The following is a 101948-nucleotide window of genomic DNA, read 5'->3' as shown; positions in this document are numbered from 1 at the left end:
ACACCCGCGTTGAGCGGCACGGCAACCACCGGAATAGGGCGGCCCCGCGCACTGCGTCCTCGCTAGTGTTTGTTTCAAAAGGAATCTCCAACCCCGATCAAACGACCGAGGCCGGGGATGTCAACATATCTGGCGTTGACTTTTGGCACGCTGTTGAGTTCTCAAGGAACGGACGCTTCCTTCGAGCCGCCTTCCAGCAGGCCCTCCGGGCTTCGTTCTTTCGTGTTTCCAGCTTATCAGATGTTTTCCGCTCCGTTTCCAGGGCTTCGTTCATCCAACTCGCCGGTGCCTTCCGGGGTTTGACGCCCCGTCCGACGTTTCAAACTCTAGCCGATCCCCGCTCCGAAAAGCGAATCCGGCCGCAATCCGATAAAATGCGCACGCCAAATACGCACCAGGCCGCGACGTGAATACAACGAAGCGACCCGGCCCGAACCGGGAAGTGGTGTTTCAAGGGATTGGCTGCCCCGGGACCGTCCGCGCTGATGCGTGTCCGGTGCTCCCTGCCAGGCAGCTCGAAGAACATTAGACCTCTGGGGTGTCCGAGTCAAGCGGCGCAAGCGGATTTTCCGCGTCCTCCTCCGCCGGCAGCTGGAAGGCCAGGACGGCGACGTCGTCGTCGTGCTCGGAGGTCACGCCCATCGCCCGCAGCAGCCGGGCGCAGATCACCTCGGGGGCGCCGATCGCACCGGTCAGGGTGCGGGCCAGGAGGTCGAGCCCCTGGTCGATGTCCTCGTCGCGGCGCTCCACCAGTCCGTCGGTATAGAGGACGCCGGTCGTGCCGGGGAGCAGCCGCAGGGTGTGGGAGACGTGCAGGCCGCCGCCGGTGCCGAGCGGCGGGCCGTTCTGTTCCTCGCTGCGCAGGATGGTGCCGTCCGGGCAGCGCAGCAGGACGGGGAGGTGTCCGGCGGAGGCGTAGGAGAGGGTGCGGCGCCGCGGGTCCCAGACGGCGTAGGTGCAGGTGGCGATCTGGTTGGCGTCGATCTCCATGGCGAGTCCGTCGAGCAGGCGCATCACCTCGTGCGGGGGCAGGTCGAGGCGGGCGTAGGCGCGGACGGCGGTGCGCAGCTGGCCCATGACGGCTGCGGCGCGCAGGCCCCGGCCCATGACGTCGCCGATGACGAGGGCCGTGCGCCCGCCGTCGATGGCGATGACGTCGTACCAGTCGCCGCCGACCGCGGCCTCGGCGCCGCCCGGCTGGTAGGTGGCGGCGACCCGCAGGCCGGCCGGCTGGTCGAGCTTCTGCGGGAGCAGGCTGCGCTGGAGGGTGACGGCGGCCTCGCGCTGGCGGCGTTCGGCTTCGCGCAGGCGGGCGGCGGCGAGGACCTGGTCGGTGACCTCGGCGGCGAAGATCAGCACACCGGCGGGCGGCCCCTCGGCGGGGGCGTCGCCGTTCTCCCCGGCGCCGAGCGGGACGCAGGAGACGTTGTAGTAGCGGTTGCCGGTGAGGCCGAGGATGCAGCGGGCCTTGACGCTGCGCGGGCGGCCGCCGCGGATGACCTGGTCCATCAGGGGCAGGACGCCCATGGTGGCGAGCTCGGGGAGCGCTTCCGCCGCCGGCAGGCCGGTGTGGCGTTCGCCGAAGAGCTCGCGGTAGGCGCGGTTGGCGTAGCCGAGCTGGTGGAGCGGCCCGTAGGTGACGGCGACCGGGGCGGGGATGCGGTTGAGGACCTCGCGCAGGTTCTGGGGTTTGTGCGCGTCGGGGAGTTCGGCGGTGGCGGCGGGGCTGGTCGGGTCGCGGGGGCTGGGCACGACGACGCCGTCGGGGCAGGGCGCACCGTCCTCGGTGCCGGTCCCGTCGGGCGGGACGGCACGCCAGGGGACTCCGGTGAGCCGGGCGCTCCAGCGCATGAGGTTCAAACGACGGCCGCTTCCTCGTTTTCCAGGCATATCATCACTTTTTGTGTGCGCAACAGCACACGGGGTAATGACCAGTCGGGCTGATCCTGTCAGGCGGAGGCCCGGTTCCGGAAGTCGCGCGCCCGGCGTGGCCGTCCGATCCGTCGCCCGTTTCGCCCACCGGTCCGTCGTCCGGTCGGCCGTCGGCCCGGGTCGGAGGGTGCGGTCACCGGGGAGCGTCCGGTCCGGCGTCGGACGACCGTCCGGACCTCGGGTCGAACCCCTTCTCGAAGGCCGAACGCGGGTGCTCCATCGCGCCCAGCGAGACCGCTTCGCGGGAGAACACCCCGCCGAGCATCCAGTCCACCAGCACCCGCACCCGGCGCTCGGTGCTCGGCAGCCGCCGCAGGTGCCGCGCCCGGTGCAGCCACCAGGCGCGGCGGCCGGTGAGCCTGCGGCCGCGCCGGGTGTGCGCGACGGCCCGGCGCGGGCCGAGCGAGGTCGAGCAGGCGGCGGGGCCGGGCCGGTAGTCGGCCAGGCCCGGGGCGTGCGGCCCGCCGTCCAGGGCCACCACGACGTTGCGGGCGAGCAGTTCGGCCTGGGCGAAGGCGTGCTGGGCGTTGGGCGCGCAGGGGGCGCCGTCCGCGTTCGGGTCCGGTACGGCGGCGCAGTCGCCGGCCGCCCAGACGCCGGGCAGGGCGCGCCCGTCCGGTCCGACCGCCTGCAGGGTGGCCAGACATCGCACCCGGCCGAGGGTGTCCAGCGGCAGGTCGGTCTCGCGCAGCAGCGGGGAGGGCCGGACACCCGCCGTCCAGACCAGGGTGCGGGCGCCGAAGCGGCTGCCGTCGGAGAGCGCCACGACCCGGTCGACGGCGGACTCCAGGGTGGTGTCCAGCCGGATGTCGACGCCGCGCTCGCGCAGTTCGCCGAGGGTGTGCGCGGCGAGTTCGGGCGACTCCTCGGCGAGGATCCGGCCGGTCGCCTCGACCAGGACCCAGTGCAGGTCCTCGGCGCGGACGTTGTGGTAGCCGCGCACGGCGGTGCGGGCCATGTCCTCCAGTTCGGCGAGCGCGCCGACGCCCGCGTAGCCGGCGCCGACGAAGACGAAGGTGAGCGCGGACTGCCGCAGGGCCGGGTCGCGGGTGGCGGACGCGAGGTCGAGCTGCTCCAGGACGTGGTTGCGCAGGCCCACCGCCTCGCCGACGGTGGAGAAGCCGAGGCCGTGCTCGGCGAGGCCTGGCACGGGCGCCGTGCGGGAGACCGAGCCGGGGGCCACCACGAGGACGTCGTAGGGCAGTTCGACCGGGGCGGGGGGTTCGCCGGGGGCGGCGGCGTCGGCGAGGGCGAGCCGGGCGGCGTGTTCGATCCGGGTGATCCGGGCGGTGAGCACCCGGCAGTCCGGCAGGACCCGGCGCAGCGGGACGACCACGTGTCTCGGGTCGATCGAGCCGGCCGCCACCTCGGCCAGCAGCGGGTGGTGGGTGAAGTAGGCCTGGGGCTCGACGACGGTGATCTCCACCTCGCCGCGCCGCAGCCGGTCCCGCAGGGCGCGCTGGAGGTGGAGTGCGGCGGCCGTTCCGGCGCAGCCGCCGCCGGCGATCAGGATCCTGATGGTGCACCTCCTGCCGAAGCGACGTGTCCTCCCGGCCGCCCCGCGGCCGGGGGTGTGCCCCCGTTCACGCCCCCTATGAAGGACCGGCGGGGGTGGTCTTGTCCACAGTCCGTACGGGGCTGGTTGCGCCTCGGGTGACCCACGGGGCCAGTTGTGCCTACTGGGCGACTTTCTGACGCACTTTCGGCCTCGGAGAGTGGTGAACTATGGTCGGATTGTGTACCGGAGCGGCCGTCGCCATGACAATCGACGACGACGCACCGTGGAGCGGCCACTACGGCCTGTTCCAGCGTTGGCGTGAGAACCCGACTGGGGGACAGTCATCCGGGGAAGGGTAGTTCCCGGACAGGGCCCCGGACGGTGCCGACGCGCCGAGCCGGTCGTGGACCCGGCACGGCGGCACGAACCGTGGTCACCGGAACCGGACGGGCGGCACGAGCAATGGGTCATCGGGTCATTTCTGACGGGCTGAGCTGCACCGGGGGGTGCAGGGGCGGGCGACGACAGGGTCCGGATTCGGACGCCTGCGGGGGAGAGTTGGGATGATGGATCAGGAGCAGGTGTTGGGGCGGGCGGGTGCACCGCAGGCCGGGGCGGGCATGGTCCCCGAGCAGCGCGGCCCGGTGGACCTGCCACCGCAGGGCGGGCTGCCACAGGCCGGAACGGTTCACGCCGCGGTCCCGTACCGGGTCGAGCCCGCACCGGCCGCGCCGGTGCCCGGCGCCCGGCTGCGGGTGGACGCGCGGCGGAACCTGGAGAGCGTGCTGCGGGCGGCCCGCGAGGTGTTCGGCGAGTTCGGCTACGGCGCGCCGATGGAGGAGGTCGCGCGCCGGGCCGGGGTCGGGGTCGGCACCGTCTACCGGCGCTTCCCGAGCAAGGAGGTACTGGTCCAGCGGATCGCCGCCGAGGAGGTGGCGTGGCTGACCGCGCAGGCGCGGGAGTCGCTGTACGGCGGTGACGGCGCCTGGGAGTCGCTGGCCGGCTACCTGGCCCGCGCGGTGAGCAGCGGCGCCGGGCGGCTGCTGCCGCCGGAGGCGTTCCGGTACGCGGAGGAGCTGGGCCGGGTGCCCGAGCAGCGCGCGCCGGAACCGCCCGCGGCGGTCCGCTTCGACCTGCGCGGCGAGGAGGCCCGCTCGGGCGGGGCGGTCGAGCCGTCGGCGGCCGACGCCGATCCGCGGCTGCTGCTGCAGCTGCTGGCCGCGCTGGTGGCGCGGGCCGGTGCGGCGGGCGAGCTGCGTCCCGGCGTCACGGTGTCGGACGTGGTGCTGGTGCTGACCGCCTCGGTGCCGGTGCACGCGGCCCGTCCGTCGGTCTCCGTACCGGCGGCCGGCGGTTTCTCGCCGGTTTCTCCGCAGTCGGACGGCCAGCCGGTCGCCGGGCCCTCGGATCGGCTGCTGCAGATCCTGCTGGACGGCCTGCGGGCGCGCTGACGTCCGTCGGGTGTCCGGTCCGCCACGCCTGGCGGGCACGGGAGTTGGAGGGATGACCGGCGCGCGGCCCGCGTGCGCGCGCCGGGTGCGGGAGTCGCGCACCCCACCGTCGCACGCTGGGCGAACACCGTCGCGACGGCCCCTCGGAGGGGTGGAAGGCGGCCGGTACGGCTACCGCCGTTCCCTGCGCTATGCCATCCTTTGCCCGTGGTTGGAGCCAATGTCCCGATGCGCGCCGTTCGCGCGCCATCGGCGCCGTACGCCGGGGAACCGTGCGCCCACGCACTCCCGCGCGCCCTGCCACACTGCGGGGGCTGTCGTGGAATCTGGGGTCCGTTGTGAGCGCCGAGGAACAGAACGACTACGGGTACGGCCTCGACTTCGGGGGCCTCTCCGGCGATGCCGCCGAGGGGTCCGCCGCGGGCCCCCGCAGTCTCGGCGGCACCGGCGGGACGGCCCAAGTGCCGGGCGCCGCAGCGGGTTCGGCCGCCGGGCAGGTCCCCGACCAGGCCGGCATGCCCGGCCGCGAGACGCTCTCCGCCTCCGCCGCCGCGCTGCCCCCGGGCCGGGTGCCCGGGCAGGCCCCGGCGGGCCGGGGCGGTGTCGCCCCCGAGGCGTTCGTCGGCGACCCGTTCCCCGGTGACGGCCGGACCGCCCGGCCGACCGTGCCCGCCCCCGCCGACCCGGTGGACGGCGAGCGCCCCGCCTCCGACGCCGAGTTGACCGCCCGGGTGCGGGCCGGCGACGACGCCGCCTACGAGGAGATCTACCGCCGGCACGCCGACTCGGTGCGCCGCTACGCGCGCACCTGCTGCCGGGACAGCTTCACCGCCGAGGACCTCGCGGGCGAGGTCTTCGCCCGCACCCTGCAGGCGCTGCGGGCCGGCAAGGGTCCCGAGTTCGCCGTCCGCGCCTACCTGCTGACCGCCGTGCGCAACGTCGCCGCCGCCTGGCACCGCAGCGAGCGGCGCGAGCAACTCGTGGACGACTTCGCCGTGTTCGCGCAGACCTCGGCCGCCGTCGTCGACTTCGACCTCGCCGACCCGGGCGCCGACGCCTGGGCGATGGCGATGGCCGACCAGCGGATGGTCATGCAGGCCTACGCCCAACTCCCCGAGGACGACCGGGTGGTGCTCTGGCACACCGAGGTCGAGCGGGAGTCCCCGAAGACCGTCGCGGTGATGCTCGGCAAGACCGCCAACGCCACCGCCGTCCAGGCCCACCGGGCCCGCGACCGGCTCGCCGCCGGGTTCCTCCAGGCGCACGTCTCGGGCAGCCAGGACAGCTCGTGCGAGGCGTACGCCAACCGGCTCGGGGCGTACGCGCGCGGCTCGCTGCGCAAGCGGGCCTCGGCGGAGGTCGGCCGGCACCTCCAGGAGTGCGACCGCTGCACGGCCGCCTGCCTGGAACTGACCGAGATCAACACCGGGCTGCGCGCCCTGCTGCCCGGCGGGGTGCTGGTCTGGATCGGCGTCGGCGGGTTCGGCGCCGCCGCGGCCGCCGTGGGCGGTGCCGCGGCCGTCGGCGGTGCGGCAGCGGCCGGGACGGCCGCCGCGACCGCCGGGTCCTCGGGAGCCGCGGCCGGTGCGGCCGGTGCCGCAACCGCCGGCTCGACCGGTGCGGGCTCCGGCGGGGCCGCCGCCGCGGCGGCCGGCGAGGGTCTGGGCACCGCCGCCAAGGCCGGGATCGCCGCCGCCATCGCGGTGGCCGCGGCCGCCGTCGCCGCGTACGCGCTCACCGGCTCGCCCGAGCCGAAGCCCCCGGTGGCCGCTCCCCCGGCCACCAGCGCCCCGGCCGCCGCCTCCCCGGCCCGGCCGGTGGCCCCACCCGCCGCGGCACCGGTACCGGCCCCGGCGCCGCCCGGCGCCGCCGCTCCGGCCCCCGAGGCGCCCGCGACGAGCCCCGGGGCCAAGCCGGCCCCCAGGCCCACGCCGACTCCCCCGCCCGCCACCACCCGGGCGCCGGAGCCCGTCGCGCCGGCGCCCAGCAGCCCGAAGGTGCCGAGGCCGACCATCGTTCCCCCGGTCGTGACCGTGCCGACCCTGCCGCCGGTGCCCACGCCCGACGTGCCGGTCGTCCCGACGCCCACCCTGCCGCCGGTGCCGACCCCGACCGTCACCACGCCCGCGCCGCCCGTGCTCAACGACTACTGGGGCAACTCGCTGCCCGTGCTCAAGCCCGGCAACAACCGGGTGCCGCCGTCCGAGCCGAGTATCCGGCAGAAGGGCAGCGACAAGTTCTGGCAGCGCGACGGCGGCTGGATCGGCGGCGGCTACCACCCGCACGCGATCACCGTGCACGCCCCGGCGACCACCGTGATCGACCTCAACCGCGGCTGCACGTCCTTCGACGCGGTGGCCGGGGTGGACGACGCCACGCTCTCGCCGGGCGGGGTCGTCTTCTCCGTCCAGGGCGGCGACGGCACCACCCTGTGGCGCTCCCGCGCGCTGGCCGTCGGAGACGACCCGGTGCCGGTGCACGTGCCGCTGGCCGGGCAGAAGTCGGTCAAGCTGGTGGTCACACCGGTGAACGGGATCTGGTCGGCGATGAACGTGGCGGACTGGGCCCAGGCCCGCTTCCGGTGCTCGTGACCGGGGCGCGCCCCGGGCGGTCGTGACGGAGGCCCGCTCCAGGACTCCTGGAGCGGGCCTCGTCCGCGGGGTGCCGCGGGGCCTGCCGGGGGCGCGGCGGGCCGTCAGATCGCGCAGGAGCCGTCCGCGCAGGCCTCTCCGGCCGGGGCGACCTGCACCGGGGCGGGGCGGCGCTCGCCGATCTCGGCGGCGACCTGCTCCAGCACCTTGCCGAAGGTCGCGGCGTCCTGGCCGCCCTGGACGGCCCACTTGCCCTCGAAGACGAAGGTCGGCACGGCGCTGATGCCCAGCTCCCGGCCCTCGGCCAGCTGGGCGTTGACCTCGGTGGTGCCCTCGTCGCCCGCCAGGTAGGCGGCCACCCGGTCCCGGTCCAGCCCGGCCGACACGGCGACGTCGGTCAGCGCGGCGCGGTCGCCGACGTCGACGCCGTCGGTGAAGTGCGCCTTCAGCAAGGCCTCCTTCAGCCGCCCCTGGACGGCCGCGCCGTACTCGGCCTCGGCGAGGTGCAGCAGGCGGTGGCCCAGGAAGGTGTTGGCGTGCAGCGCGGCGTCGAAGTCGTACGTGATGCCCTCGGCGAGGCCCAGCTCGGCCACCCGCGCGTCCATCGCCACCGACTGCGGGCCGTAGCGCTCGGCCAGCCAGGCGCGGTGCGGGCTCGCGGTCGCGGGGGCGTCCGGGACCAGCTGGTACGGGCGGTAGACGACCTCGACCTGCTCCTTGCCCGGGAAGTCCGCCAGGGCCTCCTCGAAGCGGCGCTTGCCGATGTAGCACCAGGGACAAGCGATGTCGCTCCAGATCTCGACCTTCATGCGGGGGCTCCAGGGGCGTGGGGTTCAGACGGTACGAGAATAGGTGAACGGTGAACCATCTCGGTACATTCCCGGCACTCCGGCCGGCATCCCAGGCCGGTCAGGCCGCGGGCGGCGCCGGGACCACCAGCACCGGGCAGGCCGCGTGGTGCACCACCGCCGAGCTCACCGAACCCATCAGCAACCGGGCGAAGCCGCCGTTGCCCCGGGTGCCGATCACCAGCGTGTGCTGCCGGGTCGCCGCCTCCAGCAGCACCTCGATCACATTGCCCAGCACCACGTGCAGCGACAGCTCCCCCGCGTACGGCGCGGGGCGCTGGCGCTGCACGGCGGCCACCGAGCGGCGCAGCCCGTCCGCCATGCTCTCCACCAGCGTCTCCACGCTCTCCTGCACCAGCTCCGCCATCCCCGGGGGGTAACCGGTCGGCGCCGGGTTGACGACGGCGAGCACGTACAGCGGCAGCCCGAACAGCTCGGCCTCCGTCATCGCCCGGTCCAGCGCCCACAGCGACCCGTCCGACCCGTCGCACGCCGCCAGCACCCCCGGCGTCCGACCCGCCGGCGGGCGCCCGAGCACCGACAGCACGACCCGCACCTCCCGCTCCGCGCTCCCACCGGCCACCGCACACCCTCCTCACCCCGGATCCACACCCCCGCCATCATCACCGCCCCGGCGACCCGCACCCGGCAACCGCGCCGCAGGGCGGAGAGCGGGGCGGGGCGGCGGACGGGCGGGTCGGCGGAGCGGCCCAGGGAGCGCCTGGACCGGCCGGGGACCGGCGCGGCCTGGCGAGGCCAGCGAGGCGGGGCAGCGGTCACAGATGAGGGGCCGCCCGGCGAAGCGGAACGGCGGCGAGCAGGACCGGACGGGCGGGCCCCGGGAGCGGCGCGCGGAGCGCCCGGACCGGGGCTGGCCAGAGGCCCGAAGGCGACCGAGACAACCGGATGGGGACCGGCGCGGCCTGGCGGCCAGGCGCCAGCACGGCGGGACGGGGTGGCCGGCGGGGCGGGGAGCGCCCGGAGGGAGCCGGTACGGCGGCGGGCGGGGGGCGGACGGTGGGAGGCCGCAGGGCGACAGAGTGGCGGTCAGGGGGTGAGGGCGGGCTGGCGGGGCCCGGGCAGGCCGGTCCAGCAGGCGCCGTGGCGGCGGGCGCGGATGCGGCGGAGCCAGAGTTCGGTGGAGACGAGGTCGGCGAGGCCTGCCAGGGCGGCGGCGGAGAGGGGCGTGGCGGGGTCGGCGGCGTGGGCGAGGTCGGCGCGGACGGCGGGCAGGTCGATGAGGCCGGCCTCGGCGAGCAGCGGGGCGTCGAAGAGTTCGGCGAGGCCGTCGGCGGCGAGGCGCAGTCCGGCGCGGGCGGGGGCGGTGCGGTCGGGGCGGGGGCCGCGGCCCCAGTCGGGGGGCAGGTCGGTGCGGCCGGCGCCGGTGAGGACGGCGTGCAGGAGGGCGTGCCGGGCGCCGGGCTGGAGGCGGACGTCGTCGGGCAGCAGCCGGGCGGCGCGCACCACCTGGTTGTCGAGGAAGGGCGCGTGCAGCCGCTGTCCTGGCTGTTCGGCGGCGTGCACGAGCGTGCGGAAGGAGCGCGCCTGCCGGTAGAGGGCGTGCCGGGCCCGGTGCGCGCCTGGGTGTTCCTCGGGCGCCGGTTTGCGCGCCGCCAGGCGGAGCCGCAGCGCGACCGAGGAGAGCGCCTCGTCCGAGAGCCAGCGGGCAGCCGGGCCGGGCACGCACCAGGCGAGGTCGACGGCCGAGCGGGCCCCCGCCGTACCGGCGTCGTCCGGGACGTGGCGGGCGGTCAGCCTGGCGGCCGCCTCGTCCAGCGCCTCGGCGTAGCGGACCCGGGAGAGCCGGTGGGCGGCCCGGACCACGGTGAGCGGGGTGCGCAGCGCGCCGGCGAGGACGCCCGCGGCGGCCCGGTCGGCGCCGGCCAGCGCGGCGACCGGGGACAGGAGTTCGCGCGGCCGGCCGGCCCGGATGAGGTCGGCGAGCCGGGCCGGGTGCCCGTCCAGCACCTGGCGGGCGCCGTAGCCGGTGAGGTGGTCGGTGCCGCCCGCGTCGAAGCGGGCCTCGGCCCGGGCGGCGGCGACGAGTTCGGGTCCGGGCTCGTCGGTGAGCCGGCCGGCCTGCGGGTCGGCGCCCGGCCCGGCGTACGGGAGGGTGTCCGGGGCGGGGTCGAGCACGGTGTGCCGCAGCCGCGGGGTGTCGGGGGCGAGCGCGAGGCCGGCCGGGGGCCCGGTCTCGCCGAGGGTGACGGCGGCCAGCCGCTCGGGGGCGGCGGGTTCCCGGACGGCGGCGGCGCGGGCCCAGGATCCCTTGACCGCGCCGCTCCTGGCCCCGGCTGTGGCCGCCCGGGCCGCCGCGGCGGCCGTGGGCGCCGGCGGCAACGGGACGGCGGCGGCGAGCAGGGCGACGGTCGCGGAGGCCGTCCCGTACGAGAGGTCGACGCCGAGCCGGGCCCGCCCGGCCGGGTCGAGCACCGGGCCGGGCGTGCGGACCCGGGAGCGGACGGCCTCCAGCAGGGCGCGGGTGAGTTCGCGGACGGCGGGCGCCTCGCCCCGCGGCTGCTCGCCGCCCGGGTCGTCGTAGCCGGACAGGTACGGGCGGCCGCCGCGGACGCCGAGCACGTGGCCGGGCGGCACCCGCTGGACGCCCAGGTACGGGGTGCCGGTGCCGAGCGCCTCGGGGGACTCGGGGCAGGCGAGCCGGGCGGCGAGGTGGCCGGTGTCCAGCGGGGCGCCGACCAGGTCGGCGAGCGGCAGGGCGGCGGTGGCGTACGCGGTGCCGCCGGCCCACGGCGTGTGGAAGACGGGCTGGGCGCCGGCGAGGTCGGTGAGCAGCAGGGTGGAGCGGGTGCCGGAGCGCAGCACGACGGTGTAGCTGCCGGGCCAGGCGGTCAGGTGGCGGACGGCGCCGCCGCGGGCGGCGGCGAGGCCGGCGGCGAGTTCGGCGTCGGTGGCGCCGCAGTGGCCGAGGACGGCGAGCCGGGAGGTGGCGGGGGTGTCCTCGACCTGGTCGGGGGCGGTGGGCCCGGTGCTGACCACGGCGGGGGCGCCGGGGCGGAGGGTGACCAGGCGGATCTCGCCGGGGCGCCAGTCGCCCACGGCCCAGAGCGGGTCGGGCCCGGTCCACAGGGGGCGCGCAGCGATCGGCTCGACCCTGCCGAGTGCCTCGTGCGCCGGAGTGCCCGCGCTCGGCACGCCCGTGCACCAGCCCGTCAGCCACCGCATCGCGCCTCCAGCGGACGAGGACCTGCATCCGTGGGCGCGTTCGCCGTCCGCCGGGCGGCCGGGTGGTGTGCCGTGGCGGCCCGTGCGCGTCCCGGCGTGCCCCCGCAGCTCGACGCGCCGTCAGGAGACATCGTGCCACCGCGGGGCGCCGCCGGGGCCGGTGTTCCGGGTTCCGATTCCGTTCGGACCCGCCGTTCGACGGCCGGGTGCGGGCGTCCGGGCCGGTGCGGGCGCGCCCTCGGGCCGGGGGGCGGCCCCGGGACCACCGCGGCACCCGATCGCTGCGGGCGGGCAAGTTCCGCGCACCGGAAGGGAGTTCGATCGTCCCGCCGATCTGGCGGGGCGGGCGGGCCGGGCCTCCCCCTCCCCGGCCCGGACCACCGGCGAACGCCTTGACATGGGCATCGCGAGATGGCCGAAAGGCGTCGCCCAGCCCGGGAGGGCATCCGCATGCCCTCCCGGACTTCACCGCCGCCCGCGGGGATTGAGGCGGCGGCATCCCCCGGCCCGCCGGGTCCTCGACGGCAGGCCGACCCACGACCACCAGCGAATCGCCGACCAGCCGGTCGGGCCAGGGGGCACGGCCGGGCGCACGTGAACACGGGACCGGAGCACGACGCTCCGGCGCGCGGTGCGGTCGGCCGGATCCGAGCGGTCCGGACCAACTCCGGTGCGGCACCGCCGAGTGCGCGATCCCGCCATCCGGAATGCGACCTCTTAACCGTCGGAACGCGTCCGACTACGCTAGGTACAGCAGCTACGGCCCGGTGCCGCCCGGGCCCCGCGCACAAGGCCGCAGGAGGTGCCGCCGCCACCATGACCGTCAGCCCACGTGGACCGAACGAACGGCTCGGCACGCTCCTGACCCTCGCCCAGATCAGCAACGCCGGACTGGCCCGCCGGGTCAACGACCTCGGTGCCCAGCGCGGGCTGACCCTGCGGTACGACAAGACCTCGGTGGCCCGCTGGGTCAGCAAGGGCATGGTGCCGCAGGGGCCCGTCCCGCACCTGATCGCCACCGCGATCGGCGGCAAGCTCGGCCGGCCCGTCCCGCTGGAGGAGATCGGCCTGGGCGACACCGACCCGGCGCCCGAACTCGGCCTGGCCTTCCCGCGCGAGGTCGCCGACGCGGTCCGCTCGGCGACCGACCTGTGGCGGGTCGACCTCGACCTGCGCCGGGGCCCCGGCGGCGGACGCTGGAGCGACAGCCTGGCCGGCACCTTCTCGGTCGCCGCCTACGCGACCCCGGTCTCCCGCTGGCTGATCACCCCCGCGGACGGCTCGGTGGCCCGCGAGGTGCCGCGCTCCCCCACCGACACCTCCTCCTACCGGGTCGGCCACTCGGACGCCGCCAAGCTCCGCGAGGCCGCCCAGGAGGCCCGCCGCTGGGACTCCAAGTACGGCGGCGGGGACTGGCGTTCGTCGATGGTGCCGGAATGCCTGCGGGTGGAGGCGGCGCCGCTGCTGCTCGCCTCGTACAGCGACGCGGTCGGCCGGGCGCTGTTCGGCGCGACCGCCGAACTGACCAGGCTGGCCGGCTGGATGGCCTTCGACACCGGACAGCACGAGGCCGCCCAGCGCTACTACATCCAGGCGCTGCGGCTCGCCCGGGCCGCCGCCGACGTGCCGCTCGGCGGCTACGTGCTGGCCTCGATGAGCCTCCAGGCGGGCTACCGCGGCTTCGCCGAGGAGGCGGTCGACCTCGCCCAGGCCGCGCTGGAGCGCAACCGGGGCCTGGCCACCGCCCGCACCATGAGCTTCTTCCACCTGGTGGAGGCCCGGGCCCAGGCCAAGGCCCGCAACGCCGCGGCGTGTGCGACGGCGCTCGGCGCGGCGGAGAGCGCGCTCGAACGGGCGCGCGCCGGGGATCCCGATCCGGCGTGGATGGACTTCTACGCCTACGACCGGCTGGCCGCCGACGCCGCCGAGTGCTTCCGCGACCTCGGAGTGCCCTCCAAGGTCCGGCAGTTCACCCGTGAGGCGCTGGCCACCCCCACCGAGGGCTTCGTCCGCTCGCACGGCCTGCGGCTGGTGGTCTCGGCGATGGCCGAGGCCGAGGCGGGCAACCTGGACGCCGCGGTCGCCGCCGGCGAGCGCGCCGTCGAGGTGGCCGGCCGGATCTCCTCGCAGCGCAGCCGGGAGTACGTGGTGGAGATGCTGCGGCGGCTGGAGCCCTTCCAGGGTGAACGCCGGGTACGGGAGTTGACCGAGCGGGCCCGGGCGGTGATCGTCGCTCCGGCCTGAGCCGCGGCCCCGCACGAGCCGGCGGTAAATGGGGTGCACGCGCGGGAACGGCCTGGCTAAGGTCTCCCTCGTCCAGGTGCGCAGGCAGAGGTTACTTCCAACTCCTCATTGGGCAGGTCGCGGGTTCGAGTCCCGCCACCGGTACTCGTGCCGGTGTAGCTCAGCGGCAGAGCGGCTTCGTCACCTCAGCCGCCTTCGATCTCTGGACACCCATACCTGAATAGTTCGTTCCGCACCTCCCGGTGCGACGGCAGCGGTTACTTCTGGTAGACGCCGGTTCTCCGGCGTAGCGGTTCGAGCCCGCGAAACACCGCCGCCATCCTGATCTCGGGAGGCAGTGCGCTTCGGAGTGCCCGGTGCGCGGGCGGGGGTTACTTCGGATCTTGCGGTTCCGGGTTCGAATCCCGGGCGGCCGTGCGCGAGCGCGGCCGGTAGCTCAATCCGGTAGAGCACAAGGCATACACCTCCGCCGACGCCGGCCGTCCCACGGCCGGCACGATCTCGGGCACGCCGCACCACAGCACGCCTCCCTCCCACTGACACCAGCAGGCCGAGGGGGGCTTTCGCATGTCCAGGTTCAACTTCCGCGGGGCCAAGGCGGCTCCGACTTCGCCGGTGGCCACCACCGGGCGGCTCACCCGCAACCACAACGGCGGCGTCGGCCACGTCCGGGACGCCAGGTCCGAGCTCTTCCTGCTCGCGATCGCCAACATGGTCGGCCAGGACGCCTTCCACGAGCGCGGCGGCGCGCGCGACGACCGCTACACCGCACTGGTGCGCGAACTCGCCGTCGCCGAGCCTGAGTGGACCCTCGGGCTGCTGCGCTGGCTGCGCCACGGCGCCCAGATGCGCACCGCCGCCCTGGTCGGCGCCGCCGAGTTCACCCGTGCCCGGCTGGACGCCGGCGCCCACGGCCACTCCCGGCAGGCCGTCGCCGCGGTGCTGCGGCGCGCCGACGAGCCCGGCGAGCTGCTCGCCTACTGGACCTCGCGCTACGGCCGGGCGCTGCCCAAGCCGCTCAAGCGCGGCGTCGCGGACGCCGTCCAGCGCCTGTACGACGCCCGCTCGCTGCTCAAGTACGACACCGCGGGCAAGGGCTACCGGTTCGGCGACGTGATCGAGCTGACCCACCCCTCGCCGGCCCCGGACCGGCCCTGGCAGGGTGCGCTGTTCGCGTACGCGCTGGACCGCCGGCACCGGCCGGAGGAGGCCGTCCCGCCGGCCGTCGACCGGATGCTGACCGCCAACCGCGAGCTGCTGGCGCTGCCCGTCGAGGAGCGCCGGGCGGCGGTGACCGCGGAGGGCGGCGCCGAGCGGCTGGCCGCCGCCGGGCTGACCTGGGAGGCGCTGGCGGGCTGGCTGCGGGGACCGCTGGACGCGGCCGTCTGGGAGGCGGTCATCCCGTCGATGGGTCCGATGGCGCTGGTGCGGAACCTGCGCAACTTCGACCGGGCCGGCGTCTCGGACGCCGTCGCGGCCGAGGTCGCCCGGCGGATCTCCGACCGGGGCGAGGTGCGGCGCTCGCGCCAGTTCCCGTTCCGCTACCTGGCCGCGTACCGCAACGCGCCCTCGCTGCGCTGGGGGCACGCGCTGGAGACGGCGCTCGGCCACTCGCTGGCCAACGTGCCGGAGCTGCCCGGCCGGACGCTGGTCCTGGTGGACCGCTCCGGTTCGATGTTCGACCGCTCCGGCGGGCCGACCGAGCTCAACCGGGCGGACTCGGCGGCGATCTTCGGCACCGCGCTGAAGGTCCGGGCCGAGGAGGCGGACCTGGTCGAGTTCGGCACCACCAGCCGGGTGGTCGAGGTCGGCCGGGGCGAGGCGGTGCTGCGGGTACTGGAACGTTTCTCCAGCCTCGGCGGCACCAACACCGCCGACGCCGTCCGCGCCCACTACCGCGGCCACGACCGGGTGGTGATCGTCACCGACGAGCAGACCGGCCCGGGCCACCGGGGCGACCCGCTGGCCGCGGTCCCGGCCCAGGTGCCCGTCTACACCTGGAACCTGGCCGGCTACGCCACGGGCCACGGCCCCGGCGGCGGCGCCCACCGGCACACCTTCGGCGGCCTGAGCGACGCGGCCTTCCGGCTGATCCCCCTCCTGGAGTCCGGGGCGAACGCCCACTGGCCCTGGGAGGGGTAGCGGAGCCCGCGCCGACCGGGCGGGGAACGGGGGGAGGAGCCATCACGGGGGTGTGGCTCCTCCCCCTTCTCCACCGGCGGCCGGGCGGACCGCGCGGCGGGCCGGGCGGGCGGCGATCGGGCGGATGAGCCCGGTCACAGGCCCGGCCGACGACCCCCGACAGCCCCGTAGACTCGGGTGATTGTGACTGCCACCGCCCCGATCCCCCAGCCCTCGCCGTCCGCCCGGCTGTCCGCCGCGCCGGCCGCCTACCCCGCGCCGATGTACCCGCACAAGGCCACCGAGGCCCAGCACCGCGAGCGTCGCATCCGCAGCTTCCAGCCGCGCCGGGGCCGGATGACCAACGCCCAGGCGAGCGCCCTGGACCGGAGCTGGGAGACCTACGGCATCCCCATCGACGGCACCCCGCTGGACCTGCCGGAGCTGTTCGGCGGCCTGCCGGTGACGCTGGAGATCGGCTTCGGCATGGGCGAGACCACCGCCGCGATGGCCGCCGCCGACCCGGCCATGGGCATCCTCGCCGCCGACGTGCACACCCCCGGCCACGGCAACCTGCTCGGCCTGCTGGAGCGCGACGGCTCCCGGAACGTCCGGACGGCCGCCGGCGACGCGGTGATCCTGCTGCGCGACATGCTCCCGGACGCCTCGCTGGCCGGTCTGCGGGTCTACTTCGCCGACCCGTGGCCCAAGCCGAAGCACCACAAGCGCCGGCTGGTCCAGCCCTCCTTCCTCGACTTGGTGCTGCCCCGGCTCGCCCCCGGCGCCCTGGTGCACTGCGCCACCGACTGGGAGCCGTACGCGGAGCAGATGCTGGACGTGCTGTCCGCCTCGCCGGAGCTGGAGAACCTGCACCCCGAGGGTGACGGGACCGGCTGGCTGGAGCCCGCGGACCACCCGGACGGCAGCATCCCCGGCTACGCCCCGCGGCCGGACTGGCGACCGGTCACCAAGTTCGAACGGGCCGGGATCGCCAAGGGCCACGTCGTCCACGACCTGCTGTTCCGCCGCCGCTGACCCACCGGCGCCGTTCGAACCGGCGCCCGCGCGGCGGCCGTTAGGGCGGTCCGGGGACGGGCGGTCCGTCCCGGGTCCTCCCGACGGGCCGCCACCGTGGCCTACCCTGTGCCGCATGGGCAGCCCGTCCGGCGGCGGGTTCCGGACGAACGGTCGGACGACGCTCCGGGCCGCCGCCGACGCACCGGAGACGGTCCCGAGCACCGGCGGCACCCGGACCATCCCGGGCCCGCGGAGGCACCGGGCCCGGCGCCTGCTGCCCCGGCCGGGTACCGCCCCCGCCGGGCCGGCCCGGACCGCGGCCCCCGGCCCCCGCCCCGGCGGCAGCCGCTCGGTGGCGCACCCCACGGTCACCACGACCGCCGTGGTGACCCTGATCGGCTGCGGGGTGCTGATCCTGCACCTGGTCCAGCGGCAGACCGGCACGGTCGGGCTGCTGGTCGGCCTGGGTCTGGCGCTGGTGCCGCTGCCGTTCGTGCTCGGCGGCCTGGCCTGGCTCAACCTCACCGCCCGGGTGCCGCTGCGGCACACCGTGTTCTGCCTCGGCTGGGGCGCCTGCGCGGCCACCACCGTCGCCATCCTGGCCAACAACTGGACGGCGAGCTACCTGACCCGGCACCGGGGCGCGTTCGGGGAACTGCTCGGCGCCGGGATCGCCACCCCGGTGATCGAGGAGACCGCCAAGGCCACCGCCCTGCTGGTGCTGCTGCTCCCGTTCGGCCAGCGGCTGCGCTGCCACGGCCGCCGCACCGGGCGCCCCTGCGCGCCGCTGCTGCGCCGGTCGCCCGCGCCCCGCGGCCTCCGCCCGTACCCGCGCCACCCGGCCGGGCCGCACGCCCGCGGCCGGCTGCGGCTGCGCCCCCGCCTGCGGCCACTGCCCTACCTGCGGCCGGCCCCGCCGCCGCACCAGCGCTCCCGGCCGCGCACCCTGGCCGCCGGGGTGGTGCTCGGCGGGATGGCCGCCTGCGGCTTCGCGTTCACCGAGAACGCCCTCTACCTGGGCCGGGCCTTCACCAGCGACCAGCGGCAGCGGCTGGACAGCATCGGCCTCGGCGACCCGCCCAGCCTGCGCGACTTCGACAGCACCGTGCAGACCTTCGTGCTGCGCGCCCTGCTCTCCCCCTTCGCCCACCCGCTGTTCACCGCGCTCACCGGGATCGGCCTGGCCGTCGCCCTCACCACCGGCCGCCGCTGGCTGGCCCGGCTGGCGCTGCCGGCCGGCCTGCTGCTGGCGATGGCCCTGCACGGCACCTGGAACGCCGCCGCCGACCTCGGCACGGACGGCTTCCTGGTGGTGTACGCGGCGCTGATGGTGCCCTGCTTCGCCGCGCTGGTCTGCTTCGCGGCCTGGGCGAGATGCCGGTCGGCGCGGCACGCGGCGCCCGGTCGGCCGCAGGTCGCCAGGGCGCCCTGAGGAACCGATTTCCCATCCCGGCGACTTCCACGTATTGTTGTGTTCACCGACGCGGGGTGGAGCAGCTCGGTAGCTCGCTGGGCTCATAACCCAGAGGTCGCAGGTTCAAATCCTGTCCCCGCTACTCAGTAGCGGAAAGGCCCGGAGGACATGTCCTCCGGGCCTTTCGCACGTCCGGGTACGGGCAGCACGCGGCCTCGCCGCCCGCGGCGGGGCCGAGGACGGCGACGGCGGGTCCGGCGTCGGCGGGCGGGTCTTGGACCGGCTCAGGATCTACCGGGCGGCGGACGCGGGCGCCGCGAAGTAAATCCGTTGCCTCCGCCCGGTGCGCTGCTTAGGCTGGCAGCACACTGAAGGGAGGTGATCCTGAGTTGAGTTCCATCAGGATGCGTGAGGTGGCTGCTCGCTAGAGCCGCCCCTGCCTGCGCAGGGTGAGGCCCCAGGCCTCCGGCAGGCGAAATCCATAGCAGTCACCCGGCCCGCGGGCTCACCGGTACATCCCCGGTGCCTCGGCGCCTGGCCAGTGCACGGGCCGGCGTCGCAGGAGCAGCCCGCGGGCCGTCTGCGTTCCCGGGAGCTTCCGGCACGGTCCGGAGGCTCCCCGCGGCGCTAGAGTCGGCGCGGGTTCCGGAGCGGAGCGGCGCGGACACAGGGGGCGGGCGATGGCGAAGGCACGACGGCCGGGCGGCGGGGCCGCGCTGCGGACGGCGTGGTGGGGCGCCGCCGGGGTGGCGGCCGGGACGGGGCTGCTCGGGCTGGTGCTGTTCGCACTCGGCCGGGAGCACACCTGGCAGACGCTCGGCGGCGGGCTGGTGGTGGTCGGCGCCTCGGTGGTGCTGGGCGGCGGGCTGGGCTTCCTGTTCGGGGTGCCCCGGGTGCGCGGTGGTGCCGGCGCCGGTGAGCCGCCGGGCTCGTACGCGCCGAACACCAACCTGGAGCAGGTCTCGGACTGGCTGACCAAGGTGCTGCTGGGCGTCGGGCTGACCCAGCTCGGCTCGCTCGGCCGGCGGCTGCACGACCTCGGTGCGGCGCTGGCGCCCGCGCTCGGCGGGGGCGAGGGGGTGGCGCCGTTCGCGGCGGCGCTGGTGCTGTACTTCCTGGTCCTCGGCTTCCTGGCCGGCTGGCTGGTGACCCGGCTGGCGCTGCCGCAGGCGCTGACCGAGACCGACCAGGCGCTGGACCTCTTCCTCGCCGGGCAGGACCACGACCGGCACGGCGACAAGGTGGGCGCCGACGACCTGCGGGTCCGCGCGATGCGGCAGCTCGGGCTGCTGGGCGGCAGCGCGGAGCGCCCGGCCGCCCTGGCCGGGCAGCTGCCGCCCTCCTCCGGATCGCCGACCGGGCCGGCGGGCGTGGTGGCCGAGGTCCGTTCGACCGCGCGGCGTTCGGCGCTGACCGCCGACCAGGTGCGGGACCTCTTCGCGGACGGCTCCGAGGGCCGGCGGATCCAGGCGCTCGCGCTGATGCAGGGCGATCCGGCGCTGGCGGACCTGCCGAGCGTGCTGGACGCGATCGAGCGCCCGCGCTCGGACTTCGAGCAGTACCACGCGCTGCTGGCCGCCCGGGGGCTGCTCTCCCGGCTGCCCGCCGCCGAGGCGCAGCGGGTGCGGGACGCGGTGGCGACCCAGCTGGTCGACCCGCGGGGGATTCCGTACGGGTCGGACCGCAGCTGGCTGGCGGAGAAGATCCTGTCCCGGATCCAGGCGCCGGGCCTCGTGCCGGAGCGGTCGGGGCCGCCCGCCCCGCAGGCCGTACCGCAGGCCGTACCGCAGGTCGTACCGGTGGTGGTGCCGGTCCAGCCGGGCGCACCGGACGCGCCGTCGGCCGGCGGGAGCTCCTAGACGGCGAAGCGCAGTTCGGGCTGTTCCCAGGGCGTCCTGGCCTGCGGGGGCCGGGTGCCGGTGCGTACGGCGCCGACCCGCAGGTAGAAGCGCTCGGCGGGCGGGTGGGACACGACCTTGACCGAGGTGGTGCCCGCCTCCCGCGCACGGTCGAGCATGTCGGCGATCAACTGCCGCCCGACGCCCAGCCCCTGCGCCTCGTCGGCGACGAACATCAGGTCCAGCTCGGCCGGTTCGCGGATCAGGCCGTAGAACCCGAGCAGGCGGTCGTCGGCGGCGTCCACGGCCATCCGCACCAGGTGGCGGGCGATGTAGTCGGGAGTCAGCCGGTAGCCGTCGATCATCGCGTAGTACGCGCCGCGGTAGGCGCCGGAAGCATGGATGAGCGCGGTGAGCCGGTCGGCGTCGGTCGCGTCGGCGGGCCGGATCGTCGTCTCGATCATGCGGACGAGTATAGGGGCAATCCTGCCAAGTGACTATTACAGGCCAGGGAGCCGGTCAGCCGGAAGCGGTCAGCGGGTCGGCGGTCGGCGGTCAGCGGTCAGCCGAAGCGGTCAGCGGCCGAGCAGGCCCAGGGCGGCGGCCCGGTTGACGTTGGTCAGACCGCGGACCAGCTGGGTGGTGAGGAAGACCAGCAGCAGCCCGGCGAGCGAGAGCCCGGCGATCTGCCAGGGCGACTGGATCTCGTACAGGTGCCGGATGCCGTCGCTGTCGCGGAAGTCGAACACCCGGTACCCCTTCCAGGAGGTGTACGTCGGGAAGACCCAGTGGTACAGCGGGTAGAGCGTCAGGGCCCAGCCGAGCACCAGGAACACCAGCGTCATCGTGAAGCTGAACAACGCCCAGGGGAGCATCACCACCTGGTACAGCACGGCCTTCCAGCCGGCTCCGTCCCCCAGCCGCGCGGTGATCGCGCCCCAGCTGCCGGGGCGGACCCGGCGCACCGGCTCCGGGCCCGGGACGTCCAGGGCCAGCATGCCGCGCACCCGGGCCCGCTCCAGCCGGCCGAAACCGCGGGCGAGGCTGGTCAGGGCGCCCAGCACGGGCAGGCCGACGACGGTGACGAAGGTGCCGAGGCCGAGGCAGAACAAGGTGACCGAGACGGCGAACCCGGCGATCGCCACCGGCAGCCCGGTGAGCGCGTAGCCGACCTCGCGGTAGTAGTACGCCGAGAACGGCGCCCGCCACAGGGCCGGCCGCCGCTCGGTCCGGCGGGCCCCGGCGGGGCGCCGGTCGTCCCCGTGGGCACCCAGGACGTCCCACTCCCGGTCCTCCGTGCTGCGGCTGCTGCTCATGATCCCGGCCCCCGGCCCCTCGTGCTGTCGGTCGTTCGTCCCGCTGACGGTGTCCAGTCTGGTGGATGCGGTGGCCGGTCGGGATCCGGGGGCCTGGCGGATCCGGGGTGGGGTTAACCCCCCTGCGTCCGGGCGGCCGGGCCGGGCCACTCGTCGGCGAGCAGCGAGTAGAGGTACGAGTCGGTCCAGACGCCGTCCTTGAACCCGTCGTGCCGCAGCCGCCCCTCGCGCCGGAAGCCCAGCCGGGTGAGCACCCGGACGGAGGCCTCGTTGGCCACGGCGACCCGCGCGGCCACCCGGTGCAGGTCCAGGGCCCCGAAGGCGAGGTCGCAGAGCAGGCCGACGGTCTCGCCCGCGTAGCCGCGCCCCCAGGACCCGCGGGCCAGCACGCACCCGAGCTGGGCCGCGCGGTACCCGTCGAGGGTGAGCGAGGCCTGCCCGACCGGCGTGGCGTCCGCCGGGTCCTCGGCGGAGGCGAGCCTGGTGACGGCGAGCCGGTAGGTGTCCCGCTCCCCGGCCATCGCCTCCTCCAGGTAGAGCTCGACCTGGTCGGCGCACTCCTCCCGGTCACTCGGTCCGAACGGCAGGTGGCGGGTGACCTCCGGGTCGCCGAACAGCGCGTGCAGCGCGTCCACGTCGCGCTCGGTGTGGTGGTACTCGCGGACGGCCAGTCGCGGGCCGGTGAGTCGTACGGGGACCATGGCTGCCGACCCTATCCCCGCCCGGCGGCTACCGTTCGGACTATGAACGACGAAGACCTGCGGCTCGCCCCGCGCACCAAGGCCGCCGACCTGCTCGCCTGGGCGGCCGAGCAGGGCCGCGCGCCGGTGGCCGAGGGGCCGCTGCGCGCGGTGCTGGCGCTGCTGGAGCTGGGCGAGGGCAGGATGCGCGACGGCTGGCCCGAACTGACCTCCGACGCGGTGGAGCACCTGCTGTACGAGCGGCTCCACCTGTACGTCCAACCCGCGCCCGAGGAGGACCCGCTGGCCTACGGCGACGCCGTCCGGCTGCTGATCGACCACCAGCGGGCGGCCCGGCGGCTGAACGCCAAGCGCCAGGAGCGGCTGCACGCGGAGGCCGAGTGGCAGGGCGAGGTCGCGGCCGGGCTGCTGCGCCGCGCCGACCTGGTGACCTGGCCCCGGCTGTACGCGCTGCTGCTGCACGCGCACGGGGTGGACGTCACGGACGCGGCGGCGGTGCGGGACTGGCTGGCCGGCTTCGCGGAGCTGTCGGAGGACGAGCGGCTGGCCGCGTACGGGGCGCTGGTGCCGGCCGGCTGGCTGGACGAGCCGGACGAGCAGGGCTGGGGCCCGGGCCGGGTGCTGGCGGTCGGCATGGCCACGGACGGCGCGCGGCGGCTGCTGGAGCAGGGCCTGATGCGGCGCAGCTACCGCAACCTGGCCGAGCTGACCTCGCTGGGACGGCCGATGCCGGACGAACTGGCCGGGGACTTCGGCCGGTTCGAGGAGGCGGCGGTCGACGCGGCGCTCGACCTGTTCGGCGGGTGGACGGTGCCGGGGCTGCCGCGGCTGCTGGTGACGGAGTTCCCGGAGCTGGCGCCGGAGCCGGGCCACGAGGAGATCGAGGCGTACCTGGCGCAGCTGCCCGTCGAGGAGTGAGCCGGCGCGCGAAGGCCCCCGGCCCGGGAGCTGCGGCTCCGGGCCGGGGGCCTTCGCGGGTGCGTCAGAGGGTGAGGCCGCGCTGCTCGAGCCAGGGCTCGGGGTCGACCGGGGCGCCGCCGCCGGGGCGGACCTCCATGTGCAGGTGCGGGCCGGTGACGTTGCCGGTCGCGCCGACCTTGCCGATCTGCTGGCCGGAGACGACCTTGCCGGAGCCCTTGGTGATCGAGGAGAGGTGGCAGTACCAGATCTCGGTGCCGTCGGGCAGGGTCTCGACGATCCGGTAGCCGTACGAGCCGGCCCAGCCGGCCGAGGTGATGGTGCCCTGGCCGAGCGCGTAGACCGGGGTGCCGGTGTCGGCGGCGAAGTCCAGGCCGGTGTGCAGGTTGGCCCAGTAGCGGGCGCTCTGGCCGTAGTGGGCGGAGAGCCGGTACTCCTTCACCGGGAGGGTGAGGGCGGCGGCCTTGACCCGCTCGGCCTCCTCGGCGGCGCGCTTGGCCTCGGCCTCCTTGGCGGCGGCCTTGGCCTCCGCCTCCTGCGCGGCCTGCAGCCGGGCGGTCTCCTCGGCGGCGGTGCGCTGGCTGTCGGCCTGGTGCTGGATGCGGGCGGCGAGCGCGAGTCCGGGGTCGGCGGAGAGGGCGACCGGGGTCTCGTCCGGGGCCTCGACGGCGGGGGCGACGGCCGGGGTGGCCGAGGCGAAGCCGGTGGCGCCCAGGGTGGCGGCGACGGCGGTGACGCCGAGCAGCGGGGAGGCTCCGCGGGTCTGACGCGGCATCCGGTGGCGGTTGGTCTCGGCCTCCGGACCGAAGACCTCCGGACCGAAGGCCTCGGGGCCGTCCGTGCCGGGGTGGTCGAGAAGCTGGGTGCCGGCTGCGGAGCCGGGGTGTGCCGGGGTGTGCGTCGACGCCACGGGAGGCGCGCTCCTTTCCTTCCTTCGCGCCTACCGGGTTAGCTGACGGGTTCGGAGCAGGAAGGTCTCCTACGGCCGGGCCGGGGCCCCGCCGATTCACCCCAAGGAACGTGGTTCCCCGGCTCCCTGACCTGCCCGGGGGCCGGTCGGCGGGATTAGGCGACGGCGCACGGTGCCGTCTGGGTACGGCGTTGACGACCGCGCTGCGTTATCAAACGTTAATCCTAGGAGGCTCTGATTCCAAGCCATCCGTTCGGAGCAGCTTACGCCCAGGTGATCGAACGTCAACGAACGACCCCTCATGCACGGCCCCATCTGAGTACGCCTACTCATGTGCGCTCCGACCGGGCGGCCGCATCCTGACGCCATGAGCACACCGATGCAGAGCCGCACCACGGCCGCCTACTACATCCAGGCCGTCCTCTCCTTCGCCGTCTCGGGCACCGCCCTCGCGGCCGGGATCGCCTACCTGCCGGTCGGCGGGTGGACCCGGGCCTTCCTGGGGATCGGCCTCCTCTACACCGTCACCTCCGCGTTCACGCTGGCGAAGGTGATCCGGGACCGGCAGGAGTCCAACGAGATGGTGACCCGGGTGGACCAGGCCCGGCTGGAGAAGCTGCTCAGCGAGCACGACCCGTTCAAGGTGGAGGGGGTCTGACCGCCCCCTGCACCGACTCGACCGCCGACCGCTTGACGGCTAAGGCTATTAGCCTTAGCTTTATGGCTATCGGCGGCATCCGCCGATGCCCCGCACCGGCGGCCCGAGGAGGACCACCATGAACGGCACCACCACCCCGAGCACCCAGTACCTGACCGTTCCGGGCGGCCGGATCGCCTTCGACGACACCCGGCAGGGCGACGGCACCCCCGTCGTCCTGCTGCCGGGCATGCTCGACAGCCGGGCCGCCTACCGGCACCTGCGGCCGCTGCTGGTCGCCGCCGGCCACCGGGTCGTCACCATGGACCTGCGGGGCTTCGGCGAGTCCTCCGTCGCCTGGGACGACTACGGCCCGGCCGCCCTCGCCGGCGACGTCCTCGCCCTGCTCGACCACCTCGGCATCGAGCGCGCCGTGCTCGCCGGGAACTCCTACACCGGGGCGACCGTCGTCAGGGCCGCCGGGGACGCGCCCGAGCGGGTCGCCGGGATCGTCCTGCTCGACGCCTTCGTCGAGAACCCGCCGCCGGGCGCCCTGATGCGCGGTGTCATGGGCCTGATGGGCACGGCCCTCGTCCACTGGCCGGCCTCCTGGGGCTTCTACCTGCGCCGGATGGCCTTCCCCGGCGCCAAGCCCGCCGACTTCGACGCGTACGTGGACGGCCTGGTCGCCGCGCTGCGCACCCCGGGCCGCAAGGCCGCCACCCGCGGGTACGTCCGCGGCGACTCGGCGCCGGCCGGCTGGACGGCCGCGGTACGGTGCCCGGCGCTGGTGGTGATGGGCAGCGCGGACCCCGACTTCCCGAAGCCTGAGCTCGTCGCCGACCGGCAGGCCGCCGCCCTGGGCGCGCGGAAGGTGATGATCGAGGGGTCCGGGCACTACCCGATGGCCGACAACCCGGCGGCCACCGCGGACGCCCTGCTGCCGTTCCTCGCCGAACTCGGCTGAGCCCCGTCCCCGCCCGCCGCCACCCGTACGGAGATCCCGAACCCATGCCCCGCGTAGGACTGACCCCCGGCCAGGTCGTCGACCACGCCCTCGCCCTCATCGACGAGCAGGGCGCCGAGGCCCTCACCCTGGCCTCCGTCGCCGCCCGGGCCGGGGTCGCCACCCCCTCGCTGTACAAGCACGTCAGCGGCGGCCTGGCCGAACTGCGGCGGATGATCGCCGTCCGGGTCACCGGAGACCTGGCCGACCGGCTGGCCGAGGCGGCCGTCGGACGCAGCGGGGACGACGCCGTCGCCGCCGTCCTGCGCGCCTACCACGCGTACGCCACCGAGCACCCGCACCGCTACCACGCCCTGCCCCAGGCCCCGCAGCCCGACGACGACCTGACCCGGGCGGCCGCCCGGCTGGTCGGTGTGATCATCGCCGTCCTGCGGGAGTACGGCCTCGACGGCGCCGAGGCGGTCCACGCCGCCCGCACCGTCCGCTCCCTCGCCCACGGCTTCGCGTCCCTCTCCACCGCCGGCGCCTTCCAGCTCGCCGAGGACCTCACCACCACCCACGACCGCCTCATCGCCACCCTCACCGCCGGCCTGCGCGGCTGGCCCGCCTGACCGCCTCGGGCGGCCCGCCCGGACTCGGGGCTCGGGGCCGCCCCTGCACCGGATGGCGCCCCTTCCGCAACACCCTGCACACAGGCCCCACACATCACAGGACGCGATCCGGCCGACCGGCCCGGTCCCGACGCCGGCCACCGGGGCCGGCCAGGCCGGTGGGACGCCTCGTCAGGCGGTGCGATCGGGGTCGAACGAGCGCCGATTGACGCCGAATTGACTCGATATTGACGAGATCCGGTCACTTGGCGGGATCCGTTCACACCTTCGTAGGATCATCACCCTAGAATTCGCCGCGTGACGATGACTCAGTGGTCCGTAACGGCAACCGGCGTGCTCGCCGTCCTCGCCCTCGTGGCCGCCGCGCGGTACCGCGCCGTGTCCGTCACCCAGCGCCGCCGCGCCGACCGGCTGCACGGCGAACTCCTCGCCCTCCAGGACCAGCTGGCCGTCGAACTCTCCCGCCGCGGCGCCGAACTCGCCGCCGTCCAGCAGGAGCAGGAGCACACCGCCTCCACCCAGCGGGCCTTCCTCAGCGTCGCCCGCCGGATCCTGGTGATGGCCCACGACCAGCAGGCGCTGCTGGACGAGATGGAGCGCACCCACGACGACCCCGCGCTGCTGGAGGGCCTGCTCAAGGCCGACCACGCGGCCGCCCAACAGGCCCGGCTGGCCCAGACCCTGGCCGTGCTGTGCGGTGCCCGGGCCGGCCGGCACTGGCCGGAACCCGTCTCCCTGGAGGACGTCGTCCGCGGCGCCCAGTCGCGCATCCTGCCGTTCCAGCGCGTGGTCGTGCGCAGCCGCACCGAGACCGCCGTGGTCGGCGCCGCCGCCGAGGCGCTGATCCACGCGATCGCCGAGCTGCTGGACAACGCCACCCGCTACTCCCCGCCCAGCACCCAGGTGTTCGTCACGCTGATGCCGGTGCACAACGGCGCCGTCATCGAGATCGACGACGGCGGCGTCGGCATGCCGGAACAGGCCGTGGCCAAGGCCGCCGCCGCACTGGCCGGCGGCAGCACCCTGGAGGTCTCCCGGCTGGGCGAGGTGCCGCAGCTGGGCCTGGCCGCGGTCGGCCGGCTCGCCGAGCAGTACGGCTTCCGGGTCACGCTCAGCTCGGCGCCCTCGCCGTACGGCGGCGTGCGCGTCGTCCTGCTGCTGCCGAACGCGCTGCTCACCGAGCCGCTGCCGCCCACCGTCCCCGGCCTCGGCCCGGACGACCGGGCGTTCAGCCCCGGTCCCCGACCGGCCTCTCCCGCCGGTCACCCCATGGTGGAGACCCCGCCCACCGGCCGGCACGCCGCCACCGGTGACGCCCCTCCCCCGCTGCCCCGCCGGAGCCACCGGCGCGACCGCACCGGCCGACCCGCCCAGCACGCCGCTCCCCCACCGCCGCCCGCGCCGCCCCACCGCTCGGCCCGGGACGCGCAGGCGTTCATGGCGATGTTCCAGGCCGGGACCGCCAGCGGCCGTTCCGCCGTCCGGGCCCAGGCCCAGTCCGACCGTTCCCTGCCCGCTTCCCCCCGACTTCCCCAGCGCTCCGGAGAGTTCCATGACCACCACCCCTGATCTCGGCTGGCTGCTCGCCGACATCATCGCCGTCCCGCAGGTCCAGCACGCTGTCGTCGTCTCCAACGACGGCCTGGAGATCGGCCGCAGCGCGGGCATCGCGCGCGACGACGCCGAACGGCTCGCCGCCGCCTGCTCCGGACTGCAGTCACTGGCCCGCGGCGTCGCGACGGGCTTCGGCGGCCCCGGCAGCGCCACCCGCCAGATCGTCATCGAGTACGGCGGCGGCTACCTCTTCGTCGTCGCCGCCGGAGCCGGCGCCCACCTGGCCGTGGTGACCGGCGAGGCCGTCGACGCCGGCCTGGTCGCCTACCAGATGCAGGTCCTGGTCGAACGGATCGGCGCCCACCTCACCAGCCCGCCGCGCGTCGACCACGCGGCGGGGGGCCACCGTTGAGCGGCCCGGTCCGGCCGTACGTCATCACCGGCGGGCGCAGCCGCCCCACCCGGGCCGAGCTCGCCGTGGAGAGCCTGGTCAGCGCGTTACCGGAGGCGCCGGACCTGCCCGAGCACGAGCTGCTGAACCGCGAGCACCGGCGCATCCTCGCCCTCTGTCACAGCCTGCTGTCCATCGCCGAGGTGGCGGCCCACCTGGGGCTGCCGCTCGGCGTCGTCAAGGTGCTGGTCGGGGACCTGTGGGACCTCGGCGCCGTGCAGGTGCTCCCGCCCGTACCGCAGGCCGAACGCCTGCCCGCAACCCTTCTGGAAGAGGTGCTCGTTGGCCTCCGCCAACTCCGCTGAAGCCGCCCCCGGGGCCACCGGGTCCGCCGACGGGCCGCAGTACCTGCCCTCCTCGGTGCAGGGCGCGGTCAAGATCCTGGTCACCGGTCCGTTCGGGGTCGGCAAGACCACCCTGGTCGGATCGTTGAGCGAGATCACCCCGCTGCGCACCGAGGAGACGATGACCGCCGCCAGCGCCGGCGTCGACGACCTCACCGGGCTCGCCGGGAAGAGCACCACCACGGTGGCGCTGGACTTCGGCCGGATCACGCTCAACCCGCGGCTCGCGCTGTACCTGTTCGGCACGCCCGGGCAGCAGCGGTTCTGGCCGCTCTGGGACGACCTGTCGCGCGGTGCGCTCGGCGCCATCGCCATGGTCGACCTGCGCCGGCCGGACGAGAGCTTCGACGTGCTCGGCCGTCTGGAGGAGCAGCGCATCCCCTTCGCGGTCGCCGTCAACACCTTCCCGGACACGCCGAGCTACCCGGAGGAGGAGCTGCGGTCGGCGCTGGACCTGCTGCCGGAGGTGCCGATCCTGTACTGCGACGCGCGCGACCGCCGGCAGGCCTACGACCTGCTGATCGACTTCGTCGACCACCTGCACCGCAGCTCGGTCCTGGAGCTCCAGCGATGACCGCCCCCGAACCGCCCGGGCCTCGCGGGTGCCCCGTCGCCCACGGCGGCGGCCGGCCCGGCGGGCTGCCCGTGGGCGTGCCGCTGACCCCGCTGTACGGCCCGGCCGTCGCCGACGACCCGCACGGCCTGTACGCCCGGCTGCGCGAGCGCTACGGGCCGGTCGCACCGATCGAGCTGGAGCCCGGGGTCGAGGCCTGGCTCGTCCTCGGCTATCCCGAACTGCTCGAACTGACCCGCAACGAGGCGCTGTTCTCCAAGGACTCGCGCCGCTGGCGGGTGCCCGCCGAGGGCCGGCTGGCCGCCGACTCCCGGCTGCTGCCGATGACCTCCTGGCGGCCCACCCTGCTCAACCTGGACGGCGCCGAGCACCAGCGGCTGCGCTCCGCCGTCTCGGACACCCTGGCCCAGATCGACCACCGCCAGCTGCGCGGGACCACCGAGGCCGCCGCCAACGGGCTGATCGACAGCTGGGGCCCGGACGGCACCGCCGACCTGATCGCCCAGTACGCCCGCATCCTGCCGCTGCTGGTCTTCACCCAGCTGGTCGGACTGCCGGTGCGGAGCGGGCCCCGGCTGGTCGAGCTGATCAGCCACTTCGTGGACAGCAGCGCGCAGTCGCAGCGCGCCGGCGTGGAGTTCCAGACGCTGCTGGTCGACCTGGTGCGCAGCCGCCGGGCCGCCCCGGGCGCCGACCTCACCTCCTGGCTGCTCGCCCACCCGGCCGAGCTGACCGACGAGGAGGCGGTGCACCACCTGGTGGTGCTGCTGGTCGCGGGCAACGAGACCTCGATCAACTGGACCGGGAACACCCTGCGGCTGCTGCTCACCGACCGGCGCTTCCGGGCCACCCTCACCGGCGGGCGGCTGACCGTCTCCGACGCGCTGGAGGAGGTGCTCTGGCGCGACCCGCCGACGCAGAACTTCCCCGGCCGCTGGGCCACCGGCGACACCGTGCTCGGCGGCCAGTACATCAGCGCCGGCGACATGCTCGTCCTCGGCCTGGCCGCGGCCAACGCCGACCCGGCCGCGCAGGGCGTCTCGGCCGCCGCCCAGGGCTCGCTCGGCGGCAACCGGGCGCACCTCGCGTGGGGCGCGGGCCGGCACGTCTGCCCGGCCCAGCACCCGGCCCGGATCATCGTCGAGACCGCCGTCGAGACCCTGCTGCACCGCCTTCCCGATCTCCAACTGGCCGTACCACCGGGCGAGCTGACCTGGCGCCCGTCCCCGTGGTCACGGGCCCTGACCGCCCTTCCGGTGCTCTACAGCGCCTTCACCCCGCCCCGCCCGCCAGCCCCCGAGAGGCCCGCATGGACACCGTCGACGCCGGAAACCGCGCCGAGCCCGTCAGACTCGACCCCTTCGGCCGTGACCAGCACGGCGAGAACGCCCGACTCCGCGCGGCCGGCCCCGCGGTCCTGGTGGAGCTCCCTGGCGGGGTGGTGGTCTGGGCGGTGACCCACCACGCCACCCTCCAGTCGCTGCTGGCCGACCCCCGGATCGGCAAGGACGCCCGGCTCTGGACGACCTTCCGGGAGGGACGGCTGCCGGAGGGCTGGCCGCTGCTCAACTTCGTGGTCGTCCCCGGCATGGTCACCGCCGACGGCGACGACCACCGGCGGCTGCGCGGGCTGGTCTCGCAGGCCTTCACCCCGCGCCGGATAGCCGACCTGGCGCCCGCGATCGAGGCCCGGACGATCGCGCTGCTGGACGGCGTCGCGAAGCTGGAGGGCGAGTTCGACCTGCGGCGGCACTTCGCCTACCCGCTGCCGATGCAGGTGATCGGCGAACTGCTCGGCCTGGCGCTGGAGCAGCAGGACGAGCTGCACGAGCTGTCCGACACCATGGTCTCCAGCTCGGCCACCCCGGCCGCGGCCCTGGCCGCGCAGCGGGGCCTGAACGCGCTGCTGGCCTCGGTGGTGGCGGCCAAGCGGGCCGAGCCCGGCGACGACCTGACCAGCGACCTGATCGCCGCCCACGACGCCGGCCACCACCTCGACAAGCAGCGGCTCAGCGAGGCCGAGCTGGTCGGCACCCTGCTGCTGATGCTGGTCGCCGGGCACGAGACCACGCTCAACCTGATCACCAACGCCGTCCGCGCCCTGCTGGCGCACCCGGACCAGCTGCGGCTCGTCCTGGACGGGGAGCAGCCGTGGTCGGCGGTGGTCGAGGAGACGCTGCGCTACGACTCCCCGGTCGGGCAGTTCCCGCTGCGCTACGCGATCGAGGACATCGAGGTCGGCGACGTGGTGATCCGGCGCGGCGAGGCCGTGCTGGCCTCGTACGCGGCGGCCGGGCGGGACTCCGGGCACTTCCCGGACGCGGACCGCTTCGACCTCACCCGGCAGCCCGCCAAGCACCTGTCGCTCGGCCACGGCCCGCACTTCTGCCTCGGCTCCGGGCTCGCCCGGCTGGAGGCCGAGACGGCGCTGCGGCACCTGTTCACCCGGTTCCCCGGGCTGGCCCTGGCGGAGGGCCGGACGGACGAGCCGATCGCCTCGTTCGTCAGCAACAGCGTGCGCACCCTGTGGGTGACGGTCTGAGCGATCCGGTGACCTGAGGGCGGTCCGGGTCGTTCGGCAGGGCATGAAGAAACTCGCCACCCTGGCCGCCCTCACCATGGCGGGCCTCGCCCTCGCCGTCCCGGCGGCCTCCGCCACCACCCAGACCGCCTCCTCGCCGGACGTCTCCGGCGGGCTCACCGACGGGCTGGAAGTCTCCCCCGCCGACCTCGCCCTGCGGACCGTGGGCAAGCTCCCGGTCGTCGGCAAGGCCGCCGACCAGGTCGAGGCGCTCGGGACCAACCAGATGAGCCACCCGGGGCTCAGCGGGCAGGTCCTGAACTGACCCGCCGGTCCGGCGGCCGCCGGGCCCGGTGAACCGGCCGTGGCCGGCCGGCCGACCCCCGTACGGCCGGCCGGCCACGGCGTTCGGCCGGCGGCGTTCGGCCGGCGGCACCCGGGCCCGTGGCACTCAGCCCGCGGCGAGCCGGTTGAGCTCCGGGTAGCTCAGCCCCTCGGCGAGCGCGGTGAACGTGCCGTGCCCGTACACCTCCTCGGCGGCCCGGCGGACCGCCGCGTACGCCACCTCGGCCAGGCCCGGGCCCAGGCTGATCCGGGCCACGCCGAGCGCCGCCAGCTCGGCCACCGCCGGGGAGCCGGGGCCGGCCAGCACGTTCAGCGGCGCAGGGACGGCCGCGACCAGGGCGGCGATGGTCTCCGGGTCGGACACCCCCGGGACGAACACCCCGTCCGCGCCCGCCGCGACGTACGCCCGCAGCCGGCCCACCGCGTCGTCGAACCGGCCCTCGGGGGCGCCGATCCCGCGCAGGAACACGTCGGTGCGGGCGTTGACGAAGAGCGGCACGCCGGCCGCGTCCGCCGCGGCCCGGGCGGCCGCGATCCGCTCGGCGGCCTCCTCCCGGGGCCTGCCCTCGTCCTCCAGGTTCACCCCGACGGCGCCGGTGGCGAGCAGCGCGGCGACCGTCTCGCCGACCCCGGCGGCGGTGTCCGCGTAGCCGGCCTCCAGGTCCGCGGTGACCGGCAGGTCGACCGCGCGGACCACCTGGGCGGTCCGGGCCAGCACCTGCTCGCGGTCGGCGCCGCCGCCGTCCGCGCTGCCGAGCGACCAGGACACGCTCGCGCTGGCCGTCGCCACCGCCCGCGCCCCGGCGGCGGCCACCAGCCGGGCGCTCGGCACGTCCCAGGCGTTCGCCAGCACCAGCGGCCCGCCCGGGCGGTGCAGCTCCCGCAACAGCCGGGCCTTCTCCCGCCGGACGGTGAGGTCGGCGGCGCTCACTTGGCGGCCGGGCTCATGCGGGTGGACACGCCGATCCGGTTCCAGGCGTTGATGGTGGTGATCAGCGCGATCAGCTGGGCCAGCTCGGTCTCGTCGAACTGCGCGGCGGCCTCCGCGTACACGGCGTCCGGCACGTGGCCCTGGGTCAGCAGGGTGACGGACTCGGTCAGGGCCAGGGCGGCGCGCTCGCGGGCGGTGAAGAACGGGGTCTCGCGCCAGGCCGGCAGGGCGAGCAGCCGGTGCTCCCGCTCGCCGTGCTGACGGGCGTCGGTGGCGTGCATGTCGATGCAGAAGGCGCAGCCGTTGATCATCGAGGCGTGCACCTTGACCAGCTCGGCGAGCACCGGGTCGAGGCCCTCCCGGGAGGCCCGGTCCACGGCGATCATCGCCTGGTAGTAGGCGGGGGCGAGCTTGTCCATCCGCAGGCGCTGCTCGGGGGCGGGCACCGGGGCCCCGCCGGTCGCGGTCGTCTCGTTCGTCGTCATGGCCGCCAGCCTAGGGGCGCGGTGGCCTGCCGCCCTGGTGCGTTCGGCCGCCCGTTCCTTGGGCCACTTCCGGCGTACGAACGGCCGTGCGAGGATCGCCGGCAGGAGATCGCCGACAGGACGAGGTCAGGGGGCAGGCCGTGTGCACGGCGTTCGTCAGCATCGAGCCGGGAACGGCCGCCCCGGTGCTGCTGCTGTCCGTCCGGGACGAGTACCTGGGCCGCGCCTGGCTGCCGCCGGACCACCACTGGCCGGACCGGCCCGAACTGCTCGGCGGACTGGACCTCGCGGCGGGCGGCACCTGGCTGGCCGTCGACCCCGACCGGCGCACCGCCGCCTGTCTGCTGAACGGCTTCGGCCCGCCCGCCCCCGCCGGCGCCCGGCTCACCCGCGGCCGACTGCCGCTCACCGCCGTCCGGGAGGGCGGGATCGGCCACCTCGACCTCACGCCGTACGACCCGTTCCACCTCGTCCTGGTCCGGGCCGACGGCGCCCGGGTGTCCAGCTGGGCCGGCGGGCGGCTGGCGGAGCGCGAACTGCCGTCCGGCCTGAGCGTGGTGCTCAACGACGGGCTGGAGGGCGTGGCGGCGGAGCGGACCGCCTCCGAACGGATCCACGCGCTGATGGCCGCGCGGGCCGCCCACTTCCGGGCCCGCCTCGCCGCCGAGCCCCGGCCCGAGCCGACCGCCGCGGGGCCGGCCCCGGCGGCCTGGGGCGGATGGCTGCCGATCGTCGCCGGGGACGGGCTGGCGCCGGACGCAGACGCCGCGCTGATCCAGCGGCGGGACTTCGGCGACGGGCGGATCTGGGGCTCCTCGTCGATCTCGCTGCTCGCGCTGGGGCCTGAGCTGCTGCGCTACGACTTCGCGGCCGCGCCGGTGGCCGCGGACGGGCCGGGGTGGCGGCGGGTGGCCGCGCGCTGAGCGGCGGCGGCCCGGGGTCGGGCCTCGGCGGCCGCGGGTCGGCGGCGGCCAGGGGTCGGGCGGCGGCGGAAAAGGACTTGAACCTGACGCTGCGGGAGGCGGCATCGTGGCGCGGGTCGAGCCCGAAGGAGACCCGCCGTGACCCGCCCGGACGCCCCGCACCGCCCCCGCCGCCTGCTCGCCGTGCTGACCGTCGCCCTGCCGCTGGCGGGCACCCCGGCCGCGGTGACCGCCGTCGTGCTGCTCTGCGACGCGGCGCACCGGGCCGTCCCGTCCGCCACCGTGCTGGCCGCCGTGGCGGCGGCGCTGATCGGGCACCTCGGCCCCGGCGTCCCGCAGCCGTACGGTGGGTGAACCTCCGACGGCGGGCCGCGCCCGCGCCGGTGGTCCGCCCTCCTTCCCGCCAGCCCCGATCCTCCTGGCCGAGGGGCCGCGGCGCGGCCTACCGGTCGCTGCGGGCCGGCCGCGCCGCCCCGGCCAGGACCCGGGCGAGTTCGACCGGCCGGGAGAACATCGGCCAGTGCCCGGTGTCCAGCTCCACCAGCCGCCAGTGGCCGTCCGCGACCAGCCGGGCGACCACCGGCGGCGGCTCCGGCCAGTCCAGCAGGCACTTCACGTACACCGCCGGGAACGCGCTCAACGGGCCTTCCAGGACGGCGGGTTCGGTCAGCGAGCGGCCCGGGTGCGGGGTCGCCCCCGCCGCGATCCGGTTGATCTGCTCGACCGTCAGCCCCTGCTCGGCGAACTCGGCCGGCGGCAGCGGCGGCCACCAGCCGTCGTGCGCGGCGAGGTCCGCCCGCAGCGCGGCCGGCTCCGGCATCTGGTCGGCGAACGACTCCCCCGCGACCGGCACGTTGGCGTCCACCAGGACCAGCCCGGCCAGCCGCCCGCCGATCCGTTCGGCGGCCTGGCCCACCGGGATCCCCGAGTAGCTGTGCCCGACCAGCACCACGTCGTGCAGGTCCAGCCGCTCCACCTCGGCGACGACGTCCGCCACGTGCGTCTGCTGACCGGCGGGCGTACCGCCCCTCTCCGCGAGCCCGGAGAGCGTCACGGGGTACGCTCCGTGCCCGGCCGCGCCCAGCTCCGCCACGACCCCGTCCCACACCCAGGCACCGAGCCAGGCGCCCGCCACCAGTACAAAGTTCGCCATGGGCGGCACGGTAGCGCGTGGCCGTCCGCGCGGCGCGGGAAGCACCGGGAAACACCGCGTGGAGGAAACGTGCTGGACGCACCGAGCGGGCCGGGCCGGCCCACCGGCCAGAGCCTCCGCGCCACGGGCGGCCTGGCCTGAGCGCTCCCGCGGGCCGGCCGGGTGCCGGCCGGCCCGGGGGGCGTCGGGGCGGTCAGGGCGTGAGGCCCAGGGCGGCCAGCCGGGTCGGGTCGGTGAGGATGTCCATCGCGGTGACGCGGCCCGCGTGGATGGTGAACGACATGACCGACAGCGGGCGGCCCCCGGCGAAGGACACCACACCGGGCGAGCCGTTGACCAGGACCAGCCGGCCGTCGGCGGCGAAGCGGGCGAAGGCGATCGCCTGCGCGGCGACGTCCGCGGCGCCGCGGGAGAGCGCGCTCGGCACCAGCGTGCCGCCGTCCGAACGGGCCACCACGTCCGGGTCGAGCACGGTCAGCAGGGCGTCGAAGTCACCGCCCCGGGCGGCGGACAGGAAGGCCTCCACCACCTCGCGCTTGCGGGCGTTGTCGGAGTCCGCGGCCGGGGTGGCGCCCTGCACCCGGCGGCGGGCCCGGCTGGCCAGCTGCCGGGTGGAGGCGGAAGTGCGGCCGAGCACCTCGGCGATCCCGTCGAAGGGCACCTCGAACATGTCGTGCAGCACGAAGGCCACCCGCTCCGCCGGGGAGAGCGTCTCCAGGACCACCATCAGCGCGATCCCGACCGAGTCCGCGACCAGGATCTCGTGCACCGGGTCCAGCGCCGACAGCCCGCTGACCACCGGGTCCGGCAGCCGCACCTGGCCGTCCTGCTCGGGCAGCGGCTCCTCCCGGCGGGAGGCGCGCGAGCGCAGCTGGTCCAGGCAGACCCGTCCGACGACGGTGGTGAGCCAGGCCCCGAGGTTGCGCACCCCGCCCACGTCGCTGCGGCTCAGCTTCAGCCAGGTCTCCTGGACGGCGTCCTCGGCCTCGGCGATCGACCCGAGCATCCGGTAGGCCACCGACCGCAGTTGGGGGCGCTCCGCCTCGAAACGCCGGGCCAGTTCGGCCGGTTGGAGCTCCGCCGAACCGGTCGGAGGGATTTCCTCGCTCACTTTGTCACATCCTCGCGTCGGGATCCGTCGGTCCAGTGACGGACGCTAACCGACGAGGAGGACACCATGGGCACCGCCCACACCGCTCGCATGAGGAACCCCGCCACGGTCCTGCCGGACGCCATGAAGGGCATCCAGACCGTCTACCGGGCCGTGTACCAGGGCGGCGCCGACCCGAAGGTCCTGGAGCTGGTGCACCTGCGGGCCAGCCAGATCAACGGGTGCGGCGCCTGCGTGTTCGCGGGCGTCCAGGGCGCCCGGAAGCACGGCGAGACCGACGAGCGGCTGCACGCGGTGGCCGCCTGGCGCGAGGCGCCGTTCTTCACCGACGAGGAGCGCGCCGCCCTCGCCCTCACCGAGGCCGCCACCCGGATCGCCGACCGCTCGGGCCGGGCCGTGCCGGCCGACGTCTGGGACGCCGCCGCCGACCACTTCACCGAGGAACAGCTCTCCGCGATCATCCTGATGATCGGACTGACCAACCTCTTCAACCGCATCAACACCACCATCGAGGAGCCCGCCGGCGCCGCCTGGTGACCCCGGCCCGCGGGCGAGAATGGGGCCGTGAGCACCTCCTGGACCACCTTCGGCGGCGACCTGCACCTCGACCTCACCGGGCGGCGGGCCGCCGGCGCCGGACTGCGGGCCGCCCTGGAGGACGCGCTGCGCGAGGCCGTCCAGGACGGGCGGCTCGCCCCCGGCACCCGGCTGCCGTCCTCCCGGGCGCTCGGCGAGGACCTCGGCATCGCCCGCAACACCGTGGTCGAGGCGTACGGCCAGCTCACCGCCGAGGGCTGGCTCAGCTCCCGGCAGGGCTCCGGCACCACCGTCGCCCGGCGAGCGGTGCCCGAGCCGGTCCCGGCCCGACGGCCCGCCGCCCGGCCGGAACCGCCGCGCCGGGCCGCCCGCCACGACCTGATGCCCGGCCGGCCCGACCTCTCGCTCTTCCCGCGCACCGCCTGGCTGGCCGCCGCCCGTCGCGCCCTCGCCACCGCGCCGCACGAGGCCCTCGACTACGGCAGCCCGCTCGGCCGGATCGAACTGCGGCAGGCGCTCACCCACTACCTGGCCCGGGTCCGCGGCGTCCGCACCGACCCCGACCACCTGCTCGTCTGCACCGGCGTCACCCAGGGCCTCGGCCTGCTCTGCGCCGCCCTGCGGGAGCGCGGGGCCCGCGCGCTGGCCGTCGAGGAGTACGGGCTGCCGCCGCAGCACGCGGTCGCCCGGGCCGCCGGGCTCACCGTCACCCCGGTGCCGCTGGACGCCGACGGCGCCCTGGTCGACCGGCTCGACCACCGGGCCGGCGCCGTCCTGCTCACCCCGGCCCACCAGTTCCCCACCGGCGCGGCGCTGGCTGCCGACCGGCGGGCGGCGGCGGTGCGGTGGGCGCGGGAGCAGGACCGGTACGTCGTCGAGGACGACTACGACGGCGAGTTCCGCTACGACCGGCAGCCGCTCGGCGCGATGCAGGCCCTCGACCCGGAGCGGGTGGTGTACGCCGGGACGGCCGCCAAGAGCCTGGCGCCGGGCCTGCGGCTGGCCTGGCTGGCCCTGCCGGACGCGCTGGTCGAGCCGGTCGCCCGGCTGAAGGCGCTGGCCGACACGATGTCCCCGGTGCTGGACCAGCTGACCCTGGCGGAGCTGATCACGTCCGGCACGTACGACCGGCACGTCCGGCGCTGCCGGCTGCACTACCGGCGCCGGCGCGACCACCTGGTGGCGGCGCTCGCCGAACACGCCCCGCGGGTCCGGGTCACCGGCATCGCGGCCGGTCTGCACGCCGTCCTCCGGCTGCCGCCCGGCTCCACCCCCGAAGCCGAACTCCTCGCCCGCGCCCGGCGGGCCGGGCTCTCGCTCGGCGGCCTCGCCTGGAACCGCGCCGCCCCGGCCGCCGCCGAAGCCCCGCCCGCCCTGGTCATCGGCTACGGCACCCCGCCGGAGCACGCCTTCCCGGGCGCCGTGCGGGCCCTGTGCGAACTGCTGCGCGGGGCTTAGGAACAGCGGTCCGCCCGCCCCCTCGGGGGTGGGGGCGGGCGGACGGCGGGGGTGCGGACTACTTGTTGCGGCTGCCGAGGGAGAACAGGAGGATGATGAAGCCGGCGAAGGCGTGGCATCCGACGGTGTAGATCAGCAGGCGGAGGTAGATCCGCTTGTTGGCCCACTTGCCGGCGTCCATGGTCTTCGGGCCGGCGGCGGTGTCGGGGGCGACGGTGGTGGTGGGATCGGCCATGGTGATCTCCTCCGGGGTTTTCTGACGGCAGGTCAGTGGACGGCGGCGGGGCCGCCGCCGAGGCAGAGTTCGCCGCCGGGGCTCTGCAGCAGGGTGTGGACGAAGAGCAGTTCGACGCCGCTGTCCGACTCCGCGGCGATGCAGTGCGGGGTCAGCGAGTCGTAGTGGGCGGAGTCGCCCACCCCGAGGTGGTGGACCCGGTCGCCGAGGGTGACCCGCAGGGCGCCCTTCAGCACGTACAGCCACTCCTCGCCCGGGTGCACCCGGACCACCGCGTCCTGCACGCCCGGCGGGACGTGCACCCGCAGCGCCTGCATGGCGCGGCCGGGGGCGCCGGCCCGGCGGTAGCCCCAGCCACCGGCCCGGCCGGGCTCGATGGCGCCGCCCCGGACGATCGGGTCCGGCTCGGCGAGCGTCTCGCCGAGCAGCCCGGAGACCGAGGTGCCGTACGCGCGGGCGAGGCCGAGCAGCACGGGCAGCGAGGGCTGCCGGCGGCCGGTCTCCAGCCGGGACAGATAGGCTGGGGAGAGCCCGACCCTCCCGGCGGCCACCTCCAGGGTGAGCCGGCTGCTGAGCCGGTGCTCACGGAGACGGGCGGCGAGGCCGGCGACCTCCTGGTCGTCGAGCTGTTCGCCGGTGCCTGCGGCACCGGTGGAGCTGCTGGTCATGTGTCCAGTGGACACCCGGCGTGCCGCCCGGGCAAGAATTTTGCCTCAGAGGCAAGGCCCCGGGAGGCCCGCGCGCTCACGGCCGCGGAATGTTCCGCAGGTTGCTCCGGGCCAGGTCGATCATCCGCCCCACCCCGCCCGAGAGCACCGTCCGGCCCGCCGCCAGCGCGAAGCCCTTCAGCTGGGCGGCGGTGATGTGCGGCGGGATGGACAGCGCGTTGGGGTCGGTGACCACGTCCACCAGGGCGGGGCCCGGCCGCTCCAGCGCCTCCGCCAGCACCTCCCGGACCCGGCCCGGCTCGGTCACCCGCTTGGCCTGGATGCCCATCGCCCGGGCGATCCCGGCGTAGTCCACGTCCCCGTTGTCGATCTCGGACTCCGGGTAGCCGGAGACCAGCATCTCCAGCTTGATCATGCCGAGCGCGCCGTTGTTGAAGACCACCGTCTTCACCGGCAGCCGGTGCCTGGCCACCGTGAGCAGCTCGCCGAGCAGCATGCCGATCCCGCCGTCGCCCGCCATCGCCACCACCTGCCGCCCCGGGCACGCGAGCTGGGCGCCGATCGCGTGCGGCAGGGCGTTGGCCATCGAGCCGTGCAGGAAGGAGCCGATCACCCGGCGGCGGCCGTTGGGCTGGAGGTAGCGGGCGGCCCAGACGTTGTTCATGCCGGTGTCCACGGTGAACACCGCGTCCTCGGCGGCCACCTCGTCCAGCACCGAGGCGACGTACTCCGGGTGGATCGGCAGGTGCTTCTCGATGTCCCGGGTGTACGCGCCGACCACGTCCTCCAGCGCCCGGTAGTGCTTGCGCAGCATGCCGTCCAGGAAGGCGCGGTCGGACTTGGCGTCCAGCAGCGGCAGCACGGCCCGCAGGGTGGCGGCCACGTCGCCGTGGACGGCCAGGTCGAGGGCGGTGCGGCGGCCGAGCCGGGTGGCGTCGTGGTCGACCTGGACGGTGTGCGCCTGCGGCAGGAAGGAGTCGTACGGGAAGTCGGTGCCGAGCAGCAGCACCAGGTCGGCGGAGTGCAGCGCCTCGTGGCAGGCCCCGTAGCCGAGCAGGCCGCTCATGCCGACGTCGTACGGGTTGTCGAACTGGATCCACTCCTTGCCGCGCAGGGAGTGGCCGACCGGCGCGTTCAGGGCCCGCGCGGCCGCCATCACCTCGGCGTGCGCCGCGCGCACCCCGGCGCCGCAGAACAGGACCACCTTGCGGGCCGCGTTGAGCAGCCGGGCCAGCTCCTGCACCTGGGACCAGGGCGGCGCCGCGACGGCCTGCTCGGTGAGGAAGTGGCTGGTGCCGGTCGGCCCGGCGGCGGGCAGCGCGGCGACGTCCCCGGGAAAGACGAGCACCGAGACGCCGTGCGAGCCGAGCGCGTGCTGGACGGCGACGCGCAGCAGCCGGGGCAGCTGGGCGGGGGCGGAGAGCATCTCGCACCAGTTGCTGCAGTCGGTGAACACCCGCTCGGGGTGGGTCTCCTGGAAGAAGCCGGTGCCGATCTGCCCGGACGGGATGTGCGAGGCGAGCGCGAGCACCGGCAGGCCGCTGCGCTGGGCGTCGTAGAGGCCCTGGATGAGGTGGGTGTTGCCGGGGCCGCAGGAGCCGGCGCAGACCGCCAGCCGGCCGGAGAGCTCGGCCTCGGCGGCGGCCGCGAAGGCGCCGGCCTCCTCGTTGCGCACGTGCACCCAGCTGATGCCGTCGGCCCGGCGGATCGCGTCCACGACGGGGTTGAGGCTGTCGCCGACGACACCGTAGACCCGCTCCACCCCGGCCTGCCGGAGCACTTCCACCATCTGTTCGGCCACGCTCGGCACGGTTGCGCTCCTTCGGTCGCCACGGGACACCTGCACCCTCCGCCGGGGCGGTGCCGCGCGCAGCCGGGGTGGGCCGGACGGGTGGGCGGGCCGGCTGGGACCGAGCGGGGCGTGACTGGCGGGACTGGCGGCGGGGCTATTCCGCCGGAAGGTGGTCCTGCTGGCCGAGCTTGCCCGCCGCGAGGCCGGCCTGGGGCTGGCGGCGGGCGGGTTCGCGCCCCGGGGGCTGGGCGACCCGCTCCTGGGCGGGCGGGACGGTGGTCGGCACGGTGACCGGGGCGCCGGACTTGACCTCCACCGCCTCGCCGTCGTGCAACACGTGGAGGACCTCGCCGCGGCGCAGCGTGTACGTCGTCCCCGCGTGGGTGATGTCGACCTTGAGCAGGTGCCCGCGCACCAGCAGGGAGAAGCCCAGCCGCATCAGCCCGGACGGCAGCCGGGGCCGGAACGAGAGCGTCCCGGTGTGGTCGCGCAGCCCGCCGAAGCCCGCCACCAGGGCGATGCACGCCCCGGCGAGCGACGCCATGTGCAGGCCGTCGCGGGTGTTGCCGCCGAGGTCGTGCAGGTCCATCAGGGCGGCTTCGGCGGTGTAGTCGTAGGCGAGGTCGAGCTGGCCGACCTCGGCGGCGATGACCGCCTGGGTGCAGGCGGAGAGCGAGGAGTCCCGGACGGTCAGCCGCTCGTAGTAGGCGAAGTTGCGGGCCTTCTGCTCGTCGGTGAAGGCGTCGCCGCGGACCTGCATGGCGAGCACCAGGTCGGCCTGCTTGACCACCTGCTTGCGGTACAGGTCGAAGTACGGGTAGTGCAGCAGCAGCGGGTAGTTCTCCGGCGGGGTGTGCTCGAAGTCCCAGACCTGGTGGTGGGTGAAGTCGTCGGCCTGGGGGTGGATGCCGAGGTCCTCGTCGTACGGGATGTACATCGCGGCGGCCGCGTCGCGCCAGGCGGCGGTCTCCTCGGTGTCCACGCCGAGCAGCGAGGCCTCGTGCGGGTGGCGGACGGCGGCCTCGGCGGCGGCGCGCAGGTTGCTCTGCGCCATCAGGTTGGTGAAGACGTTGTTGTCCGCGACGGCGCTGTACTCGTCGGGGCCGGTGACGCCCTCGATGCGGAACTTCCCGGCCACGTCGTGGTGGCCGAGCGAGCGCCACATCCGGGCGGTCTCGACGAGCAGTTCGAGCCCGTACTCGCGCTCGAACTCCGCGTCGCCGGTGGCCCGGACGTAGCGGGCGACGGCGGCGGCGATGTCGGCGCCGATGTGGAAGGCCGCGGTGCCGGCCGGCCAGTACCCGGAGCACTCCTCGCCGCGGATCGTCCGCCACGGGAACACCGCGCCGGACAGGCCGAGTTGGACCGCCCGCTCGCGGGCCAGCGGCAGGGTGGTGTGCCGCCAGCGCAGGGCCTGGTTGACGGCGTTGGGCAGGCAGTAGGTGAGCACCGGAAGGACGAAGGTCTCGGTGTCCCAGAAGCTGTGCCCGTCGTAGCCGGGCCCGGTCAGCCCCTTGGCGGGGATGGCCCGCTCCTCGCTGCGGGCGCCGGCCTGCAGGACGTGGAAGACGGCGAACCGGACGGCCTGCTGGAGTTCGACGTCGCCCTCGATCTCGATGTCGCTGGTCTCCCAGAACTCCCGGAGGAACTCGGCCTGTTCGGCGACCAGTCCGTCCCAGCCGGTGTACCGGGCGGCGGTCAGCGCGGCCTCCACCTGGTCCCGGACGGCGGGCAGCGAGCGGGTGCCGGACCAGCCGTAGCTCATGAACTTGGTCAGCCGCAGCCGCTGCCCGGCCTGGAGCACGGTGGTCACGCTGAGCCGGCAGTGGTCGGCCTCGGACTCGGCGACGGTGTCGAACTCCTCCGGGCCCTCGATGACGTGGTCCATCCCGGCCGCGACCCGGATGCCGCTGTAGCGGGTGCGGTGCACCAGGACGGCCTTGGTGCCGCTGGCGTGGTGCGCCTCGGGGTGCAGCGGCGCCTCCAGCACGGCGGCGGCCCGAGGGTCGCCCTCGGGGCCGCCGGGCAGCTGCTCGTTGGCGACCAGCTCGGACTGGAGCACCATCCGCACCGGGCCGTCCACCGCCTCGACGCTGTACTCGACGGCGGCGACGGCGCGCTGGGTGAGCGAGACCAGCCGGGAGGAGCGCACCCGGATCGTCCGCCCGGCCGGGGAGGTCCACTCGGCCTCCCGGTGCAGCAGGCCCTCGCGGAAGTCCAACCAGCGCTTGTGGCTGATGAGTTGGCCGTAGCGCAGGTCGAAGGGTTCGTCGTCCACCAGCAGCCGGATGATCTTGCCGTTGGTCACGTTGATGACGCTCTGGCTGGACTCCGGGTAGCCGTAGCCGCCCTCGCCGTACGGCAGCGGGCGCAGCTCGAAGACGCCGTTGAGGTAGGTGCCGGGCAGGCCGTGCGGCTCGCCCTCGTCGAGGTTGGCGCGCAGGCCGATGTGCCCGTTGGAGAGCGCGAAGATGGACTCGGCGCGGGCCATCGAGGCCAGGTCCAGGCCCTGTTCGGTGATCTGCCAGGGGTCGATGACGAAGTTGTCCGCGGAACTCATGCGCCTGCCCCGCCGCGCTCGGCCCGCTCTCCGAGCTCCTCGGCGAGGAGCTCGGAGAGGTCCCGGACGACCACGGTGGCGCCGTTCCGGCGCAGTTCGGCGGCCTGGCCGGTGCGGTCCACCCCGACCACCGCGCCGAAGCCGCCGGCCCGGCCGGAGGCGACACCGGCGAGCGCGTCCTCGAAGACCGCCGCGTGGGCGGGTTCGACGCCGAGGGCGCGGGCGGCGTACAGGTAGGTGTCGGGGGCGGGCTTGCCGGGCAGGCCCTCGGCCTTGGCGACGTTGCCGTCCACGATCACCTCGAACAGCTCCTCGATGCCGGCCGCCCTCAGCACGTCACGGCAGTTGGCGCTGGAGGAGACCACGGCGCCGGGCAGCCCGGCCGCGCGCAGCCGGTGCACGTAGTCGACCGAGCCCTGGTACGGCTGGACGCCCTGCTCCCGGATCAGCCGCAGCACGGTGTCGTTCTTGGCCCGGCTGATCCCTTGCACGGTACGGGAGTTGGGTGGGTCCTCCGGGGTGCCCTCGGGCAGTTCGACGCCCCGGCTGAGCAGGAAGGCGCGGGTGCCGTCCAGCCGCGGGCGGCCGTCCACGTAGGTGTCGTAGTCGGTGACGGAGTCGAAGGGGACGAACGGGCCGCCGGTGCGGGCGGCTTCGGCGCGCAGGAAGGCGTCGAAGGTGTCCTTCCAGGCCGCGGCGTGCACCTTCGCGGTCTGGGTGAGCACCCCGTCGAGGTCGAAGAGGAAAGCGCGGATGTCGTCCGGTAGCCCCAGCATGGGTGCAGTCTTACCCGGGAACGGGGGGAAGCCGCCCATTTCCCGGCGGCGCGTCGCGGGAAGGGGCGGCTTCCGGTGGCCCGGGCCGGGCCCCGGCCGCACCCTGGTCGGGCCCGGCCGGGACGGCTCCGCGGGGTCACGGCGTCACAGGCGTCACAGGCGTCACGGCGAGTCGGGCATCTGCGCCTCGGGCGCCTCGACGACCGCGAAGACCGCGCCCTGCGGGTCCTGGACCACCGCCATCCGGCCGGACTGCATGTCGAAGGCCGGCTGGATCACCGAGCCGCCGGCCTTGACCAGGGCGTCCACCGTGGAGTCGGTGCTGTCCACCGAGAAGTAGGTCATCCAGTGCGAGGGCGTGCCGGGCGACAGGTAGTCGGGCATCGGCTGCATGCCGCCCACCGTGCGGTCGCCGACGTTGAGCGAGAAGTAGCCGTCCATGCCCTGGATGGTGGCCGGGCGCAGCCCGAGGGCCGGCTGGTAGAAGCGGCGGGCCGCGTCGGTGTCCGCGGTGTTGAGCTCGTTCCAGACCAGGGCGCCGGGCTCGTTGACCACGCCCGCGCCGATGAAGTCCATCGCCTGCCAGACCCCGAACACCGCGCCGGTCGGGTCGGCGGCGACCAGCATCCGGCCGATCGTGCCGACGTCCATCGGGTCGTACAGGACCGTGCCGCCGGCCTCGACGATGGCCGTCCGGGCCGCGTCGGCGTCGTCCGAGGCGAGGTAGGTGGTCCAGGCGACGGGCGGCGCCGGCTGCCCCTCGGGCACCATCTGCGCCATGATCCCGGCGACCGGCTTGCCGTTGAGCGTGCACACGGCGTAGCCGCCGAACTCGGCCGGGCCGACCTCGCCCTGCCAGCCGAACAGGTCGCGGTAGAAGTCGAGCGCGGCCTGCTGGTCGCTCGCCATCAGGTCGACCCAGCACGGGGTGCCGGGCTTGTACGGATCGGTGACTACGGGCATCGCGGGGCCTCCCGGAGGCGGTGGTGGGCGGCTGTGGTGGTGGGGACGGTCGGGCCGTCGGGGCGGTCGCGCCGGGCGGGGGTACGGCCCGGCCGGGACGACGGCGGTACACCGCCACCATCGGCCCGCCGCCGCGATCCCGCCACCGGACGGCGCCCTGGCGGGCGACCGGCCGCCGGATCGTCACGGAGCTCCCACCCGGTGTTCACGGGGCGTCGTGGCGGTGCGCGGTGACGAAGTACGGCTGCACCTTGCCGCTCTGCGCGTAGTCCTTGAGCCGGACCAGCAGTTCGGCCCAGGTGCCGGCCACCGCCGGGACGCCCTCCTCGCTGCCCGGCTGCCAGCCGCCGTGCCGGAACAGCAGCCGGGTGCGCTCGGCGGCGGGCTCGGCGGGCTCGTCTGGCCGGTCGGGGGCGGCGGGCGCGCCGGGCCGGTCGGGCTGGTCGGCCAGCTCCCAGCTGATCCAGGTGCCGGCCCAGTGCGGCGGGAAGGAGCCGGCGTTGGTCCACACCACCCGGTCCCGGTCGGCCCGCTCCACCCGCAGCCGGAACGGCTCGGGGACGTCGGGGAAGTCGAACAGCAGCACGTCGCCGTCCCGGTCCACGCCGGTGGTCCACCAGGCGGTCAGCCCGTCGTGCGTGGTGAGCGCGGCGAGCACCACGTCCCGGGGGGCGGCGATGTCGAGCTGGAGGGCGATCTCGGACATGGGGGTCCGCCTTTCGGTGACCGCGCGGCCCCGCCGGGGGCCACGGGCCCACCATGGCACGACCCCCGGGCCCGCGCGCCCCGGAAGGTGCCGGCCCGGGGGTCGTCCCGGTGCTCGGGTGGTCCCGCGTCCCGCGGCGGGCGGGGTCAGCCGCCGCTGCCGTAGCTGGTGTTCGCGCAGATGTCGTCGTCGGCGGAACGGGCCTCGTTGGTGATGGTGGTCGGCAGCGGCTGCGGGGGCGCCGGGACGGCCGGGGTGGCAGCGGACGGCGCGCCGGCGGCGGGGGCGGTGGCCGCCATCCCCATCGCGGCCGCGAAGTCCTGGCCGGTGATCACCGAGATGCCCCGAGCGCCGCTGGGCTCCAGGCTGGCGCCCGGGAACAGCGCGGCCACCTTCTCGGCGTTCGCCTTCTGCCCGGAGCCGTACTCGATCGTGGTCGTCTTGTACTTGGTGCTCGCCGCCTGGCCCGCTGTGCTGGCGACGAACTTGGCGGCCTTCAGCTGCTCGGTCGCCTTGCCGGCCAGGCCGTTGAAGGTCGTGCCGTTGTAGACCGCCACCCTGATCGACGAGTTGGCGGTGTCCGCTGCCGGGGCGGCCGGCGTGGTGGGCTGCGCGGGCGGCGGCGGGGCCGCGCTGGTGGTGTCCGGGGCGTCCGGCTGCTGGCCGGTGGCGTTCTGGCCGTCGATGGTCTGGTCGGCCTTGAGGGTGTCCCAGAGCTTCTTGGCGTCCGCCTGGACGATGTCGAGGTCCTGGTCCTGGGTGCGGTAACGCCAGGGCACCGTCACGAACTTGAGGTCGTGCATGTCGATGTTCTTCAGCGACAGGCCGAAGGAGAGCAGCTTGTCGGCGGAGTCCAGGCCGGGGTCGACGACCAGGGACTTGGTGGCGGCGTCGGCCAGCGGAAGGAGGGTGGTGGGGTTCATCCCGTCCTTCTTGATCTTGCTGGCGAGCGAGCCGAGGAAGGCCTGCTGGCGCTTCATCCGGCCGATGTCCGAGCCGTCGCCGATGCCGTGCCGCAGCCGGACGTAGTCGAGCGCCTTCTGGCCCTCCACCTTCTGCTTGCCCTGCGGGAGGACGAGGTCGCCCTTCTTCTTCAGGTTGGGGTTGATGTCGCCCTCGTAGATCGGCTTCGGCAGGCAGATGTCCACGCCGTTCACGGCCTGGGTCATCGCGGAGAAGCCGTTGAAGTCGACCACGAGGGTGTGGTCGACGCGGATGCCGGTGAGCTTCTCCACCGTGTTCTGGGTGCAGGCCGGGTTGCCGTCGTCGCTGCCCCCCAGCGAGAAGGCGGAGTTGAACAGGTCGGTGTTGCCGCCCTTGGTCCACTTGCCGTTGGGCAGCTTGCAGGACGGCAGCTCGACCTTGGCGTTGCGCGGGATCGAGATCCCCACGGCGTGCTTGTGGTCGGCGTAGACGTGCAGCAGGATCGTGGTGTCCGAGCGGGCGCCGCCGTCCTCGCCGCCGCCGAGGTCGGCATTGTTCTTGCCGCGGCTGTCCGAACCGATCAGCAGGATGTTGACCGGCTTGTTGCCGTCCGCGTCGGCCTTCGCCTCCGGGGGGCGGTTGCGGGCTATCGCATCGGCGTCGAAGGACTTGATGTTGCCGTTCAGCTTGAGGTAGATCGCACCGCCGACACCGGCGATGACCACCAGCACGCCCGCCGTCGACCAGGCGACGATCTTCTTCACGTCCTTCTTGGGCTTGGCGCTCTTGCGCGCCGCGGCCCGGCCGCCCGTCGTTCCCGCCGCCGCGTCCGTCGTACCGCCACCGCCGCGGCCGCCCCTGCCCTGGGCGGCGCGGCGGGCCTCGGCCCGGCCGCCGGCGCGCGGGGCGGGCACGGAGCCCGCGGGGTCTTCCGTCGCGGGCACGCCTTCACCCCGAGCCGGGCTCTCGCCCCTCCGACCTGACATGCGCGTACCTTTCACCGACGGAAGCGACGCCCCTGACGATCCGGCGCACCGCACACAGAGAGACGGTCCGGACCGTTCCCAGGTTGCACATACGACCGTCACCACTAACCGACGATCGTGGCTTCCGATCATATTTAGGCCCGACACGATCACCGACCCTCGGCCCTCGGACAACCCCGCCGACCGGCGGGCAACACCCCCGCAGAACAGCCGAAAACGCCCGATTCCGACGTGACCCATGCCACTTCACCGGCGCCTCGCCGACGCCTCGCCGACGCCGGAATCCGGCCACCGGCACGACCCGTGGGGCACCGCGGGCGCCAGGGCCGACGGCGGCGCCGGAACCGTCCGCGGCCGGCCCCGGGCCGCTCCGCCACCGGACGCCGCACCCCGACGCCGTCGCGGGCACCGGAGTTGAGCACCCGGAGCACCGGCGGCCCGCCTCGGACCGGGCGGTAGCCGTAGTGGTGAAGGTGAAGGTGGCGGTGGCGGTCGCGGTGCGCGACCCCGGGCGGCGGCGGGACACCCGCGCCGGGGAACGACGGAGGCCGGATCGGAGATCGCCTGATCCGGCCTCGGTGCGGTGGGCCACCAGGGGCTCGAACCCTGAACCTACGGATTAAAAGTCCGCAGCTCTGCCAATTGAGCTAGTGGCCCGCGGCCCCCGCGCGCCCGGGGTGCCGGGTGGAAGGACCACGGCGATCCTACCCGGTGGGGCCCAGGGCTCCGCCAGTGGATTGCACGGGCGTGCCGGGGTGGTGGAGCGGGACTTGAGGCGGGGTGTAGTGGGCCGCGCGGACCCGGCGGAGCCAGGCCTCGACGGGGCGCGGGTCGGGGGCGGCGGGCAGCACGCCGGGGCCGGCGAGGCGCTCGGCGGCGTCGGCGAGCAGGCCCTCCGCGAGGGCGGGGCGGTCGGCGATGCGTTCGCCGAGTTCGCGGATGCGTTCGGGGTCGGGCAGCCGGATCAGGTTGTGGCCGGTCCCGTGCAGGCGGACGGCCTGCTCGACCAGCCGGACCAGGTGCCGGGCGTGCTTGGCGGCCCGGCGGCGGGTCGCCGGGTCGGTGGTGTCCCGGGTCAGCAGCTTGCGGAACTGCTGGTCGGCGTAGCCGAGGTAGGCGTTGCGCACGGCCGGCGCACTGAGGAACGCCGAGCGCAGGCCGACCAGTTCGTCACCGAGCGGGGTTCGGACCTCGTACAGCCCGTCCGGCAGCCAGACCAGCTCGGAGGCGGTCGGGTTGCAGCTCAGCGCCAGCCGGCACCACTTGGCGGCCTCGTGCAGGGTGACGTCGGGCGCGGTGCCGACGTGGGACTCGGCGGGGCGGCGCAGGCCGTGCAACTCCTCGGTGGGGGTGGCGAACAGGCCCAGCCGGTCGACGTCGGAGCCGGCGTGGGCGAAGCCGTACGCGGTGGAGCCGACGATGCCCGAGAGCAGGACCGTGCCGGGCACGCCGGGCGCGCCCGGCAGACCGGGAACAGCGGGGACGGCGGACATCGGCGGGCTCCTCTCGGACGGACGGGCGGACACCGCGTCCTCGTTCGGGCATCCTCGCCGGAGCGGGCCGCGCCGGACGAGCGAATTCCGGTCCCGGGGCCGCCCGGCCGCCGATACTGGGCCCCATGGAGCAGCAGCACCCTCACCCCGACGACCCCGCGGAGGCCGCCGAGGCCGTGAAGCTGCGCGCCTGGTGGTCGCACCGCCAGTGGCTGGACCACCCGCGCACCGGCGCCTCCGCCGCCGAGGTGCTGGCCGCCACCGGCTGGGCCCGCTCGGTGGGCGGCGCGGCGCCGTACCTGGGCCTGTTCGCCCGGGCCGGGCTCGGCCGGGCCGCGGTGGACGCGGCGGTGGGCCGGCTGGAGGTGCACGAGCTGCCGTCCGCGCGCGGCTGCACGTACGTGCTGCCGGCCGCCGACTTCGCGCTCGGCCTGGCCGCCGGGGCGGCCGCGCCGGCCGGCGAACTGGCCGCCGCGCAGAAGCACCTGGGGGTCGGCCGGGACGAGGTGGAGCAGCTCTGCCTGGCCGTCGAGCGGGTGCTGTCCGAGGACCGCCCGCTGGACCCGGCCGCGATCCGCGAGGCGGTCGGCGACGCCGTCCGGCCGCTCGGCGAGCCGGGGCGCAGGCGCGGCCTCACCACCACCCTGCCGCTCGCCCTCGGGCTGCTGCAGTCCCGCGGCCGGATCCGCCGGGTGCCCGTCAACGGCCGTCTGGACCAGCAGCGTTACGGCTACGTCGGCTGGGACCAGCCGGTCGCCGGGGACGCCGTCGACCTCGCCCGCCGCTACTTCTCCTGGGCCGGCCCGGCCACCCTCCGGCACTTCCGCTGGTTCTCCGGCTTCACCGCCGCCACGGCCCGCCGGGCCGTCGCCGAGGCCGGCCTGGTGCCGCTCGGGCCCGGCTCGGAGCTGCTGGTGCCGCCCGCACTCGCCGAGGAGTACGCCGGGTTCGAGGTGCCGGACGAGCCGCACTACACCCTGCTGGCCGGCATCGACGGCATCCACCTGCTGCACCGCGACCTGCCCCGGCTGCTCGACCCCGCCGACGCGGCCCGCCCGCTGCCCGCCGGCCGGGCCGGGCGCGTCTTCGGCACCGGGGCGGACCCGCAGACCCACGTGGTGCTCGACCGCGGCCGGATCGTCGGCCTCTGGGAGTACGACACCCAGCGCGCCGAGCTCGTCCTGCTGCCCTTCGTCCCGCCCGACGACGCCCTGCGGCGGGCGGCGGCCCGCACCGAGGCCTTCGTCCGGGACGAACTGGGCGACGCCCGCGGCTTCGGCCTGGACTCGCCGAGGAGCCGGGCCCCGAAGATCGCGGCCCTGCGGGAGGCCGCCGCGGGTGCCCCCGGCCGGGCCGCCGGGTAGCGTACGGGCCATGCCGACCACCCTGACCGACGAGGTCCTGATCGTCACCGGCGCGAGCCGCGGCATCGGTGCCGCCACGGCCCTGCTGGCCGCCCGCCGCGGCCACCGGGTCTGCGTCAACTACCGTACGGACGAGGGCGCGGCGGCCACCGTGGTGGACGCGATCCGGGCCGAGGGCGGCACCGCCCTGGCGGTCCGCGCCGACGTCTCCCGCAGCGCCGAGGTGGAGCGGCTGTTCACCACCGTGGACGACGAACTCGGCCCGCTCACCGGGCTGGTGAACAACGCCGGCACGCTGGAGAAGCAGTGCCGGCTGGAGGAGATCGACGAGGACCGGCTGAGCCGGATCTGGGCCGCCAACATCACCGGCCCGTTCCTGTGCGCGGCCCAGGCCGTCCGCCGGATGTCCACCCGGTACGGCGGGCGCGGCGGCGCCATCGTCAACGTCGGCTCGGCCGCCTCCCGGATCGGCTCGCCGAACGAGTACGTCGACTACGCGGCCGCCAAGGGCGCGGTCGACTCGATGACCCGCGGCCTCGCCCTGGAGGTCGCCGCCGAGGGCGTCCGGGTCAACGCGGTGCGGCCGGGGCTGATCCACACCGGGATCCACGCGCTCGGCGGCGAGCCCGGCCGGGTCGACCGGGTCGCGCCCGGTCTGCCGATGCGGCGCGGCGGGCGTCCGGAGGAGGTCGCCGAGGCGATCCTCTTCCTGCTCTCCCCGGCCGCCTCGTACACCACCGGGGCGTTCCTGGAGGTCTCCGGCGGGCGCTGAGCGGCCGGTCGGACACCGGCGCCGGCTGGTTCGGGCCGACGTCGTCCCGCCACCGGGCGGCCCCCTGCGGTTTCCTTCCGCCCGCCCGCGCCCGCCCGTACGGTGGTGCCATGACCGACGTCTTCATCGACATCCCCGGTGTGCGCAACTTCCGCGACGCGGGCGGGATCGGCGCCCTCCGCCGGGGCGTGCTGTACCGCTCCGGGTCCTTCCACGCCCTCACCGAGGACGGCGCCCGGCGGCTCAGGGCGCTCGGCCTGCGGACGGTCTTCGACCTGCGCAGCGCGGTCGAGCTGGAGGTCTGGCCGGACCGGCGGCACGGCCTCGACCACGAGGCGTTCAGCCTGCCGACCCTGCCCGCCGACCGCCAGGACGCCGGGCGGCCCTGGCCCGAGGACCAGGCCGCCCTCTACCCCTTCATGGCGGAGACGGCGGGCCCCTCGCTCGCCGCCGTGGTGCGCCGGCTCGCCGCCCCGGACTCGCTGGCCGCCGTCGTCCACTGCGCCGTCGGCAAGGACCGCACCGGGCTCACCATCGCCGTCGTCCAGTCCCTGCTGGGCGCCTCGGAGGCCGAGATCACCGCCGACTACCTGCTCTCCAACATCGGGCTCGGCCTCGACAAGGGCCCCGTCCCGTACACCGACGAGACCGGCGCCGAGCGCGTCTCCCGCCCGGTCGGCGCCGAACTCCTCGCCTCCTCCCTGGCCTGGATCCACGACCGCCACGGCACCGTCTCCGGCTACCTCCGCCACCACGGCGTGACGGACGCCGAGCTCGACGCCCTGCACGCCAACCTCTCGGCCTGACCGGGCCTCAGCCCTCCCGGCGCTCGAAGCGCCACCACTGGGCCGGGACGTCGGCGTCCTCGCGCTGGTGGACGTCGGCCTCCGGGGTGTCGCCCGCCGACAGGGGCTTGCCGCTGACGAAGCTGGTGACCGTGTAGGTGCCCGGGGCGTCGGTGTGGGCCTCCAGCAGCCACTCCTGGGCGCCGAAGGCGTTGGCGGACCACTGCTGGATCCGGGCGCCGTCCTCCGTCGAGGCGCCGGTGACGTCCAGGCGCCTGCCGCTGCCGACGTTCTCGATGTGGAACAGCGCGCCGCCCGGGTGGACGGCGGTGAGGCGCCAGAGCTGGGCGTCACCGCCGTCGTCCGCGCCGAGGACGATCCGGGCGCCGAGGCGCCGGGAGGCGTCGGCGACCCGCAGCAGCAGGCCGCTCCCGACGTTGCGGACGAGGTAGCTGCCGTCGGTGATCGCGGAGTCAGTCACGGCCGAAGTCTGCCACCGGGCACCGACAGGCCCCGGACCGACCGGGGCGGGCCGGGCGCGGAGGAGTTTCCGCCGGACCGGCCCGGCCCCCTATGCTGCGGCGAATGTCCACCGAGCAGATACCGCCGCACCGTCAACAGCCCACCTTCACCGAAGCCGTGACCGCCCTGGAGGCCGCGGTCGCGGCCGGGGACGAGGAGCGGTTCGGGCCCGCCCTCGGGCTGGTCGGCGGGCTGTTCGGCGCGGCCGACCCGGCCGAGCGGGTGGCCGCCGGCCCCCGGCTGGCGGCGCTGCTGCCGGACGCCCCGCCGTTCCCCCGCGCCCACCTGGCCATGGTGGTGGGTGCCTGCGTGGAGCACGGCGCCGACCCGGTCGCCTGCTCCGGCCCGGTGCTGGCCGGCCTGCGCGGGGCCCTGACCGGAGCCCAGCTGCTGGTGCGGCGCTGGGTCGCCACCGGCGGCGGGCCGCTGCCCAGTGCGGAGGAGGACGATCCGGCCGAGGCGCACGAGCGGATCGCCGACCCGGCGCACCTGGACGACTGGCACGCCCACCTGGCCGTGGTCGCCTGGTGGACGCTGCACCTGTGGCAGCAGGCCGCCTGGGCGGTGTACACCCACGCCGAGGTCCGGACCGAGGCCCGCGCCTCGGGCGTGACCGAGGTGGTCCTGGAGCTGTTCGACCGCTACCAGGGCGAGCAGCACGACTTCAAGGGTCTGGTCCACCTGGCGCTGATGCTGGACGACGAGCCGCTGCTGGTGCTCGACCGCCCCACCGGCACCGGCTACCTGCTGCGGATGAGCGGCCTGAGCGACACCTTCCAGCTGCACACCCTGCTCGCCGACGTGCTGATCGGCGGCGGCCACCTGCCCGGCACCCCGCAGGACCGCGAGGTGGTGGCGCTGGCCCGGACGGCCTACCTGGACGGCCGCCGGCTGATCGCCACCGGCGCCTTCAACCTGGTCGCGCCGGACGGCTCCTGGATCTGGAACGAGGGGACGCCCAGCGACATCCCGGTGGTGGACGGCGTGCGCACCCTGGTCCTGGAGCCGCTGCCGTACGAGCGGAGCTGGTCGGCCGGGCGGTTCATCCAGGAGGTCCCGGGCGACCTGCGGCTGGAGCGGGTGCTCGACCCGGCGGAGGCGGCACGGCTGCTGGCCGCCACGGTGCCGGGGCAGACGCCCGCCGAGGCGTTCCGATAGGAGGACCGGCGGCAGTCGCGCAAGGCCCGGAGGCGTTCCGCCGGGAGGCCCCGGGCGCTCCGCCCGTTCAGCGGGTTAGGGTCGGAGACCGACACGGCCCAACGCGCCTACGAGTGGAGTCGACGATGGCGAAGGTCCCCAACGTGCTCGCGGCCGCCGCGCCCGCCGCGCTGACCGCGGCGAGCGGCCTGGTCGGCGGTTACGGCGCCGCCCGCTGGAGCGGCCGGCGCGAACTGGGCGGCGCGGTGCTGGCGGTGGCCGGCGCCGGGGCGGCCGCGCAGTGGCGCCGCAGCTCGGGCACGGGCACCGCGGCCGCGCTGACCGGCCTGTACGTGGCGGCCTTCGGCGGCTCGCACCCGCTGGCGAAGCGGATCGGCGCCTGGCCGTCCGTCTTCGCCGTGACCGCCGTGGTCGCGGCGGCCTCGACGGCCGCGACGGCGCTCTCCGCCCGCCGGAGGTAGCCCGCCGTTCCGGGGGCGGCAACGCTGCCGGACGGTCACCTCGCGCCGAACCGGGCCTCGAAGGCGGCCCGGTTGGCCGAGACCGGCGAGCGGTCCCAGACCGCGAAGACCACCGCGTCGAAGGCCGCCCCGTACCGGGCCAGCGCCCCCTCGAACGCCTCGGCGACCTGCGCCGGGTCGTTGCGGAACACCCCGCAGCCCCAGGCGCCGAGCACCAGCGTGCGCACCTCGTGCCGGGCCGCCGCCGCGAGCACCCGGACGGCCCGCTCGGCGAGCACGCCCCGGACGTCCGTCCCGGCCGAACGCCGCTCCAGCTGACCGGCGTTGGGCGCGGGCGAGGTCAGGAAGGTGACCGGGTACGGCTGGGCCAGCAGCTCGCCGCGCCCGTCCCGGATCACCGGCACCGCGGGCGAGACGATCACCCGGTGGCTGTACCGGACGTCGGCGGAGGCCCGGTGCGCCTCGTAGTAGTCCGGCGCCTCCAGCAGGCAGCTGTACAGCAGCGCGCTGCGGCAGAGGTCCTCCTCCTGGGCGCGGGCGCCGCGCAGGTAGCCGCCGCCGGGGTTGCGCGCGGAGGCGAAGTTCAGCACCCCGACCGGGCCGGCCCCGGCCTCGACCAGTCGGCGGGCGGCCTGGACGCTGCCCTCGGCCGTCACCTCGACCCGCCCCTCCGCCGGGCCCGGCCCGCGGTCGCCGGCGGCCAGCAGCGCGGCCAGGCCGTCCGGCGCGTACGACACCGTGCCGGCCTTCGCCGCCGCCAACTCCTCGCCCACCCGCACGAGTTCGCCCCCGGCCGTCCGGTAGCTCCCCCGCGCGGCGATCTCCTCGTTCACCCGTGCCACGTCGTGCAGTCTGCTGCTCATGACGGCGACGCTACGGGACTACCGCGCACGGGCGCCACAGGTTATTCTCACTCCCAGAACAACGCCTCGGGGGGCACGGCGAGGTGTTCGGGGGAACGCGAAGGGCCCGCTCCGGGGGACGGAGCGGGCCCTTCGTACGTTCAGCGCGGCCGGCGGTCGACTACCGCCGGTGCGGCGTCAGTTCTTCCAGCGCGGCTTGCGGTCGTCGCCGCCGAAGGAGCGGCCGCCGCGGTCGTCGCGGTCACGGCCGCCACCGAAGCCGCCGCGGTCACGGTTGAAGCCACCGCGGTCGGACTGCGGACGGCCGCCGGAGCGGTGGTCGTCGCGGCGGGAGAACGGACGGCTGCTGCCGCCGCGCTCGTCGCGGTCCCGGCCGAAGGACGGGCGGTCACCGAAGGAGCGGGCCGGACGGTCGCCGAAGGAGCGGCCGCCGCGGTCGTCGCGGTCGCGGTTGAAGCCACCGCGGTCGCCGCCGCGGTCACGGTCGAAGCCGCCCGAGCGACGGTCGTCGCGGTCACGGCCGCCACCGAAGCCGGCACGGTCGCGGTTGAAGCCGCCGCGGTCGCCGCCGAAGCCGCCCGAACGGCGGTCGTCACGGTCGCGGCCGCCACCGAAGCCACCCGAACGACGGTCGTCGCGGTCGCGGTTGAAGCCACCGCGGTCGCCGCCGCGGTCACGGTCGAAGCCGCCCGAGCGACGGTCGTCGCGGTCGCGGCCGCCACCGAAGCCACCGGAACGGCGGTCGTCGCGGTCGCGGTTGAAGCCGCCCGAACGGCGGTCGTCCCGGTCGCCGCCACGGTCGCGGTCACGGTCACGGCCGAAGGCCGGACGCTCGCTGCGGGCCTCGCGGTAGGACGGGGCGCGCTCCTCGGTCTGCGGCGCGGCGGCCTCGGCGACGGCCGGAGCGGCCTCGGTCGCGGCCGACTCGTCGGACCCGCCCTCGGCGGCCGGCTCCTCGTCCTCGATGCCCAGCTCGGCCCGCTCGCGCGCCGCACGGGCGGCCAGGCGGTCGGCCTCCTCGCGCAGCTCGGCGGCGCGGCGCTGCGCGCGCTCCAGCTGGCGGGTCATGTCGGCGAGCTCGCGCTCGGCGGCACCGGCGATGTTGGCGGCGCTCTCCGCCTGGACCTCGGTCAGCGAACGGGCGCCGGTGATCTTGGCGACCTCGGCGTCGAAGGCGTGGTCCAGGATGTGGCGCGAGGCGTCGACGCCCGCGTCCTCCATCAGGCGGAAGACGCCACGGCGCTGGTGCGGCAGCACCAGGGTGACGACGGCGCCGGAGCGGCCGGCCCGCGCGGTGCGGCCGGAGCGGTGCAGGTAGTCCTTGTGGTCGCCGGCCGGGTCCACGTTCAGGACCAGGTCGATGCCGTCGACGTGGATGCCGCGGGCGGCGACGTCGGTGGCGACGACGACGTTGGTGTAGCCGTCCTTGAAGTCGCCGAGGACGCGGGTACGGGCGCCCTGGGTCATGCCGCCGTGCAGCGCGTCGGCCTTCACGCCGGCCTCGATCAGCTGCTCGGCGACGCGGTCGGCGCCCATCTGGGTGCGGACGAAGATGATCGTGCGGCCCTTGCGGGCGGCGATCGCGTTGGTGATCGGCGCCTTGTCCTTGGGCTTCACCACGAGGATGTGGTGGGTCATGGTGGTGACCGCGCCGGCCGACGGGTCGACCTCGTGGGTGACCGGGTTCTTCAGGTAGCGCTTGACCAGGGTGTCGATCTCGTTCTCCAGGGTGGCGGAGAACAGCAGGCGCTGGCCGCCGGCCGGCACCTGGTCGAGGATCTCGGTGACCTCGGGCAGGAAGCCCATGTCGGCCATCTGGTCGGCCTCGTCGAGCACGACGGTCTGGACGTCGGCCAGCTTGGCGGAGCCGCGGTTCAGCAGGTCGCGCAGACGGCCGGGGGTGGCGACCAGGATGTCGACGCCGCGCTCCAGCGCGTAGATCTGGTTCGACATCGAGGTGCCGCCGCAGACCACCTTGAGGCGCAGGCCGAGCACCGAGCCGAACGGCTCCAGGGCGTCGGCCACCTGCATGGCCAGCTCACGGGTCGGGACCAGGATCAGGCCGCGCGGGTGCTTGGGCTTGGTGCGCTCGCCGTCGGCGAGGCGGGTCAGCAGCGGCAGGCCGAAGCTGAGGGTCTTGCCGGAGCCGGTGCGGCCACGGCCCAGCACGTCCTTGCCGGCCAGGGCGTCCGGGATGGTCGCGGCCTGGATCGGGAACGGGGTGGTGACGCCGCGCTTGGCGAGGGCGCGCACGACGTCGTCGTGCAGGCCCAGGTCGCCGAACGTGATGGTGGGCTCGGCGGCCGCCTCCTCGGGGGCCTCCACGGCCTCGGCGATCACCTCGTCCACGGCGGTGTCGTTGGTGTCGTCGGAGTCGGTGACATCGGCGGCGGCCTCGTTCGCGGGCATGGCGAAGCGGGCGTCGTCAACGAGAGACATGCAAAACCTTCCGGAAGTGGCACGCGCCAAAGTCCGGGGTTCTGTTTCACAACCGCCTCTATGCGGTCAGCCACGGATCGCCGGAACGCGCCAAGGGCGCCAGTGGGATTAGGGCGCCAGTCAAATGGATCAAACGAACGATCTACCACCATAGACGAACCTGAGGATCGGAGGCAAATGCCCTGGTCGATCCGTTATTGCCCGGCCGCCCGGGGAGTCGGGGCCGAGGAACCGGAGCTGCCGGCGGTCGGGTCCGGGGCCGGTGGCACGGTCGCGGCGGGCGAGCTGTGCTCGGGCGCGGGGGTGCTCGACGGGCGGCTGCTCGCGGTCGCCGAGGGCGTCCCGGCCGAACCGCCGCCGGAGCGGCCCTCCCCGGTGCCGCCCGCCCCGCCGGCGCCCCCGGAGGCCGTCGTGCCACCGGACCCGCCCGTGCCCGCGCCCGGATGCGGCACGGGACTCGTGTTCGCACCGCCCGCCGAACCGCCGCCCGGACCGCCGTCGGGCGCGCCCGACCCGGGCACCGGCACCAGCCCGGCCACCGCGCCGTTCGCCCCCGGGGCCGCCCCGCCGGACTGCGCGGCGGCCCCGCCCGGACCGCCTTCGCCCTGGAGGCCCCCCGCCCGCTCCGGGCGCCCCGAGGCCCCGCCCGGGTGCCCGGCGCCCGGCGAGGCAGAGGGCCCGCCGGTCGCCCCCGGCCGCACCGCCGGACCGGCCTGCCCGACCGGCGCCACGCCGTGCTTCTCCTCCGCCGCCGGACCGACCGACATGCACCCGGTCAGCCCGAGCCCGGCCACCGTCAGCAGCGCCGCCGCCCGTACCGCGCGCGAGGGCGGGACCGCCGCCGCCCGCCCCGGGGCCGTACGCGCCGCGGCCAGCCGCACCCGCACCGCCCGTACCGCCCGCACCGTCCGTGCCGCCCGTACCGAAGCCACTGAGGTCCCTCTCTACCGCCCCACCCGGGCCGCCCACTCGCGTGCGGCCGCTTTCGGTGCCCAACGCGCGCCCGGCCCGGCGGGACACGGGCAGCGCCCAAGCTCGCCCGGCGGGGCGGGGGCGCGGCGGGAGCGGCGGGGGGCTCCGGGCCCGGTCAGCCCCAGAGCGCCGCGGCCAGCTCCGCGCCCGCGTACACCGCGGCCAGCCCGGCCAGCACGCTGCCGGCCGCGTTGGCCAGCGCGTACCGCCCGGCGCCGGTCTCGGCCAGCCGCAGGGTCTCGTACGAGAAGGTCGAGTAGGTGGTCAGCGCCCCGCAGAGCCCCGTCCCCAGCAGCAGTTGGACCTCCGAGGAGGCCGCGCCCGCCGCCACCGCACCGGTCACCAGTCCGAGGACCAGGCAGCCGACCACGTTCACCGTGAACGTGCCCCACGGGAACACCGAGTCGTGCCGGGACTGCACCGCCCGGTCGGTCAGGTACCGCAGCGGCGCGCCGACCACCGCGCCCGCCGCCACCAGCAGCCAGTTCACTCCGCCGTCTCCCCCCGGCCCCGCTCCCGGCCCGGCTCCTGCTCCTGGCCCTGGCCCTGGCCCTGCTCCTGCCCCTGCCCCCGGCCCGCGTAGGTCACGACCTCGCAGCGGTCCAGCAGCACCAGGCCCTCCGCCACCATCCCGTCCAGCTGCGGCAGGAACGCCCGCACCCGCTCCTCCCGGTCCACGATCACCACCGCCACCGGCAGGTCCTCGCTCAGCGACAGCAGCCGCGTGGTGTGCACCAGCGACGAGGCCCCGAACCCCTCGATCCCCCGGAACACGCTCGCCCCGGCCAGCCCGGCCGCCCGGGCCCGGTGCACGATCTCGCTGTACAGCGGCCGGTGGTGCCACCGGTCGCTCTCCCCGATCAGCACGGTCAGCCGCAGCGCCGGCCCGCCCAGCCGGCTCACCGCGCGCCCCCGGCCCGGTGGACCAGACGCCGGGTCAGCCCGGCCGCCGCCCACACCGCGAGCAGCGCGCCCAGCAGCGTCAGCCCGAGGTACGCCACGGCCGGGCCGGGCCGTCCGCCCTCCAGCAGACGGCGGACGTCCACCGCGTACGTCGAGAAGGTGGTGAAACCGCCCAGCACGCCGGTGCCGAAGAACGGCCGCACCAGCGGATGCGCCTGGCGCCCCTCGGTGAGCACCACCAGGAACACCCCGATCACCGCACAGCCGACCACGTTGACCAGCAGCGTCGTCCACGGGAAGGCCGTCGGCCCGGTCTGCCAGCCGAGCCCGGCCGCGTACCGCGCGGTCGCCCCGATCGCCCCGCCCGCCGCGACCACCGCCACCGCGGGCCCCTGCCCGCGCAGCACCGGCGGCCGGCCCCGGGCCGGTGCCGCGACCGGCGGCGTCCGGACCGGACCCCCCGCCGCGGGGCCGTCCGCGGCGCCGTCCACCGCGTCCTCCGAGGTCGTCATAGCCCCATCAAACACCGGCCTCCGCCACCTGGCACACCGTCATCCGACACCGGACAATGATCCGGTGGAGATGACCCGGGAAGAGTTCGAGACGCTGGTCGCCGACGCCCTCGACCAGATCCCCCCGCAGCTCGCGGCCATGATGGACAACGTCGCGATCTTCGTCGAGGACGAACCCGATCCGAGCGACCCCGAACTCCTCGGCCTCTACGAGGGCACCCCGCTCACCGAGCGGGGCGAGTGGTACGCGGGCGTCCTGCCCGACCGCATCCTGATCTACCGCGGCCCCACCCTGCGCCACTGCGACACCCGCGAGCAGGTGGTCGAGGAGGTCCGCACCACGGTCATCCACGAGGTCGCCCACCACTTCGGCTTCGACGACCACGAGCTCGACGAGCTCGGCTGGTCCTGACCCCCGGCCCCCGCTCCGACCCGCCCCACCCCCACCCGGCCGAAACCCGTTTTGGCGATCCGCCCCGCATCCCATATGCTTCTCGACGTCCCCGAACGCTGGGAAACAGCGGGACAGGCCACAAGCCCTCATCGTCTAGTGGCCCAGGACGCCGCCCTTTCAAGGCGGTAGCACGGGTTCGAATCCCGTTGGGGGCACGCAGTACCGTAGTAAAGTGCAGTGCGCAAGACCGCAAGACCCTGAGTGGTTCGCCACTTCTAGGTCCCGTGGAGCAGTTGGTTAGCTCGCCACCCTGTCAAGGTGGAGGTCGCGGGTTCAAGTCCCGTCGGGATCGCTCGTCTCGCAAGAGACGGTGCAGTACGGCCAGGTAGCTCAGTTGGTACGAGCGTCCGCCTGAAAAGCGGAAGGTCGCCGGTTCGACCCCGGCCCTGGCCACAACCGGAAGCCCCCGTAGCGAATTCGCTACGGGGGCTTCGTCGTACCACCGGCCGGGCGGCCGACTACGCTGGGTGTCCGGTACTGGTGGATTCGGTTCGTTCGGCTCAGGAGGCTTCGCGCTCATGACCCGGGAACACTTCGAACTCCTCGAGGAAGCCCGCAGGAGCCTGCCCGACGGCTTCAAGGTCGAGCTCTCCGGGGACACCATCACGATGATGGTGAGCCCGTCCGGGATCCACCAGCGCAACCTGCTGGTGGTGCGTCGCCAGTTCGACGCGCACACGCCGGCCGGGCTGCTGCCGAGCGAGAACACCGACCTGGTCTCGCCGAACGTCGGCAAGAGCCGCAACCCCGACCTGACGTACCTGCCGGACGAGGCGCTGGCCACGACCGACAACCAGGTGCCCGCCGAGCTGGCGGCGATCGCGGTCGAGCTGGTCTCGCCCTCCAACCCCGAGAACGACTGGGTGGGGAAGCTGCGCGACTATCCGCTGATGGCCATCCCGCTGTACCTCCTGATCGACGCCCGGGAGAAGACCGTCACCCTCTTCAGCAGGCCGGACGCCACCCGGTACCACCGGCGTGAGGACGTCGCCTACGGCGAGACGCTGCACATCCCGGAGCCCTTCGACTTCGACCTGGTCACCGACGGGCTGCTGCCGTACTGACGCCGGCCGCCCCCGTTTCCCCCCGGAGGGGGAGGGGGTACCGCCCTCGGGACGATCCGGCGGGGCGGGCCGGCGCGGGACCGTGGGCGGCATGGGGACGACACGGGACACGGGCTGGAACCGGGTGGCGCGGCGCGCCGGGTACGCGGCGGCGGGATGGGCGGTGGCCTTCGCGCTGGTGCACGTGTACTGGCTGGCGGACGGGCGGCTGGGGCTGCCGGAGGGGCGGTCGGTGTGGAGCAGCACGCCGTTGCTGGTGATCGACGTGCTCGCGATCCCGCTGTGCGCGGTGGCCGCGGCGGTGGGGTGCGCGGGTGTCGGCCCGGCTGCTGGGCTTCGCGCTGTGGGGCACCACCGCGCTGCTGGTGCTGCACGCCGCGCCGTCCGTGCCGGACTGGATCGCGCTGGCCGTCGGCAGCCGCTCGGCGGCCGGGTTGGACGCGATGGCCCGGTTCGCGACCTTCGGCTACGAGCCGTTCTTCCTGGCCGGCGGCCTGCTGTTCGCCGTCGCCTCGCTCGGCCGCCGGGCGCTCGGCCGGTCAGTCGGGCGGTGAGCCGGTCGGCCGGTCGGCCGGCGAGCCCGGTCAACCGGTCAGCTTCTCCGTGAGCCAGTCGGCGGTGGCCGGGAGCCAGTCCGGCAGGGCGGTGCCGAGCAGGTGGTTGCCGTGCGGCACGAGCAGCAGTTCGGCGGCCGGGGCGCGCTCGGCCAGGGCGGTGGCGGGGGTGACGCCCGGGATGCGGTCCTCGCCGCCCTCGACCACCAGCAGGGGGACGGTGATCCCCGGCGCGAGGGCGGTCAGGTCGACCCGGTCGGCGAAGGCGCGGGCCGCCTCGTACCCGCCGCAGCGCTGGGCCAGGGTCGCGGTGACGAACGGCACCAGGCCGTCCCAGTCCAGCCGGTACGGGCCGCTGACCACGGCGGCGGCGCGCAGCCGCGGCTCGCGGGCGGCGGACTCGGCCGCGTAGTAGCCGCCCAGGCTGAGGCCGATCACGGCGGCCCGGGCGAGGTCCAGCCCCGGCCGGCCGGCCAGCGCGTCGAGGGCCCGGCCGACCACCCGGTGGTACTCCGGCTCCGGCGCGCCGGCGGCGGCCAGCACGCCCTGCCCGGGCCCGTCGACGGCCAGCACCGCGACGCCCCGGGCGAGCAGGGCCTCGGCGACCGCGTGGAACTCCTCCTTGCCCGAGTCCATCCCCGGCACCACCACGACCACCGGGGCCGCTCCCCCGCCGGCCGCCGGGCGGCGCAGCCAGCCCGCGAAGCCCTCGCCCTCGACCCGCTCCGCTCCCGGGTCGAGCAGCGCCAGCGCCCGCCGCATCGCCTCGTCGGCCTCGCCGGCGGCCTCGGCCGCGGCGGCCCGGTCGGGGTGCGGGAGCAACCCGGCGAAGTGGTACCAGCGGGCCGCGCTGCGGTACGCCTCACCGGCGGTGACGGCACGGCCCTCGGCGGCGGCCCGTGCCGCCGTCGCGGCGTACCGGTGGCCGACGGCCCGGCAGGCGGCCGGCCAGTCGCGCGGCGAGGTCAGCGGGGCGGTCACCCGGTCGTACTCGTACGTGTCCAGGCCGGCGCCGTGGGCGCGCGGGCGGTTCTCCTGGACGAAGGCGGGCAGCAGGCCGGGGGTGTCGAGGAAGGAGAGGTCGGGCACGGCGGGGGTTCCCTTCGGGGCATTGGTCGTCGGGTCGTCGGGTCGTCGGATGGTGCGCAACGGGCGTCAGGCGAGGGTCAGGACGGCCTTGCCGCGGATCCGGCGCTCGCGCAGGTCGGTGAGCACGGCGGCGGTCTCCGCCCAGGGCGCGACCCGGCCGAGCTCCGGGGTCAGCCGCCCCTCCCGGGTGAGGCGCACCAGGGTGGCCAGGTCGGCACCGTCGGGGACGTCCGAGTCCGCGTAGTGGAAGTGCCGGACGACCGCCGACTCCGGGCCCTTGAAGAAGTCGAAGAAGTCGAGCGTGACGGGCGTCCGGGAGGCCTGGCCGAACCAGATCAGGGTGCCGCGCCGGGCCAGCCGGGCCAGCGCGACCGGCAGTGCGGCGCCGCCGGTGGACTCCAGCACCAGGTCGTACGGCCCGCGCGCCGCGGCCGGCTCGTGCACCACCTCGGCCGCTCCCAGCTCGACCAGCCGCCGCCCGCGCTCCGCGGAGGCGGTGACGGCGGTCAGCTCGGCCCCGGCCGCGGCGGCCAGTTCGGTGACGTAGTGCCCGACGCCCCCGGAGGCCCCGGTCAGCAGCACCCGCCGCCCGGCCAGCGGGCCCGCGGCCCGGAGCAGCCGCAGCGCGGTGAGGCCGGCCAGCGGCAGCGCGGCCGCCCGGACGGCGTCCAGGCCGTCGGGCAGCTCGGCGAGGGAGGACGTCGGGACGCACACGTACTCGGCCCACCCACCGGCCGGCGGATGCCCCACCACCCGGCGGCACGCCGCCGGCCCCGACCCGTCGGCGGCGGCCTGCACCACCAGCCCGGCCACGTCCTTGCCCGGCCGCCACCCGGCCCGGGGCGCCTCCAGCTGGAAGGTCTCGCCCCGGTTCACCGAGAACGCCTCCACCTTCACCAGCGCCTCCCCCGGCCCCGGCCGCGGCTGCTCCACCTCCGCGAACCGCACCGGCTCCGCCGCCCGCCCCGTCGCCACCAGCGCCTTCATCCCCGCTCCTCCGTCGGCCACCCCCACACTTCACCCCGCCCCGCACCGGCCGGTCCAACAACCGGAGGAGGCCGACGACAACCAGCGGTTGTGCTGCGGGGAGGGGCGCGAGGGGGACGCGGGGAGCGGTGAGTCGGCCCGGCGAGGAGGGATGCGCGCGCCAGGGCGGTCACCGCGACCCGGCCCGGCGGGGCGCTTGGCGCGGCGCCCGACCGGAGGGCGCGGCTAGGGTGCCCGGGTGGATCTGGATCTGGCGCAGGTGCGGGCGTTCGTCGTCGCCGCCGAGGAGTCGCACTTCGGGCGGGCGGCCGGGCGGCTGGGGATCAGCCAGCAGGGGCTGTCGAAGCGGGTGGCGCGGCTGGAGGCGGTGCTGGGGGTGCGGCTGCTGGAACGGGACGCGCGCGGGGTGGCGCTGACCGGGGCCGGGCGGCGGTTCCTGGAGCCGGCCCGGCGGGTGCTGACCCAGGGGGAGCGGGCGGTGGCCGCCGTGGGGTGCGCCGCGCGGCCGCTGCGGATCGACGTGTGGGGGCACCTGTACGCCCCGATGCGTACGCTCGCGCAGGCGGTGGACGCCGCGCCGGGGCTGCAGGTGGAGCCGTCGCCCGGCCGGGACCTGCCGTCCGTCGCGGCGGCCGTGCTGCGCGGGGAGTCGGACGCCGGGTTCGGGCGGGTACACCGACTGCCCGCCCACGACGGCGAGTTGACGCACCGACTGGTCCGACTGGAGCCGGTGGACGCGCTGCTGAGCACCGACCATCCGCTGGCCGGCCGGGACGTCCTGCGCCCGGACGAGCTGCGGGGCGGTGTGCTGCGCTACCCGGCGGCGGTGGACCGTCTGGACTTCCTCACCCGCTTCGCCGCCCGGTTCGGGATCTCCCGCCGGGTCGGCTCGACCAACCTGGGCCTGGAGCACTTCGTGGACCAGGTCCGCGCCGACCCGGACTGCTTCTCCCTCGTTCCCGCCGACGGCCCGCTCCCCGCCCGCCCGGGCGTCCGCACCGTCCCGCTGGTGGACCCGACCCCGCTCTACGCCTGGTCGCTCCTCTGGCGCACCGGCCCGGACACCGACCCGCACCCCCGGCTCGACGACCTGCTGAGAGCGTTCACCACCGAGGCGGCCCGCAACCGCTGGCTGGAGTACGACCCGGCCCGCGACTGGCTCCCGGACGCCGACCAGGCCGCGCTCAACCCGTGACGGCCGCCCCGGCAGCCGGCCCCGACGGCCCCGACGCCCCCGCCGGCCGTCGGCTCAGGAGGTCCGGAGCCACTGGTCGAAGGTGCGCACCACCGAGCCGTCCGCCGCGTAGTAGGTGACGGTCCCGGGGTCCGTGCCCGGCTTCGCGAGGACGGAGAAGTAGCGGAACGGGGAGTCCCCGACCGCGACCGGCACCGCCTCGGTGGTGCCACCGGTCTTCCAGGCGATCACGACCTTCGCGACCTCGGCCTGGACGCCCTGGATCACCACCGGCGGCACGCCCGACCCGTCGTCGACGCCGAGCGACGCCCCGCCGACGGCGGCCGGGAACCCGCCCGGGGCGGAGACCGCGTGCAGGGAGTCGTCCACCTGCCGCTTCCCGTCCACGGTGTAGTAGTAGTTCACCCAGTCGAGGCGGGTGTCCCAGTTGTCGTCGATGTCCTTCTGGGTCACCGGCTTCACCTTCGGGTTGGCCTCCTGGCGCTCCGCCTGGATCAGCCGGGCCTGCCTGGCGTAGTCCCCCTTGTCGGGCGTGGTCGGCCACAGCGCGGCCCAGCCCTGCCAGGCGTGGCCGTTGGCCGTGCCCTCGGCGACCTTGACCCGCACGGGGTTGAACGGGTCCCGGGCGGCAGCGGTCGCGCTCGGTGCGGCGGCCGCGGCGGCCGCGGCGCCGGAGGCCGCCACCACCACGGTCGAGCCGGCGGTGCGCCCGTGTTCGCCGAGCACCGCCGTCCCGCCGGCGACGCCCGCGACCAGCGCGGCCGCCACCGCGGCGGTCAGCAGCCGCCGGCGCCGCAGCCGCCGCCGGCCCCCGGCGACCAGCCGGTCGTACGGGGCCGCTCCGACGTCGACGCTCCCGGCCAGTTCGCCCAGGGCCCGTACGGTGGCCGGCTCGTCGCCGTCCACCGCGTCCCCGAACCGGAAATCGTTGCTCATCCTGTCCCTCCGACGCTCGTCAGTCCGATGAGTGAGGAGGCGCCCCGGAGCTTGGCCAGGCCTCTGGCCGCCTGGCTCTTCACCGTGCCGACCGAGCAGCCCATCGCCGCCGCGGTCTGCGTCTCGCTGAGGTCCTCCCAGTACCGCAGCACCACGGCCTGGCGCTGGCGCGGCGGCAGGTTGCCGAGCGCGGCGAGCAGCACGGCCCGGTCGTCCGGGTCGGCGCCGGCCGGCGCCGGGCGGTCCGGGAACGCGGTGACCGGGTACTCGACCAGCCGCCGCCGGAACTTCCTGGCGTGCTCGTTGATCACGATCCGGCGCACGTAGGCGTACGGGTCGTCCGCCGCGCGCACCCGGTTCCAGGCCGCGTACGCCCGTTCCAGCGCCTGCTGGACCAGGTCCTCCGCGCCGTGCCGGTCCCCCGCGAGCAGGTACGCCGTCCTGAACAGCCGTGACCACGCGCTGCCGACGAACGTCCGGAACTCCTCGTCCCGGGCGGTCTTGTGGGCTCCCATGAGCACCTCCTCACACCCCGGAGCCCGGGACGGCCGCGGACCGTTGCCCGTCGTTCGCGATTCGCCGCCGACGGCTGTGACACTGGAGGGGCTCGAAAACCGAGGTGCGCTCCGCCGTGCCTCCTTGCGAACCTAGAGGGATGCCCGCAGTGAGTTCTCCCGCAGTCCAGTCCGCCACCGTACCCGCCGAGGGGCCCGGGATCGGGGAGCTGGCCGCCCGTCTGCCCGAGCTGACCCTGCGCGACCAGGTGCGGATCGGCCGCCGGCTGGAGGGGGCCCGCCGGGTCCGCAAGCCGGAGGCCCGGCAGAAGATCGCCGCCGAGATCGCCGCCGACATCGACCGCGCCGAGCTGCTGGTCGAGCGGCGCCGCGGCGCGGTCCCGACGATCACCTATCCCGCCGAGCTGCCGGTCAGCCAGAAGAAGGACGAGATCCTGGAGGCGATCCGGGACCACCAGGTGGTGATCGTCGCGGGTGAGACCGGCTCCGGCAAGACCACCCAGATCCCGAAGATCTGCCTGGAGCTCGGCCGCGGCGTGCGCGGCCTGGTCGGCCACACCCAGCCGCGCCGGATCGCCGCCCGCACGGTGGCCGAGCGGGTCGCCGAGGAGCTGGACAGCCCGCTCGGCGAGGCGGTCGGCTGGAAGGTCCGGTTCACCGACCAGGTCGGCCAGGACACCCTGGTCAAGCTGATGACGGACGGCATCCTGCTCGCGGAGATCCAGACCGACCGCGACCTGCACCAGTACGACACCCTGATCATCGACGAGGCGCACGAGCGCAGCCTCAACATCGACTTCATCCTCGGCTACGTCAAACAGCTGCTCCCCCGCCGCCCGGACCTCAAGGTCGTGATCACCTCCGCGACCATCGACCCGGAGCGCTTCGCCCGGCACTTCGGCGACGCCCCGATCGTCGAGGTCTCCGGCCGCACCTACCCCGTGGAGGTCCGGTACCGGCCGATCGTCGAGGACGGCGCCGACGAGGCGGACGACGTCGACCGCGACCGGGACCAGGTCCAGGCGATCTGCGACGCCGCCGAGGAGCTCCAGGCCGAGGGCCCGGGCGACATCCTGGTCTTCCTCTCCGGCGAGCGCGAGATCCGCGACACCGCGGACGCCCTCGGCCGGCTGAAGTTGAAGAACACCGAGATCCTCCCGCTGTACGCCCGGCTCAGCTCGGCCGAGCAGCACAGGGTCTTCCAGCGCTCCCGCAGCCGCCGGATCGTGCTGGCCACCAACGTCGCCGAGACCTCGCTGACCGTCCCCGGCATCAAGTACGTGATCGACCCGGGCACCGCCCGGATCTCCCGCTACAGCCACCGCACCAAGGTGCAGCGGCTGCCGATCGAGGCGATCAGCCAGGCCAGCGCCAACCAGCGCAAGGGCCGCTGCGGCCGCACCTCGGACGGCATCTGCATCCGGCTCTACTCGGAGGAGGACTTCCTCTCCCGCCCCGAGTTCACCGACGCCGAGATCCTGCGCACCAACCTGGCCTCGGTGATCCTCCAGATGACCGCGGCCGGCCTCGGCGACATCGCCGCCTTCCCGTTCCTGGACCCGCCGGACTCCCGCAACATCAAGGACGGCGTCCACCTGCTGCACGAGCTGGGCGCGCTCGACCCGGACGAGAAGGACCCGCGCAAGCGCCTGACCCAGCTGGGCCGCAAGCTCGCCCAGCTCCCGGTGGACCCGCGGATGGCCCGCATGGTGCTGGAGGCGGACCGCAACGGCTGCGTCCGCGACGTCATGGTGATCGCCGCCGCGCTCTCCATCCAGGACCCGCGCGAGCGCCCTGCCGAGAAGCGCCAGGCCGCCGACGACCGGCACCGCCGGTTCAACTCGGAGACCTCCGACTTCCTCTCCTACCTGGCGATGTGGCGCTACGTCCGCGAGCAGCAGAAGGAGCTCTCCTCCTCGGCCTTCCGCCGGATGTGCAAGGCGGAGTTCCTCAACTACCTGCGGATACGGGAGTGGCAGGACATCTACACCCAGCTGCGCACCGTGGCCAAGCAGTTGGGCGTGACGATCGAGGAGCCCCACCCGGACGCCGAGCCGGACGCGGACCGGATCCACCAGTCCCTGCTGGCCGGCCTGCTCTCCCACATCGGCCTGTTCGACGTGGAGAAGCGCGAGTACGGCGGCGCGCGCGGCGCCCGCTTCGCGGTCTTCCCGGGCTCCGGCCTGTTCAAGAAGCCGCCGCGCTGGGTGATGTCCGCCGAGCTGGTGGAGACCTCCCGGCTGTGGGCCCGGATCAACGCCAGGATCGAGCCGGAGTGGGTCGAGCCGCTGGCCGGCCACCTGATCAAGCGCAGCTACAGCGAGCCGCACTGGGAGAAGAAGGCCGGCGCCGTCATGGCGTACGAGAAGGTGACCCTCTACGGGATGCCGGTCGTCGCCCAGCGCAAGGTCAACTACGGGCGGATCGACCCGGAGCTCTGCCGCGAGCTGTTCATCCGCAACGCGCTGGTCGAGGGCGACTGGGAGACCCACCACCGGTTCTTCGCGGAGAACCGCAGGCTGCTCGGCGAGGTCGAGGAGCTGGAGAACCGGGCCCGCCGCCGGGACATCCTGGTGGACGACCAGACCCTGTTCGAGTTCTACGACGCCCGGCTGCCCGACGACGTGGTGTCCACCCGGCACTTCGACTCCTGGTGGAAGAAGGCCCGGCACGACCAGCCGGACCTGCTGAACTTCGAGAAGTCGATGCTGATCAACGACGCCGCGGACGGCGTCACCGAGGCCGACTACCCGGACCACTGGCAGCAGGGCAAGCTCCGTTTCAAGCTGACCTACCAGTTCGAGCCGGGCAGCGACGCGGACGGCGTGACGGTGCACATCCCGCTGCCGGTGCTCAACCAGGTCACCTCGGAGGGCTTCGACTGGCAGATCCCCGGTCTGCGGGAGGAGCTGGTCACCGCGTACATCAAGTCGCTGCCGAAGGCGATCCGGCGAAACTTCGTGCCGGCGCCGGACTTCGCCAAGGCGGCGCTGCGCGCGGTGAAGGACCGCCAGGAGCCCCTCCTCCCGGCCCTGGAGCACGCCCTGAAGCGCCTGACGGCGATCACCGTGCCCCCGGAGGCCTGGGACGACGAGCGGGTCCCGGAGCACCTCAAGGTGACCTTCCGGGTGGTGGACGGGCGCCGCCGGCTCGCCGAGTCCAAGGACCTGGAGGAGCTGCGGCTGAAGCTCAAGCCCAAGCTCAAGGAGACGCTCTCCTCGGCCGCCTCCGGCCAGGGCATCGAGCAGAGCGGGCTGACCGCCTGGCCGGCCTCGCTGCCGGTGCTCCAGCGCACCTTCGAGCAGCGCTCGCGCGGCCACTCGATGCGCGCCTACCCGGCCCTGGTGGACGAGGGCCAGTCGGTCGGCGTCCGGCTGTTCGACACCCCGGAGGCGCAGGCCCAGGCGATGTGGGAGGGCACCCGGCGGCTGCTGGTGCTGACCACCACGTCCCCGGCCAAGTCGATCCAGGGCCGGCTGGGCAACCAGGCGAAGCTGGCGCTCTCGCACAGCCCGCACGGCTCGATCGGCGCCCTGTTCGAGGACGTCGTGGCGGCCGCGACGGACCGGCTGATGGCCCTGAACGGCGGCCCGGCCTGGGACGAGGCGGCCTTCGGCAAGCTGCACGACAAGGTGCGCGCGGACCTGTACGACCTGTCCGCGGACACCACGCTGAAGACGGCCACCGCGCTGATCGCCTTCCACAAGGCGTCGACCCGGCTGAAGTCGGTGAGCAGCCCGGTGCTGCTGAACGCGGTGAACGACGTCCGGCTGCACCTGGCCTCGCTGGTGCACCCGGGCTTCGTGACGGCCACCGGCTGGCAGCGGCTGCCGGACCTCAAGCGCTACCTGCTGGCGGTGGACCGCCGCCTGGAGGCGCTGCCCAACCACCCGCAGCGGGACGCCCAGCAGCTGCTGAAGGTGCAGCAGGTGCAGCAGGCGTACGGGGAGCTGCTGGCGGCGGTGCCGGCCGGGCGGCAGCCGTCCGCGGAGGTGCGGGCGATCCGCTGGATGATCGAGGAGCTGCGGGTCAGCTTCTTCGCCCAGTCGCTGGGCACGCCGAGCCCGGTCTCGGAGAAGCGGATCATGAAGGCGATGGAGGCGGCGCGGGCGACGCTCTGACCCGGGTACGGCCGTGGCCGGTCCGGGCGGCGCCGTGAGCTGCGGGTGGGCCTTCAGGAGTCAGTTCGACCTGGAGGCCCACCATGGGCTACAGTCTGTCTTGTTCGCAGCGCGGCAAGCGAGTGAACGAGATCAGGAAACTCTGGTCCCGTGGAGCAGTTGGTTAGCTCGCCACCCTGTCAAGGTGGAGGTCGCGGGTTCAAGTCCCGTCGGGATCGCCGCAGTGCGAGAGGCCCGGAACCGTCAGGTTCCGGGCCTCTCGCTTTTGACCGTCCGGCTCCTTACCCCGGCTAGGTCTAGACCACAAGTGACGGATCGCGTGACGGTCGTCACGCACCCCCCTCCGGAACCGGCGCCGCGAAACCCCCTCCGGAACCCCGCTAATTTAATATGTAAAATTGTACAGCTATCCACTGTAAATCCCCCCCACCCCACGCGCATCAAATCGTTATCCGGAGTTCAACATTCCGACCGCTCGGCCGACCCGGAACGCCCTCCGGCGGGTACGACAAAGGGGCCGCTTACCGGACCCGGCGGAGTCCGGTAAGCGGCCCCTTTAAAGAGCCTTTGGCCTATCAGGCCTCAGTGCGCTGGGCGGGAATCCCGGCCAGCAGAGCGCGCACCTCCGCCTCACGGTAACGGCGGTGACCTCCGAGCGTGCGGATCGACGTCAGCTTGCCCGCCTTGGCCCAGCGGGTGACCGTCTTCGGGTCCACGCGGAACATGGTGGCAACCTCTGCCGGCGTCAGCAGCGGCTCAGCATCAGGGGTACGAGCGGTCATGAGCGGCCTCCTCGGGAGAACCGAACCAGGGCGGTTCTATCCTTCAAATTCTGCACCTTGGCCCGCGATGCCCGAAATGGCATAGACGGGCCGAGTCGGTTATAGGACGAACGGCTTGTCCTGGTGTCTACAACTACACCATCCGTCCAGCCCTATCGACCAAACCGCCAAAATTGACCCCTCACGGGTTCAAGGCCGACGGATGGCGATGGACCACCCCATAACGGACAGTCACAAAGCCATGACATCCGGTTACGAGGGGACCAGACCCTCCGTTTCCCCGCAAAGCACGCATCGACTCCAGAACCACCCAAAAGTGGGCACGCTCACGTGAAGTTGGGCTGGTTGTCCCATTTTTGCACATAGGGGTAAGTTCGCGTCAACGGTGAGTAGTGTCACGTTCGACAGCTATTGACCCGAACCAGGACCTTGGTCATCGCGCCCGCGGTCCTTAGGACTCTTACAGTCATACACGCGCGGTCGGACGTCAGTTCGCGTGCCGCAGCGCCAGCACCCGGCGCCACCGCAGCGTCAGCTCCCCGTACACCCGCAGCGCCTCGGCGGTGTCCCCCGCCCGCAGCGCGCGCAACCCCTCCTCCAGCTCCCCCGCCGAACGGTCCGCCAACAGCCGCTCCGGGCCCAGCAGATGCACCAGGCCCCCGTAGTCCAGTTCCACCAGCGAGCGCGGATGGAACTCCTCCAGCCAGCGCCCGACCCGCTCCGCCCCCCGCACCAGCTCCCCGTCCGGCACCGCCTCGCGCAGCGCCCGGAAGGCCCGCGCCACCCGTCGGCGCGCCTGCGCCATCGGCACCAGGTAGAACAGCGCCGCCGGCCGGCCCGCCTGGTCCTCCCCCGTCCCCGCTCCCCCACGCCCGTCCGCGAGCCCCTCGGCGGGGCCGTCCGGCGGCCCGCCCCCGCCCGGCACGAAGCAGCGGTCCTCGTCCCCGAACGGCAGGAACCAGCGCACCGGCACCTCCCACCGGCTGGTCAGGATCCACGGCCGGGCGTCCGGGTGCTCGGCCCGCCAGCGCTCCCGGTCCGCCTCGGCGGCCGCCCGGGTCACCGGCGGCAGTGCGGAGTCCAGCAGCGCCACCGGCAGCCCGGCCCGCAGCTCCTCCAGCGCCTGCCAGCTGCGCAGCCTGGTCGCCCACGGGCAGACGTACAGTACGCCGTCCACCACCCGCAGGTACGCCCGCCCGCTCTCCCGCTCGGGCAGCGCCCGGGGGGTGCGGGCGGCCAGCCCGGCGAGCGCCTCCCGCTGCTCCTCCAACACCGCCGCCGCCACCGCCCCGGCCGGCTCCGCGGCGTCCGGCCCGCGCTCCGCCGCGTAGGCCTGCCAGTGCGCCCGCTCGGGCTCCGGGTAGGCGGCCAGCGGCTCGTAGACCCGCAGGTGGGCGGCGTAGGGCGGTTGTACGGAAGTACGTACGGCGGTCACGTCCTGCATGGTCGCACGGGTCGCGCGGCCCCGGGAGAGCGCGCCCCCGAACGGTTCGCGCCCGTACCCCGCACCCGGTTCCGTCTCACTCCTCGGACGACCGGCCCCAGGTCGGACAAGACGGCCGATCGGCGGCGCGCACGCGGCTACGCTTCGCCCTAGGCGCCCGCACCACAGCAGCGGGCCTTCATTACTGGAGTCACCACAGTGACCGACGTACAGACCCCCGCCACGCACCCCGCACCCGGCGTGCTCAGCAGGATCTTCCGTACCGAACAGGACGGCGCCCCCGGCGACGGTCACGAGCAGGTCGTCCTCTGCCACGACCGCAGCTCGGGTCTGAAGGCGATCATCGCCATCCACTCGACCGCCCTGGGCCCGGCCCTCGGCGGCACCCGCTTCTTCCCGTACGCCTCCGAGGAGGCGGCGCTGGAGGACGCGCTCAACCTGTCCCGCGGAATGTCCTACAAGAACGCGCTGGCCGGACTGGACCTCGGCGGCGGCAAGGCCGTCATCATCGGCGACCCGAACAAGGACAAGAACGAGGCGATGCTCCGGGCCTACGGCCGCTTCGTCGAGTCCCTGCGCGGCCGCTACATCACCGCCTGCGACGTGGGCACCTACGTCCAGGACATGGACGTCATCGCCCGCGAGACCGAGTTCGTGACCGGCCGCTCGCCCGAGCACGGCGGCGCCGGCGACTCGTCCATCCTGACCGCCTTCGGCGTCTTCCAGGGCATGCGCGCCACCGCCCAGGCCCGCTGGGGCCAGCCGACCCTGCGCGGCAAGCGGGTCGGCGTCGCCGGCGTCGGCAAGGTCGGCCACTACCTGGTCGGCCACCTGGTCGCGGACGGCGCCACCGTCGTCGTCACCGACCCCTTCGAGGCCGCGGTCAACCGCGTCCGCGCGGCCCACCCCGAGGTGGAGGTGGTGGCCGACACCACCGCCCTGCTCCAGGCCAAGCTGGACGTCTACGCCCCCTGCGCCCTCGGCGGCGCGCTGACCGACTCCGTGGTCGCCGCGCTGGGCGAGTCCGGCACCTCGATCGTCTGCGGCGCGGCCAACAACCAGCTGGCCCACGCCGGCGTCGAGAAGGACCTGGCCGACCGCGGCATCCTCTACGCGCCGGACTACCTGGTGAACTCCGGCGGCGTCATCCAGGTCGCCGACGAGATCGAGGGCTTCAACTTCGAGCGGGCCAAGAACAAGGCCACGAAGATCTTCGACACCACCCTGGAGATCTTCACCCGGGCCACCGCCGACGGCGTCCCGCCGGCGGTCGCCGCGGACCGCCTGGCCGAGAAGCGGATGCGCGAGATCAGCGCCCTGCGCACGGTGCTGCTGCCCGGCGCCCGCCGCTCCTGACCGGACCGGTACCCGACCCCGTGATGCGCGGGGGGCCGTCACCGCGGCCCCCCGCGCATCACGATGTGGAACCGGATTCTCACTTCTGCGCCCGATCGGGTGATCCCAGGCCCCCCTTGGGGGGATAATCAGTCCTGGAACGACGGACCCGAACCACCTCCGGACAGCGTGCAAACCGCCGCAAAACCTCCCCTGACCTGGGAAGACCTGGTCTCGGGTGCAGTCGGTGCGCGCCACGTCACACTGACGACGTACCGTCCAGCGGCGGAAACAGGTACCGTTAATGCTCCAAGGGACGGTCCTCCCATTCGGGCAGGCCGCTCCTGATCATGAACACGTGTCAGACTCGGGGCCGTGAGCCCCATCGTTGAGGGGGTCGACCCATGGGGCGCGGCCGGGCCAAGGCCAAGCAGACGAAGGTCGCCCGCGAGCTGAAGTACAACAGCGGCGGGTTCGACGCTAACCGTCTGTCCAACGAGCTGGGCGTATCGCCGTCCACCGCTTCGATCGACCCCGAGCCGATCGAGGAGGAGGACGACGACGACCCGTACGCGGAGTACGCAGCCCGGTACGCCGACCTCGACGACGAGGACGACAACGAGCCGGGCACCGGGACGTCGCAGGCCTCCCGCCGCCGCTCGTAGCACAGCAGTCCCGCCGACCGGTCCGGGCGCCCAGGGCGCCGGGCCGGTCTTCGGCGTCCCCTCGTACGGCGGCCGCGGCCCGGTCCGTACGGCGCCGCTCCGCACCGGCCCTCGACGGCCTCCAGCCGTCCCGCCGAAGGCCTCCCCGCATGCGGAAGGGCCCCTCCGGAACTCCGGAGGGGCCCTTCCGTCGTCAGGGCCGGGTCAGCTCGCCCGGAATCCCTCGTAGGCGTTGTAGAGGGCCGCGCCGCCCTCGTGCTCGTCGGTGCGCTCGACGATGTCGCCGAGCAGCCAGGACTCCACGCCGCGGTCCTCCAGGATCGACAGCACGACGTCCACCGAGTGCGGCGGGACGACCGCGACCATGCCGACGCCCATGTTCAGCGTCTTCTCGATCTCCAGGGTGGCCACGTTGCCGACCTCGGCGACGGTCCGGAAGACCGGCAGCGGGGTCCAGGTGCCGCGGTCCAGGCGGGCGTGCAGGCCGTCCGGGACGACCCGGGCCAGGTTGGCCGCCAGGCCGCCGCCGGTGACGTGCGAGAAGGCGTGCACCTCGGTGGCGCGGGCGAGCGCCAGGCAGTCCAGCGAGTAGATCCGGGTCGGCTCCAGCAGCTCCTCGCCGAGGGTGCGGCCGAACTCCTCGACCTTGCGGTCCAGCTTCCAGCCGGCCTCGTTCAGCAGCACGTGGCGGACCAGCGAGTAGCCGTTGGAGTGCAGGCCGGAGGCGGCCATCGCGATCACCACGTCGCCGGCCCGGACCCGGTCCGCGCCGAGCAGCGCGTCGGCCTCGACCACGCCGGTGCCGGCGCCCGCGACGTCGTACTCGTCCGGGCCCAGCAGGCCCGGGTGCTCGGCGGTCTCGCCGCCGACCAGGGCGCAGCCGGCCAGCGCACAGCCCTCGGCGATGCCCTTGACGATCGCGGCGACCCGCTCCGGGACGACCTTGCCGACGCAGATGTAGTCGGTCATGAACAGCGGCTCGGCGCCGCACACCACCAGGTCGTCGACGACCATGCCGACCAGGTCGTGGCCGATGGTGTCGTGCTTGTCCATGGCGGCGGCGATGGCCACCTTGGTCCCCACGCCGTCGGTGGCCGAGGCCAGCAGCGGCCGCTCGTAGTTCTTGAAGGCGGACGCGTCGAAGAGGCCGGCGAAACCGCCGAGACCGCCGACCACCTCGGGGCGGTTGGCCTTCTTCACCCACTGCTTCATGAGCTCGACGGCGCGGTCGCCGGCCTCGATGTCGACACCGGCGGCGGCGTAGGTGGCGCCGTCGGAGGGGCGACGCGCAGCGTCACCGTTGTGGGTGGTGGTGGGCGACGGGTGGGAGCTGGTCACTGCGTGCGGCCCTCTCGGGTCAGGTGGGGGTTGGAACAGCGGTGGGGCCCCGGCTTTCGGGACCCCACCGTGCGGACGCTTACGGCCGGCGCAGCGCGTCGGCCGCGCCCGCCCCGCCGAGCAGCGACTGGACGCCGTCCAGGTCGCTGCCGCTGGTCGGCTTGCCGCGGACGGCCGGAGGCTGCTGGCCGCCCTTGATCTCGGCCTCCAGCAGGAGCTTGCCGAGCAGCGCCGGGTCGGGCAGCTCCATCGGGTACTCGCCGTCGAAGCAGGCCCGGCAGAGCCGGTCCTTGGGCTGCTTGGTGGCCTCGATCATGCCGTCGATCGAGATGTAGGAGAGCGAGTCCGCGCCGAGGGTGCGGCCGATCTCCTCGATGGTCATGCCGTTGGCGATCAGCTCCGCGCGGGTGGCGAAGTCGATGCCGAAGAAGCAGGGCCACTTCACCGGCGGGGAGGAGATCCGGATGTGGACCTCGGCCGCCCCGGCCTCGCGCAGCATCTTGACCAGCGCGCGCTGGGTGTTGCCACGGACGATCGAGTCGTCCACGACCACCAGGCGCTTGCCCTGGATGACCTCGCGCAAGGGGTTCAGCTTGAGCCGGATGCCGAGCTGGCGGATGGTCTGGCTGGGCTGGATGAAGGTGCGGCCCACGTAGGCGTTCTTCACCAGGCCGGAGCCGTACGGGATGCCGCTGGCCTCGGCGTAGCCGATCGCGGCGGGGGTGCCGGACTCGGGCGTCGCTATCACCAGGTCGGCCTCGACGGGGGCCTCCTTCGCCAGCCGGCGGCCCATCTCCACGCGGGAGAGGTGCACGTTGCGGCCGGCGATGGAGGTGTCGGGGCGGGCCAGGTAGACGTACTCGAACACGCAGCCCTTGGGCTTGGCCTCGGCGAACCGGGAGCTGCGCATGCCGTTCTCGTCGATGGCGATGAGCTCGCCGGGCTCGACCTCGCGGATGAAGGAGGCGCCGCAGATGTCCAGCGCCGCCGTCTCGGAGGCGACCACCCAGCCGCGCTCCAGCCGGCCGAGCACCAGCGGGCGGATGCCCTGCGGGTCGCGGGCGGCGTAGAGGGTGTGCTCGTCCATGAAGACGAGCGAGAAGGCGCCCTTGACCGCGGGCAGCACGACCTTGGCCGTCTCCTCGATGGAGAGGTCCGGGTGGCCGGCGAGCAGGGCCGTCACCAGGTCGGTGTCGTTGGTCGCGGCGGTCCGGCCGGAGCGCGAGACGTGCTCCTCGCCGGGCAGTTCGGCGACCATGGCCGCCAGTTCGGCGGTGTTCACCAGGTTTCCGTTGTGCCCGAGGGCCAGCGAACCGTGAACGGTCGCCCGGAAGGTCGGCTGGGCGTTCTCCCAGACCGAGGAACCGGTGGTCGAGTAGCGGGCGTGTCCGACGGCGATATGCCCGTGCAACGACCCCAGCGAGGCCTCGTCGAAGACCTGGGAGACGAGCCCCATGTCCTTGAAGACGAGAATCTGGGAGCCGTTGCTCACTGCGATGCCCGCGGATTCCTGACCGCGGTGCTGCAGGGCGTAAAGGCCGAAGAACGTGAGCTTGGCGACCTCCTCGCCGGGAGCCCAGACACCGAAGACGCCACACGCGTCCTGGGGGCCTTTCTCGCCGGGAAGAAGATCGTGGTTGAGTCTTCCGTCACCACGTGGCACGTCTTCGAGTCTAGGGCAGTCGGCTCCGGCTTCCGGACCCCGGGACTGCGGGTTTGTCCGGCGGCCGGGAGTTAACGCGCGTAGACAAAACCCCTTACCGGCCCGGGATTTCGGGTGGGGGGAATTCCGGCGGGTGGCGGTTGGCCTTGTGGTTCGCGCCTGTTGGGGAGTTCCGGGTGCGCAGCGGCGGGACTCCCGGCGCGGGCGAACGTGAGCCTGCTCACCCGGGGTTCCTCCGCCGGCCACCCGCCGGTCGCTCCCCGGTCGGTCGGTCGGGCCGCTGGTCGCAGCCGGACGTCGGGCCGTCGGCCGCCCTCCGGTCAGGCGGCCGGCAGCAGCAGGCCCCAGGCCCCCCGGTGCACCGTCCAGGTGCGGGCCCGGACCGGGCCGACCGGGTGGCCGTCCGCCTCGTAGCCGAAGCCGCGCCCGACCACCGAGACGCTCGCCGCCCGGGCCCGCACCAGGGCGCCGGAGGCGGCGACCACCACGTCCATCTCGCCCGTGCCGTCCGAGGCGCCGGACGGGAGCGTCACCTGCACCAGCCGGACCGGCCGGTGGACGTCCGCGAGCAGCCGGCCGTCGGCCTCGACCCGGACCCGGGAGCCGTGGTCCACGCCGTCCGGGGTGAGTGCGTTCGCCTGCTCGGCCGCTGCCAGTTTCGCCCATAGCGAACGCCAGCCGCCCGGACGGCCCACCGGGCGACGGGTGGCCCCGCCGGTGATCCGCACCCCGCCCAGGGCCACCCCGCCGCCGTCGTCCACCAGCAGGTCCAGCCGGCGCGGCGCGCCCGACAGCACCGCCCGCGCGGCCCGGACCGGCTCGCCCGGCACGCCGAGCGCGCGGGCCGCCGCGAGCTCCTCGGAGCGGCCGACCGGAACCATTCCCACCGGTTCGGTGCCCAGCTCACGCTGGCGATGCAGGGCCTGGAGCACCCGCTGCAGCGCGAGGTCGGAACCGATCACCACCGGTCGCCGCCGGCCCCGGTGCGAAAGCACCCGGTCGAGTTCGGAAGGGCTCTCCGGAAAGACCACCTTGACGTCCGCGCCCCCGCAGAGCACGTCCTTCGCGATCCGCACCGACTCGCCGTCGGTCTGCCGGGCCACCGGGTCGAGGAGCAGCAGGAGCGGCTCCGGGCCGCCGGTAGCAGGCGTGGACAGGGACGACACGACCGGTCCTTCCTCAGGTAATCTCTCGGTGCAAGAGCCCCTTGCGCCATTGCGCCAGGGGCTTCGTCTATCTCGGGGCAGACTGCGGCCTACGCAGGATGCCCCAACCGGAAGGGGTGTACGCCTGTGCCGGCACTCGTGCTCGTTGGCGCTCAGTGGGGAGACGAGGGCAAGGGGAAGGCCACCGACCTCCTCGGCGGTTCCGTCGACTACGTGGTCCGCTACCAGGGCGGAAACAACGCCGGTCACACGGTGGTCATCGGCGACCAGAAGTACGCCCTGCACCTGCTCCCTTCCGGAATCCTCAGCCCGAACGTGACGCCGGTGATCGGCAACGGCGTCGTGATCGACCCGGCCGTGCTGCTCTCCGAGCTGGCCGGCCTGAACGAGCGCGGCATCGACACCTCGAAGCTGCTGGTCTCGGGCAACGCCCACCTGATCACGCCGTACCACCGCACCCTGGACAAGGTCACCGAGCGCTTCCTCGGCAAGCGCCGGATCGGCACCACCGGCCGCGGCATCGGCCCGACCTACGCGGACAAGATCAACCGCGTCGGCATCCGGGTCCAGGACCTGTTCGACGAGTCGATCCTCCGCCAGAAGGTCGAGGCGGCGCTGCACGACAAGAACCAGGTCCTGGTCAAGCTGTACAACCGCCGCACCATCCCGGCCGACCTGGTGGTCGAGGAGTACCTGGGCTACGCGGAGAAGATCAAGCCCTTCCTCGCCGACACCACCCTCGTCCTGGACGAGGCGCTGAAGGCGGACAAGGTCGTCCTGCTGGAGGGCGGCCAGGGCACCCTGCTCGACGTCGACCACGGCACGTACCCCTTCGTGACCTCGTCGAACCCGACCGCGGGCGGCGCCTGCACCGGCGCCGGCATCGGCCCGACCAAGATCGACCGGGTCATCGGCATCCTGAAGGCCTACACCACCCGCGTCGGCTCCGGCCCGTTCCCGACCGAGCTGTTCGACGCGGACGGCGAGGCGCTGCGCCGGATCGGCGGCGAGCGCGGTGTCACCACCGGCCGTGACCGCCGCTGCGGCTGGTTCGACGCCGTCATCGCGCGCTACGCGACCCGGGTGAACGGCCTGACCGACTTCTTCCTCACCAAGCTGGACGTGCTGACCGGCTGGGAGCAGATCCCGGTCTGCGTCGCGTACGAGATCGACGGCAAGCGCGTCGAGGAACTCCCCTACAACCAGTCGGACTTCCACCACGCCAAGCCGATCTACGAGACCCTCCCGGGCTGGACCGAGGACATCAGCAAGGCGAAGACCTTCGCCGAGCTGCCGAAGAACGCCCAGGCGTACGTGAAGGCGCTGGAGGAGATGTCCGGCGCGCCGATCTCGGCCATCGGCGTCGGCCCGGGCCGCGACGAGACGATCGAGATCAACTCGTTCATCTGAGCCCGATCCGGCGGCGGCGGCTGACCGCCAGCCGATCGCTTCGAAGGCCCCGCGGGACCCGTCCCGCGGGGCCTTCGCTCTGCCCGGCGCCCCAGTTTTGCACTAGTGCAGATACCTATTGCATCTAGTGCAGCGCGCCGCTACGTTCGGAGCATGACCGCGAAGCTGCCCTCATCCGTCGTCCTCACCGGCCGCCACATCCGCCTGGAGCCGCTGGAGCGCCGCCACCTCGCCGACCTCTGGACCGCCGTCGGCTCCGACCCCGAGGTCTGGCGCTGGACCATGTCCCTGCCGCCGGGCACGGAGGAGGAGTGCGGCGCGATCCTCGACGAGCGCATCGCGGAGTCGGCCGCGGGCGAGTCGGTGAACTTCGCCGTCGTCGACCTCGCCGGCGGCCGGGCCGTCGGCGTCACCGGCTACCACGACTACAGCGAGCGGGACGAGTCCGTGGAGATCGGCGGCACCTGGTACGCCCGCTCGGTCTGGCGCACCGCGGTCAACACCGAGGCCAAGCTGCTGCTGCTCTCCCACGCCTTCGAGGACCTCGGCATGGGCCGCGTCTTCTGGAAGACCGACGCCCGCAACGAGCGCTCCCGCGCGGCGGTCCTGCGCCTCGGCGCCCGCTACGAGGGGACGCTGCGCCGCCACCGGCTGCGCCCCGACGGCAGTTGGCGGGACAGCGTCTACTTCTCGATGCTCGCCGACGAGTGGCCGGCGGCCAAGGCCCGTCTGACGGAACGGCTTTCGCGGGGCTGAGCCGCCGGACCGGCGGGGCGCGACGGGGGCGCGACGGCTACTTCCGCTCGCCGGGGGCGGACCGGCGGGCCGCGAACTCGCGCTTCGCCGGGCGCGGTTCCCAGGCCTGGACGTTCACCAGCCAGACCAGCCAGCCGACGAACAGGACGGCGAGCAGGAGCGCCGACAGGCCGGCGACGAGAAGTGCGTTCACCGGGACGCGGGAAAGCACTGGTGAGGGTGGAGCCGGTGGGGGAGGCCGAGTGGCGGGAAAAGGGGCATGGCTGTCTCCGGTCAGTGATTTCGGGTGCCGCGACCATGCGTCTGGTGTGTCATTACGGCTGATAGACGTCTGCCTGCTGACTGTTTAGGCGACAACAAGTCAGTGAGTGACACGGACGACCATAGGGTTAGGGTGCCAGAGTTGCTACCGAGCGGGGGGACGTTCACTCCATCGTGGGGTATCCCCCGATTCGGTAGCTAGGGCCCGGTGTGCGCGGCACACTTCACCGGAAGCATCGACGCCAGCCGCGACCCGGAGAAGAGAGTCATGCCACCCCGCTTGTCGCCGACCGTGCGCCAGCAGCGCCTCGGAATCGAGTTGCGCAGGATCCGCGAACGCGTGGGCGTCACGCCCAAGAGCCTGGCCGCCTCCATCGGCACCGACCTGCCCAAGATCTCCCAGATGGAGAACGGGAAGTCGGGCATCAGCGCCGAGCGGCTCCGGATCTGGGCGCGCACCTGCGGCTGCGAGGACGGGCCGTACCTGGACGCGCTGTTGACGATGACGCAGGACCGGCGCAAGTACTGGTGGGACGCCTACCGCGGCCGGCTGCCGAACGCGATCATCGACATCGCCGAGATGGAGCACCACGCGGCCTCCCTCTCCATCCTGAACAGCACCTTCATCCCCGGACTGCTGCAGACCCCGGAGTACGCCGCCGCGGTGTTCGAGCGGCTGCCCCCGCAGTACCGGCAGGAGGCGGACGTCCGGAAGGCGTTCCGGATCCGGCGCCAGCAGATCTTCGTCGACCACCCCAAGCCGTACAGCGCATTCCTGCACGAGTCCGCGCTGCGCATGCAGTTCGGCGGTCCGGAAGTGCTGCGCGACCAGTGGCGGAGCCTGCTGGAGAATTCCGAACGGCCCGGGGTGGAGATCCGGGTGATCCCGTTCAGCGTGCCCACCTACACCGGCTCGGGAGAGAGCCTGTACCTCGCCCGCGGGCCGGTCCCGGAGCTCGACACCGTCCAGATCGATCTCTCCCACGGGCCGAAATTCGTGCACACCCAGGCCGAATTGGCCTCCTACCGGCGGATCAAGGAGGAGACCGCGGCGATCGCGCTCGGGCCGGACGAGTCCCGGGACTTCATCCGGGCCTTGCTGAAAGACTTCGCATGAGCACCTGGCGCAAGGCGTCGGCGAGCGGAGAGAGCACCGACTGCGTCGAGGTCAGATCCACCGGCGGGCTGGTGGAGATCCGCGAGTCGGACCGGCCCGAGGTCGTCGTGCGGACCACGCCGCGCAAGTGGGCCGCCTTCGTCCGCGGGGTGAAGTCCGGGGAGTTCGACCGCTACGGCGACTTCACCCGGCCGTGAGCCTGCGGCCCGCCGCGGCCGCCGGGGTCTAGGCTGACAGCCCACAGTGGACCCCTGCGCCTGGCACGGCACTCCGGGTGGGGTGCGCGTGCGGGAGAAATCGGAGCATCCGAGGATGGCTCGGCACCTGATCACCAGCGCCCTTCCGTACATCAACGGGATCAAGCACCTGGGCAACATGGTCGGGTCCATGCTCCCGGCGGACGTCTACGCCCGCTACCTGCGCCGACGGGGACACGAGGTGCTGTTCGTCTGCGCCACCGACGAGCACGGCACGCCCGCCGAACTGGCCGCCCAGGAAGCCGGGTTGCCGGTCGCGGAGTTCTGTGCCCGGGCGCACGGGGCGCAGCGGGCGGTGTACGAGGGCTTCGGGCTCTCCTTCGACCACTTCGGCCGCAGCTCCTCGCCGCAGAACCGGGAGATCACCCAGGAGATCGCCCGCGAGCTCCAGCGCAACGGCTTCATCGAGGAGCGCGCGATCCGCCAGGTGTACTCCAACGCCGACGGCCGCTTCCTGCCGGACCGCTACATCGTCGGCACCTGCCCGCACTGCGGCTACGACAAGGCCCGCGGCGACCAGTGCGAGAACTGCACCCGGGTGCTGGACCCGACCGACCTGCTGGAGCCCCGCTCGGCCATCAGCGGCAGCTCCGACCTGGAGGTCCGGGAGACCCGGCACCTGTTCCTGCTCCAGTCCAAGCTCACCGAGGAGGTCGAGGACTGGATCGCCACCCACGCCGACGACTGGCCGGTGCTGGCCTCCTCGATCGCCCGCAAGTGGCTGACCGAGGGGCTCCAGGACCGCTCGATCACCCGCGACCTGGAGTGGGGCGTCCCGGTGCCGGCCGACGTGTGGCCCGAACTGGCCGCCGAGGGGAAGGTGTTCTACGTCTGGTTCGACGCCCCGATCGAGTACATCGGCGCCACCAAGGAGTGGGCGGACGCGGCCCCGGCCGGGCAGCTGCGGGACTGGAAGTCCTGGTGGTACGAGGCCGACGAGAGCGTCCGCTACACCGAGTTCATGGCCAAGGACAACGTCCCGTTCCACACCGTGATGTTCCCGGCCACCCTGCTCGGCTCGCGCCGCCCGTGGAAGAAGGTCGACTACGTCAAGGCCTTCAACTGGCTGACGTACTACGGCGGGAAGTTCTCCACCAGCCAGAAGCGCGGCGTCTTCACCGACGTCGCGCTGGAGCTGCTGCCCGCCGACTACTGGCGCTACTTCCTGATGGCGCACGCGCCCGAGTCGGACGACTCCAGCTTCACCTGGGACCTGTTCGCCTCGGTGGTCAACAAGGACCTCGCCGACACCTTCGGCAACTTCGTCAACCGGGTGCTCTCCTTCAGCCGCAAGCGCTTCGGCGGTGACGTCCCGGGCGGTCACGCGGCGGGCGAGGCCGAGCAGCGCCTCGGCGAGCAGGTCGCCGGCCTGCTCGCCGAGTACGAGGCCCAGTTGGAGGCGCTCAACTTCCGCAAGGCGGCGCAGGCCCTGCGCGCGCTGTGGAGCGCGGGCAACGCGTACCTGGACGAGAAGGCGCCCTGGCTGCAGGTGAAGACCGACCCGGAGGCGGCGGCGCTGACCCTGCGCACCGCGATGAACCTGATCCACCTGTACGCGGTGGTCTCCGAGCCGTTCGTCCCGACCGCGGCGGCGGCCGTGCGCGGGGCCTTCGCCCTGCCCGCGGACTCGCCGGCCGCCACCCGCGACTGGATCTCCCCGGCGGAGGCGCGGGCGCTGGACCTGGTGCCGGCCGGGACGGCGTTCACGGTGCCGCCGGTGCTGTTCGCCAAGATCACGGACGAGGACCTGGCGGCTTGGACGGCGCGCTTCGGGGGCTCGGCGGGCTGAACCCGGCCCGCGTTGAACGCGGCGGGGGCCCGCGCTACTCCGTCGCGCCCGCCGTCTCCCCGGCCACCCAGTCGAGGTAGCCCGGGCTGCCGCCCACCACGGGCACGGCGATCAGCTCGGGCGTCTCGTAGGAGTGCCGCCCGGCCACGAAGGCGGCCAGCCGGTCCATGAGTTCGGCCCTGGTCTTGAGGTCGATCCGCCACTCCCCGGCGTCCTGCACCTCGCCGTCCCACCAGTACACCGACCGTACGGGGTACACCTGGGCGCAGGCCGCCAGCCGCTCCCGCACCACGGCGGACGCCAGGTCCCGGGCCTGCTCCTCGCTCTCGTGGGTCGTGGTCACCACGACGAAGCGCTGCTCGCTCGCTGCTGTCATGACCCGACGGTATCCCGGGCCCGTTCGGCGGATGCCGTTCGGCGGATCGCGTGTCGGTGAGCCTCCTTGCGGTGACCCTCTTGCGGTGAACTCCCTTGCGGCGTCGGCCGTTGCGGATCACATCGTAAATCTGCGATAGTTCGATGCGTTGCGACCGGACCGTGGACGGAAGGGAGCCGTATGAGCGCGATCGACAGCCTGGGGCTGGGCCGGTTCGGGATCTACACCTTCGACTTCGAAGGCCTGGGTGCCGCTCGGATCCGGGACCACGCCCAGGAGTTGGAGGACCTCGGCTGGCCCGCGATCTGGGTCCCCGAGGCCGTCGGGCGCGAGGCGTTCACCCACGCCGGGCTGCTGCTCGCCGCCACCCGGCGGATCCGGGTCGCCAACGGCATCGCCCAGATCTGGTCCCGCGAGGCCCGCCGCACCCACGGCGCCGCGCTGCTGCTGGCCGACGCCCACCCCGGCCGCCATCTGCTCGGCCTCGGCTACGGCGGCGTCCCGCGCCCCGGCGTCAAGCCGCTCGCCGCGATGGCCGGCTACCTGGACGAGCTCGACGCCCTCGCCGCGGCCCCGGACAACCCGGCCCCGGCCACCCCGGTCCGCCGGGTGCTCGCCGGGTACGGCCCGAAGATGCTCGAACTCGCCCGCGACCGCTCGCTCGGCGCCCACACGTACCACGTGACCACCGCGCACACCGCGCAGGCCCGGGAGATCCTCGGCCCGGACGCGCTGCTCGCGGTCGAGCACCCCGTGCTGCTCGAAGCCGACCCGGGGCGGGCCCGCGCCCTCGCCCGCGAGCACCTGGCGCCGTACCTCGCCACCCCGTACAACGCCGCCAAGTTCCGCCGCCTCGGCTACACCGACGAGGACTTCGCCGACGGCGGCAGCGACCGGCTGGTGGACGACCTGGTGTACTGGGGCGACCTCGACACCGTCGCCGCCAAGCTGCGCGGCCACCTGGCGGCCGGCGCGGACCACGTCGCCGTGCAGGTCGTCGGCACCCCTCCCGGCGGCTCCGCCCTCCCGCACTGGCGCCGGCTGGCCGAGGCGCTGCTCTGACCACCGCCGGTACGCTTCCGGCATGGATGCCGACCTGGTCACCGCCCTGCGGGCGATCGCGAACCCGACGCGTCTGCAACTGCTGACCTGGCTGCGCGACCCCGAACACCACTTCCCGCTCGACGGCGCGATCGCCGACCCGCACGAGGTCGGCGTCTGCGTCAGCCACCTCCAGGCCAAGGCGGGCCTCGCCCAGTCCACCGTCTCCGCGTACCTCGCCGAACTGCAGCGCGCCGGCCTGGTCCGCGCCACCCGGATCGGCCGGTGGACCTACTACCGCCGCGACGAGTCGGCCGTGGCCGCCCTGCTCGGCGCCCTCGGGCAGGCGCTCTGACGACCGGAGCGGGACTGGGGCTCCGGCCGATTTCCCGTTGCCCCGGCCGGCCGGCGGTTGCCACGATCACCCGATGACGACCTTCACCGGCCCCGACGGCGCCCGGCTCGGCTACCGCGTGCTCGGCGGGGGCGAGCCGCTGCTCGTCCTGGCCGGCGGCCCGATGCGCGACTCCGCGTACCTCGGCGACCTCGGCGGGCTCTCCGCGCACCGCGCCCTGCACGTCCTCGACCTGCGCGGCACCGGCCGCTCGGAGCGCCCGGCCGATCCGGCGGGCTACCGGGTCGACCGGCAGGTCGCGGACGTCGAGGCCTTCCGGGCCCGCCTCGGGCTCGACCGGGTGGACGTCCTCGCCCACTCCGCCGGCTGCTCGCTCGCCGTCCTGTACGCGCTGCGGCACCCCGGGCGCACCGGGCGGCTGGTGCTGGTCACGCCCAGTCTCCGGATCTTCGGCGGTACGGCCACCGAGGACCACTACCGCGAAGCGGCCGAGGCCCGCGGCCCCGCCGACGAGGAGTGGTACCCGGCCGCCCTGGCCGCCGTCCGCACCGCCTTCGCCGGCGGCACCGCCGACCCCGCCGCCGTGGCGCCGCTCTTCCACGGCCGCTGGGACGCCGCCGCCCGCGCCCACGAGGCCGACTGCGCCGCCCAGAGCCACCCGGAGGCCGCCGCGGCGTACCACGGCGGCGGCTTCCGGCCCGCCGAGGTCCGCGCGGCCGTCGCCGAACTCGCCTCCCCCGTCCTCCTGTTGGCGGGGGAGTACGACCCCGACCCGCGGCCGGGGACGGCCCGCGCCGCGGCGGCGCTGTTCCGCGACGCCCGCACCGCCGTCCAGCCCGCCGCCGGGCACTACCCGTGGCTGGACGACCCGGCCGCCTTCAGCCGTACGGTGGCCGCCTTCCTCAGCCACTGACGCCCGGGCCGCCGCGGGCGCCGGGGGCCCGGCGGGCGGTCAGTCCCGGCGGGCGGTGTGGACGGTCATCGCGGAGAGGTAGAAGGCGTCCGGGCGGCGCAGGATGCCGGTGGGGGCGTCCTCGGCGAGCAGGGCGTCCAGGGTGGCCCGGTCCTCGGCGTCGAGCTGCTCGGCGAGCTGGTCGCGCCGCCGGGTCAGCTGGGTGTGCAGGTAGCCGCGGACGGGGTCGGCGAGCGGGGCGGGGTGGTCGACCAGGAAGGTGCGGGTGCCGGTCGGGGTCAGCCCGGCCCGCCCGAGCATGGCCGGCCAGTCCTCGATCTCCGCGGTGCTGCCGGGCAGTTCGGCCCGCATGGTGCTGAAGCCGTCCTCCTGGGCGGCGTCCATCCGGGCCTGGAAGCCGGGCCGGCCCAGGCCGAAGTCGCGCGGCAGGTAGCGCGCCGGCAGACCGCTCTCGGCGACGGCCAGCAGACCGCCGGGCCGCAGCGCCCCGGCGAGCGAGGTGAGTGCGGCCTGCTGGTCGCCCAGGTGGTGGACGGCGTTGCCGGACCAGATCAGGTCGGCCTCCCCGAGCTTGTCGAACTCGGCGGGCAGGTCGGCCTGTTGAGTGCCGAGCCGGCCGCCGGAGCGGGTCCTGGCCCGCTCCAGCAGCGCGGCCGACTGGTCGACGGCCACCACCTCGGCCGCCGGGAAGACCTCCGCCAGCAGCCCGGCGATCACCCCGGGCCCGCTGCCGACGTCGAGGACCCGGCGGACCGCGCCGTCCCCGTGCAGGCCGAGCAGCCACCGCCCGGCCTCGGTGACGGCGGCGGACCGCAGGTCGGCCTCCAGCTCCAGGTGCGCGGCGAGCGCGTCCCAGTCGAAGTCGGCGGCGGGGACGTGCCCGTGGGAGTGGCCGTGGCCGTGGGCGTGGTGCTGGTGCTGGTGCGCTGACATCCGGATTCTCCGATCGTGGATTGACGAAAGCTTCCCCGCTGGGTTGGTCTCAGACGGGCAGGGCGGCGCCGGACGCGCGGTACCGCTCGACCGCCCGGTCGAGCTCCTCCGCCGCGAGGTCGTGGTCGAGCGCGAAGGCGGCCGCCGCGCCCGCTCCGGCGGCGGTGACCACCTGGGCGCGCGGGTCGGCGACGTTGCCGACCGCCCAGACGCCGGGCAGGCTGGTGCGGCCGGTCCGGTCGGTGGTGACCCAGCCGTCGTCGTCCCGGGCGCAGTCGAGGCCGAAGAGCAGCGCGTCCCGGGGGACCGGCCGCGGGAAGACGAACACCGCCTCGCGCGGGACCACCTGTCCGTCCGCGAGTTCGACGCCGCGCAGCCGCCCGCCGTCGGACACCAGGCGGACGATCCGGCCCTCGACCACCCGGACGCCCCGGGCGGCGAGCCGTTCCCGCTCGGCGTCGGTCGGCACCACGGTGTGCGCGAGCAGCACCACGTCCGCCGACCACTGCCGCAGCAGCAGCGCCTGGCCGACCGCCCCCGGGCCGGTGCCCAGCACCCCGAGCGGGCGGTCGCGGACCTCCCAGCCGTGGCAGTACGGGCAGTGCAGCACGTCGCGGCCCCACCGCTCGGTCAGGCCCGGCAGCTCCGGCAGACCGTCCCGCAGCCCGGTGGCGACGACCACCCGGCGCGCGTGCAGCACCGGTCCGCCGGCCAGGTGGACCACGAAGCCGGGCCGGTCGGAGCCGTCCGACTCGATGTGCTCGACCCGGGCGTCGACCAGGTCCACCCCGTACCGGGCGACCTCCTCCCGCCCGACCGCCAGCAGCGCGGCCGGGGGCATTCCGTCCCGGCTCAGGTAGCCGTGCAGGTGGGCGGCGGGCGCGTTGCGCGGCTCGCCGGCGTCCACCACCGCGACCCGGCGCCGGGCCCGGCCCAGCACCAGCGCGGCGTTCAGTCCCGCCGCTCCGGCGCCGACCACCACCGCGTCGTAGTGCTCGCTCCGCCTCGTCCCGGTCGTCCGGGCAGTTCCCGCAGTTCCGGCAGTCCCGGTCGTCCCGGTCGTCCCAGTTGTTCCGGCAGTTCCGGTCGTCTCGCCCATGGCGCTCACCTCCACCGCCAGGCTGCGGCCGACCCTACCGGATCGGCAAGCTTTGTTGCCGCCTCAGCAAACCCCCGAGCCGGCGGACGTCCGTCCCGGCCTCAGCGGGCCCCCGCGGTTCGCGCCCCCGTCCGCCGCCAGTACGACCAGGCGGCCACCACCAGCGCGACCCCGTACCCGGCGAACCCGCACATCCCGACCCAGGCGATCTCCAACGCGCTCTGCTCACTGGCGAACTCGCCCAGCCGGATCCGCGTCACCCCGGCGGTGCACAGCGTCAGGTAGCCGATCCCGGCCACCCCGTACGGCGCCAGCGTGGCCGCGCCCAGCAGGGCCGGGGTCAGCGGCAGCCAGCGCGGCACCCGGCGGCCGCGCAGCGGCGCGGTCCAGCGCGGGAAGACCTGCCCCCACGGGCGGACCAGCCCCCAGAGCAGGAACACCCCGAGCAGCGCCAGCAGCATGGTGCCGTCGAGCCCCCAGCGCTCCAGGGCCAGCCAGAGCCCGGAGGAGCCGTTGTGCACGTAGCTCGCGTACATCTGGTCGCCGCTGATCCCGGCGAAGCTGCCGCCCACCGCCCAGACCAGCTTCATCAGCACGTACGGGACGAACGCCAGGCTGCCGGCGCAGGCGGCGAGTTGGACGAGCGGCGGCGCCGCGGTGGGAGCCGGTGCGGGCCGCTCCGTCCGGCCGCCCGGGCCACCGGTGCCGCCCGGACCACCGGTGCCGCCGGTGCCGCCGCGGGCAGCGGGCTGCAGGCCCAGGGCGGTCCTCGCGAGCAGCACCGCCCCCACCGCCGCCAGGACGCGTTCCACCGCGTCGGGGACGCTGTCCACCCGCTGGCCGAACAGCAGCGTGACCAGGTCCATCAGCAGGCCCCAGGCCCCCACCGCGGCCGCCCCGCACAGCAGCCACAGCAGCGGGCGCACCGGCCTCCGGCGCACCACCGCCGCACCGGCCGCGGCCGCGACCGCCCCCGTGCCGGCGACCGCCCACCCCGCCCAGTCCGCGCCGAACAGCTCCGTCCCGCTCAGGGCGCACCCCAGCCCGAGCCCGGCGAACCCGAGGCCCCAGCCGGTCACCGCCCACCCGTTCTTCCTCATGCCCCCAGGCTCGCCCGCCCCACCCGCACCGCTCCTCCCCCGCCGCGGTGATCCGGCTCCCCCGCCCGAGGGGGCCCCGTCCGGGCACGGCGCCAGGCCTCGGCGCCCCGGGCGGGGCGGGCGGGGGAGGCGGCGGCCGTTCAGCCCCTCGGGGCGGCGAAGCAGTGGACGGTGACGGTGCGTCCGGAGGCCCAGCGCTGGTCGCCGCTGCCGAGGTGGGTCCAGCCGAGGCGGCGGTAGAGGGCCAGCGCGGCCGCGTCGGTGGCGAGGACGTCGAGCACCGGGTGCAGGCCGAGCGCCCGCGCGTGCGCCACGGCGCAGTCCAGCAGCCGGGCGCCGATGAGGTGGCCGCGCGCCGTGGGGGCGACGTACAGCCGGCCGATCACCGTGGCGAGCTCCGGGGGGCCGCCGGTGCGGTGGCTCCACAGCACCGGGGCGAGGTCGCCCGGCGCGCTGCGGGCGAGGCCGACGTGGCCGGCGAGCCGGCCGTCCGACTCGGCGATCCAGGCGGCGAGCAGGCCGTCCGGGGTCAGCCAGGCGGCGGGGCGGTCGGGCCAGTCGGCGGGGTAGCCGTCGGCGGCGTGGACGTCGCCCAGCACCCGGACGCAGTCGGCGAGGTCGGCGGCGCGGCGCGGTCGGACCACCACCTCCGCCCCGGCCGGTCGTGGGTCGGACGCGACGACGGTGGCGCGTTCTTCGAGGTCTGCCATGCCGGTACGTTACCGGCCGGAACTCACCGTCGCAGCAGGTCGACGACCCCGGTCAGGTCCTCCTCACCGTCGCCGGCCTCCAGGCGACGCTCCATCAACCGGAAGTACGGCTCCAGCAGTTCGGCGCTCACCCGCTGCTCCTCCGCGGTGCGCAGCAGCGTCCCCTTGCCGGCCACCTGCATGGCCAGGTTGGACACCACGTCCAGCTTGTAGTCCCCGGCCTCCAGCTGCTCCGCGGTCTTGGCCACCGAGCCGGACATCGCGCCGAGCCACCCGCCCAGCAGCGGCGCCAGCTCGCTCGGCGCCACGGCCTCGCCCCTGATCAGCGCGAAGGCGTGCGCGATCCCGGCGAACATCCCGTACATCCCGCTGAGCAGCGCCACGTCGTGCAGCGCCGCGAACCCGGCGTCCGCGCCCACGTACCGGGTGCCGGCCGGGGCGGCGAGGGTGTCGCCGTGCTCGGCGAACAGCTCGGCGGAGCCGCTGTAGAACACGTACGCCCCGGCCGCCGGGACGCCGATCATCGGCGGGACGGCCATGATCCCGCCGTCCAGGTAGCGGGCGCCGCGCCGCTCGGCCCAGGCGGCGCGGACGCGGGCCTGCCCGGGGGTGCTGGTGACCAGGTTGACGAGGTCCTTGCCGGTCAGGTCGACGCCGTCCAGCGCTTCGAGGACGGAGTCGTCGTCGAGCAGGCAGACGACGACCAGCCGGTTGGCCGCGACGGCCTCCGCGACGCCGGCGGCGACGGCGGCTCCGCGGGCGGCGAGCCCGTCGGCGCGGGCGGCGGTGCGGTTCCAGACGGTCAGCGGGTGCCCGGCGGCGAGCCAGGCCTCGGCCAGCGCGGTGCCCATCGCACCGAGGCCGAGCAGGGTGAGCGGGGTCTTGGTCACGTTCTCAACGGTGTTGGTTGCCATGGCGTCCAGCCTCGGCGCGGCTCCGGAGACGATCAAGTACGCACTTCGAAGTGGGTGGTTACCCTGGGGTGAGCATCGAGCTCGGAGGGGCGGAAGGGGTGGGCATGGCGATCGTGCCGAGGCCGGGGGCGTACATCTGCGGGACGGACGCCGCGATGGACGTGATCGGCGGCAAGTGGAAGGTGTCGATCCTCTGGGCCCTGGGTGAGCGCCCGCACTGCCGCTTCGGCGAGCTGCGCCGGCTGCTGCCGGGGATCACCGAGAAGGTGCTGGCCGCGCACCTGCGCGAGATGGAGGCGCACGGCATCGTGCACCGGGAGGCGTACGACGAGGTGCCGCCACGGGTCGAGTACGCGCTGACCGAGGCGGGGCACCGCCTCAACACGGCGCTGGGGCCGCTGGGGGACTGGGGGCGGGAGCACGTCCTGGGCAAGGCGCCGTACCCGGCGTAGCGCGCCGGCGCCCGATGGCGTCCGGGCCGGACGCCGGGCGGCAGGCGGTGGCCCCGCGGCCGGGAGCCCGTGCCCCGCGTCCCCGCGGCCGGTGCGCCTAGGCGATCGCGGCCGACACCACCGCCGCCACCGCGATGTTGCAGGCGGCGGACACCCACACCGCCGGGTGCGGCTCCGGATCGACCAGGATCGCGCCGAGCTTGCCCGGCGTCAGCAGGTCCACCAGCCAGAACGCGATGGCCATCAGCACCAGACCGAGCAGGCCGTAACAGGCCGTCGAGACCAGGCCCTTGCCGAAGTCGGCGTAGGTGTACATGATCGCGGTGAAGACGATGCCGCCGATGCCGAGCAGCGCCGAGCTGAGCAGCAGGGCGGCGTTGCGGTTGCGCTCGACCCAGATCTGGTGGCCGAGCCGGCCGGGCGTCAGCAGGTCGACCAGGCCGATGCCGAGGAGCAGCAGCACCACCCCGAGGGCGCCGTAGGCCGCCGCCGCACCGAGCCCGTGCAGGATGTCGTTCATCGTGGTTCCAGCCCCCGGTCCGCTCACGCCGTCCCCCTGACCGGCCGGCCAGGGCCCCCGACCCACCTGGTCAAGGGTTGGCAAAAGATACCCCACCCGAGTGAGCGGCGGAGCCTGTCGGCGGGCCGAAACCCCGTCGCACGGCAACCCCCCGATCCCCTTCAATACCTGCCATGCACTCCGACCTGACCACCGCCGAGCTGCGCAGCGAGCGCCTCGACCTGCTGCCGATCGCCCCCGGGCACGCCGAGGAGCTGGCGGCCGCGCTCGCCGACCCGGCGCTGCACGCCTTCACCGGCGGCCGCCCGGCCACCGTTGCGGAGCTGCGCGCCCGCTGCGCCCGGCTCGCCGCCGGCTCCCCCGACCCGGCCGAGGTCTGGGGCAACTGGGTGCTGCGGCTGCGCGCCGACGGCGCCCTCACCGGCTACGTGCAGGCCACGGTCCGCGCCGACGGCGCCGAACTCGCCTGGGTGGTCGGCACCCCGTGGCAGCGCCGCGGCCTGGCCCACGAGGCGGCCCGCACCCTGCTCACCCACCTCGTCACGGCCGGCATCACCACCGCCGTCGCCCACATCCACCCCGACCACCGCGCCTCCGCCCGACTCGCCCGCACCCTCGGCCTCTACCCCACCATGCGCACCCAGGACGGCGAGACCCGCTGGGAGGCCGACCTCGCCCGGCCCGACCTCTTCCCGAACCTCCTCGGCCTGACGGCGGAACGGGCCGCCCGCCTGACCGCGCTGGTCGAGGAGTGCCGCCCGGTGCTCGCCGCCGACGGCATGGAAGCCGTCCAGTCGCTGCTGGCCGAACGCGGGGTGGGCGTGATCCCCGCGATCATGGCCACCAGGGCCCTGCTCGGCTGGACCGGGACCTCCCTCCACACCGCCCGGAAGATCGTCGAGCTGAGCGCCGCCCGCACGCCGGACTGGTGAGCCCGGTCCGCCGGAATGCGGGCAGCCGGCGTGCGGTTTCATTGGGGCATGGCATCTCGTGCACGTGTACGCGCCCCCGAGCTGGTCGGGGCAGGCGGTTGGCTGAACACCGGCGGCAAGGAGCTCACCCTCGCCGACTTCCGGGGCAAGATCACCATCCTGGACTTCTGGACCTTCTGCTGCATCAACTGCCTGCACGTCCTGGACGAACTGCGGGAGCTGGAGGAGAAGCACCGCGACACCGTGGTGATCGTCGGGGTGCACTCGCCGAAGTTCGTGCACGAGGCCGACCACCAGGCCGTCGTCGACGCCGTGGCCCGCTACGAGGTGCACCACCCGGTGCTGGACGACCCGGCGCTGGCCACCTGGAAGCAGTACGCCGTACGGGCCTGGCCGACGCTGGTGGTCATCGACCCGGAGGGCTACGTGGTCGCCCAGCACGCCGGCGAGGGCCACGCCCACGCACTGGCCCGGCTGGTCGAGGAGCTGGAGGCCGAGCACGCCGCGAAGGGCACGCTGCGCCGCGGCGACGGCCCGTACGTGGCGCCGGAGCCGACCGCCGGGGACCTCAAGTTTCCCGGCAAGGCGGTCCGGCTGCCGAACGGCCACTTCCTGGTCGCCGACTCGGGCCACCACTCGCTGGTCGAGCTGGCCGAGGACGGCGAGACGGTGGTGCGCCGGATCGGCGACGGGCGGCGCGGCCTGGTGGACGGCGACGGCGCGGACGGCGACGGCCCGCGGTTCAGCGAGCCGCAAGGCCTCGCGCTGCTGCCGGAGGGCTCGGAGTACGACGTGGTCGTCGCCGACACCGTCAACCACGCGCTGCGCGGCGTCCGCCTCGCCGACGGCCGGGTGACCACCCTGGCCGGCACCGGCCGGCAGTGGTGGCAGGGCTCGGCCACCGGGGGCCCGGCCCGCGAGGTGGACCTCTCCTCGCCGTGGGACGTCGCCTGGTTCGACGGCCGGGTGTGGATCGCGATGGCCGGCGTGCACCAGCTGTGGTCGTACGACCCGGCCACCGACACCGTCGCGGTCGCGGCCGGCACCACCAACGAGGGCCTGGTGGACGGGCCCGCCGCCGAGGCCTGGTTCGCCCAGCCCTCCGGCCTCGCGGTCTCGGCGGACGGCGAGCGGCTCTGGGTCGCCGACTCCGAGACCTCCGCGCTGCGCTCGGTTTCACGTGAAACCAAGACGGTCGAAACCGCCGTCGGCACCGGCCTGTTCGACTTCGGCCACCGCGACGGCGCCGCCGGGCAGGCCCTGTTCCAGCACCCGCTGGGCGTCACCGTGCTGCCGGACGGCTCGGTGGCCGTCGCCGACACCTACAACCACGCGCTGCGCCGCTACGACCCGGCGAGCGGCGAGGTCAGCACGCTGGCCACCGACCTGCGCGAGCCCTCCGGGGCGGTGCTGGTGGACGGCGACATCGTGGTGGTCGAGTCGGCCCGGCACCGGCTGACCAGGCTGCGGCTGCCCGAGGAGGCGGTACGGGTCGAGTCGGTGGCGCACCGCACCCAGCGGGCGGCCACCGAGGTCGCCCCGGGCGCGTTCCGGCTGGACGTGGTCTTCGAGGCGCCGAACGGCCAGAAGCTGGACGAGCGCTACGGCCCGTCCACCCGGCTGCTGGTCAGCGCGACCCCGCCCGAGCTGCTGGTCTCCGGCGCTGGCGCGGACAGCGACCTCTCCCGTGAGCTGGTGCTCTCCGCCGAGGTCGCCGAGGGCGTGCTGCACGTCTCGGCGATGGCCGCGTCCTGCGACGACGACCCGGAGATCGAGTACCCGGCCTGCCACGTGCACCAGCAGGACTGGGGCGTGCCGGTGAAGCTGGTCGCCGACGGCGCCCGCCGCCTGCCGCTGGTGCTGGCCGGGATGGAGTAGCCAGAGGCCGCGGCACAGCGCGAAGGGGCCCGGCGAACCGACGCCGGGCCCCTTCCGCCACCGCCGTCAGCCCTCCAGGAAGGCCTTGAGCGCGCTCGCCAGCAGGTACGGGTCCTCCGCGCCGCACAGCTCGCGCGCCGAGTGCATGGAGAGCGCCGCGATGCCGCAGTCCACCGTCCTGATGCCCAGCCGCGCCGCCGTGATCGGGCCGATCGTCGTACCGCAGGGCATGGCGTTGTTGGAGACGAAGCTCTGCCACGGCACGCCCGCCTTCTCGCAGGCGGCCGCGAACACCGCCCGGCCGACGCCGTCGGTCGCGTAGCGGTTGTTGACGTTGACCTTGAGGATCGGCCCGCCGTTCGGCATCGGGTGGTGGCCCGGCTCGTGCCGCTCGCTGTAGTTGGGGTGGACGGCGTGGCCCATGTCCGAGGAGAGGCAGACGGTGCCGGCCAGCGCCCGGGCCCGGTCCTCGGTGGCGCCGCCGCGCGCGTGGATCGTCCGGTCCAGCACGTTGCCGAGCAGCGGGCTCTGCGCGCCGGTGTCGGACTCGCTGCCGGTCTCCTCGTGGTCGAAGGCGGCCAGCACCGGGATGTACGGCAGATCGGCGGCGCCGTCGGCGGCGGCGACCGCGGCGAGCGCGGCGGTGGCCGCGTGCACCGAGAGCAGGTTGTCCAGGCGGGGCGCGGCCAGCAGCTCGCGGTCGCGGCCCAGGTAGGAGGCGGGCTGGACGTCGTGGGTCATGAGGTCCCAGCCGACCACGTCGGCGGCGGCCAGACCGGCCCGCTGGGCGACGTAGGAGATCAATGAGCCCTCGTCGACCGGGCCGAGGCCCCAGATCGGGGTGAGGTGGCGCTGCTTGTCGAGCTTCATGCCCTCGTTGACCTGGCGGTCCAGGTGGATGGCGAGCTGGGGCACCCGCAGCAGCGGCTCGTCCAGCTGGACCAGCCGGACGGTGCCGTCCTTGAGCGCGAGCCGGCCGGAGAGGCCGAGGTCGCGGTCCAGCCAGGTGTTCAGCGGGACGCCGCCGTAGATCTCCACGGCGACCTGCCGCCAGCCCTCCGAGCCGGTGTCCGGCACCGGCTTGACCCGCAGGTTGGGCGAGTCGGTGTGGGTGCCGACGATGCGGAACGGGGTCTCGGGGCCCGCTCCTTCCGGCAGGTACCAGGCGATCAGCGCGCCGCCGCGGATCAGGTAGCGCCCGCCGGCCGCGTGGTCCCAGGCGTCCGTCTCGGCGACCTGCCGGAACCCCGCCTTCTCCAGCCGCTCCGCGGCGCTCGCCACCGCGTGGTACGGGGACGGGGAGGTGCCGAGGAACGCGATCAGGTCGTCGGTGTGCGTCCGGTCGAAGAATGCCTGGCGGGCGGCGGTCGACATGCTGCTCCTGGGTCGAGTGAGGGCCGAAGCCGGATGGGGAGGCGGCTTCGCACCTGAGCATATGCCCGTACACGGACAGGGCATTCGGAACACCGGTCCGGTGCGCAACCTCGGACACAACAGTGAACCACCCCGTGCGACCTGAGGTTTCGCCTCCCCGGACCACGGCCCGGACACACCGAAGGGCCCGGTGGCAGCCGGGCCCTTCGGTGTGAGGGTGTGTCAGGCGGTTCGGGAGGTGCCGAGGCCTAGAAGGCCTCCTCCGCCAGCTCCATGATCTCGTTGTCGATGCCCTCGGCGATCAGGCGCTGCGGGGCGACGGTCGGCAGGACGTTCTTGGCGAAGAAGCGGGCCGCCGCGACCTTGCCCTGGTAGAAGGGGACGTCCTTCTCCGAGGCGCCGGCCTCCAGCTTGGCCAGGGCCACCGCGGCCTGGCGCAGCAGCAGCCAGCCGACCACGACGTCGCCGGAGACCATCAGCAGGCGGGTGGTGTTCAGGCCCACCTTGTACATGTTCTTGACGTCCTGCTCGACCGAGGTGAGGTCGGCCAGCAGCTTGCCGACGATGGCCTCCAGGTCGCCCGCGGCCTTGGCGAGCAGCTCGCGCTCGGCGGCCAGGGCGTCGCCGCCGGCGGCGGAGCCGAGGAACTTCTGGATCTGCTCGGACAGCGCGGTGAGCGCCTGGCCGCCGTCCTTGACGATCTTGCGGAAGAAGAAGTCCTGGCCCTGGATCGCCGTGGTGCCCTCGTAGAGGGTGTCGATCTTGGCGTCACGGATGTACTGCTCGATCGGGTACTCCTGGAGGTACCCGGAGCCGCCGAAGGTCTGCAGCGACTGGGCGAGCTGCTCGTAGGACTTCTCCGAGCCGTAGCCCTTGACGATCGGCAGCAGCAGGTCGTTCAGGCGCTCGGCGGCCTCGTCGCGCTCGCCGCGCAGCTTGGCGGCCATCATGTCGTCCTGGGTGGACGCGGTGAACAGGACCAGCGCGCGCATGCCCTCGGCGTAGGCCTTCTGGGTGAGCAGCGAGCGGCGCACGTCCGGGTGGTGGGTGATGGTGACGCGCGGGGCGGTCTTGTCCATGAACTGCGAGATGTCGGCGCCCTGCACGCGCTCCTTGGCGTACTCCAGGGCGTTCAGGTAGCCGGTGGAGAGGGTGGCGATGGCCTTCGTGCCGACCATCATGCGGGCGAACTCGATGATCTTGAACATCTGGCGGATGCCGTCGACCTTCTCGCCGAGCAGCCAGCCCTTGGCCGGGTGCTTGGCGCCGAAGGTCATCTCGCAGGTGTTCGAGGCCTTGAGGCCCATCTTGTGCTCGACGTTGGTGGCGTAGACGCCGTTGCGCTCGCCCAGCTCGCCGGTCTCCCAGTCGAAGTCGAACTTGGGGACGATGAACAGGCCCAGGCCCTTGGTGCCCGGCTTACCGCCCTCGGGGCGGGCCAGCACCATGTGGATGATGTTCTCGGACATGTCGTGCTCGCCCGAGGTGATGAAGCGCTTCACGCCCTCGATGTGCCAGGAGCCGTCCTCCTGCTGGATCGCCTTGGTTCGGCCGGCGCCCACGTCGGAGCCCGCGTCGGGCTCGGTGAGGACCATGGTGGAGCCCCACAGGCGGTCGGTCATCCGCTTGGCGATCTCGAGCTGCTCCTCGGTGCCCTCCTCGGCGATGACGCCGGCGAAGGCCGGGCCGGAGGAGTACATCCAGATGGCCGGGTTGGAGCCCAGGATCTGCTCGGCGAAGGCCCAGATCAGCGAGTTCGGGGTGACCTGGCCACCGATCGACTCCGGGATGCCCAGGCGCCACCACTCGGCGTCCATGAAGGTCTGGTAGCTCTTCTTGAAGGCGGCCGGGATCGGCGCGGTGTTGGTCTCCGGGTCGAAGACCGGCGGGTTGCGGTCGGTGTCGGTGAAGGACGCCGCGAGGTCGTTCTCGGCGAGGCGCGAGATCTCGCTCAGGATGTTCTTCGCGGTCTCGACGTCCATGTCCGCGAACGGTCCGGTGCCGTACACCTGCTCGCGGCCGAACACCTCGAAGAGGTTGAACTCCACGTCGCGCAGGTTGGACTTGTAGTGACCCATGGCCGTTATCTCCGGTTCGTCGCTTCCGGGAGACCGCCGCGTTCCGGCGTCCCGTACCCACCAGTAGGCATCATGATGCTACCCAGCGGTAACTTGGGCAAGCCCCCGCCCGTGAATCGGCTATGAACGTGGTCACGTCCCACAGCCCGGGCGGCCACTCCTTGTCAGGATCGGTGCCAGCGGAGCGGGGTGCGCTGCCGCTAGCCTGTCCGTGTGTACGGATATGACCAGAACACATACCCGGGCGACCCCTACCAGCAGCAGGCGGGACCGCAGCAGGGCATGAACGGCATGCCCGGACCCGACGCCTACGGCGGGCAGGCGCAGCCCCCGCAGCAGTCCCTGTACCCCGAACCGTCCCCGCCCTCACTCGCGGACGCCGTACGGGCCTTCACCACCGGCTCGATGGCGGTCGAGGACTTCCAGGCGATCTTCATCACCTCGAAGGTGCACTGCCCGCGCGGCGACCGCCCCGGGTTCCTGGCGCTGCACAACACCCCGACGCCGGTGATCCCGATGTTCAGCTCGCTGAAGGAGCTGCGCCGCTACGCCGGCAAGGACTCCAAGCACTTCACGGTGACCGGCGCCGAGGTCCTGGACCTGCTGCCGACCGGGTACGGCTTCGCGCTGGACATGGAGGGCGAGCACCGGATGGTGTTCGACGCCAAGGCCGTCGAGCAGATGGTCGACTTCACCATGCGCCGGATGTACGGCTGACCCGTCCGGGGAGAGGGAGCGCCGCTCCTTCGCCACCACATAGTTCAATTTTCAACTTGCCTGTTGTTGAGGATTGAACTAACCTGGTGCACGTAGGCCAGACCACCCCCCGAAGGAGGCCGACATGCCCGCCGTGACCGTCGACAACCCGCTGACCCTCCCGCGCGTCACCACGCCGGACCCCGCCGTCACGAGCGCCCGGCCGGTCCTCACCGTGGCCACCGCTCCCGAGGGCTTCGAAGGCGAGGGCTTCCCCGTCCGCCGCGCCTTCGCCAAGATCAACCAGAAGTACCTCGACCCGTTCATCATGATGGACCAGATGGGTGAGGTGGACTACGCGGCCGGCGAGCCCAAGGGCACCCCCTGGCACCCGCACCGCGGCTTCGAGACCGTCACCTACATCATCGACGGAACGTTCATCCACCAGGACTCGCACGGCGGCGGCGGCACCATCACCGACGGCGACACCCAGTGGATGACGGCCGGCTCCGGCCTGCTGCACATCGAGACCCCGCCGGAGTCGCTGGTGCGGTCCGGCGGCCTGTTCCACGGCCTCCAGCTGTGGGTGAACCTGCCCGCCTCGGACAAGATGATCGCCCCGAAGTACCAGGACATCCGCGGCGGCAGCGTCAAGCTGCTCAGCACCGAGGACGGCGGCGCGCTGCTCCGGGTGATCGCCGGTGAGCTGGGCGGCCACCAGGGCCCCGGCACCACCTTCACCCCGATCACCATGATCCACGCCTCGGTCAGCCCCGGCGCCCAGATCACCCTGCCCTGGCGCACCGACTTCAACGCCCTCGCCTACGGCCTCGCCGGCAACGGCTCGGCCGGCACCGAGCACCGCCCCTTCCACCGGGGCCAGGCCGTCGTCTTCGGCGACGGCGACTCCCTCACCATCCGCGCCGACGAGAAGCAGGACTCCCGCGACACCAACTTCGAGGTCGTCCTCCTCGGCGGCCTCCCGATCCGCGAGCCCGTCGCCCACTACGGCCCGTTCGTGATGAACAGCCACCGCGAACTCCAGCAGGCCATGGAGGACTTCCAGGCCGGCCGGCTCGGCACCATCCCCGCCTCCGGCCGCTGACGGCTCGGAGCCGGTGCGGCGGGGGGGGGGGGGGGGGGGGCGCCCCGCCCCCCCCCCCCCCCCCCCCCCCCCCCCCCCCCACCCCCACAACACCCCCCCCCCCCCCCCCCCCCCGGCCCCGGGGGGGCCCCCCCCG

General features: G+C 74.6%; 91 protein-coding genes, 6 tRNA genes, 3 pseudogenes and 1 riboswitch. Of the genes and pseudogenes, 52 read left to right on the top strand and 48 right to left on the bottom strand.

Annotation, left to right across the window (positions count from 1 at the left end):
* Positions 1–567 precede the first annotated feature (567 nt).
* Together ACFY0X_RS29705 and ACFY0X_RS29700 are read right to left on the bottom strand one after the other, a co-directional pair.
* A pseudogene (locus ACFY0X_RS29705) lies at positions 568–1860 on the bottom strand (PP2C family protein-serine/threonine phosphatase); the annotation flags it as partial.
* A gap of 205 nt (positions 1861–2065) precedes the next feature.
* Positions 2066–3439, bottom strand: coding sequence for an NAD(P)/FAD-dependent oxidoreductase (locus ACFY0X_RS29700; RefSeq protein ID WP_387759139.1), 1374 nt, complete (start codon positions 3437–3439; stop codon positions 2066–2068).
* Positions 3440–3993: 554 nt separating this feature from the next.
* Between ACFY0X_RS29700 and ACFY0X_RS29695 the strand changes: the two genes are divergently transcribed.
* Both ACFY0X_RS29695 and ACFY0X_RS29690 read left to right on the top strand, forming a co-directional pair.
* Positions 3994–4881 (top strand): TetR/AcrR family transcriptional regulator, encoded by an 888-nt coding sequence (locus tag ACFY0X_RS29695; protein ID WP_387759136.1) that lies wholly within the window; start codon positions 3994–3996, stop codon positions 4879–4881.
* Between the two features lie 338 nt (positions 4882–5219).
* Positions 5220–7472, top strand: coding sequence for a sigma-70 family RNA polymerase sigma factor (locus tag ACFY0X_RS29690; RefSeq protein WP_387759134.1), 2253 nt, complete (start codon positions 5220–5222; stop codon positions 7470–7472).
* Positions 7473–7576: 104 nt separating this feature from the next.
* Here the strand turns inward: ACFY0X_RS29690 and ACFY0X_RS29685 are convergent, their stop codons facing one another.
* From ACFY0X_RS29685 to ACFY0X_RS29675, 3 genes are all read right to left on the bottom strand, one after another.
* On the bottom strand, positions 7577–8281 hold the full coding sequence (locus ACFY0X_RS29685) for a DsbA family oxidoreductase (protein ID WP_387759132.1): 705 nt from the start codon (positions 8279–8281) through the stop codon (positions 7577–7579).
* A 100-nt stretch (positions 8282–8381) separates the two neighbouring features.
* Positions 8382–8903 (bottom strand): universal stress protein, encoded by a 522-nt coding sequence (locus ACFY0X_RS29680; RefSeq protein WP_387759130.1) that lies wholly within the window; start codon positions 8901–8903, stop codon positions 8382–8384.
* A gap of 464 nt (positions 8904–9367) precedes the next feature.
* Positions 9368–11503, bottom strand: a complete 2136-nt coding sequence (locus ACFY0X_RS29675) for an asparagine synthase-related protein (RefSeq protein ID WP_387759128.1) — start codon at positions 11501–11503, stop codon at positions 9368–9370.
* An 816-nt stretch (positions 11504–12319) separates the two neighbouring features.
* Between ACFY0X_RS29675 and ACFY0X_RS29670 the strand changes: the two genes are divergently transcribed.
* The 6 genes from ACFY0X_RS29670 (at position 12320) to ACFY0X_RS29645 (ending at position 20158) form a co-directional block, all read left to right on the top strand.
* Positions 12320–13747, top strand: a complete 1428-nt coding sequence (locus ACFY0X_RS29670; RefSeq protein WP_355264844.1) for an MFS transporter — start codon at positions 12320–12322, stop codon at positions 13745–13747.
* 567 nt (positions 13748–14314) lie between these two features.
* Positions 14315–15889, top strand: coding sequence for a TROVE domain-containing protein (locus tag ACFY0X_RS29665; protein WP_387759125.1), 1575 nt, complete (start codon positions 14315–14317; stop codon positions 15887–15889).
* A 183-nt stretch (positions 15890–16072) separates the two neighbouring features.
* Positions 16073–16903 carry a tRNA (guanosine(46)-N7)-methyltransferase TrmB gene (gene trmB, locus ACFY0X_RS29660; RefSeq protein ID WP_387759123.1) on the top strand — a complete coding sequence of 277 codons (831 nt, stop codon included), beginning with the start codon at positions 16073–16075 and terminating at the stop codon, positions 16901–16903.
* Positions 16904–17018: 115 nt separating this feature from the next.
* Complete coding sequence (locus tag ACFY0X_RS29655) at positions 17019–18317, top strand: PrsW family intramembrane metalloprotease (protein WP_387759121.1); 1299 nt, start codon at positions 17019–17021, stop codon at positions 18315–18317.
* Between the two features lie 50 nt (positions 18318–18367).
* Positions 18368–18441 (top strand) — tRNA-Met (locus tag ACFY0X_RS29650).
* A gap of 538 nt (positions 18442–18979) precedes the next feature.
* Positions 18980–20158 (top strand): hypothetical protein, encoded by a 1179-nt coding sequence (locus ACFY0X_RS29645; RefSeq protein ID WP_387759120.1) that lies wholly within the window; start codon positions 18980–18982, stop codon positions 20156–20158.
* On the opposite strand, the gene ACFY0X_RS29640 is transcribed toward ACFY0X_RS29645, so the two are convergent.
* The 3 genes from ACFY0X_RS29640 to ACFY0X_RS29630 form a co-directional block, all read right to left on the bottom strand.
* Positions 20155–20601 (bottom strand): GNAT family N-acetyltransferase, encoded by a 447-nt coding sequence (locus ACFY0X_RS29640; RefSeq protein ID WP_387759118.1) that lies wholly within the window; start codon positions 20599–20601, stop codon positions 20155–20157. The two genes, ACFY0X_RS29645 and ACFY0X_RS29640, sit on opposite strands and share 4 nt — an antisense overlap.
* Before the next feature lie 111 nt (positions 20602–20712).
* Positions 20713–21453, bottom strand: coding sequence for a sensor domain-containing protein (locus ACFY0X_RS29635; protein ID WP_387759116.1), 741 nt, complete (start codon positions 21451–21453; stop codon positions 20713–20715).
* Positions 21454–21566: 113 nt separating this feature from the next.
* On the bottom strand, positions 21567–22154 hold the full coding sequence (locus ACFY0X_RS29630) for a GNAT family N-acetyltransferase (protein ID WP_387759114.1): 588 nt from the start codon (positions 22152–22154) through the stop codon (positions 21567–21569).
* Positions 22155–22196: 42 nt separating this feature from the next.
* Here ACFY0X_RS29630 and ACFY0X_RS29625 point away from each other — a divergent pair, with 42 nt between their 5' ends.
* Complete coding sequence (locus ACFY0X_RS29625; protein WP_387759112.1) at positions 22197–23072, top strand: hypothetical protein; 876 nt, start codon at positions 22197–22199, stop codon at positions 23070–23072.
* Positions 23073–23136: 64 nt separating this feature from the next.
* Here ACFY0X_RS29625 and ACFY0X_RS29620 read toward each other — a convergent pair whose 3' ends face one another.
* Positions 23137–23982 carry a M23 family metallopeptidase gene (locus ACFY0X_RS29620; RefSeq protein WP_387759111.1) on the bottom strand — a complete coding sequence of 282 codons (846 nt, stop codon included), beginning with the start codon at positions 23980–23982 and terminating at the stop codon, positions 23137–23139.
* 13 nt (positions 23983–23995) lie between these two features.
* Positions 23996–24154, bottom strand: a riboswitch (cyclic di-AMP (ydaO/yuaA leader).
* 195 nt (positions 24155–24349) lie between these two features.
* Here ACFY0X_RS29620 and ACFY0X_RS29615 point away from each other — a divergent pair.
* From ACFY0X_RS29615 to ACFY0X_RS29570, 10 genes are all read left to right on the top strand, one after another.
* Positions 24350–24640: a YiaA/YiaB family inner membrane protein gene (locus tag ACFY0X_RS29615; RefSeq protein ID WP_387759109.1), complete on the top strand. Its 291-nt coding sequence runs from the start codon at positions 24350–24352 to the stop codon at positions 24638–24640.
* Positions 24641–24758: 118 nt separating this feature from the next.
* Complete coding sequence (locus ACFY0X_RS29610) at positions 24759–25586, top strand: alpha/beta fold hydrolase (RefSeq protein WP_387759107.1); 828 nt, start codon at positions 24759–24761, stop codon at positions 25584–25586.
* 44 nt (positions 25587–25630) lie between these two features.
* A complete protein-coding gene (locus tag ACFY0X_RS29605; protein WP_387759106.1) occupies positions 25631–26197 on the top strand; it encodes a TetR/AcrR family transcriptional regulator in 567 nt (188 codons plus the stop codon).
* A 303-nt stretch (positions 26198–26500) separates the two neighbouring features.
* Positions 26501–27766, top strand: coding sequence for a sensor histidine kinase (locus ACFY0X_RS29600; RefSeq protein ID WP_387759137.1), 1266 nt, complete (start codon positions 26501–26503; stop codon positions 27764–27766).
* The gene (locus tag ACFY0X_RS29595) at positions 27750–28163 is read left to right on the top strand and encodes a roadblock/LC7 domain-containing protein (RefSeq protein WP_387759104.1); all 414 of its coding nucleotides are present in this window, start codon (positions 27750–27752) and stop codon (positions 28161–28163) included. Before ACFY0X_RS29600 ends, ACFY0X_RS29595 begins: the two co-directional genes overlap by 17 nt.
* Positions 28160–28507 (top strand): DUF742 domain-containing protein, encoded by a 348-nt coding sequence (locus tag ACFY0X_RS29590; RefSeq protein ID WP_387759103.1) that lies wholly within the window; start codon positions 28160–28162, stop codon positions 28505–28507. The genes ACFY0X_RS29595 and ACFY0X_RS29590 overlap by 4 nt, the downstream gene beginning before the upstream one ends.
* Positions 28485–29120 carry an ATP/GTP-binding protein gene (locus ACFY0X_RS29585; protein ID WP_387759101.1) on the top strand — a complete coding sequence of 212 codons (636 nt, stop codon included), beginning with the start codon at positions 28485–28487 and terminating at the stop codon, positions 29118–29120. The genes ACFY0X_RS29590 and ACFY0X_RS29585 overlap by 23 nt, the downstream gene beginning before the upstream one ends.
* Positions 29117–30577, top strand: a complete 1461-nt coding sequence (locus tag ACFY0X_RS29580) for a cytochrome P450 (RefSeq protein ID WP_387759099.1) — start codon at positions 29117–29119, stop codon at positions 30575–30577. Before ACFY0X_RS29585 ends, ACFY0X_RS29580 begins: the two co-directional genes overlap by 4 nt.
* Positions 30574–31662, top strand: coding sequence for a cytochrome P450 (locus ACFY0X_RS29575; RefSeq protein ID WP_387759097.1), 1089 nt, complete (start codon positions 30574–30576; stop codon positions 31660–31662). Before ACFY0X_RS29580 ends, ACFY0X_RS29575 begins: the two co-directional genes overlap by 4 nt.
* Positions 31663–31705: 43 nt before the next feature.
* Positions 31706–31966, top strand: coding sequence for a hypothetical protein (locus tag ACFY0X_RS29570; protein WP_387759095.1), 261 nt, complete (start codon positions 31706–31708; stop codon positions 31964–31966).
* Between the two features lie 126 nt (positions 31967–32092).
* On the opposite strand, the gene ACFY0X_RS29565 is transcribed toward ACFY0X_RS29570, so the two are convergent.
* Positions 32093–32917: an isocitrate lyase/phosphoenolpyruvate mutase family protein gene (locus ACFY0X_RS29565; RefSeq protein WP_387759093.1), complete on the bottom strand. Its 825-nt coding sequence runs from the start codon at positions 32915–32917 to the stop codon at positions 32093–32095.
* Positions 32914–33402, bottom strand: a complete 489-nt coding sequence (locus ACFY0X_RS29560) for a carboxymuconolactone decarboxylase family protein (protein ID WP_387759091.1) — start codon at positions 33400–33402, stop codon at positions 32914–32916. Before ACFY0X_RS29560 ends, ACFY0X_RS29565 begins: the two co-directional genes overlap by 4 nt.
* A 140-nt stretch (positions 33403–33542) precedes the next feature.
* Between ACFY0X_RS29560 and ACFY0X_RS29555 the strand changes: the two genes are divergently transcribed.
* Both ACFY0X_RS29555 and ACFY0X_RS29550 read left to right on the top strand, forming a co-directional pair.
* A complete protein-coding gene (locus ACFY0X_RS29555; protein ID WP_387759089.1) occupies positions 33543–34325 on the top strand; it encodes an NRDE family protein in 783 nt (260 codons plus the stop codon).
* Positions 34326–34463: 138 nt separating this feature from the next.
* Positions 34464–34679: a hypothetical protein gene (locus ACFY0X_RS29550; RefSeq protein WP_387759087.1), complete on the top strand. Its 216-nt coding sequence runs from the start codon at positions 34464–34466 to the stop codon at positions 34677–34679.
* A gap of 88 nt (positions 34680–34767) precedes the next feature.
* Here ACFY0X_RS29550 and ACFY0X_RS29545 read toward each other — a convergent pair whose 3' ends face one another.
* Together ACFY0X_RS29545 and ACFY0X_RS29540 are read right to left on the bottom strand one after the other, a co-directional pair.
* Positions 34768–35478 carry an alpha/beta fold hydrolase gene (locus ACFY0X_RS29545; RefSeq protein ID WP_387759085.1) on the bottom strand — a complete coding sequence of 237 codons (711 nt, stop codon included), beginning with the start codon at positions 35476–35478 and terminating at the stop codon, positions 34768–34770.
* A gap of 193 nt (positions 35479–35671) precedes the next feature.
* Positions 35672–36589 carry a sigma-70 family RNA polymerase sigma factor gene (locus ACFY0X_RS29540; protein ID WP_387759083.1) on the bottom strand — a complete coding sequence of 306 codons (918 nt, stop codon included), beginning with the start codon at positions 36587–36589 and terminating at the stop codon, positions 35672–35674.
* A gap of 66 nt (positions 36590–36655) precedes the next feature.
* On the opposite strand from ACFY0X_RS29540, the gene ACFY0X_RS29535 reads away from it, so the two are divergent.
* Positions 36656–37126 (top strand): carboxymuconolactone decarboxylase family protein, encoded by a 471-nt coding sequence (locus ACFY0X_RS29535; protein WP_387759081.1) that lies wholly within the window; start codon positions 36656–36658, stop codon positions 37124–37126.
* A gap of 27 nt (positions 37127–37153) precedes the next feature.
* Positions 37154–38584: a PLP-dependent aminotransferase family protein gene (locus tag ACFY0X_RS29530; RefSeq protein WP_387759079.1), complete on the top strand. Its 1431-nt coding sequence runs from the start codon at positions 37154–37156 to the stop codon at positions 38582–38584.
* Between the two features lie 58 nt (positions 38585–38642).
* On the opposite strand, the gene ACFY0X_RS29525 is transcribed toward ACFY0X_RS29530, so the two are convergent.
* From ACFY0X_RS29525 to ACFY0X_RS29480, 10 genes are all read right to left on the bottom strand, one after another.
* Positions 38643–38819, bottom strand: a complete 177-nt coding sequence (locus ACFY0X_RS29525; RefSeq protein WP_387759078.1) for a DUF6126 family protein — start codon at positions 38817–38819, stop codon at positions 38643–38645.
* 32 nt (positions 38820–38851) lie between these two features.
* A complete protein-coding gene (locus ACFY0X_RS29520; protein ID WP_387759077.1) occupies positions 38852–39487 on the bottom strand; it encodes a helix-turn-helix domain-containing protein in 636 nt (211 codons plus the stop codon).
* Between the two features lie 76 nt (positions 39488–39563).
* Positions 39564–41297, bottom strand: a complete 1734-nt coding sequence (locus ACFY0X_RS29515) for a pyruvate dehydrogenase (RefSeq protein WP_387759076.1) — start codon at positions 41295–41297, stop codon at positions 39564–39566.
* 136 nt (positions 41298–41433) lie between these two features.
* Complete coding sequence (locus ACFY0X_RS29510) at positions 41434–43839, bottom strand: glycoside hydrolase family 65 protein (protein ID WP_387759075.1); 2406 nt, start codon at positions 43837–43839, stop codon at positions 41434–41436.
* Entirely contained in the window at positions 43836–44615 is a 780-nt protein-coding gene (locus ACFY0X_RS29505) for an HAD family hydrolase (protein WP_387759074.1), read from the bottom strand. Before ACFY0X_RS29505 ends, ACFY0X_RS29510 begins: the two co-directional genes overlap by 4 nt.
* Before the next feature lie 162 nt (positions 44616–44777).
* A complete protein-coding gene (locus ACFY0X_RS29500; protein ID WP_387759072.1) occupies positions 44778–45578 on the bottom strand; it encodes a VOC family protein in 801 nt (266 codons plus the stop codon).
* Positions 45579–45783: 205 nt separating this feature from the next.
* Complete coding sequence (locus ACFY0X_RS29495) at positions 45784–46284, bottom strand: SRPBCC domain-containing protein (protein WP_387759071.1); 501 nt, start codon at positions 46282–46284, stop codon at positions 45784–45786.
* A gap of 146 nt (positions 46285–46430) precedes the next feature.
* Positions 46431–48152 (bottom strand): LCP family protein, encoded by a 1722-nt coding sequence (locus ACFY0X_RS29490; RefSeq protein ID WP_387759070.1) that lies wholly within the window; start codon positions 48150–48152, stop codon positions 46431–46433.
* Positions 48153–48778: 626 nt separating this feature from the next.
* Positions 48779–48851, bottom strand: a tRNA-Lys gene (locus ACFY0X_RS29485).
* 47 nt (positions 48852–48898) lie between these two features.
* Positions 48899–49687, bottom strand: coding sequence for a DNA polymerase beta superfamily protein (locus tag ACFY0X_RS29480; protein WP_387759068.1), 789 nt, complete (start codon positions 49685–49687; stop codon positions 48899–48901).
* A 125-nt stretch (positions 49688–49812) separates the two neighbouring features.
* On the opposite strand from ACFY0X_RS29480, the gene ACFY0X_RS29475 reads away from it, so the two are divergent.
* From ACFY0X_RS29475 to ACFY0X_RS29465, 3 genes are all read left to right on the top strand, one after another.
* Positions 49813–51051, top strand: coding sequence for a DNA glycosylase AlkZ-like family protein (locus ACFY0X_RS29475; protein ID WP_387759066.1), 1239 nt, complete (start codon positions 49813–49815; stop codon positions 51049–51051).
* 10 nt (positions 51052–51061) lie between these two features.
* Positions 51062–51823 (top strand): SDR family oxidoreductase, encoded by a 762-nt coding sequence (locus ACFY0X_RS29470; protein ID WP_387759064.1) that lies wholly within the window; start codon positions 51062–51064, stop codon positions 51821–51823.
* Positions 51824–51933: 110 nt separating this feature from the next.
* Positions 51934–52629 (top strand): tyrosine-protein phosphatase, encoded by a 696-nt coding sequence (locus ACFY0X_RS29465; RefSeq protein WP_387759063.1) that lies wholly within the window; start codon positions 51934–51936, stop codon positions 52627–52629.
* A 7-nt stretch (positions 52630–52636) separates the two neighbouring features.
* Here the strand turns inward: ACFY0X_RS29465 and ACFY0X_RS29460 are convergent.
* A pseudogene (locus tag ACFY0X_RS29460) lies at positions 52637–53095 on the bottom strand (RICIN domain-containing protein); the annotation flags it as partial.
* A gap of 98 nt (positions 53096–53193) precedes the next feature.
* On the opposite strand from ACFY0X_RS29460, the gene ACFY0X_RS29455 reads away from it, so the two are divergent.
* Complete coding sequence (locus ACFY0X_RS29455) at positions 53194–54288, top strand: hypothetical protein (RefSeq protein ID WP_387759061.1); 1095 nt, start codon at positions 53194–53196, stop codon at positions 54286–54288.
* A gap of 125 nt (positions 54289–54413) precedes the next feature.
* Positions 54414–54749, top strand: coding sequence for a hypothetical protein (locus ACFY0X_RS29450; RefSeq protein WP_387759059.1), 336 nt, complete (start codon positions 54414–54416; stop codon positions 54747–54749).
* Between the two features lie 35 nt (positions 54750–54784).
* On the opposite strand, the gene ACFY0X_RS29445 is transcribed toward ACFY0X_RS29450, so the two are convergent.
* The 5 genes from ACFY0X_RS29445 to crcB (ACFY0X_RS29425) all read right to left on the bottom strand — a co-directional run bounded on the left by ACFY0X_RS29445 (position 54785) and on the right by crcB (ACFY0X_RS29425) (position 60438).
* Positions 54785–55612, bottom strand: a complete 828-nt coding sequence (locus ACFY0X_RS29445) for a TIGR02452 family protein (protein ID WP_387759058.1) — start codon at positions 55610–55612, stop codon at positions 54785–54787.
* 177 nt (positions 55613–55789) lie between these two features.
* Positions 55790–58051 carry a DEAD/DEAH box helicase gene (locus ACFY0X_RS29440; RefSeq protein ID WP_387759056.1) on the bottom strand — a complete coding sequence of 754 codons (2262 nt, stop codon included), beginning with the start codon at positions 58049–58051 and terminating at the stop codon, positions 55790–55792.
* A 1087-nt stretch (positions 58052–59138) separates the two neighbouring features.
* Complete coding sequence (crcB, locus tag ACFY0X_RS29435) at positions 59139–59513, bottom strand: fluoride efflux transporter CrcB (protein WP_387759054.1); 375 nt, start codon at positions 59511–59513, stop codon at positions 59139–59141.
* Entirely contained in the window at positions 59510–59926 is a 417-nt protein-coding gene (locus ACFY0X_RS29430) for a DUF190 domain-containing protein (RefSeq protein WP_387759052.1), read from the bottom strand. Before ACFY0X_RS29430 ends, crcB (ACFY0X_RS29435) begins: the two co-directional genes overlap by 4 nt.
* Positions 59923–60438 carry a fluoride efflux transporter CrcB gene (crcB, locus tag ACFY0X_RS29425; RefSeq protein WP_387759051.1) on the bottom strand — a complete coding sequence of 172 codons (516 nt, stop codon included), beginning with the start codon at positions 60436–60438 and terminating at the stop codon, positions 59923–59925. The genes ACFY0X_RS29430 and crcB (ACFY0X_RS29425) overlap by 4 nt, the downstream gene beginning before the upstream one ends.
* Positions 60439–60508: 70 nt before the next feature.
* On the opposite strand from crcB (ACFY0X_RS29425), the gene ACFY0X_RS29420 reads away from it, so the two are divergent.
* The 6 genes from ACFY0X_RS29420 to ACFY0X_RS29395 all read left to right on the top strand — a co-directional run bounded on the left by ACFY0X_RS29420 (position 60509) and on the right by ACFY0X_RS29395 (position 62510).
* A complete protein-coding gene (locus tag ACFY0X_RS29420; RefSeq protein ID WP_387759050.1) occupies positions 60509–60850 on the top strand; it encodes a metallopeptidase family protein in 342 nt (113 codons plus the stop codon).
* Between the two features lie 124 nt (positions 60851–60974).
* Positions 60975–61047: transfer RNA gene (locus ACFY0X_RS29415), tRNA-Glu, on the top strand.
* 63 nt (positions 61048–61110) lie between these two features.
* A tRNA-Asp gene (locus ACFY0X_RS29410) sits at positions 61111–61184 on the top strand.
* A gap of 27 nt (positions 61185–61211) precedes the next feature.
* A tRNA-Phe gene (locus ACFY0X_RS29405) sits at positions 61212–61285 on the top strand.
* A 125-nt stretch (positions 61286–61410) separates the two neighbouring features.
* Positions 61411–61956, top strand: a complete 546-nt coding sequence (locus ACFY0X_RS29400) for a Uma2 family endonuclease (protein WP_387759049.1) — start codon at positions 61411–61413, stop codon at positions 61954–61956.
* Positions 61957–62270: 314 nt separating this feature from the next.
* A complete protein-coding gene (locus ACFY0X_RS29395) occupies positions 62271–62510 on the top strand; it encodes a hypothetical protein (protein WP_387759048.1) in 240 nt (79 codons plus the stop codon).
* A gap of 30 nt (positions 62511–62540) precedes the next feature.
* Here the strand turns inward: ACFY0X_RS29395 and ACFY0X_RS29390 are convergent, their stop codons facing one another.
* A complete protein-coding gene (locus ACFY0X_RS29390) occupies positions 62541–63599 on the bottom strand; it encodes an alpha/beta hydrolase family protein (protein ID WP_387759047.1) in 1059 nt (352 codons plus the stop codon).
* A 66-nt stretch (positions 63600–63665) separates the two neighbouring features.
* The gene (locus ACFY0X_RS29385) at positions 63666–64586 is read right to left on the bottom strand and encodes a zinc-binding dehydrogenase (protein WP_387759045.1); all 921 of its coding nucleotides are present in this window, start codon (positions 64584–64586) and stop codon (positions 63666–63668) included.
* Between the two features lie 238 nt (positions 64587–64824).
* On the opposite strand from ACFY0X_RS29385, the gene ACFY0X_RS29380 reads away from it, so the two are divergent.
* Positions 64825–65781 carry a LysR family transcriptional regulator gene (locus ACFY0X_RS29380; RefSeq protein WP_387759043.1) on the top strand — a complete coding sequence of 319 codons (957 nt, stop codon included), beginning with the start codon at positions 64825–64827 and terminating at the stop codon, positions 65779–65781.
* Between the two features lie 54 nt (positions 65782–65835).
* Here ACFY0X_RS29380 and ACFY0X_RS29375 read toward each other — a convergent pair whose 3' ends face one another.
* On the bottom strand, positions 65836–66717 hold the full coding sequence (locus tag ACFY0X_RS29375) for a hypothetical protein (RefSeq protein WP_387759041.1): 882 nt from the start codon (positions 66715–66717) through the stop codon (positions 65836–65838).
* Positions 66714–67232: a SigE family RNA polymerase sigma factor gene (locus tag ACFY0X_RS29370; protein WP_387759039.1), complete on the bottom strand. Its 519-nt coding sequence runs from the start codon at positions 67230–67232 to the stop codon at positions 66714–66716. Before ACFY0X_RS29370 ends, ACFY0X_RS29375 begins: the two co-directional genes overlap by 4 nt.
* Before the next feature lie 140 nt (positions 67233–67372).
* On the opposite strand from ACFY0X_RS29370, the gene hrpA reads away from it, so the two are divergent.
* Both hrpA and ACFY0X_RS29360 read left to right on the top strand, forming a co-directional pair.
* Positions 67373–71353, top strand: coding sequence for an ATP-dependent RNA helicase HrpA (hrpA, locus tag ACFY0X_RS29365; RefSeq protein ID WP_387759037.1), 3981 nt, complete (start codon positions 67373–67375; stop codon positions 71351–71353).
* 144 nt (positions 71354–71497) lie between these two features.
* A tRNA-Asp gene (locus ACFY0X_RS29360) sits at positions 71498–71571 on the top strand.
* 357 nt (positions 71572–71928) lie between these two features.
* On the opposite strand, the gene bldC is transcribed toward ACFY0X_RS29360, so the two are convergent.
* The gene (bldC, locus tag ACFY0X_RS29355) at positions 71929–72135 is read right to left on the bottom strand and encodes a developmental transcriptional regulator BldC (RefSeq protein ID WP_014137253.1); all 207 of its coding nucleotides are present in this window, start codon (positions 72133–72135) and stop codon (positions 71929–71931) included.
* Positions 72136–72622: 487 nt separating this feature from the next.
* Positions 72623–73579 (bottom strand): hypothetical protein, encoded by a 957-nt coding sequence (locus tag ACFY0X_RS29350; RefSeq protein ID WP_387759035.1) that lies wholly within the window; start codon positions 73577–73579, stop codon positions 72623–72625.
* A 198-nt stretch (positions 73580–73777) separates the two neighbouring features.
* Here ACFY0X_RS29350 and ACFY0X_RS29345 point away from each other — a divergent pair, with 198 nt between their 5' ends.
* Both ACFY0X_RS29345 and ACFY0X_RS29340 read left to right on the top strand, forming a co-directional pair.
* Complete coding sequence (locus ACFY0X_RS29345) at positions 73778–74935, top strand: Glu/Leu/Phe/Val dehydrogenase dimerization domain-containing protein (RefSeq protein WP_387759033.1); 1158 nt, start codon at positions 73778–73780, stop codon at positions 74933–74935.
* A gap of 383 nt (positions 74936–75318) precedes the next feature.
* A complete protein-coding gene (locus tag ACFY0X_RS29340; protein ID WP_387759032.1) occupies positions 75319–75579 on the top strand; it encodes a DUF3073 domain-containing protein in 261 nt (86 codons plus the stop codon).
* 204 nt (positions 75580–75783) lie between these two features.
* Here the strand turns inward: ACFY0X_RS29340 and purM are convergent, their stop codons facing one another.
* The 3 genes from purM to ACFY0X_RS29325 all read right to left on the bottom strand — a co-directional run bounded on the left by purM (position 75784) and on the right by ACFY0X_RS29325 (position 79746).
* On the bottom strand, positions 75784–76917 hold the full coding sequence (purM, locus tag ACFY0X_RS29335) for a phosphoribosylformylglycinamidine cyclo-ligase (protein WP_387759030.1): 1134 nt from the start codon (positions 76915–76917) through the stop codon (positions 75784–75786).
* Between the two features lie 79 nt (positions 76918–76996).
* Positions 76997–78580, bottom strand: coding sequence for an amidophosphoribosyltransferase (gene purF / locus ACFY0X_RS29330; RefSeq protein WP_387759028.1), 1584 nt, complete (start codon positions 78578–78580; stop codon positions 76997–76999).
* Between the two features lie 320 nt (positions 78581–78900).
* On the bottom strand, positions 78901–79746 hold the full coding sequence (locus ACFY0X_RS29325; RefSeq protein WP_387759026.1) for a diacylglycerol kinase: 846 nt from the start codon (positions 79744–79746) through the stop codon (positions 78901–78903).
* A gap of 126 nt (positions 79747–79872) precedes the next feature.
* On the opposite strand from ACFY0X_RS29325, the gene ACFY0X_RS29320 reads away from it, so the two are divergent.
* Entirely contained in the window at positions 79873–81156 is a 1284-nt protein-coding gene (locus ACFY0X_RS29320) for an adenylosuccinate synthase (protein WP_387759024.1), read from the top strand.
* A 153-nt stretch (positions 81157–81309) separates the two neighbouring features.
* Positions 81310–81912, top strand: a complete 603-nt coding sequence (locus ACFY0X_RS29315; protein WP_387759022.1) for a GNAT family N-acetyltransferase — start codon at positions 81310–81312, stop codon at positions 81910–81912.
* 37 nt (positions 81913–81949) lie between these two features.
* Here ACFY0X_RS29315 and ACFY0X_RS29310 read toward each other — a convergent pair whose 3' ends face one another.
* Positions 81950–82105: a hypothetical protein gene (locus tag ACFY0X_RS29310; RefSeq protein WP_387759021.1), complete on the bottom strand. Its 156-nt coding sequence runs from the start codon at positions 82103–82105 to the stop codon at positions 81950–81952.
* A gap of 336 nt (positions 82106–82441) precedes the next feature.
* On the opposite strand from ACFY0X_RS29310, the gene ACFY0X_RS29305 reads away from it, so the two are divergent.
* The 3 genes from ACFY0X_RS29305 to metG all read left to right on the top strand — a co-directional run bounded on the left by ACFY0X_RS29305 (position 82442) and on the right by metG (position 85336).
* Positions 82442–83290, top strand: coding sequence for a helix-turn-helix domain-containing protein (locus ACFY0X_RS29305; RefSeq protein WP_387759020.1), 849 nt, complete (start codon positions 82442–82444; stop codon positions 83288–83290).
* On the top strand, positions 83287–83487 hold the full coding sequence (locus tag ACFY0X_RS29300) for a DUF397 domain-containing protein (protein ID WP_387759019.1): 201 nt from the start codon (positions 83287–83289) through the stop codon (positions 83485–83487). Before ACFY0X_RS29305 ends, ACFY0X_RS29300 begins: the two co-directional genes overlap by 4 nt.
* 115 nt (positions 83488–83602) lie before the next feature.
* Positions 83603–85336, top strand: coding sequence for a methionine--tRNA ligase (gene metG, locus ACFY0X_RS29295; protein WP_387759017.1), 1734 nt, complete (start codon positions 83603–83605; stop codon positions 85334–85336).
* A gap of 34 nt (positions 85337–85370) precedes the next feature.
* Here metG and cutA read toward each other — a convergent pair whose 3' ends face one another.
* Positions 85371–85712, bottom strand: a complete 342-nt coding sequence (gene cutA / locus ACFY0X_RS29290; RefSeq protein WP_387759015.1) for a divalent-cation tolerance protein CutA — start codon at positions 85710–85712, stop codon at positions 85371–85373.
* Positions 85713–85892: 180 nt separating this feature from the next.
* Here cutA and ACFY0X_RS29285 point away from each other — a divergent pair, with 180 nt between their 5' ends.
* From ACFY0X_RS29285 to ACFY0X_RS29275, 3 genes are all read left to right on the top strand, one after another.
* Positions 85893–86774, top strand: a complete 882-nt coding sequence (locus ACFY0X_RS29285) for a TIGR03620 family F420-dependent LLM class oxidoreductase (protein WP_387759013.1) — start codon at positions 85893–85895, stop codon at positions 86772–86774.
* A 22-nt stretch (positions 86775–86796) separates the two neighbouring features.
* The gene (locus ACFY0X_RS29280) at positions 86797–87108 is read left to right on the top strand and encodes an ArsR/SmtB family transcription factor (RefSeq protein ID WP_387759012.1); all 312 of its coding nucleotides are present in this window, start codon (positions 86797–86799) and stop codon (positions 87106–87108) included.
* A gap of 73 nt (positions 87109–87181) precedes the next feature.
* Complete coding sequence (locus ACFY0X_RS29275) at positions 87182–88021, top strand: alpha/beta fold hydrolase (RefSeq protein WP_387759010.1); 840 nt, start codon at positions 87182–87184, stop codon at positions 88019–88021.
* 39 nt (positions 88022–88060) lie between these two features.
* On the opposite strand, the gene ACFY0X_RS29270 is transcribed toward ACFY0X_RS29275, so the two are convergent.
* The 5 genes from ACFY0X_RS29270 to ACFY0X_RS29250 form a co-directional block, all read right to left on the bottom strand.
* Positions 88061–88954: a class I SAM-dependent methyltransferase gene (locus ACFY0X_RS29270; protein WP_387759009.1), complete on the bottom strand. Its 894-nt coding sequence runs from the start codon at positions 88952–88954 to the stop codon at positions 88061–88063.
* Between the two features lie 49 nt (positions 88955–89003).
* On the bottom strand, positions 89004–90053 hold the full coding sequence (locus tag ACFY0X_RS29265) for an NAD(P)/FAD-dependent oxidoreductase (protein ID WP_387759007.1): 1050 nt from the start codon (positions 90051–90053) through the stop codon (positions 89004–89006).
* A gap of 101 nt (positions 90054–90154) precedes the next feature.
* Positions 90155–91153, bottom strand: a complete 999-nt coding sequence (locus tag ACFY0X_RS29260; protein ID WP_387759005.1) for a hypothetical protein — start codon at positions 91151–91153, stop codon at positions 90155–90157.
* A gap of 140 nt (positions 91154–91293) precedes the next feature.
* On the bottom strand, positions 91294–91863 hold the full coding sequence (locus ACFY0X_RS29255) for a GNAT family N-acetyltransferase (protein WP_387759003.1): 570 nt from the start codon (positions 91861–91863) through the stop codon (positions 91294–91296).
* 23 nt (positions 91864–91886) lie between these two features.
* A complete protein-coding gene (locus ACFY0X_RS29250) occupies positions 91887–92777 on the bottom strand; it encodes an NAD(P)-dependent oxidoreductase (protein WP_387759001.1) in 891 nt (296 codons plus the stop codon).
* A gap of 104 nt (positions 92778–92881) precedes the next feature.
* Between ACFY0X_RS29250 and ACFY0X_RS29245 the strand changes: the two genes are divergently transcribed.
* Positions 92882–93229: a winged helix-turn-helix transcriptional regulator gene (locus ACFY0X_RS29245; RefSeq protein WP_387758999.1), complete on the top strand. Its 348-nt coding sequence runs from the start codon at positions 92882–92884 to the stop codon at positions 93227–93229.
* A gap of 97 nt (positions 93230–93326) precedes the next feature.
* Here the strand turns inward: ACFY0X_RS29245 and ACFY0X_RS29240 are convergent, their stop codons facing one another.
* Positions 93327–93749 carry a DUF350 domain-containing protein gene (locus ACFY0X_RS29240; protein ID WP_387758997.1) on the bottom strand — a complete coding sequence of 141 codons (423 nt, stop codon included), beginning with the start codon at positions 93747–93749 and terminating at the stop codon, positions 93327–93329.
* Positions 93750–93922: 173 nt separating this feature from the next.
* Here ACFY0X_RS29240 and ACFY0X_RS29235 point away from each other — a divergent pair.
* Positions 93923–94414, top strand: a pseudogene (locus ACFY0X_RS29235) (GNAT family N-acetyltransferase); the annotation flags it as partial.
* 315 nt (positions 94415–94729) lie between these two features.
* Complete coding sequence (locus ACFY0X_RS29230; protein WP_387758995.1) at positions 94730–96559, top strand: NHL domain-containing thioredoxin family protein; 1830 nt, start codon at positions 94730–94732, stop codon at positions 96557–96559.
* Between the two features lie 66 nt (positions 96560–96625).
* On the opposite strand, the gene ACFY0X_RS29225 is transcribed toward ACFY0X_RS29230, so the two are convergent.
* Together ACFY0X_RS29225 and ACFY0X_RS29220 are read right to left on the bottom strand one after the other, a co-directional pair.
* On the bottom strand, positions 96626–97933 hold the full coding sequence (locus tag ACFY0X_RS29225; RefSeq protein ID WP_387758994.1) for a M18 family aminopeptidase: 1308 nt from the start codon (positions 97931–97933) through the stop codon (positions 96626–96628).
* Positions 97934–98181: 248 nt separating this feature from the next.
* Entirely contained in the window at positions 98182–100011 is a 1830-nt protein-coding gene (locus tag ACFY0X_RS29220) for an acyl-CoA dehydrogenase (protein ID WP_387758992.1), read from the bottom strand.
* Between the two features lie 213 nt (positions 100012–100224).
* Between ACFY0X_RS29220 and ACFY0X_RS29215 the strand changes: the two genes are divergently transcribed.
* Both ACFY0X_RS29215 and ACFY0X_RS29210 read left to right on the top strand, forming a co-directional pair.
* Positions 100225–100728 carry an SseB family protein gene (locus tag ACFY0X_RS29215; protein ID WP_387758990.1) on the top strand — a complete coding sequence of 168 codons (504 nt, stop codon included), beginning with the start codon at positions 100225–100227 and terminating at the stop codon, positions 100726–100728.
* A gap of 124 nt (positions 100729–100852) precedes the next feature.
* Complete coding sequence (locus ACFY0X_RS29210; protein ID WP_387758989.1) at positions 100853–101812, top strand: pirin family protein; 960 nt, start codon at positions 100853–100855, stop codon at positions 101810–101812.
* The last annotated feature ends 136 nt before the right edge of the window (positions 101813–101948 follow it).

Origin of the sequence: Kitasatospora sp. NPDC001547 (assembly GCF_042894165.1) — a bacterium.
Taxonomy (GTDB): domain Bacteria; phylum Actinomycetota; class Actinomycetes; order Streptomycetales; family Streptomycetaceae; genus Kitasatospora.
This window is presented reverse-complemented; position numbering and strand designations above follow the sequence as displayed.

Bases quoted from the DNA above. Each gene is read 5' to 3' on its own strand.
- ACFY0X_RS29670 (WP_355264844.1), top strand. From the start codon at position 12,320: ATGACCGTCAGCCCACGTGGACCGAACGAACGGCTCGGCACGCTCCTG.
- ACFY0X_RS29595 (WP_387759104.1), top strand. From the start codon at position 27,750: ATGACCACCACCCCTGATCTCGGCTGGCTGCTCGCCGACATCATCGCC.
- hrpA (WP_387759037.1), top strand. From the start codon at position 67,373: ATGCCCGCAGTGAGTTCTCCCGCAGTCCAGTCCGCCACCGTACCCGCC.
- ACFY0X_RS29305 (WP_387759020.1), top strand. From the start codon at position 82,442: ATGCCACCCCGCTTGTCGCCGACCGTGCGCCAGCAGCGCCTCGGAATC.
- ACFY0X_RS29635 (WP_387759116.1), bottom strand. From the start codon at position 21,453: ATGAGCAGCAGCCGCAGCACGGAGGACCGGGAGTGGGACGTCCTGGGT.
- metG (WP_387759017.1), top strand. From the start codon at position 83,603: ATGGCTCGGCACCTGATCACCAGCGCCCTTCCGTACATCAACGGGATC.
- ACFY0X_RS29455 (WP_387759061.1), top strand. From the start codon at position 53,194: ATGTCCACCGAGCAGATACCGCCGCACCGTCAACAGCCCACCTTCACC.
- ACFY0X_RS29505 (WP_387759074.1), bottom strand. From the start codon at position 44,615: ATGCTGGGGCTACCGGACGACATCCGCGCTTTCCTCTTCGACCTCGAC.
- ACFY0X_RS29610 (WP_387759107.1), top strand. From the start codon at position 24,759: ATGAACGGCACCACCACCCCGAGCACCCAGTACCTGACCGTTCCGGGC.
- ACFY0X_RS29220 (WP_387758992.1), bottom strand. From the start codon at position 100,011: ATGGGTCACTACAAGTCCAACCTGCGCGACGTGGAGTTCAACCTCTTC.
- ACFY0X_RS29400 (WP_387759049.1), top strand. From the start codon at position 61,411: ATGACCCGGGAACACTTCGAACTCCTCGAGGAAGCCCGCAGGAGCCTG.
- ACFY0X_RS29300 (WP_387759019.1), top strand. From the start codon at position 83,287: ATGAGCACCTGGCGCAAGGCGTCGGCGAGCGGAGAGAGCACCGACTGC.
- ACFY0X_RS29500 (WP_387759072.1), bottom strand. From the start codon at position 45,578: ATGCCCGTAGTCACCGATCCGTACAAGCCCGGCACCCCGTGCTGGGTC.
- ACFY0X_RS29420 (WP_387759050.1), top strand. From the start codon at position 60,509: ATGACCCGGGAAGAGTTCGAGACGCTGGTCGCCGACGCCCTCGACCAG.
- ACFY0X_RS29665 (WP_387759125.1), top strand. From the start codon at position 14,315: ATGTCCAGGTTCAACTTCCGCGGGGCCAAGGCGGCTCCGACTTCGCCG.
- ACFY0X_RS29210 (WP_387758989.1), top strand. From the start codon at position 100,853: ATGCCCGCCGTGACCGTCGACAACCCGCTGACCCTCCCGCGCGTCACC.
- ACFY0X_RS29470 (WP_387759064.1), top strand. From the start codon at position 51,062: ATGCCGACCACCCTGACCGACGAGGTCCTGATCGTCACCGGCGCGAGC.
- cutA (WP_387759015.1), bottom strand. From the start codon at position 85,712: ATGACAGCAGCGAGCGAGCAGCGCTTCGTCGTGGTGACCACGACCCAC.
- ACFY0X_RS29615 (WP_387759109.1), top strand. From the start codon at position 24,350: ATGAGCACACCGATGCAGAGCCGCACCACGGCCGCCTACTACATCCAG.
- ACFY0X_RS29265 (WP_387759007.1), bottom strand. From the start codon at position 90,053: ATGGGCGAGACGACCGGAACTGCCGGAACAACTGGGACGACCGGGACG.
- ACFY0X_RS29580 (WP_387759099.1), top strand. From the start codon at position 29,117: ATGACCGCCCCCGAACCGCCCGGGCCTCGCGGGTGCCCCGTCGCCCAC.
- ACFY0X_RS29315 (WP_387759022.1), top strand. From the start codon at position 81,310: ATGACCGCGAAGCTGCCCTCATCCGTCGTCCTCACCGGCCGCCACATC.
- ACFY0X_RS29600 (WP_387759137.1), top strand. From the start codon at position 26,501: ATGACTCAGTGGTCCGTAACGGCAACCGGCGTGCTCGCCGTCCTCGCC.
- ACFY0X_RS29385 (WP_387759045.1), bottom strand. From the start codon at position 64,586: ATGAAGGCGCTGGTGGCGACGGGGCGGGCGGCGGAGCCGGTGCGGTTC.
- bldC (WP_014137253.1), bottom strand. From the start codon at position 72,135: ATGACCGCTCGTACCCCTGATGCTGAGCCGCTGCTGACGCCGGCAGAG.
- ACFY0X_RS29625 (WP_387759112.1), top strand. From the start codon at position 22,197: ATGAACGACGAAGACCTGCGGCTCGCCCCGCGCACCAAGGCCGCCGAC.
- ACFY0X_RS29270 (WP_387759009.1), bottom strand. From the start codon at position 88,954: ATGTCAGCGCACCAGCACCAGCACCACGCCCACGGCCACGGCCACTCC.
- ACFY0X_RS29225 (WP_387758994.1), bottom strand. From the start codon at position 97,933: ATGTCGACCGCCGCCCGCCAGGCATTCTTCGACCGGACGCACACCGAC.
- ACFY0X_RS29340 (WP_387759032.1), top strand. From the start codon at position 75,319: ATGGGGCGCGGCCGGGCCAAGGCCAAGCAGACGAAGGTCGCCCGCGAG.
- ACFY0X_RS29560 (WP_387759091.1), bottom strand. From the start codon at position 33,402: ATGACGACGAACGAGACGACCGCGACCGGCGGGGCCCCGGTGCCCGCC.
- ACFY0X_RS29510 (WP_387759075.1), bottom strand. From the start codon at position 43,839: ATGAGTTCCGCGGACAACTTCGTCATCGACCCCTGGCAGATCACCGAA.
- ACFY0X_RS29630 (WP_387759114.1), bottom strand. From the start codon at position 22,154: ATGGTCCCCGTACGACTCACCGGCCCGCGACTGGCCGTCCGCGAGTAC.
- ACFY0X_RS29275 (WP_387759010.1), top strand. From the start codon at position 87,182: ATGACGACCTTCACCGGCCCCGACGGCGCCCGGCTCGGCTACCGCGTG.
- ACFY0X_RS29240 (WP_387758997.1), bottom strand. From the start codon at position 93,749: ATGAACGACATCCTGCACGGGCTCGGTGCGGCGGCGGCCTACGGCGCC.
- ACFY0X_RS29475 (WP_387759066.1), top strand. From the start codon at position 49,813: ATGGAGCAGCAGCACCCTCACCCCGACGACCCCGCGGAGGCCGCCGAG.
- ACFY0X_RS29495 (WP_387759071.1), bottom strand. From the start codon at position 46,284: ATGTCCGAGATCGCCCTCCAGCTCGACATCGCCGCCCCCCGGGACGTG.
- ACFY0X_RS29245 (WP_387758999.1), top strand. From the start codon at position 92,882: ATGGCGATCGTGCCGAGGCCGGGGGCGTACATCTGCGGGACGGACGCC.
- ACFY0X_RS29465 (WP_387759063.1), top strand. From the start codon at position 51,934: ATGACCGACGTCTTCATCGACATCCCCGGTGTGCGCAACTTCCGCGAC.
- ACFY0X_RS29645 (WP_387759120.1), top strand. From the start codon at position 18,980: ATGGCGAAGGCACGACGGCCGGGCGGCGGGGCCGCGCTGCGGACGGCG.
- ACFY0X_RS29685 (WP_387759132.1), bottom strand. From the start codon at position 8,281: ATGAAGGTCGAGATCTGGAGCGACATCGCTTGTCCCTGGTGCTACATC.
- ACFY0X_RS29525 (WP_387759078.1), bottom strand. From the start codon at position 38,819: ATGGCCGATCCCACCACCACCGTCGCCCCCGACACCGCCGCCGGCCCG.
- ACFY0X_RS29570 (WP_387759095.1), top strand. From the start codon at position 31,706: ATGAAGAAACTCGCCACCCTGGCCGCCCTCACCATGGCGGGCCTCGCC.
- ACFY0X_RS29545 (WP_387759085.1), bottom strand. From the start codon at position 35,478: ATGGCGAACTTTGTACTGGTGGCGGGCGCCTGGCTCGGTGCCTGGGTG.
- ACFY0X_RS29250 (WP_387759001.1), bottom strand. From the start codon at position 92,777: ATGGCAACCAACACCGTTGAGAACGTGACCAAGACCCCGCTCACCCTG.
- ACFY0X_RS29450 (WP_387759059.1), top strand. From the start codon at position 54,414: ATGGCGAAGGTCCCCAACGTGCTCGCGGCCGCCGCGCCCGCCGCGCTG.
- ACFY0X_RS29350 (WP_387759035.1), bottom strand. From the start codon at position 73,579: ATGCAGGACGTGACCGCCGTACGTACTTCCGTACAACCGCCCTACGCC.
- ACFY0X_RS29655 (WP_387759121.1), top strand. From the start codon at position 17,019: ATGGGCAGCCCGTCCGGCGGCGGGTTCCGGACGAACGGTCGGACGACG.
- ACFY0X_RS29440 (WP_387759056.1), bottom strand. From the start codon at position 58,051: ATGTCTCTCGTTGACGACGCCCGCTTCGCCATGCCCGCGAACGAGGCC.
- ACFY0X_RS29605 (WP_387759106.1), top strand. From the start codon at position 25,631: ATGCCCCGCGTAGGACTGACCCCCGGCCAGGTCGTCGACCACGCCCTC.
- ACFY0X_RS29445 (WP_387759058.1), bottom strand. From the start codon at position 55,612: ATGAGCAGCAGACTGCACGACGTGGCACGGGTGAACGAGGAGATCGCC.
- ACFY0X_RS29285 (WP_387759013.1), top strand. From the start codon at position 85,893: ATGAGCGCGATCGACAGCCTGGGGCTGGGCCGGTTCGGGATCTACACC.
- ACFY0X_RS29280 (WP_387759012.1), top strand. From the start codon at position 86,797: ATGGATGCCGACCTGGTCACCGCCCTGCGGGCGATCGCGAACCCGACG.
- ACFY0X_RS29260 (WP_387759005.1), bottom strand. From the start codon at position 91,153: ATGAGGAAGAACGGGTGGGCGGTGACCGGCTGGGGCCTCGGGTTCGCC.
- ACFY0X_RS29695 (WP_387759136.1), top strand. From the start codon at position 3,994: ATGATGGATCAGGAGCAGGTGTTGGGGCGGGCGGGTGCACCGCAGGCC.
- ACFY0X_RS29370 (WP_387759039.1), bottom strand. From the start codon at position 67,232: ATGGGAGCCCACAAGACCGCCCGGGACGAGGAGTTCCGGACGTTCGTC.
- ACFY0X_RS29375 (WP_387759041.1), bottom strand. From the start codon at position 66,717: ATGAGCAACGATTTCCGGTTCGGGGACGCGGTGGACGGCGACGAGCCG.
- ACFY0X_RS29640 (WP_387759118.1), bottom strand. From the start codon at position 20,601: ATGATCGAGACGACGATCCGGCCCGCCGACGCGACCGACGCCGACCGG.
- ACFY0X_RS29520 (WP_387759077.1), bottom strand. From the start codon at position 39,487: ATGACCAGCAGCTCCACCGGTGCCGCAGGCACCGGCGAACAGCTCGAC.
- ACFY0X_RS29675 (WP_387759128.1), bottom strand. From the start codon at position 11,503: ATGCGGTGGCTGACGGGCTGGTGCACGGGCGTGCCGAGCGCGGGCACT.
- ACFY0X_RS29230 (WP_387758995.1), top strand. From the start codon at position 94,730: ATGGCATCTCGTGCACGTGTACGCGCCCCCGAGCTGGTCGGGGCAGGC.
- ACFY0X_RS29255 (WP_387759003.1), bottom strand. From the start codon at position 91,863: ATGGCAGACCTCGAAGAACGCGCCACCGTCGTCGCGTCCGACCCACGA.
- ACFY0X_RS29480 (WP_387759068.1), bottom strand. From the start codon at position 49,687: ATGTCCGCCGTCCCCGCTGTTCCCGGTCTGCCGGGCGCGCCCGGCGTG.
- ACFY0X_RS29535 (WP_387759081.1), top strand. From the start codon at position 36,656: ATGGGCACCGCCCACACCGCTCGCATGAGGAACCCCGCCACGGTCCTG.
- crcB (WP_387759051.1), bottom strand. From the start codon at position 60,438: ATGACGACCTCGGAGGACGCGGTGGACGGCGCCGCGGACGGCCCCGCG.